At 71.2% G+C, this 113,879-nt stretch carries 100 protein-coding genes and 5 tRNA genes (1 of these 105 only partly in view); 35 read left to right on the forward strand and 70 right to left on the reverse strand.

Annotated features, from left to right (window positions below; translation table 11 throughout):
- Positions 1–37: 37 nt before the first annotated feature.
- Positions 38–1,447 carry an amidase gene (locus OG379_RS12715; protein WP_405662197.1) on the reverse strand — a complete coding sequence of 470 codons (1,410 nt, stop codon included), beginning with the start codon at positions 1,445–1,447 and terminating at the stop codon, positions 38–40.
- Positions 1,434–1,667, reverse strand: a complete 234-nt coding sequence (locus tag OG379_RS12720) for a hypothetical protein (protein ID WP_405662200.1) — start codon at positions 1,665–1,667, stop codon at positions 1,434–1,436. The genes OG379_RS12715 and OG379_RS12720 overlap by 14 nt, the downstream gene beginning before the upstream one ends.
- 156 nt (positions 1,668–1,823) lie before the next feature.
- Between OG379_RS12720 and OG379_RS12725 the strand changes: the two genes are divergently transcribed.
- Positions 1,824–2,747: an MBL fold metallo-hydrolase gene (locus OG379_RS12725; RefSeq protein ID WP_405662202.1), complete on the forward strand. Its 924-nt coding sequence runs from the start codon at positions 1,824–1,826 to the stop codon at positions 2,745–2,747.
- 176 nt (positions 2,748–2,923) lie between these two features.
- Here OG379_RS12725 and OG379_RS12730 read toward each other — a convergent pair.
- The 3 genes from OG379_RS12730 to OG379_RS12740 all read right to left on the reverse strand — a co-directional run bounded on the left by OG379_RS12730 (position 2,924) and on the right by OG379_RS12740 (position 3,359).
- Positions 2,924–2,997, reverse strand: a tRNA-Ile gene (locus OG379_RS12730).
- A gap of 211 nt (positions 2,998–3,208) precedes the next feature.
- Positions 3,209–3,281, reverse strand: a tRNA-Asn gene (locus OG379_RS12735).
- A gap of 5 nt (positions 3,282–3,286) precedes the next feature.
- Positions 3,287–3,359 (reverse strand) — tRNA-Asn (locus OG379_RS12740).
- Positions 3,360–3,530: 171 nt separating this feature from the next.
- On the opposite strand from OG379_RS12740, the gene OG379_RS12745 reads away from it, so the two are divergent.
- The 4 genes from OG379_RS12745 (at position 3,531) to OG379_RS12760 (ending at position 9,136) form a co-directional block, all read left to right on the forward strand.
- Entirely contained in the window at positions 3,531–3,842 is a 312-nt protein-coding gene (locus tag OG379_RS12745) for a YtxH domain-containing protein (protein WP_405662204.1), read from the forward strand.
- Positions 3,843–3,923: 81 nt separating this feature from the next.
- The gene (locus OG379_RS12750; RefSeq protein WP_393761792.1) at positions 3,924–5,369 is read left to right on the forward strand and encodes an FGGY family carbohydrate kinase; all 1,446 of its coding nucleotides are present in this window, start codon (positions 3,924–3,926) and stop codon (positions 5,367–5,369) included.
- Between the two features lie 111 nt (positions 5,370–5,480).
- Positions 5,481–7,214, forward strand: a complete 1,734-nt coding sequence (locus OG379_RS12755; protein WP_405662206.1) for an ABC transporter ATP-binding protein — start codon at positions 5,481–5,483, stop codon at positions 7,212–7,214.
- Positions 7,214–9,136: an ABC transporter ATP-binding protein gene (locus tag OG379_RS12760; protein ID WP_405662208.1), complete on the forward strand. Its 1,923-nt coding sequence runs from the start codon at positions 7,214–7,216 to the stop codon at positions 9,134–9,136. Before OG379_RS12755 ends, OG379_RS12760 begins: the two co-directional genes overlap by 1 nt.
- A gap of 46 nt (positions 9,137–9,182) precedes the next feature.
- On the opposite strand, the gene OG379_RS12765 is transcribed toward OG379_RS12760, so the two are convergent.
- The 5 genes from OG379_RS12765 to OG379_RS12785 form a co-directional block, all read right to left on the reverse strand.
- Entirely contained in the window at positions 9,183–10,265 is a 1,083-nt protein-coding gene (locus OG379_RS12765; protein ID WP_405668490.1) for an RNA polymerase sigma factor, read from the reverse strand.
- A gap of 161 nt (positions 10,266–10,426) precedes the next feature.
- Positions 10,427–12,334 carry a DNA primase gene (gene dnaG / locus OG379_RS12770; RefSeq protein ID WP_405662211.1) on the reverse strand — a complete coding sequence of 636 codons (1,908 nt, stop codon included), beginning with the start codon at positions 12,332–12,334 and terminating at the stop codon, positions 10,427–10,429.
- A gap of 95 nt (positions 12,335–12,429) precedes the next feature.
- Positions 12,430–13,689, reverse strand: coding sequence for an NAD(P)/FAD-dependent oxidoreductase (locus tag OG379_RS12775; protein ID WP_405662212.1), 1,260 nt, complete (start codon positions 13,687–13,689; stop codon positions 12,430–12,432).
- 118 nt (positions 13,690–13,807) lie between these two features.
- Positions 13,808–15,118, reverse strand: a complete 1,311-nt coding sequence (locus OG379_RS12780; protein WP_405662215.1) for a deoxyguanosinetriphosphate triphosphohydrolase — start codon at positions 15,116–15,118, stop codon at positions 13,808–13,810.
- A 36-nt stretch (positions 15,119–15,154) separates the two neighbouring features.
- A complete protein-coding gene (locus OG379_RS12785; RefSeq protein ID WP_405662217.1) occupies positions 15,155–16,060 on the reverse strand; it encodes a sirohydrochlorin chelatase in 906 nt (301 codons plus the stop codon).
- 197 nt (positions 16,061–16,257) lie between these two features.
- Here OG379_RS12785 and OG379_RS12790 point away from each other — a divergent pair, with 197 nt between their 5' ends.
- Positions 16,258–17,013 (forward strand): vancomycin high temperature exclusion protein, encoded by a 756-nt coding sequence (locus OG379_RS12790; protein WP_405662219.1) that lies wholly within the window; start codon positions 16,258–16,260, stop codon positions 17,011–17,013.
- 67 nt (positions 17,014–17,080) lie between these two features.
- A complete protein-coding gene (locus OG379_RS12795) occupies positions 17,081–19,156 on the forward strand; it encodes a molybdopterin oxidoreductase family protein (protein ID WP_405662221.1) in 2,076 nt (691 codons plus the stop codon).
- On the opposite strand, the gene OG379_RS12800 is transcribed toward OG379_RS12795, so the two are convergent.
- The 3 genes from OG379_RS12800 to OG379_RS12810 are packed head-to-tail and all read right to left on the reverse strand — an operon-like array spanning position 19,119 to position 20,566.
- Positions 19,119–19,598 (reverse strand): gamma-glutamylcyclotransferase family protein, encoded by a 480-nt coding sequence (locus OG379_RS12800; protein WP_405662223.1) that lies wholly within the window; start codon positions 19,596–19,598, stop codon positions 19,119–19,121. The two genes, OG379_RS12795 and OG379_RS12800, sit on opposite strands and share 38 nt — an antisense overlap.
- A complete protein-coding gene (gene cutA, locus OG379_RS12805; protein WP_405662225.1) occupies positions 19,595–19,933 on the reverse strand; it encodes a divalent-cation tolerance protein CutA in 339 nt (112 codons plus the stop codon). The genes OG379_RS12800 and cutA overlap by 4 nt, the downstream gene beginning before the upstream one ends.
- 54 nt (positions 19,934–19,987) lie before the next feature.
- Positions 19,988–20,566 (reverse strand): NADPH-dependent FMN reductase, encoded by a 579-nt coding sequence (locus OG379_RS12810; protein WP_393761815.1) that lies wholly within the window; start codon positions 20,564–20,566, stop codon positions 19,988–19,990.
- A gap of 69 nt (positions 20,567–20,635) precedes the next feature.
- Between OG379_RS12810 and OG379_RS12815 the strand changes: the two genes are divergently transcribed.
- The 4 genes from OG379_RS12815 (at position 20,636) to OG379_RS12830 (ending at position 23,644) form a co-directional block, all read left to right on the forward strand.
- Complete coding sequence (locus tag OG379_RS12815) at positions 20,636–21,430, forward strand: aminotransferase class IV (protein WP_405662228.1); 795 nt, start codon at positions 20,636–20,638, stop codon at positions 21,428–21,430.
- Positions 21,431–21,458: 28 nt separating this feature from the next.
- Complete coding sequence (locus OG379_RS12820) at positions 21,459–21,935, forward strand: DUF5990 family protein (RefSeq protein WP_405662230.1); 477 nt, start codon at positions 21,459–21,461, stop codon at positions 21,933–21,935.
- Positions 21,936–22,291: 356 nt separating this feature from the next.
- Positions 22,292–22,969, forward strand: coding sequence for a hypothetical protein (locus tag OG379_RS12825; RefSeq protein ID WP_405662232.1), 678 nt, complete (start codon positions 22,292–22,294; stop codon positions 22,967–22,969).
- Between the two features lie 42 nt (positions 22,970–23,011).
- The gene (locus OG379_RS12830) at positions 23,012–23,644 is read left to right on the forward strand and encodes a class F sortase (protein ID WP_405662235.1); all 633 of its coding nucleotides are present in this window, start codon (positions 23,012–23,014) and stop codon (positions 23,642–23,644) included.
- A gap of 105 nt (positions 23,645–23,749) precedes the next feature.
- Here OG379_RS12830 and OG379_RS12835 read toward each other — a convergent pair whose 3' ends face one another.
- On the reverse strand, positions 23,750–24,538 hold the full coding sequence (locus OG379_RS12835) for a sulfite exporter TauE/SafE family protein (protein ID WP_405662237.1): 789 nt from the start codon (positions 24,536–24,538) through the stop codon (positions 23,750–23,752).
- 147 nt (positions 24,539–24,685) lie between these two features.
- On the opposite strand from OG379_RS12835, the gene OG379_RS12840 reads away from it, so the two are divergent.
- From OG379_RS12840 to OG379_RS12855, 4 genes are all read left to right on the forward strand, one after another.
- Complete coding sequence (locus tag OG379_RS12840; RefSeq protein WP_405662240.1) at positions 24,686–25,942, forward strand: NAD(P)/FAD-dependent oxidoreductase; 1,257 nt, start codon at positions 24,686–24,688, stop codon at positions 25,940–25,942.
- Positions 25,942–28,527, forward strand: a complete 2,586-nt coding sequence (gene nirB, locus OG379_RS12845; protein ID WP_405662242.1) for a nitrite reductase large subunit NirB — start codon at positions 25,942–25,944, stop codon at positions 28,525–28,527. The genes OG379_RS12840 and nirB overlap by 1 nt, the downstream gene beginning before the upstream one ends.
- Complete coding sequence (gene nirD, locus OG379_RS12850) at positions 28,527–28,886, forward strand: nitrite reductase small subunit NirD (protein WP_393761831.1); 360 nt, start codon at positions 28,527–28,529, stop codon at positions 28,884–28,886. Before nirB ends, nirD begins: the two co-directional genes overlap by 1 nt.
- Before the next feature lie 116 nt (positions 28,887–29,002).
- On the forward strand, positions 29,003–30,169 hold the full coding sequence (locus OG379_RS12855) for an alkaline phosphatase PhoX (protein ID WP_405662244.1): 1,167 nt from the start codon (positions 29,003–29,005) through the stop codon (positions 30,167–30,169).
- Between the two features lie 58 nt (positions 30,170–30,227).
- Here the strand turns inward: OG379_RS12855 and OG379_RS12860 are convergent, their stop codons facing one another.
- Positions 30,228–30,638, reverse strand: coding sequence for a VOC family protein (locus tag OG379_RS12860; protein WP_393761835.1), 411 nt, complete (start codon positions 30,636–30,638; stop codon positions 30,228–30,230).
- Between the two features lie 165 nt (positions 30,639–30,803).
- On the opposite strand from OG379_RS12860, the gene OG379_RS12865 reads away from it, so the two are divergent.
- Positions 30,804–31,388 (forward strand): hypothetical protein, encoded by a 585-nt coding sequence (locus OG379_RS12865; RefSeq protein ID WP_405662246.1) that lies wholly within the window; start codon positions 30,804–30,806, stop codon positions 31,386–31,388.
- A 3-nt stretch (positions 31,389–31,391) separates the two neighbouring features.
- Here OG379_RS12865 and OG379_RS12870 read toward each other — a convergent pair whose 3' ends face one another.
- The 4 genes from OG379_RS12870 to OG379_RS12885 all read right to left on the reverse strand — a co-directional run bounded on the left by OG379_RS12870 (position 31,392) and on the right by OG379_RS12885 (position 38,329).
- Positions 31,392–32,393, reverse strand: a complete 1,002-nt coding sequence (locus OG379_RS12870; RefSeq protein ID WP_393761839.1) for an ArsR/SmtB family transcription factor — start codon at positions 32,391–32,393, stop codon at positions 31,392–31,394.
- A 521-nt stretch (positions 32,394–32,914) separates the two neighbouring features.
- A complete protein-coding gene (ppdK, locus tag OG379_RS12875) occupies positions 32,915–35,626 on the reverse strand; it encodes a pyruvate, phosphate dikinase (protein WP_405662248.1) in 2,712 nt (903 codons plus the stop codon).
- Positions 35,627–36,199: 573 nt separating this feature from the next.
- The gene (gene dusB / locus OG379_RS12880; protein ID WP_393761843.1) at positions 36,200–37,348 is read right to left on the reverse strand and encodes a tRNA dihydrouridine synthase DusB; all 1,149 of its coding nucleotides are present in this window, start codon (positions 37,346–37,348) and stop codon (positions 36,200–36,202) included.
- 45 nt (positions 37,349–37,393) lie between these two features.
- On the reverse strand, positions 37,394–38,329 hold the full coding sequence (locus OG379_RS12885; RefSeq protein WP_405662250.1) for a helix-turn-helix transcriptional regulator: 936 nt from the start codon (positions 38,327–38,329) through the stop codon (positions 37,394–37,396).
- Between the two features lie 101 nt (positions 38,330–38,430).
- On the opposite strand from OG379_RS12885, the gene OG379_RS12890 reads away from it, so the two are divergent.
- Complete coding sequence (locus OG379_RS12890; RefSeq protein ID WP_405662252.1) at positions 38,431–39,900, forward strand: MFS transporter; 1,470 nt, start codon at positions 38,431–38,433, stop codon at positions 39,898–39,900.
- A 70-nt stretch (positions 39,901–39,970) separates the two neighbouring features.
- On the opposite strand, the gene OG379_RS12895 is transcribed toward OG379_RS12890, so the two are convergent.
- The 3 genes from OG379_RS12895 to OG379_RS12905 all read right to left on the reverse strand — a co-directional run bounded on the left by OG379_RS12895 (position 39,971) and on the right by OG379_RS12905 (position 42,037).
- Positions 39,971–40,171: a DUF6243 family protein gene (locus OG379_RS12895; protein ID WP_393761849.1), complete on the reverse strand. Its 201-nt coding sequence runs from the start codon at positions 40,169–40,171 to the stop codon at positions 39,971–39,973.
- 185 nt (positions 40,172–40,356) lie between these two features.
- Entirely contained in the window at positions 40,357–40,560 is a 204-nt protein-coding gene (locus OG379_RS12900; protein WP_405662255.1) for a hypothetical protein, read from the reverse strand.
- 94 nt (positions 40,561–40,654) lie between these two features.
- Positions 40,655–42,037 (reverse strand): glycine--tRNA ligase, encoded by a 1,383-nt coding sequence (locus tag OG379_RS12905; protein WP_356707657.1) that lies wholly within the window; start codon positions 42,035–42,037, stop codon positions 40,655–40,657.
- A gap of 259 nt (positions 42,038–42,296) precedes the next feature.
- Between OG379_RS12905 and OG379_RS12910 the strand changes: the two genes are divergently transcribed.
- From OG379_RS12910 to OG379_RS12925, 4 genes are all read left to right on the forward strand, one after another.
- On the forward strand, positions 42,297–43,274 hold the full coding sequence (locus OG379_RS12910) for a metal ABC transporter substrate-binding protein (RefSeq protein ID WP_405662257.1): 978 nt from the start codon (positions 42,297–42,299) through the stop codon (positions 43,272–43,274).
- A 42-nt stretch (positions 43,275–43,316) separates the two neighbouring features.
- Positions 43,317–44,093 (forward strand): metal ABC transporter ATP-binding protein, encoded by a 777-nt coding sequence (locus OG379_RS12915; protein WP_393761854.1) that lies wholly within the window; start codon positions 43,317–43,319, stop codon positions 44,091–44,093.
- Positions 44,093–44,992 (forward strand): metal ABC transporter permease, encoded by a 900-nt coding sequence (locus tag OG379_RS12920; protein WP_405668492.1) that lies wholly within the window; start codon positions 44,093–44,095, stop codon positions 44,990–44,992. The genes OG379_RS12915 and OG379_RS12920 overlap by 1 nt, the downstream gene beginning before the upstream one ends.
- Before the next feature lie 65 nt (positions 44,993–45,057).
- Positions 45,058–45,492, forward strand: a complete 435-nt coding sequence (locus OG379_RS12925; RefSeq protein WP_104785532.1) for a Fur family transcriptional regulator — start codon at positions 45,058–45,060, stop codon at positions 45,490–45,492.
- Between the two features lie 64 nt (positions 45,493–45,556).
- On the opposite strand, the gene OG379_RS12930 is transcribed toward OG379_RS12925, so the two are convergent.
- The 4 genes from OG379_RS12930 to leuA form a co-directional block, all read right to left on the reverse strand.
- Positions 45,557–46,369, reverse strand: coding sequence for an isoprenyl transferase (locus OG379_RS12930; RefSeq protein WP_393761857.1), 813 nt, complete (start codon positions 46,367–46,369; stop codon positions 45,557–45,559).
- A 22-nt stretch (positions 46,370–46,391) separates the two neighbouring features.
- Positions 46,392–47,138: a DNA repair protein RecO gene (recO, locus tag OG379_RS12935; protein ID WP_104785535.1), complete on the reverse strand. Its 747-nt coding sequence runs from the start codon at positions 47,136–47,138 to the stop codon at positions 46,392–46,394.
- Positions 47,139–47,273: 135 nt separating this feature from the next.
- Complete coding sequence (locus OG379_RS12940; RefSeq protein ID WP_393761859.1) at positions 47,274–47,975, reverse strand: TerB family tellurite resistance protein; 702 nt, start codon at positions 47,973–47,975, stop codon at positions 47,274–47,276.
- A 202-nt stretch (positions 47,976–48,177) separates the two neighbouring features.
- Positions 48,178–49,971, reverse strand: coding sequence for a 2-isopropylmalate synthase (leuA, locus tag OG379_RS12945; protein WP_104785538.1), 1,794 nt, complete (start codon positions 49,969–49,971; stop codon positions 48,178–48,180).
- A 292-nt stretch (positions 49,972–50,263) separates the two neighbouring features.
- On the opposite strand from leuA, the gene OG379_RS12950 reads away from it, so the two are divergent.
- Positions 50,264–51,340 carry a M4 family metallopeptidase gene (locus tag OG379_RS12950; protein WP_393761863.1) on the forward strand — a complete coding sequence of 359 codons (1,077 nt, stop codon included), beginning with the start codon at positions 50,264–50,266 and terminating at the stop codon, positions 51,338–51,340.
- Between the two features lie 62 nt (positions 51,341–51,402).
- The gene (locus OG379_RS12955) at positions 51,403–51,669 is read left to right on the forward strand and encodes a protealysin inhibitor emfourin (protein ID WP_393761865.1); all 267 of its coding nucleotides are present in this window, start codon (positions 51,403–51,405) and stop codon (positions 51,667–51,669) included.
- 44 nt (positions 51,670–51,713) lie between these two features.
- On the opposite strand, the gene era is transcribed toward OG379_RS12955, so the two are convergent.
- From era to OG379_RS12970, 3 genes are read right to left on the reverse strand one after another with little or no spacing between them, the layout of a single operon-like run.
- The gene (era, locus tag OG379_RS12960) at positions 51,714–52,688 is read right to left on the reverse strand and encodes a GTPase Era (RefSeq protein WP_187281951.1); all 975 of its coding nucleotides are present in this window, start codon (positions 52,686–52,688) and stop codon (positions 51,714–51,716) included.
- 51 nt (positions 52,689–52,739) lie between these two features.
- A complete protein-coding gene (locus OG379_RS12965) occupies positions 52,740–53,093 on the reverse strand; it encodes a cytidine deaminase (protein WP_104785542.1) in 354 nt (117 codons plus the stop codon).
- Between the two features lie 49 nt (positions 53,094–53,142).
- Entirely contained in the window at positions 53,143–54,063 is a 921-nt protein-coding gene (locus tag OG379_RS12970) for a helix-turn-helix transcriptional regulator (protein ID WP_393761868.1), read from the reverse strand.
- Between the two features lie 101 nt (positions 54,064–54,164).
- Here OG379_RS12970 and OG379_RS12975 point away from each other — a divergent pair, with 101 nt between their 5' ends.
- A complete protein-coding gene (locus OG379_RS12975; RefSeq protein ID WP_405662262.1) occupies positions 54,165–55,580 on the forward strand; it encodes an MFS transporter in 1,416 nt (471 codons plus the stop codon).
- A 20-nt stretch (positions 55,581–55,600) separates the two neighbouring features.
- Here the strand turns inward: OG379_RS12975 and OG379_RS12980 are convergent, their stop codons facing one another.
- From OG379_RS12980 to OG379_RS13000, 5 genes are all read right to left on the reverse strand, one after another.
- Entirely contained in the window at positions 55,601–55,954 is a 354-nt protein-coding gene (locus OG379_RS12980) for an MmcQ/YjbR family DNA-binding protein (protein WP_405662264.1), read from the reverse strand.
- On the reverse strand, positions 55,951–57,234 hold the full coding sequence (locus OG379_RS12985; protein ID WP_393761874.1) for a hemolysin family protein: 1,284 nt from the start codon (positions 57,232–57,234) through the stop codon (positions 55,951–55,953). Before OG379_RS12985 ends, OG379_RS12980 begins: the two co-directional genes overlap by 4 nt.
- Entirely contained in the window at positions 57,231–57,728 is a 498-nt protein-coding gene (ybeY, locus tag OG379_RS12990; protein WP_277334053.1) for an rRNA maturation RNase YbeY, read from the reverse strand. The genes OG379_RS12985 and ybeY overlap by 4 nt, the downstream gene beginning before the upstream one ends.
- Before the next feature lie 12 nt (positions 57,729–57,740).
- Positions 57,741–58,763: a PhoH family protein gene (locus OG379_RS12995; RefSeq protein ID WP_104785551.1), complete on the reverse strand. Its 1,023-nt coding sequence runs from the start codon at positions 58,761–58,763 to the stop codon at positions 57,741–57,743.
- A 126-nt stretch (positions 58,764–58,889) separates the two neighbouring features.
- Complete coding sequence (locus OG379_RS13000; protein ID WP_393761877.1) at positions 58,890–59,993, reverse strand: carbohydrate kinase family protein; 1,104 nt, start codon at positions 59,991–59,993, stop codon at positions 58,890–58,892.
- A 404-nt stretch (positions 59,994–60,397) separates the two neighbouring features.
- On the opposite strand from OG379_RS13000, the gene OG379_RS13005 reads away from it, so the two are divergent.
- Positions 60,398–61,735, forward strand: coding sequence for an MFS transporter (locus OG379_RS13005; RefSeq protein WP_405662265.1), 1,338 nt, complete (start codon positions 60,398–60,400; stop codon positions 61,733–61,735).
- Here the strand turns inward: OG379_RS13005 and OG379_RS13010 are convergent.
- The 7 genes from OG379_RS13010 to hrcA all read right to left on the reverse strand — a co-directional run bounded on the left by OG379_RS13010 (position 61,720) and on the right by hrcA (position 68,178).
- Complete coding sequence (locus tag OG379_RS13010) at positions 61,720–62,712, reverse strand: adenosine deaminase (RefSeq protein WP_405662267.1); 993 nt, start codon at positions 62,710–62,712, stop codon at positions 61,720–61,722. The two genes, OG379_RS13005 and OG379_RS13010, sit on opposite strands and share 16 nt — an antisense overlap.
- Before the next feature lie 10 nt (positions 62,713–62,722).
- Positions 62,723–63,631 carry a ribonuclease Z gene (locus OG379_RS13015; RefSeq protein ID WP_405662269.1) on the reverse strand — a complete coding sequence of 303 codons (909 nt, stop codon included), beginning with the start codon at positions 63,629–63,631 and terminating at the stop codon, positions 62,723–62,725.
- 15 nt (positions 63,632–63,646) lie between these two features.
- Positions 63,647–64,006, reverse strand: coding sequence for a histidine triad nucleotide-binding protein (locus OG379_RS13020; protein ID WP_393761886.1), 360 nt, complete (start codon positions 64,004–64,006; stop codon positions 63,647–63,649).
- A 77-nt stretch (positions 64,007–64,083) separates the two neighbouring features.
- Positions 64,084–64,830 (reverse strand): 16S rRNA (uracil(1498)-N(3))-methyltransferase, encoded by a 747-nt coding sequence (locus OG379_RS13025; RefSeq protein ID WP_405662271.1) that lies wholly within the window; start codon positions 64,828–64,830, stop codon positions 64,084–64,086.
- Positions 64,827–65,900, reverse strand: coding sequence for a nitronate monooxygenase (locus tag OG379_RS13030; RefSeq protein ID WP_405662273.1), 1,074 nt, complete (start codon positions 65,898–65,900; stop codon positions 64,827–64,829). Before OG379_RS13030 ends, OG379_RS13025 begins: the two co-directional genes overlap by 4 nt.
- A gap of 121 nt (positions 65,901–66,021) precedes the next feature.
- Entirely contained in the window at positions 66,022–67,161 is a 1,140-nt protein-coding gene (dnaJ, locus tag OG379_RS13035) for a molecular chaperone DnaJ (protein ID WP_393767095.1), read from the reverse strand.
- Positions 67,162–68,178, reverse strand: coding sequence for a heat-inducible transcriptional repressor HrcA (gene hrcA, locus OG379_RS13040; RefSeq protein WP_104785565.1), 1,017 nt, complete (start codon positions 68,176–68,178; stop codon positions 67,162–67,164).
- Positions 68,179–68,343: 165 nt separating this feature from the next.
- On the opposite strand from hrcA, the gene OG379_RS13045 reads away from it, so the two are divergent.
- From OG379_RS13045 to OG379_RS13055, 3 genes are all read left to right on the forward strand, one after another.
- A complete protein-coding gene (locus OG379_RS13045) occupies positions 68,344–69,066 on the forward strand; it encodes an MBL fold metallo-hydrolase (RefSeq protein ID WP_393767093.1) in 723 nt (240 codons plus the stop codon).
- Positions 69,067–69,091: 25 nt separating this feature from the next.
- Complete coding sequence (locus tag OG379_RS13050; protein ID WP_405662277.1) at positions 69,092–69,910, forward strand: DUF3097 domain-containing protein; 819 nt, start codon at positions 69,092–69,094, stop codon at positions 69,908–69,910.
- Positions 69,911–70,030: 120 nt separating this feature from the next.
- Positions 70,031–72,916 carry a hypothetical protein gene (locus OG379_RS13055; protein WP_405662279.1) on the forward strand — a complete coding sequence of 962 codons (2,886 nt, stop codon included), beginning with the start codon at positions 70,031–70,033 and terminating at the stop codon, positions 72,914–72,916.
- A gap of 37 nt (positions 72,917–72,953) precedes the next feature.
- Here OG379_RS13055 and hemW read toward each other — a convergent pair whose 3' ends face one another.
- The 4 genes from hemW to lepA all read right to left on the reverse strand — a co-directional run bounded on the left by hemW (position 72,954) and on the right by lepA (position 80,395).
- On the reverse strand, positions 72,954–74,186 hold the full coding sequence (gene hemW, locus OG379_RS13060; RefSeq protein ID WP_104791661.1) for a radical SAM family heme chaperone HemW: 1,233 nt from the start codon (positions 74,184–74,186) through the stop codon (positions 72,954–72,956).
- Positions 74,187–74,197: 11 nt separating this feature from the next.
- Entirely contained in the window at positions 74,198–76,156 is a 1,959-nt protein-coding gene (locus OG379_RS13065) for a SpoIIE family protein phosphatase (RefSeq protein WP_405662281.1), read from the reverse strand.
- Between the two features lie 174 nt (positions 76,157–76,330).
- On the reverse strand, positions 76,331–78,220 hold the full coding sequence (locus OG379_RS13070; RefSeq protein ID WP_393767085.1) for an AMP-dependent synthetase/ligase: 1,890 nt from the start codon (positions 78,218–78,220) through the stop codon (positions 76,331–76,333).
- A 300-nt stretch (positions 78,221–78,520) separates the two neighbouring features.
- Positions 78,521–80,395 carry a translation elongation factor 4 gene (lepA, locus tag OG379_RS13075; protein ID WP_393767083.1) on the reverse strand — a complete coding sequence of 625 codons (1,875 nt, stop codon included), beginning with the start codon at positions 80,393–80,395 and terminating at the stop codon, positions 78,521–78,523.
- 215 nt (positions 80,396–80,610) lie between these two features.
- On the opposite strand from lepA, the gene rpsT reads away from it, so the two are divergent.
- Positions 80,611–80,877: a 30S ribosomal protein S20 gene (gene rpsT, locus OG379_RS13080; protein ID WP_014156344.1), complete on the forward strand. Its 267-nt coding sequence runs from the start codon at positions 80,611–80,613 to the stop codon at positions 80,875–80,877.
- 427 nt (positions 80,878–81,304) lie between these two features.
- Here rpsT and holA read toward each other — a convergent pair whose 3' ends face one another.
- The gene (holA, locus tag OG379_RS13085; RefSeq protein WP_405662284.1) at positions 81,305–82,294 is read right to left on the reverse strand and encodes a DNA polymerase III subunit delta; all 990 of its coding nucleotides are present in this window, start codon (positions 82,292–82,294) and stop codon (positions 81,305–81,307) included.
- 89 nt (positions 82,295–82,383) lie between these two features.
- Here holA and OG379_RS13090 point away from each other — a divergent pair, with 89 nt between their 5' ends.
- Positions 82,384–82,629 (forward strand): hypothetical protein, encoded by a 246-nt coding sequence (locus OG379_RS13090; RefSeq protein ID WP_393767079.1) that lies wholly within the window; start codon positions 82,384–82,386, stop codon positions 82,627–82,629.
- A 33-nt stretch (positions 82,630–82,662) separates the two neighbouring features.
- Here OG379_RS13090 and OG379_RS13095 read toward each other — a convergent pair whose 3' ends face one another.
- Both OG379_RS13095 and OG379_RS13100 read right to left on the reverse strand, forming a co-directional pair.
- Positions 82,663–83,547 carry a YceI family protein gene (locus OG379_RS13095; protein WP_405668494.1) on the reverse strand — a complete coding sequence of 295 codons (885 nt, stop codon included), beginning with the start codon at positions 83,545–83,547 and terminating at the stop codon, positions 82,663–82,665.
- A 226-nt stretch (positions 83,548–83,773) separates the two neighbouring features.
- The gene (locus tag OG379_RS13100) at positions 83,774–84,592 is read right to left on the reverse strand and encodes an arylamine N-acetyltransferase (protein WP_405662287.1); all 819 of its coding nucleotides are present in this window, start codon (positions 84,590–84,592) and stop codon (positions 83,774–83,776) included.
- 100 nt (positions 84,593–84,692) lie between these two features.
- On the opposite strand from OG379_RS13100, the gene OG379_RS13105 reads away from it, so the two are divergent.
- On the forward strand, positions 84,693–85,148 hold the full coding sequence (locus OG379_RS13105; RefSeq protein WP_405662289.1) for a pyridoxamine 5'-phosphate oxidase family protein: 456 nt from the start codon (positions 84,693–84,695) through the stop codon (positions 85,146–85,148).
- Between the two features lie 26 nt (positions 85,149–85,174).
- Here the strand turns inward: OG379_RS13105 and OG379_RS13110 are convergent, their stop codons facing one another.
- From OG379_RS13110 to leuS, 5 genes are all read right to left on the reverse strand, one after another.
- Positions 85,175–87,739 (reverse strand): ComEC/Rec2 family competence protein, encoded by a 2,565-nt coding sequence (locus tag OG379_RS13110; protein WP_405662291.1) that lies wholly within the window; start codon positions 87,737–87,739, stop codon positions 85,175–85,177.
- The gene (locus tag OG379_RS13115) at positions 87,736–88,413 is read right to left on the reverse strand and encodes a ComEA family DNA-binding protein (protein ID WP_405662293.1); all 678 of its coding nucleotides are present in this window, start codon (positions 88,411–88,413) and stop codon (positions 87,736–87,738) included. The genes OG379_RS13110 and OG379_RS13115 overlap by 4 nt, the downstream gene beginning before the upstream one ends.
- 742 nt (positions 88,414–89,155) lie before the next feature.
- Positions 89,156–90,001 (reverse strand): DegV family protein, encoded by an 846-nt coding sequence (locus OG379_RS13120; RefSeq protein ID WP_405662295.1) that lies wholly within the window; start codon positions 89,999–90,001, stop codon positions 89,156–89,158.
- A gap of 188 nt (positions 90,002–90,189) precedes the next feature.
- Positions 90,190–90,882 (reverse strand): hypothetical protein, encoded by a 693-nt coding sequence (locus OG379_RS13125; RefSeq protein WP_405662297.1) that lies wholly within the window; start codon positions 90,880–90,882, stop codon positions 90,190–90,192.
- 153 nt (positions 90,883–91,035) lie between these two features.
- A complete protein-coding gene (gene leuS / locus OG379_RS13130; protein WP_405662298.1) occupies positions 91,036–93,909 on the reverse strand; it encodes a leucine--tRNA ligase in 2,874 nt (957 codons plus the stop codon).
- A gap of 466 nt (positions 93,910–94,375) precedes the next feature.
- Here leuS and OG379_RS13135 point away from each other — a divergent pair, with 466 nt between their 5' ends.
- Together OG379_RS13135 and OG379_RS13140 are read left to right on the forward strand one after the other, a co-directional pair.
- Positions 94,376–95,605 carry a hypothetical protein gene (locus tag OG379_RS13135; protein ID WP_405662301.1) on the forward strand — a complete coding sequence of 410 codons (1,230 nt, stop codon included), beginning with the start codon at positions 94,376–94,378 and terminating at the stop codon, positions 95,603–95,605.
- Complete coding sequence (locus OG379_RS13140) at positions 95,602–97,176, forward strand: ferredoxin (protein ID WP_405662303.1); 1,575 nt, start codon at positions 95,602–95,604, stop codon at positions 97,174–97,176. Before OG379_RS13135 ends, OG379_RS13140 begins: the two co-directional genes overlap by 4 nt.
- Positions 97,177–97,257: 81 nt before the next feature.
- Here OG379_RS13140 and OG379_RS13145 read toward each other — a convergent pair.
- The 9 genes from OG379_RS13145 to OG379_RS13185 form a co-directional block, all read right to left on the reverse strand.
- Positions 97,258–97,330, reverse strand: a tRNA-Ala gene (locus OG379_RS13145).
- A gap of 163 nt (positions 97,331–97,493) precedes the next feature.
- Positions 97,494–97,727 carry a hypothetical protein gene (locus OG379_RS13150; RefSeq protein ID WP_033305681.1) on the reverse strand — a complete coding sequence of 78 codons (234 nt, stop codon included), beginning with the start codon at positions 97,725–97,727 and terminating at the stop codon, positions 97,494–97,496.
- A 453-nt stretch (positions 97,728–98,180) separates the two neighbouring features.
- A tRNA-Ala gene (locus OG379_RS13155) sits at positions 98,181–98,253 on the reverse strand.
- Between the two features lie 116 nt (positions 98,254–98,369).
- Positions 98,370–99,023, reverse strand: coding sequence for a histidine phosphatase family protein (locus OG379_RS13160; protein ID WP_393759485.1), 654 nt, complete (start codon positions 99,021–99,023; stop codon positions 98,370–98,372).
- Positions 99,020–99,451, reverse strand: coding sequence for a ribosome silencing factor (gene rsfS, locus OG379_RS13165; protein ID WP_099172529.1), 432 nt, complete (start codon positions 99,449–99,451; stop codon positions 99,020–99,022). Before rsfS ends, OG379_RS13160 begins: the two co-directional genes overlap by 4 nt.
- 60 nt (positions 99,452–99,511) lie before the next feature.
- Entirely contained in the window at positions 99,512–101,230 is a 1,719-nt protein-coding gene (locus OG379_RS13170; protein ID WP_405662305.1) for an LCP family protein, read from the reverse strand.
- Between the two features lie 19 nt (positions 101,231–101,249).
- Positions 101,250–101,867 carry a nicotinate-nucleotide adenylyltransferase gene (gene nadD, locus OG379_RS13175; protein WP_393759465.1) on the reverse strand — a complete coding sequence of 206 codons (618 nt, stop codon included), beginning with the start codon at positions 101,865–101,867 and terminating at the stop codon, positions 101,250–101,252.
- A gap of 38 nt (positions 101,868–101,905) precedes the next feature.
- Complete coding sequence (locus tag OG379_RS13180) at positions 101,906–102,067, reverse strand: hypothetical protein (protein ID WP_164493695.1); 162 nt, start codon at positions 102,065–102,067, stop codon at positions 101,906–101,908.
- An 84-nt stretch (positions 102,068–102,151) separates the two neighbouring features.
- Complete coding sequence (locus OG379_RS13185) at positions 102,152–102,304, reverse strand: hypothetical protein (RefSeq protein ID WP_187355734.1); 153 nt, start codon at positions 102,302–102,304, stop codon at positions 102,152–102,154.
- Positions 102,305–102,415: 111 nt separating this feature from the next.
- Between OG379_RS13185 and OG379_RS13190 the strand changes: the two genes are divergently transcribed.
- On the forward strand, positions 102,416–103,561 hold the full coding sequence (locus OG379_RS13190; RefSeq protein ID WP_405662308.1) for a M48 family metallopeptidase: 1,146 nt from the start codon (positions 102,416–102,418) through the stop codon (positions 103,559–103,561).
- On the opposite strand, the gene OG379_RS13195 is transcribed toward OG379_RS13190, so the two are convergent.
- The 5 genes from OG379_RS13195 to proB all read right to left on the reverse strand — a co-directional run bounded on the left by OG379_RS13195 (position 103,494) and on the right by proB (position 108,748).
- Entirely contained in the window at positions 103,494–104,615 is a 1,122-nt protein-coding gene (locus OG379_RS13195; protein WP_405662310.1) for a hypothetical protein, read from the reverse strand. The genes OG379_RS13190 and OG379_RS13195 overlap by 68 nt on opposite strands.
- Positions 104,616–104,955: 340 nt before the next feature.
- Complete coding sequence (locus tag OG379_RS13200; protein ID WP_405662313.1) at positions 104,956–105,555, reverse strand: hypothetical protein; 600 nt, start codon at positions 105,553–105,555, stop codon at positions 104,956–104,958.
- A gap of 76 nt (positions 105,556–105,631) precedes the next feature.
- On the reverse strand, positions 105,632–106,915 hold the full coding sequence (locus tag OG379_RS13205) for a glutamate-5-semialdehyde dehydrogenase (RefSeq protein WP_405662315.1): 1,284 nt from the start codon (positions 106,913–106,915) through the stop codon (positions 105,632–105,634).
- Positions 106,916–107,013: 98 nt separating this feature from the next.
- Positions 107,014–107,499: a hypothetical protein gene (locus OG379_RS13210; protein WP_405662317.1), complete on the reverse strand. Its 486-nt coding sequence runs from the start codon at positions 107,497–107,499 to the stop codon at positions 107,014–107,016.
- 130 nt (positions 107,500–107,629) lie between these two features.
- A complete protein-coding gene (gene proB / locus OG379_RS13215) occupies positions 107,630–108,748 on the reverse strand; it encodes a glutamate 5-kinase (RefSeq protein ID WP_405662319.1) in 1,119 nt (372 codons plus the stop codon).
- 297 nt (positions 108,749–109,045) lie between these two features.
- Between proB and OG379_RS13220 the strand changes: the two genes are divergently transcribed.
- Positions 109,046–110,458, forward strand: coding sequence for a polysaccharide pyruvyl transferase family protein (locus OG379_RS13220; RefSeq protein ID WP_405662321.1), 1,413 nt, complete (start codon positions 109,046–109,048; stop codon positions 110,456–110,458).
- A gap of 60 nt (positions 110,459–110,518) precedes the next feature.
- On the opposite strand, the gene OG379_RS13225 is transcribed toward OG379_RS13220, so the two are convergent.
- From OG379_RS13225 to OG379_RS13235, 3 genes are all read right to left on the reverse strand, one after another.
- Positions 110,519–111,739 carry a glycosyltransferase family 2 protein gene (locus OG379_RS13225; protein ID WP_405662323.1) on the reverse strand — a complete coding sequence of 407 codons (1,221 nt, stop codon included), beginning with the start codon at positions 111,737–111,739 and terminating at the stop codon, positions 110,519–110,521.
- 210 nt (positions 111,740–111,949) lie between these two features.
- Entirely contained in the window at positions 111,950–112,546 is a 597-nt protein-coding gene (rfbC, locus tag OG379_RS13230; protein WP_405662325.1) for a dTDP-4-dehydrorhamnose 3,5-epimerase, read from the reverse strand.
- Positions 112,547–112,640: 94 nt separating this feature from the next.
- Positions 112,641–113,879: the 3' portion of a glycosyltransferase family 2 protein gene (locus tag OG379_RS13235; RefSeq protein ID WP_405662328.1), read on the reverse strand. 756 nt of this gene lie beyond the right edge of the window; only the last 1,239 of its 1,995 coding nucleotides appear in the window; the start codon falls outside the window, past its right edge; its stop codon occupies positions 112,641–112,643.

A 113,879-nucleotide genomic window follows, 5' to 3' on the forward strand; every position in this document is an offset into this window, starting at 1 on the left:
CCGAAGGGTGAAGCCCCGGACCCGGGCGACCGTGAGGTCACGGTACGGCCGGGCCTCGGACTGCGACCGGGGCGAGCCGCCCCCGGTCGGCCGCGGCCTCCTCGTAGGCCCGTCCGACCCGCAGGACCGTCGCGTCCCGGAAGGGCCTCGCCATCAGCTGCATACCGATCGGCAGGCCGGCGCGGTCGTGGCCGACCGGAAGGGAGAGGGCCGGTACGCCGGTGATGTCGGCCGGGGCGGAGAGCCGTACGTAGCTGTCGGACACCGCTTCGACGGTGCCGTCGGCCCACTCGACGGTGTCCTGGCCGGCCTCGGCGGCCGTCATCGGCACGGTCGGGGCGGCCAGCACGTCGATCCCGTCGAACATCCGGGCCCAGGCGTCGCGCATCATCGTCCGGGCCCGCTGGGCGCGCAGGTAGTCGCCCGCCGAGGTCAGCTCACCGGCCTCCAGCAGGATGCGGACGTCCGGCGCGTACAGACCGGGGGCGGCCCGCAGCGAACGCTCGTGGTAGGCGGAGGCCTCGGGAACCATCAGCCCCCATTGAACGGCCTGGATGTAGCGCGCCATCGGGATCTCGACCTCGACGAGCTCCGCCCCGAGCTCCGACAGCCGCCCGATCGCCTGGCGTACCGCCTCCTCGACCTCGGGCGACACCCGGTCGAAGTAGTAATTGCCGGGCACGCCGACCTTGAGCCCCCTCAGGTCACCTCCTCCGGAGTGGTCAGCCGGCGGTCCGGACACACTCGCGGGGTCGCGCGGGTCGTGACCGGCTGTCGCGGCCAGCACCAGAGCCGCGTCCTGGACGGTGCGGGTGAGGGGGCCGACGTGGTCCAGGGACCAGGAGAGCGAGGTGACGCCGGAGCGGGAGACGAGGCCGTAGGTCGGCTTGAGGCCCACCACCCCGTTCAGCGCCGCGGGAACCCGGATGGAGCCGCCCGTGTCCGTGCCCAGGGCGAACGTCGCCGCACCCGCGGCGACGGCCACCGCCGATCCGCCGCTGGACCCTCCGGCCACACGGCTGTGGTCCCAGGCGTTGCTGGTCTGCGGCGTGGTCAGGCCGTACGCGAACTCATGCGTGTGCGTCTTGCCCAGGAGGACCGCCCCGGCGGCGCCGAGCCGTTCCGCCACATGGCTGTCGCGCTCCGCGACATGCCCGGCCCGGACGTCCGAACTCGCAGTGGTGGGCATCCCCTTGACGTCGATCAGGTCCTTGAGACCCATGGGGATCCCGTGCAGCGGCCCACGCGGTCCGCCAGTCGAGATCTCCCGCTCGGCACGGGCGGACGCGGCCCGGGCCGCGTCCGCGGTGACGGTGACATAGGCGCCGAGCCGTCCGTCGACCGCGCCGATGCGAGCGAGTACGGATTCGGTGAGTTCGACCGGGGACAACTCCCGTGCGCGCACCGCCCGGGAGGCCTCGGTGAGCGACAGCTCAAACGGCTGCATCGGTGCCCTCCTCTCCGGCCCGGAAGGAGGCCGCGGGCTCTCCGGCCCGGAAGGAGGCCGCGGGCGGAGTGTCGCCGAAGTCGAGTTCCCGCAGCGTGGAGATGACGGAGTGGATGTGGTTGGCCGTCGCGGCCACCGCCTCATGGCGGTCACCGCCGAGAGGGAGCCCCGCCCGCAGCGCCCCTCGGGCTGCCTCCTGGGGAGTGAGTTCGCTGGTCATGCGCGTCCTTCCGGTTCTGCGCGATGCGGCGGGCCGGGGAGCACCCCCGACCTACGATCACGTAAATGCGAATCGTTTGCTTTAGGAGAACGTAGGCCCTACGGTCAGCTAAAGCAAACCAATCGCTTTTAGCCGCAACAGGTAAGGAAGACAGTCATGTCCGCGACCTCGCCGACCAGCACCACAGCCACCCCCAGGACGCCCGCGTGGACCGTGGGCGACCACACCGTGCGGCGCATCGACGAGAGCGCCCTCCCCTCCGGGACCGGCAAGTGGCTACTGCCCGGAGCGACCGCCGGCGTCGTCACCGGGACCCCCTGGCTTCACCCCGACTTCGCCGACGGACAGGGCTCGCTCCGCCTGGCGAGCCACAGCTTCGCCGTCGAGGTGGACGGCATGCGGGTCCTGGTCGACACCGGCATCGGGAACGGCAAGCGGCGCGCCAACCCCGCCTGGCACGACCTGAACAGCGACTACGAAGCTCGACTGCGGGCGGCGGGCTTCGCCCCGGAGACCGTGGACCTCGTCATCCTGACCCACCTCCACACCGATCATGTCGGCTGGAACACACGCGCCGAGGGCGACGACTGGGTCCCCACCTTCCCCAACGCGCGCTACCTCACCGCCCGCACCGAGTGGGACCACTGGGCCGGGACCGAGCTGGAGGAAGCCCGGCAGCAGATGTTCCGGGACTCGGTCCACCCCGTCCGGGACGCCGGCCTGCTCGACCTCGTCGACGTCGCGGACGAGGGAACGGACATCGCACCGGGCCTGCGCCTGCTGCCCACCCCCGGCCACACCCCCGGGCAGATGGCGGTGCGGCTGAGCAGCGGGGGCGAGGACGCCCTGGTCACCGGCGACAGCATCCACCACCCGGTCCAGCTGTCACACCCCGGCCTCTGCAGCTGCGTGGACATCGCACCCGAACTCGCCACCAGGACACGGCGCCAGATGCTCGACTCACTCGCGGGCACGCCCACGCTCCTGCTCGGCAGCCACTTCCCGCCGCCCACCGCCGGACACGTACGCCGCGAGGGCGACGCGTACCGACTGGCACCGGCGGCACCCGTCCACGGCTGAGCGGACGTCGAGCGCCTGTGCGAGGCGCGTCCCCCCGCCCACCCCGGGACTCCCTTCGGCACTTCGAGTGAGCACCGGGCGGGCAGACGATCCCGGAGCAACGAAAAAGGCCCCCGCCGATGCGGGGGCCTACCTGTTGTTCCTGGTCAAAAGGGTGAAACCTTTTGGCTCTACGGTGGGGCGGGTGGGACTCGAACCCACGGCCGACGGATTATGAGTCCGCTGCTCTAACCGGCTGAGCTACCGCCCCGTCACGGCGTGGCGCGTACAAGTGTGCGCGCCTTCTGCCGCAGCATAGCCGGTCATACGATCTCCTGCTGCGGATGGTCGGCTTCGCATGACCATGAAGACTGCGCTGCGTGCTGCCCGGTTCCGGGCGGTGCGGAATCGCCCCGAAAGAGTCACGAGCACCCTCGCGCGGGCACACGAAAAAGGGCCCCGAGGGGCCCTTCTCCGTATCGCTCCCCCGACTGGACTCGAACCAGTAACCCTCCGGTTAACAGCCGAATGCTCTGCCAATTGAGCTACAGGGGATCGCGCTCCCCCGACTGGACTCGAACCAGTAACCTGCCGGTTAACAGCCGGCTGCTCTGCCAATTGAGCTACAGGGGATTGCTGCGTTGCCTCGAATCGTACCTGCCTGGCGGCTGCCGAGCGGCGCGCGTTCGCTGCGACACATACATTAGCGCAACCAGGGGGGTGCTCCGCCAATCGGTATCTCCCGGGGTGATCTCGGTGTGTGCGGGTAGGCGGGCAGCACACGTCGCACGGAGCGAAGGAAGGGTGGCAGCCATGCGGTACCGGCTCACGTTCATCGCCGGAGTGGCCCTCGGTTACGTGCTCGGCACGCGAGCCGGGCGCGAGCGTTACGAGCAGCTGAAGAAGGCCGCGCAGACACTGGCCGAGAACCCCGCTGTGCGGAACGCGGCGGAGTCCGCCGCGCACGGCGGCAGGGACTTCGCCGGCAAGGCGTACCACTCGGTGAGCGAGAAGGTCGGGGAGAAGGTCCCCGTGTCCGTCTCCGAACGGGTGCGCTCGCTGCGGGAGCGCAACGGCCACGGCGCCAGCGACGACTGGGGTACGACGAACACCTGAGGCCCGTTCCGTACCGGGCACACGCCCGGTACGGAACGGTCCGCGTACGGAACGGTCTCCGGGTGCGGCAGAATCGTGTCCATGGGCATAGTGGCCGGCTTGGACAGTTCATCCGCCTTCACGCACATCGTCGTCTGCGACACGGACACCGGTGCGGTGCTGCGGCAGGGGTACGCCGCGCATCCCATCGAGGCCAAGGCCTCGGAGGTGGATCCGCAGGCGTGGCTGCTCTCACTCGGTGAGGCGGCCTCAGGAGGGCTGCTCGAAGGCGTGCAGGCCATCGGTGTGTCCGCGCAGCAGCACGGGCTGGTGCCGCTGGACCACCAGGGCAATCTCGTACGGCCGGCGCTGCTCGGCAACGACCGACGGGCGCAGGCCGCCGCGGCGGATCTGATCGACGGGCTCGGCGGGCGGCAGCCCTGGGCCGAGGCCGTGGGGGCCGTCCCGCAGGCCGCGCAGCCCGTGGCGAAGCTCCGCTGGCTGGTGCGGTCGGAGCCGGAGAACGCGCAGCGCGTCGCCGCCGTCCTGCAGCCGCACGACTGGCTGGTGTGGCAGCTCCTCGGCCGGCCCGCCCGGCGTACGACCGACCGCGGTGCCGCGTCCGGCACCGGTTACTGGTCGGCGGGGACCGGGTCCTACCGGCCCGATCTCGTGGAACTCGCGCTCGGCCATCAGGCCGCGCTGCCCGAGGTCCTCGGCCCGGCCGACGCCGCGGGGACGACCCCGGAAGGGCTGCTGATCTCGGCGGGTACCGGCGAGACGATGGCGGCGGCCTTCGGGCTGGGCGTCGCGGTCGGGGACGCCGTGGTGTCGCTGGGCGCCTCGGGTTCGGTGATGGCCGTGCACCATGAGGCGCTGGCCGACCCCACAGGGATGATCACCTCCTTCGCCGACGCGACCGGGATGCATCTGCCGGTGGTCCACACGTCGAACGCGGTACGCGCACTGCGCGGCACGGCCGAGATGCTGGGCCTGGAGGGCCTCGACGAACTGTCCGCGCTGGCGCTGAAGTCGACCCCGGGTTCCTCGGGGCTCGTCCTGCTCCCCTATCTGGAGGGCGAGCGCACCCCGCACCTGCCGCACACCGCGGGAACGCTGAGCGGGCTGCGGCGCGAGTCGATGAAGCCCGAGCACCTGGCGCGGGCCTCCTTCGAGGGGATGCTGTGCTCACTGGCCGACGCCCTGGACGTGCTGCGGGACCGGGGTGTGGAGGTGCGGCGGGTGTTCCTGCTGGGCGCCGCCGCCGAACTGCCCGCCGTGCAGGCGCTGGCGCCCGCGTTGTTCGGGACCCAGGTCGTGGTGCCGCAGCCCGCCGAGTACGCGGCACTGGGCGCGGCCAGGCAGGCGGCGTGGGCCCTCGGGGTCTCGGAGGGGAAGCTCGACCCGCGTACTCCCCCGGCCTGGCAGGGCGCGGCGGCGCAGGTGCTGGAGCCGGGTGAGGAGCTCGCCGTGGGCCGCGCGGTACGCCAGCAGTACGGGGCGACAAGGGACCAGATCCACCCCGGGGCGTTCGGCGGAACCGCCTGAGCGACGCGGTCCCGGAATTTGACCGGGACTTGGACAAAAGCGTTGGCAGTCGGGGTGGGGGGTGCCGGAGTATGGACCGGCCTCTGCCCTCGCCGACTCCGAGAGACTCGCGTGCTCATAAAACTCCTGCGGACCTATCTGGGTCCGTACAGACGTCCCATCGTGCTGCTGGTGCTCCTCCAGCTGCTGCAGACCTGCGCAAGCCTCTATCTGCCCAGCCTCAACGCGGACATCATCGACAACGGTGTCGTGCAGGGCGACACGGGTTACATCCTGGAATTCGGCGGCGTGATGATCGCCGTCAGCGTCGTCCAGATCGTCTGCAACATCGGGGCGGTCTACTACGGGGCCCGGACGGCTTCCGCCCTGGGACGCGATGTGCGGGCGTCGATCTTCGGCCGGGTGCAGTCGTTCTCCGCACGCGAGGTGGGACGGTTCGGGGCTCCCTCGCTGATCACCCGTACGACCAATGACGTGCAGCAGGTCCAGATGCTCGTCCTGATGGCGTTCACCCTGATGGTGTCGGCGCCCATCATGTGTGTCGGCGGCGTCATCATGGCGCTCGGCCAGGACGTCCCGCTGTCGGCGGTGCTGCTGGCCGTGCTGCCCGTGCTCGGCATCTCGGTGAGCCTCATCGTGCGGAGGATGCGGCCGCTGTTCCGCACGATGCAGGTGCGGCTGGACACGGTGAACCGTGTGCTGCGCGAGCAGATCACCGGCAACCGCGTCATCCGCGCCTTCATCCGTGACGGCTACGAGGAGGAACGCTTCCGCCGCGCCAACACGGAGCTCACGGACGTCGCGGTGTCGACGGGGCGGCTGATGGCCCTGATGTTCCCGACGGTGATGACGGTCGTGAACCTGTCGTCCATCGCCGTGGTCTGGTTCGGGGCGCACCGCATCGACAGCGGCGGGATGCAGATCGGGGCGCTGACCGCGTTCCTCGCGTATCTGATGCAGATCGTCATGTCGGTGATGATGGCCACCTTCATGTTCATCATGGTGCCGCGTGCCGAGGTCTGCGCCGAGCGCATCCAGGAGGTCCTGGAGACCGAGTCGAGCGTGGTTCCGCCCACCGCTCCGGTCACGAAGCTGCTCAAACACGGCCATCTGGAGATACGGGGCGCGGAGTTCCGCTTCCCGGGTGCCGAGGAGCCGGTGCTGCGCTCGGTCGATCTCGTGGCGCGGCCCGGGGAGACGACCGCGATCATCGGGTCGACGGGCAGCGGGAAGTCGACGCTGCTCGGGCTCGTACCGCGGCTGTTCGACGCGACGGACGGCGATGTGCTCGTCGACGGTACGGACGTGCGGACGCTGGATCCGGTCCTGCTGGCGAAGACCGTGAGCCTGGTCCCGCAGAAGCCGTATCTGTTCTCGGGGACGGTCGCGACGAATCTCCGCTACGGCAATCCGGACGCGACCGACGAGGAGCTGTGGCACGCCCTGGAGGTGGCGCAGGCGAAGGACTTCGTGGAGCGGCTGGAACACGGGCTCGACGCACCGATCGCCCAGGGCGGCACCAATGTCTCCGGTGGCCAGCGGCAGCGGCTCGCGATCGCGCGGACGCTGGTGCAGCAGCCGGAGATCTACCTCTTCGACGACTCCTTCTCGGCCCTGGACTACGCGACGGACGCCGCGCTGCGCGCTGCGCTGTCCCGCGAGACGGCGGGGGCGACCGTCGTGACCGTGGCGCAGCGGGTCTCCACGATCCGTGACGCCGACCGGATCCTGGTGCTGGACGAGGGCCGGGTCGTCGGGACGGGCAGCCATCACGAGCTGATGGACGGCAATGAAACCTACCGGGAGATCGTGCTCTCCCAGCTGACGGAAGCGGAGGCCGCCTGATGGCCGGGCCGGGCGGACGGATGATGGCAGGGCCCGCCGAGCGGTCCATGGACTTCAAGGGGTCCGGGAAGCGGCTCCTGAGACGGTTCAGCAAGGAGAAGTCCTCGCTGTATCTGATGCTGGGCGCGGGAACGCTGAGCGTGGCGCTCTCCGTGCTGGGGCCCAAGATCCTCGGCGGGGCCACCGACCTGATCTTCGCGGGTGTCGTCGGACGGCAGATGCCGGACGGCACGACCAAGGAGCAGGCCATCGCCGGCCTGCGCGAGCGGGGCGACGGCGGGCTCGCCGACATGCTGACCGGGGTGGACTTCACCCCCGGCGACGGCATCGACTTCGGTGCGGTGGGCCAGGTCCTGCTGGCGGCGCTGGTGGTGTACGTCGGCGCGGGGCTGCTGATGCTGGTGTCGACCCGGCTGTCGATCCGGGTGATCAACCGGGTCGTCTTCCAGCTGCGCGAGGACCTGCAGACCAAGCTGGCGCGGCTCCCGCTCTCCTATTTCGACCGGCAGCAGCGCGGTGAGGTGCTGAGCCGGGCGACGAACGACATCGACAACATCTCGCAGACGATGCAGCAGACGATGGGCCAGCTCATCAACTCCCTGCTGACCATCGTCGGCGTCCTGATCATGATGTTCTGGATCTCGCCGCTGCTCGCCCTGGTCGCGCTGGTCACGATCCCGCTGTCCGTCTTCGTCGCGGCGCGGGTCGGCAAGCGGTCGCAGCCGCACTTCGTGGCGCAGTGGAAGGTGACGGGCAGGCTCAACGCCCACATCGAGGAGATGTACACCGGCCACGCCCTGGTGAAGGTCTTCGGGCGGCAGGAGGAGTCCGCGAGGGACTTCGCCGAGCAGAACGACGCGCTGTACGAGGCCGGCTTCAAGGCCCAGTTCAACAGCGGGATCATGCAGCCGCTGATGATGTTCGTGTCGAATCTGAACTACGTGCTGGTCGCGGTCGTCGGCGGTCTGCGGGTGGCGTCGGGTGCGCTGTCGATCGGTGACGTGCAGGCCTTCATCCAGTACTCGCGGCAGTTCTCGATGCCGCTGACGCAGGTCGCCTCGATGGCGAACCTGGTGCAGTCGGGCATCGCGTCCGCGGAGCGGGTCTTCGGCCTGCTGGACGCCGAGGAGCAGGAGCCCGACCCGGAGCCGACGGAGCGGCCGGAGGAGCGGCGCGGCAGCGTCTCCCTGGAGAACGTGTCCTTCCGTTACGACCCGGAGAAGCCCCTCATCGAGGACCTCTCGCTGAGCGTGGAGCCCGGCCACACGGTCGCCGTCGTCGGCCCGACCGGGGCCGGCAAGACGACGCTGGTCAACCTGCTGATGCGGTTCTACGAGGTGACGGGCGGGCGGATCGTCCTGGACGGGGTCGACGCGGCGAGGATGTCGCGTGACGAACTCCGCTCGGGCATAGGCATGGTGCTCCAGGACACCTGGCTGTTCGGCGGCACGATCGCGGAGAACATCGCCTACGGCGCGTCGCGCGAGGTCACCCGTGAGGAGATCGAGGAGGCCGCGCGGGCGGCCCACGCCGACCGCTTCGTCCGTACGCTGCCCGACGGTTACGACACGGTGCTCGACGACGAGGGCAGCGGGGTCAGCGCAGGCGAGAAGCAGCTGATCACCATCGCGCGGGCGTTCCTGTCCGACCCGGTGATCCTGGTGCTCGACGAGGCCACCAGCTCGGTGGACACCCGGACCGAGGTGCTGATCCAGAAGGCGATGGCGCGGCTGGCCCACGGCCGTACGAGCTTCGTGATCGCGCACCGGCTCTCCACCATCCGGGACGCGGACGTGATCCTGGTGATGGAGAACGGCTCGATCGTCGAACAGGGCACGCACGAGGGGCTGCTGGCGGCCGAGGGGGCCTACGCCCGCCTGTACGCCGCGCAGTTCGCGGAGGCACTGGCCGAGGTCGACTGACCGGGGCGGGCCGGGCTCGGCCCTGGTGGGCGGAGCCCGGCCCCTCTCAGTCGAGGTAGCCGCGCAGTTGGTCCGCGAAGGCGTGGTCCCGCAGCTTGCCGAGCGTCTTGGACTCGATCTGGCGGATGCGTTCGCGTGTCACGCCGAAGATCCGTCCGATCTCCTCGAGCGTGCGGGGCCGCCCGTCGTCGAGCCCGTAGCGGAGCTGGACGACCTTCCTCTCCCGCTCCCCGAGGGTGGAGAGCACCGTCTCCAGGTGTTCGCGCAGCAGGAGGAAGGCCGCGGACTCCACGGGTGAGGCGGCGTCTCCGTCCTCGATGAGGTCGCCGAAGGCGACGTCGTCCTCCTCGCCGACTGGGGCGTGCAGGGACACGGGTTCCTGGGCGAGGCGCCGGACCTCGACGACACGTTCCGGGGTCAGGTCGAGCTGGGCCGCGACCTCTTCGGCGGTGGGCTCGTAGCCGCGCTCCTGGAGCAGACGGCGCTGGACGCGCACGACCCGGTTGATCAGCTCGACGACATGCACCGGGACCCTTATGGTCCTGGCCTGGTCGGCCAGCGCGCGGGACATCGCCTGGCGGATCCACCACGTCGCGTACGTGGAGAACTTGTAGCCCCGGGCGTAGTCGAACTTCTCGACCGCCCTGATCAGTCCGAGGTTCCCCTCCTGGACCAGGTCGAGCATGGTCAGACCCCGGCCCACGTAGCGTTTGGCCACGGAGACCACGAGGCGGAGGTTGGCCTCGATGAGCCGGCGCTTCGCCATACGTCCCATGACGACGAGCCGGTCCAGGTCGAAGGCGAGCCGGGAGTCGGGGTCGGGGGTGGAGGCGAGCCGTTCCTCGGCGAAGAGTCCCGCCTCGACACGGCGGGCGAGGTCGACCTCCTCGGCTGCGCTGAGCAGTGGTATCCGCCCGATCTCCCGTAAGTACTGGCGGAAGAGGTCGGAGGTCGGTCCGCCCGCTTCCGAGCGGCTCCGCGGTTCGGAGGGCTCCACCGGTTCCTCCAGCACCGTCTGGGGCGTGCCCGCCGTCTCCGGGTGACGTGTGACCCGGTTCTGCGCGGGGATCGCCGGGACATGCTCGGTCGTGGTCGGCACGGTCCGGGTCTGCACGGGGGCGACCTCCAGGTGATCGCTGGCGGACCGCGGGGATGGAGTCCGCCCCGGGCGGACCGGCCGCGCTCCGACGACTCAGGAACCGTCACCCAGTGTGGGGTACGACACATCGCCGCCACGAGGGGCGTGCGGTGACTTTTTGCGTCCGGAGCGTAACGGGTCGCTGATCCGGCTCAGAGGGCGTCGGCGCCGTGGCTCCGCAGCGACTGTGCGTACTGCTGGAGGACCCAGACCTCGTTCTGCGCGGCGGCCAGATGGTCCGGGGCGACATTGCTGCCGAGGCGGGCGAGGCTGCTCTGTACGTCCTCGATCCTGCGGTCGACGGCGCGGAGGCGGACCTTGACGAGGTGCTGGCCCGCGTACGACTCGTCGATGGTCTTGCCGTGGAAGACCTCGACCGCGAGCTCGGTGACGAGCTTGCGCACCGTGTCGTCGGGGGTCGCGTCGAGCACCTGGACCAGATACTCGCGGGTCTCGGCGACGCCCAGCTCCGCGCCGCCCGCCTCCGCGATGCACTGGCGCACGGCGGCGTAGGGCGGGGCGGTGAACTCGTCGACTCCGTAGGCGTCGAACGCCGGGGAGACCAGGGCGGGCTTCTGCAGAGCAAGCTTGAGCAGCTCGCGCTCGGTGCGGTGCGCGGGGCTGCGGAGGTTGAGCGCGGGGCCGGACGGTACGGCGGGGGCCTGGACCTGCTGGTGCTGCGCGCTGCCGCCGCGCGAGGCCGACGCGGGTCCTCGCTGGTCTCCCCGCCCGCGGGCCCACTGGGCGAGCTGGTTGACCCGGTGGACGACGAATTCCTGGTCGAGGATGCCGACGAAACCGGCGAGCTGGACGGCCACCTCTCGCTGCACGCTGCTCGTCTTGATCTTGGCGACGACGGGGGCGGCCTCGTCGAGCGCGGCGGCCCGGCCGGCCGGGGTCTCCAGGTCGTACCGGCCGACGATCTGGCGGAGCGCGAATTCGAAGAGCGGGGTGCGGGGCTCCACCAGGTCCCGGACGGCGTCGTCGCCCTTGGCGAGCCGCAGGTCGCACGGGTCCATGTTGTCCGGGGCGATCGCGATGTACGTCTCGGCGGCGAACTTCTGGTCGTCCTCGAAGGCGCGCAGGGCCGCCTTCTGGCCCGCGGCGTCACCGTCGAAGGTGAAGATGACCCGGGCGCTGCCGTTGTCCATCAGGAGCCGTCGGAGGATCTTGATGTGGTCGTTGCCGAACGAGGTGCCGCAGGTGGCGATGGCGGTGGTGACCCCGGCGAGGTGGCAGGCCATGACATCGGTGTAGCCCTCGACGACGACGGCGCGGCTCGCCTTGGCGATGTCCTTCTTGGCCAGGTCGATGCCGTACAGCACCTGGGACTTCTTGTAGATCGAGGTCTCGGGGGTGTTGAGGTACTTCGGGCCGTTGTCGTCGTCGCGGAGCTTGCGGGCGCCGAAGCCGACGATGTCACCCGAGGTGTCGCTGATCGGCCACATCAGCCGGCCGCGGAAGCGGTCGATGGGGCCGCGGCGGCCGTCCTGGGAGAGACCGGAACTGATGAGCTCCTTGTCGCTGAAGCCCTTGCCGCGCAGATAGCGGGTGAGGTGGTCCCAGCCCGCGGGGCTGTAGCCGACACCGAAGTGGGCCGCCGCGTCCTGGTCGAAGCCGCGCGCGGCGAGGAACGCCCGGCCGATCTCCGCCTCCGGGCCGTTCAGCTGCTCGCGGTAGAAGTCCGCGGCGATCTTGTGGGCCTCGACCAGGCGGATGCGCTCGCCGCGCTGGTGGGAGGGGTTGTAGCCGCCCTCCTCGTACCGCAGGGTGATGCCCGCCTGCCCGGCGAGGCGTTCGACCGTCTCGGAGAAGGTGAGGTGATCGATCTTCATCACGAAGGCGATCGTGTCGCCGCCCTCCTGGCAGCCGAAGCAGTGGAACAGGCCCTTGGCCGGACTCACCTGGAAGGAGGGGGACTTCTCGTCGTGGAAGGGGCAGAGGCCCTTGAGGTTACCGCCGCCCGCGTTGCGCAGCTGAAGGTACTCGGACACGACGGCGTCGATCGGGACCGCGTCCCGGACCGCCTTCACGTCGTCGTCATTGATCCTGCCTGCCACGCGTGAAGTCTACGGGTGGGGCCGGGCATCCGGGACCGGCGGCAGCGGGGGCACGCCCCCGGGCGCCGGCCCGTCCCGGATGTCCGGGCCACCGGTCAGAGCAGGGATTCCAGGGGCACCGAGGGGTCGCCCAGGGTGTCCGGGTCGACCGGCCGGGCGGCCTTGATCAGCTTCTGGATGCCTTCGGTGACGTCCCACACATTGACGTTCATCCCGGCGAGAACCCTGCGGTCCTTCAGCCAGAAGGCGATGAACTCGCGCTTGCCGGCGTCGCCCCGGATGACGACCTGGTCGTACGAACCGGGCGGGGCCCAGCCGGAGTACTCCAGGCCGAGGTCGTACTGGTCGGAGAAGAAGTACGGCACCCGGTCGTACGACACGTCCTGGCCGAGCATGGCCTTCGCGGCGGCCGGTCCGCTGTTCAGGGCGTTCGCCCAGTGCTCCACGCGGAGCCGGCGGCCGAAGAGCGGATGGTCCACGGAGGCGATGTCCCCGGCGGCGTGGATGTGCGGGTCGGAGGTGCGCAGGGAGGCGTCGACGACGACACCACCGCCCTCGGCCCGGCCCGCCATGTCGAGCCCTGCGGCCTCGGCGAGCGAGGTCCGCGGCGCCGCGCCGATGGCGGCGAGCACGTCGTGGGCGGGGTGCTCCTCGCCGTCGTCGGTACGGGCCGCGAGGACCAGGCCGTCCTGTCCGGTGATCTCGGTGAGGCGGGCGCCGAAGTGGAAACGGACGCCGTGCTCCGCGTGCAGCTCGGTGAAGATCTGGCCGACCTCCGGGCCGACGACGTGGTGCAGCGGGGTCGGCGAGGGGGCGACGACGGTGACCTCCGCGCCGTAGCCGCGGGCCGCCGCGGCGACCTCCAGGCCGATCCAGCCGGCTCCGGCGATCACCAGGTGGCCGTTGTCGCGGCCGAGGGCGGCGAGGACGTTGCGCAGCCGGTCGGAGTGGGCGAGACGCCGCAGGTGGTGGACGCCGACGAGGTCGGTGCCCGGGATGTCGAGACGGCGGGGCTCCGCGCCCGTGGCGAGCAGCAGCTTGTCGTAGTGGACGACCGTGTTGTCGCCGAGCTGCACGGAGCGGCCGGCCCGGTCGATCGAGGTGACCACCTGGCCGAGGTGGAGCTCGATGTCGGCGCCCGCGTACCAGGCGGTCTTGTGGACGAACACCGAGTCCCGCTCGTCCTTGCCCAGCAGGTACCCCTTGGACAGGGGCGGCCGCTCGTACGGGTGGTCGCGCTCGTCGCCGATGAGGATCACCCGGCCGCTGAAGCCCTCCGCCCGGAGTGTCTCGGCCGCCTTCGCTCCGGCGAGCCCTCCGCCGATGATGACGAACGTCCGATGTGCGTCGACCACTTGATGCCTCCTCGGTACTGTGCTGCGCGGCGCCGCCACCTGCGAGCGTCCCGCACGCAGCGTGATGGCGAAAGAGGGTGTGCCCCGATCAGGTCACCGCCGCTGGCATGTGGCCCGGTCATGGTCCAGTCTGCCCAACACCCGTGAGACTCCCGTGGAGGGTTCGTGCGGAGGCGTCCGTCAGCGCGGCGATCTGGTCGACGAGGACCCTCTTGCGGGCCCGGTCGTCGGCGGCCGCCGCGTACAGCGCACGGAACTGCGGTTCGAGTCCTTCGGGCGCGCGGGCGGTGAGCGCGGCCGCGAGCTCGGCGATGACGATCCGCTGATCGGCGCGGATGACCTCCTGCTCGGCGCGCTGCATGACGTAACGGTCCGCGACGGCCTTGAGCACGGCGCACTCGTTGCGCACCTCGCGCGGGACGATCAGCTCGGCGCCGTACCTGCCGAGCCGGCCGGGTCCGTACGCGGAACGGGTCGCGGCCTCGGCGGCGAGGCAGAACCTGCCGATGAGCTGGCTCGTCGCGTCCTTCAGCCGGGCCTGGGCTACCGCCGTGCCGTCGTAGCCGTGCGGCCACCACTCCTGGGCGGTGAGGCGGTCGAGGGCGTCGGTGAGCTCCTGGGGGTCGGTGCCCGCCGGGACGTACCGTCCGATGGCGACGCCCCAGATCTCCGCGCGCTCCGGCTCGGAGAAGAGGCAGCCGGGGTCGATGTGCCCGGCGTGCAGCCCGTCCTCGAAGTCGTGCACCGAGTAGGCGACGTCGTCGGACCAGTCCATGACCTGGGCCTCGAAGCATCTGCCGTCCTGGGGCGCGCCCTCGCGGACCCAGGCGAAGACCGGCAGGTCGTCCTCGTACACCCCGAATTTCGGTGAGTCCGGGTCGGTGGGGTGCGCGCCCCGGGGCCACGGGTACTTCGTGGCGGCGTCCAGGGCGGCACGGGTCAGATTGAGCCCGACGCTGACGAGCTCCCCGCTGCGGGGATCGCGGACGAAACGCTTCGGTTCCAGGCGGGTCAGCAGGCGCAGCGACTGCGCGTTGCCCTCGAAGCCTCCGCAGTCCGACGCGAAGTCGTTGAGGGCCTGTTCGCCGTTGTGCCCGAAGGGCGGGTGGCCCATGTCGTGGGAGAGGCAGGCCGCCTCCACGAGGTCGGGGTCGCAGCCGAGCGCGGCGCCGAGCTCCCGGCCGACCTGGGCGCACTCCAGGGAGTGGGTGAGCCGGGTGCGGGGGCTGGCGTCCCAGGACAGGCCGCGGGTGCCCGGCGTGACGACCTGGGTCTTGCCGGCGAGCCTGCGCAGGGCGGCGGAGTGGAGCACCCGGGCGCGGTCGCGCTGGAAGGCCGTACGTCCGGGCCGTTTGTCGGGCTCGGTGTCCCAGCGCTCGGTGTCAGCGGTGCCGTAGGGCGTGTCCCTGGGGTCGTGCGTACCGTCCATGCTCCCGAGATTAGACCGGGGGGCTGACAGGAACGGTCAGGCGGTGGCGAGCAGGGGCGGGTGTGCCAGGGGTGCGTGGGCGGACGCGGTCCCGGTGAGGGCCTGGTCGTAGCGGTGCAGCAGGAGGCGCGCCATGGCGGGGTGCGCGCCCAGCGGGGCGGCGGCGACGCCCGGGGCGGCGGCGGCCGAGACGGTCGCGAAGCGGCCGGGGGCCGTGAAGTAGGAGGCGAGGGCCACCCGGTGGCGGCCGCGGGCGGCGAGTGCGCGCAGGGCGGTGGGCACGTCGGGGGTGGCCGCCGAGGCGTAGGCGGGCACGACGGGCACCCCGCCGAGGCGGTCGCTGAGCATGGCGGCGGTGCGGCGCGCGTCGACGTCCGAGTCGGGGTCGCGCGATCCGGCGGCGGCGAGCACGACGGCGGCGTCGCGGCTCGTGCCGTCCTCGTCCCGCCAGCCGGCCTCGGCCAGGCGCTCGTACAGGGCCTCGACGAGCAGCGGGTGCGGTCCGAGCGGGGCTGCCACCCGGGTCCGGAGGTGGCCCGCGGCCGCCGCGGCGAGAGGCAGGTCGTGCCGGACGTGGTGGCCGCGGCCGAGCAGCAGGGGCACGAGCACGGCGTCACCCCGCCCGATGCCGTCCAGTGTGTCCGGCAGCAGGGGCTCGTTCAGCTCGATGTGGCCGAGCCGGACGTCGAGGGCGGGCCGCAACTCCCGTACCCGGTCCAGGAGTTCCAGGACGGTCTGCAGGGCCTGCGGGTCCCGGCTGCCGTGCGCGACGGCGACCAGGGTCGGGGCGGATCTCCGGATGCGGTGCATAGGCCTGCGGGTTCCGTTCGGGGAGACGAGGCTGAGCTGGGTTCCGAGCTGGGCGGTGATACGGGTCAGGAGTTGCGCCGTGCTGTCGAGGGGCAGGGGCTCACGAGGGTGTTCCGGTGCCGTCTCCGTCATGGACCGATGGTGCCGGGCGGACGTTGCCGGGCCGTTTCGCACCGGTGACGGGTGTTTGCCTCTGCCTCACAGGGTGGGGGCCCTGGGTGTCAGTGCGTGTTCACACCGGAGCGTGAATTCGCATCGGCCGCGAACCTTTCGTCCTTGTCGTTCGTCCCTTTCCTGAGGGATCAGGTACGAGCGCGGGGGGCGCGGGCATGCGGCTGAGGACACCGGGAGGGCTCCGCCATGTGGGGCGCGTGGCGCTGGGAGGGCTCGCCGCCGCGCGGCCGCGGCTGGTGCGGACCCGGCGGGGGCAGCGGCGGCTCGTGCAGGTGCTGATGGTCGTCTGCGCGGTGGCGCTGGCGCCCGCGGCCTGGCTGCACACCACGGCCGACTCCCGGGTGCGGACGACGGCCGACGCCCCGGCGCGGGAGGTCGCCGTGGTGTTCGGGGCGGGGCTGTGGGAGGGCCGGCCGTCGCCGTATCTCGCGCACCGGCTGGACACAGCCGCCGAGCTGTACAGGGCGGGCAAGGTCCGGGCCCTGCTGGTCACCGGGGACAACAGCCGCGTGGAGTACGACGAACCGGACGCCATGCGCACGTACCTCAGGGCGCGCGGGGTGCCGGACGGCCGGATCGTCAGCGACTACGCGGGCTTCGACACATGGGACTCCTGCGTCCGGGCCAAGAGGATATTCGGGGTCGACCGGGCCGTCCTGGTGAGCCAGGGCTTCCACATACGGCGGGCGATCGCCCTGTGCCGCTCGGCCGGGATCGACGCGTACGGGGTGGGGGCCGACGACGTACACGATGCCACCTGGTACTACGGCGGGACGCGGGAGGTGTTCGCGGCGGGCAAGGCGCTCCTGGACGTGGTGTTCGAGCCGGACCCGCACTTCCTGGGGCCGCGGGAGCCGGGGGTGGAGGAGGCGCTCGCGGGTGACCTCACGGCGGCGGGCGGGGCGGGCTGAGGTGTGCGTACCGGGGGCGTAACCGGACGCACCGGCACTCGTAATACCCGCCTCGCACGCTGGGTGTATGGCCCGCACCGAGACGTCCACCCACTGCCCGTACTGCGCGCTCCAGTGCGGGATGAAGCTGCGACCGGTCACCGACGGCGGGGTGGTCGAGGTCGTGGAGCGTACGGAATTCCCCGTCAACCGGGGAGCCCTGTGCGGCAAGGGGCGCACGGCTCCCGCCGTGCTCGCCGCGGGGGTGCGGCTGACGGGGCCCCTCGTGCGCGGCGAGGGCGGTGAGCTGGCGCCGGCGAGCTGGGACGAGGCGCTGGGGAGGATCGCGGACGGCCTGCGCGGGACGCGCGCGGAGCACGGCGCGGACGCCGTCGGCGTATTCGGCGGGGGCGGTCTCACCAACGAGAAGGCGTACGCCCTCGGGAAGTTCGCCCGGGTGGTGCTCGGCACCTCGCAGATCGACTACAACGGCCGCTTCTGCATGTCCTCGGCGGCCGCCGCGCACCAGCGGGCCTTCGGTCTCGACCGCGGGCTGCCGTTTCCTCTGGAGGACATCCCCCGGACCGGGTGCGTGATCCTGGTCGGCTCGAATCTCGCGGAGACGATGCCGCCCGCGCTGCGCTATCTGACCGAGCTGCGGGAGAACGGCGGCCGGCTGATCGTCATCGATCCGCGCCGGACCAGGACGGCCGAACAGGCGGATCTCCACCTGGCGCCCCGGCCGGGCACCGACCTCGCCCTCGCGCTGGGCATGCTGCATCTGGTCGTGGCGGACGGCCGGGTGGACGAGGAGTTCGTCCGCGCCCGGACGAGCGGCTGGGACGAGGCCAGGGCGGGCGCCATGGCGCACTGGCCGGAGCTGGTGGAGCGCCTCACCGGGGTGCCGGTGCCGCAGCTGCGCGAGGCCGTGGAGATGTTCTGCGGGGCGGAGAGCGGGATGGTGCTCACCGCGCGGGGTCCCGAGCAGCAGTCGAAGGGGACGGACACGGTCGGCGCGTGGATCAACTTCTGCCTGGCCACCGGCCGGGCGGGCCGTCCGCTCTCCGGGTACGGCTGTCTGACCGGGCAGGGCAACGGGCAGGGCGGCCGGGAGCACGGCCAGAAGGCCGACCAGCTGCCCGGCTACCGCAAGCTCACCGATCCGGCGGCGCGGCGCCATGTGGCCGGGGTCTGGGGCATCGACCCCGATTCACTGCCGGGGCCGGGGCGCAGTGCGTACGAGTTGCTGGACGCCCTGGGGCGGGATGTGCGGTCCCTGCTGGTCATGGGGTCCAACCCGGTCGTGTCGGCGCCGCACGCGGGGCACATCGAGGAGCGGCTGAAGTCGCTGGACTTCCTGGCGGTCGCGGACGTGGTGCTGTCGGAGACGGCGGCGCTGGCCGATGTGGTGCTGCCGGTGACGCAGTGGGCGGAGGAGAGCGGGACGACGACCAGCCTGGAGGGCCGGGTGCTGCTGCGGCAGCGCGCGGTCACCCCGCCGGAAGGGGTGCGCAGCGACCTGGAGGTGCTGAACGCGCTGGCCGGGCTCCTGGGGCACGGGAAAGGCTTCCCGGCCGATCCGGAGGAGGTCTTCGACGAGCTGCGGAGGGCCTCGGCGGGCGGTCCCGCCGACTACGCGGGCATCACCTACGCCCGGATCGCGGCGGAGGACGGAGTGTTCTGGCCGTGCCCGGACGAGGAGCACGCCGGGACGCCGAGGCTGTTCCTGGAGCGGTTCGCCACGGACGACGGCCGGGCCCGGTTCGTCCCCGTCACGCACCGGGCCGCCGCGGAGGAGACGGACGCGGAGTACCCGGTGGTGCTGACCACCGGGCGGGTCGTGTCCCAGTACCAGTCGGGGGCGCAGACCCGCCGGGTGGCCGAGCTGAACGCAGCCGCCCCCGGGCCTTTCGTGGAGCTGCATCCCCGGCTCGCCGAGCGGATCGGGGTGGCCGAGGGCGAGGACGTCGCGGTCACCTCGCGGCGGGGGCGGGCGGTGGCACCGGCGCGGATCACCGTGGCGATCCGGCAGGACACCGTGTTCATGCCGTTCCACTGGCCGGGCGCGGGCCGGGCCAACTCCTTGACGAACCCGGCGCTGGACCCGGTGTCACGCATGCCGGAGTTCAAGGTGTGCGCCGTGCGGGTGGAAGCGGCCGGCTGAGCCAGTCGCCGCCCGGTACGGGTGTGCCACCGGTGCGCAGGGAGCGGGCGACGGCCGTGGCGGCGAGGTACACCCAGGCGCGCACTGGCTCGGCGGAACCAAGCGCGGCGGAGCCGGGCGCGTCCGGCAGCTCCGCGGGGACGGCCCGGCGGACCACCCGCTCGTACAGATTGCGCCGGTGGTCCGGTCCCAGGTACTGCTCCAGGTCGTCCAGGAGCCCGAGCAGTTCCGGGTACGCCCCGGGCGCGGCGGTGACCAGTGCGCCGTGGACGGTGCCGTGGCCCTCGATCGCGTACGGATAGCCCGGGCCCTCGTAGAGGAGGGCGCCCGGCAGCACGGCCGGCCGTTCCCCACGGGTACGGCCCCGGAGGAACCGGTCGTGGTTGGGCTCCCCCGGGAGCAGGGTGCCGTATACGAAGAAGGGCAGCCGGGCGCCGGTCACAGCTTCGCGTCGGGAGCCGTCTCCGCGGACACCCAGGCGAGGTAGCGGTCGCTGCCGCGCACGACGGGCGTCGCGATGATCTCGGGCGTCCCGTAGCCGTGGGCCGCGACGAGGTGGGCCTCCAGCTCGTCGTAACGCGCGGCCGCCGTCTTGAACAGCACCTGCCATTCCTGAGCGGTCTCGACGGCGTCCTGCCACCGGTAGACGGAGGTGACGGGCGCCGAGATCTGGGCGCAGGCGGCGAGCCGCGCGTCCACCGCGCCCCGGGCCAGGGCGTGGGCCTTCTCCTCGCTGTCCGTCGTGGTCAGTACGGTCAGCCATGCGGGCTCGGTCATCCCGGGTCTCCTCGTTCTCGGCGTCCGTGCCCTTCGATTGTCGGCGCTCGCGGGTCAGCCGGCGTACGGGTGCCGGGTCCTGGCCTCGCGCAGGGCGCGGCCCCACCAGACCAGCTGGTCGAGCATCCTCTTGGCCGCCCCGTCGACCTGGCCCGGGTCCTTGTGCACGCCCCGGTCGTCGAAGAGCGCGCCAGCGTTGTGGAAGGAGACGGTGTCGCGGATGGAGACGGCGTGCAGTTCGGCGAAGACCTGGCGGAGGTGTTCGACGGCCCGCAGGCCGCCGGAGATTCCGCCGTACGACACGAACGCGACGGGTTTGGCCTGCCATTCGGCGAAGTGCCGGTCGATGAGGTTCTTCAGCGGGGCCGGGTAGGAGTGGTTGTACTCGGGGGTCAGTACGACGAAGGCGTCGGCTTGTGCCAGCCGGGGAGCCACCTCGGCGGCCCCGGTGGCAGGCGGTTCGGTCTCGGCGACATCGATGAGCTCGGTCTCGATGTCCGGGTGGCCGGCCGCCCGCCCGAGGAACCATTCGGCGACGACGGGCCCGAAGCGCCCCTCACGGTTGCTGCCGAGGATGACGGCGACCTTCAGCGGGGCGTCGGACGGAGTGGGAACAGCTGTGGTGAGGTCCATGCATCGCAGACTCACACCTCAACCATGATTGAGGTCAAGCGCCGTGGCGCGACACCTACGCTGGAGGTCATGACGATCTTCGCACCGGACCTCTACGTCGAGTTCGACGGCCGCCCCGCCACCGGGGACGATCTGCGGATCCCGGCCTTCGCGAGCTACGGCCACTTCACCGCGATGCAGGTCAGAAACCGCACCGTACGAGGCCTCGCGCTGCACCTGGACCGGCTGGACTCCGCGAACCGGGAGCTCTTCGGCCTGCCCCTGGACGGGGAGCGCGTGCGTGAACTGATCGGGCACGCGCTCGACGGCGCCGGGGCCCGGGACGCGTCGGTCCGGGTCCACGCCTTCATGCCACCGGGCAGCGCGGCGACGGTGCCGATGGTGACTGTGCGGGAGCCCGCCCGCGCGGACGGCGCACCGCAGAGCCTGATGTCGGTCCCGTTCGCGCGCTCCCTGCCGCACATCAAGCGCCCCGGCGAGTTCTGCCAGATCTATTACGGGCAGCAGGCCTGCCGGGCGGGGTTCGACGAGGCGCTGCTGACCTCGCCGGGCGGCATGGTGACCGAGGGGTCGATCACCAACATCGGCTTCTGGGACGGCACTTCGGTCGTCTGGCCGGACGCCCCGGCGCTGACCGGCATCACCATGGCACTGCTGGAGAGCGGACTCGAACGGACGGACCGGCCCTCGCTACGGCACGGAGTGACGCTGGACGGGCTGGACGCGTACCGGGCGGCGTTCGTCACCAACTCGCAGGGCATCGCGCCGGTCCACCGGATCGACGACACGCCCTTCACCGTCGACGAGGACCTGATGACACTGCTCGGCCAGGTGTACGAGGCCACTCCTCGCGACGCCGTCTGACCACCCCGGCATGCGGGAGCATGGGGCCATGCAGATCCATATCGAAGCATCGGAACTCCCGGGCCGCACCTGCGGCCCCGACACCGACTTCGCCGGTTTCGACAACATTCACGTCGGCGTGCAGCGCAAGGACCGGCCTGGCGAACTGCTCGGCCTGCACCCGGGCGACGCGGCTCGCGCCTCCTGGACCCTGGACTGCACCGCCGTACCCACCGCGGAGGGCATCGAGGTGTCGGGACCGTACGTCCAGAACCGGCTCGGAGGGCGCTTCGTCTATCTGTCCTGGGGCACCGTGGACGACTCCGGTCTCTTCACGATGTTCCGCCGCGCCAAGCTGATGATGAGCGACATCGGCCCGGAGGTCCTGGAGGCCGCCTCGCGGTCGGGGCATCTCACCGCGCGGCTGCGCCTGACCGACGGCAGGGGTCAGCCCCGGTGCGCCCGTGTACGGCCGCCGGACATCGAGTGGTCCGCGACGGACGGGAACAGCCCTCGGGGGAGCTGAACCGGAGGGGGAACGACACCGCCCTCACCGGTCCCAGGGGGGGTGGGCCGGTGAGGGCGGTTGCCGTGGGGCCGGCGGGGGGGCTGCCGTCCCGTGGGGGGGTAGAGACCGTTTGCCCGGCCGACAGAGGTCCATTCGTGTGATCTGCGTCACACTCGCTGGGGGGGTGGGCTCACCCGATCGGCACCGGGCGGGGTGATCGGCCTGCGTCACCGCCGCGACCTGCGCGGGACCGGTCGGCCGGACGCGTTCCCCGGGTCCGTACGGGTGAAAGCTGACCATGCGTCAGCATGCGGCCGGGGGGCGGGGCCACTTACCTCGGAGACAGGACACATCCGTCTGCCCGGAGGATTCCCATGCGCAGCCCTGCCCGCCTCGTGACCGGTACCGCCGCCGCGGCCCTCACCGCCGCCGCGCTCGGACTCGCCATCCCGTCCGCGCACGCGGACAGCCTCGGCAGACCGGAGCTCGCCGCGGCGACGGCCGCGCCCGGCGCGGCGGACTGCGCCGCCGAGGAGGGCCTGGCCGACCTGGACACGGCCGCCTTCTGCGAGAACGGCGGGGCATCCGATGAGCTGGGGGCGCCGCTCGAAGACCTGGAGGCCGGGGATCCCGGACCGGCCGACGGTCCGGATCCGCTCGCGGGCCTGGAGACGGCCGAGGATCCGGCAGCGGTTCCGGGGTCCTCCTGGCCGGAGACGGAGACCGGGGACGAGGGCGGCACCGGGACCGGGGACGAGGCCGGAACGCTCCAGCGGCCCGGGACGGGCGCGGGGACAGCACCCGGAACGGGCAACCGCCCCGAACCCGTGCCCCCGCACGCGACCGACCCGGGATCCGCCGAACCGCCGGGGCACAGGCCCACGACCGCGCCCAGCCCCAGCCGGCCTTCCGGCCATGTCGGGACGGGTGTCGGCGGCAGCGCCGCCCCCGACACCGCCCAGCTCGCCGCGGGCGCCGGCCTCGTCGGAGCCGCGGCCATCAGCGGTCTCCTGCTCGTGCGCCGCCGCCGCGCCGACGGCCCGCGTCACTGAGGACGGCGCGCGTCACCGAGGACGACCGGCGAAGGACGAGACGTGGACAGGACGGCACTGAGAGCGAGGGCCTGGCTGGCGGGCGTCGCCGCACTGTGCGGCATCTGGCTGGTCCACAACGGCGCGGTCATCCGGACCGTCGCCCCCCAGCCCTCCACCGCCGAGGCCTTCGCGGCCGGCCCCGAGGTACGCCCGCGCACCCGGGTCGCCGACCCGCTGCGCCCCTCCGAACCGGTCAGGATCCGTATCCCCGGCATCGGTGTGGACGCGCCCATGACGGGTCTCGGGCTGACCGCGGACGGCAGCCTCGACGCACCGCCCGCCGGGAACCGCAACCTCGCTGGCTGGTTCGAGGGCGGCACGCCGCCCGGCGCCAAGGGCACCGCGATAGTGGCCGGTCATGTCGACAACGCCGAGGGACCGTCCGTGTTCTACGGCCTGGGATCCCTGAAGAAGGGGGCCGGGGTCGAGATCGACCGGCGGGACGGCAGCACCGCCGTCTTCTCGGTCGACGCGGTCGAGGTGTACGAGAAGGACGAGTTCCCCGACAAGCGCGTCTACGGCGCCACTCCGCACGCCTCGCTGCGGCTGATCACCTGCGGCGGCGGCTTCAGCCGCGAGACGGGCTACCAGGGCAACGTGGTGGCGTACGCCCACCTCGCCGAGGTGCGCTGACGGCTCGCACCGGCCGAGGCCGAGGCACGCTGCTCCGACGGCTCACCGGACGAGGCGGAGGCGCGTCGGCCCGACCGCTCCCCGGCCACGGCCCGACCGCTCCGGTCAGGCCGTCCACTGGTCGAAGCCGAGCTTGGCGACCAGCGAGAACACCACGACCAGCAGCACCCCGCGGACGAAGTCGCTGCCCTTCCTGAGCGCCATCCGCGCCCCGAGCATCCCGCCCGCCAGATTGAATACGGCCATCAGCGCGGCCAGCTGCCACAGGACGGTGCCCTGGTAGGCGAACATCGCCAGCGCCCCGCCGTTGGTGCAGACGTTCACGATCTTCGCGGTGGCGGAGGCGGTGACCAGGTCGAGGTGGAGCACCGCGGTCAGCGCCAGCACCAGGAAGGTGCCCGTGCCCGGCCCGAAGAGCCCGTCGTAGAAGCCGATTCCGCCGCCCACCAGCACGATCGCGGTGACCGTGCGGACCCGGGTGACCTTCTTGCCCGTGTCGCCGGCCGCCGCCGTGCCGAAGGACGGGCGCAGCATCACGAAGGCCGCGACGGCGAGCAGCACCACCATGATCACCGGACGCAGGACGTCGCTGCTGATGCCCGCGGCGAAGAAGGCACCCGTCATCGATCCCGCGAGCGCCATGAGCCCGATCCGCACGGCGGTGCCCACCCGCACCGGCGCCCTGCGTACGTAGGTCACGGCGGCGCCCGAGGTGCCGACGATGGCGACGGCCTTGTTGGTGCCGAGTACGTGTGCGGCGGGGACGTGCGGGAGGCCGAGCAGCAGTGCGGGCAGGAGGAGCAGCCCGCCGCCGCCCACCACCGCGTCGATCCATCCGGCCACCGCCGCGGCCAGGCAGAGCAGGACGAGGGTGGTCAGCGTTATCTCGGGCATGTCCGCGACCTTAGGCAAGCGATAGGTGCCTGGTCCAACCAGTTGCCCCGCCCTCACAGAGAGCCTCCCCGCGCGCTGAGCGCAAGGTTCCTCCCGGGAAACAGGAGGGATGCGGTCGGGTAACACCCGCCGCGCACTCTCATCGGTATGAGGACACAGACGGAGAACGCGGCGCGGGTGGTGGTGATCGGCGCCGGGATGGCGGGCGCGCGGCTCGCCGCCCGGGTCCCCGGTGTCACCGTCATCGGCGAGGAGGCCCACGCCCCGTACAACAGGGTGCTGCTGGCCGAGGTGCTCGCCGGCCGGTACGCGCCGGACGTCATCGCGCTGCCGCCCGCCGAGGTGCGGCGCGGGGTGCGGGTCGTGCGGATCGACCGGGCGGACCGGCTGGTGCACTGCGACGACGGCAGTGTCGTCGGGTACGAGCGCCTGGTGCTGGCCACCGGCTCCAACCCGGTGCTGCCGCCGCTGCGGGGCCTCGGCCACACGCTGCCGGACGGGGTGCACCCGTTCCGCACCCTCGACGACTGCCTGGCCCTGCGCGCCGCGGTACGCCCCGGCGTGCGCGCCGTCGTCATCGGCGGCGGGCTCCTCGGGGTGTCGGCCGCCCGTGCTCTCGCCGAGTGCGGCGCCCAGGTGGTGCTGGCCCAGCAGGGCGAGCACCTCATGGAGCGGCAGCTGGACGCCGAGGCGGCCGGGATGCTGCGCCGCCACCTGGAGGGCCTCGGCGTCGAGGTGCACACCGAGTGCCGGGTGCGCGGACTGCGCTGCACCGACGGGGACACCCCGGCGGTGCGGGCCGTGGAGATGGCCGACGGCTACGAGCTGGAGGCCGAGATCACGGTGCTGGCCTGCGGGGTCCGCCCCAGGACGGGTCTGGCGCAGGCGGCCGGGCTGGAGGTCCGCAAGGGCGTCGTCGTGGACGACGAGCTGCGCACCTCGGACCCGTACATCCACGCCGTGGGCGACTGCGCCGAACACGCCGGGACGGTCTACGGGCTGGCGGGCGCGGCGCTCGAACAGGCCGACGTCCTGGCCGAGGTGCTGGCGGGCCGCCCCGCCCGCTACGGGGGCACCAGGGCCCTGACCAGGCTCACCCTGCGCTCCCCCGCCGCGACCCCCGTCACCGCCGGAGCCGCCGTCGTCTCCGGGGCCGCCGGCGGGCTCGACCTGGCCGCCTTCGGCGACTCCCGCCCGATGCCCGGCGACGACGTGATCCGGCTGGCCGACGCCACCCGGGGCGCGTACCGCACGGTCGTCGTCCGGGGCGACCGGCTGGCGGGCGGGGTGCTGTTCGGCGATCTCGCCGCGGTCGGCACCCTCGCCCGGACCTGGCAGGACGACGACGCCCTCCCCGCCGACATGTCCCTGCTCCACCTGCTCACCAACGACGGAGGCTTCTGATGCCGGTGTCCACTCCCCCGACCGCCCCCACCGCAGGCGTGCCGACGATCGTGGTCGTCGGGCACGGCATGGTCGGGCAGCGGTTCCTGGAAGCGCTCGCCGACCGCGGCCTGACCGCCGCCGCGGGCACCGCCAGGGTCGTCGTGCTCTGCGAGGAGCCCCGCCCCGCGTACGACCGGGTGCAGCTGACCTCGTACTTCTCCGGGAAGACGCCGGAGGACCTCTCGCTCGTCGAGCCGGACTTCATGGCGCGCCACGGCATCGAGCTGCGCGTCGGCGACCCGGCGGAGAGCGTCGACCGTGAGGCGCGCACCGTCACCGCGCGCTCCGGGGAGACCTTCTCCTACGACACGCTGGTGCTGGCCACCGGCTCGTACCCCTTCGTGCCGCCCGTGCCCGGCAAGGACGCCGAGGGCTGTTTCGTCTACCGCACCATCGAGGACCTCCTCGCGATAGAGGAGTACGCGAAGTCCGCGAAGACCGGCGCGGTCGTCGGCGGCGGGCTCCTCGGCCTGGAGGCCGCGGGCGCGCTGAAGGGGCTCGGACTCGACACGCACGTCGTGGAGTTCGCCCCCCGGCTGATGCCGGTGCAGGTCGACGACGGCGGCGGCGCCGCTCTGCTGCGCACCATCGAGAACATGGGCCTCTCCGTCCACACGGGTGTCGGCACCCAGGAGGTCACCGCGGGCGAGGACGGCCGGGTCAACGGCATGTCCCTGTCGGACGGCTCCTCGCTGGAGACCGACCTCGTGGTGTTCTCCGCCGGTGTACGCCCCCGGGACCAGCTGGCCCGCGACTGCGGTCTGGCGGTCGGCCCGCGCGGCGGCATCGTCGTCGACGAGGAGTGCCGTACCTCGGACAGCGCCGTCTTCGCGATCGGCGAGTGCGCGCTGGCCTCGGACGGCCGGGTCTACGGGCTGGTGGCGCCGGGTTACGAGATGGCGCTGGCGGTCGCCGAGGTGATCGCGGGCAACGCGGCCTCCTTCACCGGCGCCGACCTCTCGACGAAGCTGAAGCTGCTCGGTGTGGACGTCGCCTCCTTCGGTGACGCGCACGGTGCGGCCGAGGGATGCCTCGACGTCGTGTACGCGGACTCCCGCTCGGGTGTCTACAAGAAGCTGGTGATCGGCCAGGACGGCACGCTGCTCGGCGGTGTCCTGGTGGGCGACGCCGACCAGTACGGCACGCTGCGGCCGATGACCGGCACGGTCCTGCCCGTCGCCCCGGAGCAGCTGGTGCTGCCGGCCGGCGCGGGCGGCCCTGTCACCCTCGGCCCGTCCTCGCTGCCCGACGAGGCCGTGATCTGCTCCTGCCACAACGTCACCAAGGGCGCGATCTGCGAACACACCACGCTGCCCGAGGTGAAGAAGTGCACCAAGGCCGGCACCGGCTGCGGGAGTTGCGTCAAGGTCATCGGTCAGCTGCTGCCTCAGCCCGAGGACCAGGGACTGTGCGGCTGCTTCGAGTACACCCGCAGCGAGCTGTACGAGATCGTCCGCACCCTCGGTGTCACGACGTACGCCGACCTCCTCGACTCGCACGGCCGTGAGGCGGCCCGCGGCGGGGACGGCTGCGAGGTCTGCAAGCCCACGGTCGGCTCGATCATCGCCTCCCTGGCCCCGACGGTCGGCGCGAGCGGCTACGTCCTGGACGGCGAGCAGGCGGCGCTGCAGGACACCAACGACCACTTCCTGGCCAACCTCCAGCGCAACGGCTCGTACTCCATCGTGCCGCGCATCCCCGGCGGTGAGATCACCCCGGAGAAGCTGATCGTGATCGGCGAGGTGGCCCGCGACTTCGGTCTCTACACGAAGATCACCGGCGGCCAGCGGATCGACCTGTTCGGCGCCCGCGTCGACCAGCTGCCGCTGATCTGGACGCGCCTGGTGGACGCGGGCTTCGAGTCCGGGCACGCGTACGGGAAGTCACTGCGCACGGTGAAGTCATGTGTGGGGCAGACCTGGTGCCGCTACGGCGTGCAGGACTCGGTCAAGATGGCCATCGACCTGGAGCTGCGCTACCGGGGCCTGCGCTCGCCGCACAAGCTGAAGTCGGCGGTCTCGGGCTGCGCCCGGGAGTGCGCGGAGGCCCGTGGCAAGGACTTCGGGATCATCGCCACGGCGCAGGGATGGAACCTCTACGTGGGCGGCAACGGAGGCGCGACCCCGCGCCACGCGGACCTGCTCGCCCAGGACCTCTCCGACGCCGAACTGGTCCGCCTCATCGACCGGTTCCTGATGTTCTACATCCGCACGGCGGACCGCCTGGAGCGCACCTCGACCTGGCTGGACCGCATCGAGGGCGGCCTGGACCACGTCCGTGACGTCGTCGTCCACGACTCGCTCGGCCTCTGCGACGAGCTGGAGCGGCTGATGGCCGACCACGTCCGCGGCTACCGCGACGAGTGGGCCGAGACCATCAACGATCCGGAGCGGCTGCGGCGCTTCGTCACCTTCGTCAACGCCCCCGACGCACCCGACCCCTCGGTCAAGTTCGTCCCGGAGCGCGACCAGGTCAAGCCGGACCTGGACATCCTCGCGGGCCCGGTGCTTGCCATCCGCACTCTTGAAGGGACCTCCTCCTGATGACGACCCAGACGATGGAAACGGCGCAGGACACCCGGACGATCCAGCTCGCTGACGGGGACGGCTGGCTGACGGTCTGCGACCGCGCGCTGCTGACCCCGGGGCGGGGCGTGGCGGCGCTCCTCCCGGACGGACGGCAGGTCGCGCTGTTCGTGGACCGGTCGGGGCGCGCGTACGCGATCGACAACCGGGACCCGTTCACCGGTGCGTACGTCCTCTCCCGCGGCCTGGTCGGCTCCGCAGGGGGGCGGCCGTTCGTCGCGTCGCCGCTGCTGAAGCAGCGCTTCGACCTCGAGACGGGCGCCTGCCTGGACGACGACGACGTCACCGTGCCGGTCTTCCCGGTCCGCGGGGACTGACTCCGCTCCGTTCACCTGATGTTGACGCTCCGTCAACTGTGCGCCTCTACTGTCCTGACGTTCGACCCGCCGGGCCGACCGGTCCGGCGGGCCCGCACGTCACCCGTGGAGTGATCGTGGAACGTCGGACCTTCTTGCGCACAGCGGTGATCGGCAGCTCGGCGGCGGCTTTCGGCGGCACCCTGTGGCGGGGTGCCGCCTTCGCGGATCCGGCCCAGCCGGCCGCGGGCCCCTACGGTGCGCTGCAGGCGGCGAACGGCAACGGCATCCTGCTGCCGAGCGGCTTCACCAGCAGGATCATCGCCCGCTCCGGGCAGACAGTCCCGGGCACCTCGTACACCTGGCACAGCGCACCTGACGGCGGTGCCACCTTCACCGACGGCAGCGGCTGGATCTACGTCTCCAACGCGGAGGTGTCCGCGAGCAGCGGCGGCGGAGCCAGCGCGGTGCGCTTCAACTCCTCGGGAACCGTCACCTCGGCGTACCGGATCCTCTCCGGCACGAACACCAACTGCGCGGGCGGCCGTACCCCGTGGAACACCTGGCTCTCCTGCGAGGAGGTCACCCGCGGCTTCGTGTACGAGACGGACCCGTGGGGGGTGAACGCCGCCGTGCAGCGCCCCGCGATGGGCAGGTTCAAGCACGAGGCCGCGGCCGCGGACCCCGACCACGGCTACGTCTACCTGACCGAGGACGAGACGGACGGCCGCTTCTACCGCTTCCGCCCCACCACCTGGGGCGATCTCTCGTCCGGCACGCTCCAGGTCCTGGTGGCGGGTACCGGCACCTCGGGCCCGGTGACCTGGACGACCGTCCCCGACCCGGACGGATCGCCCACCCAGACCCGCTACCAGGTCTCCGGCGCCAAGGTCTTCAACGGCGGCGAGGGCTGCTTCTACGCGGCGGGCACCTGCTGGTTCACCACCAAGGGCGACAACCGGGTGTGGGCGTACGACGCGAACGCCTCGTCCCTCTCGCTCGCCTACGACGACTCGCTCGTCACGGGCGGCGGCGCCCCGCTGACCGGCGTCGACAACGTCACCCGGGCCGCCTCCGGTGACCTGTACGTCGCGGAGGACGGCGGGAACATGGAGATCTGCCTGATCACCCCGGACGACACCGTCGCCCCGTTCCTGCGGATCAGCGGCCAGTCGGGGTCGGAGATCACCGGTCCGGCCTTCTCCCCGGACGGCCGGAGGCTCTACTTCTCCTCGCAGCGCGGCACCAGCGGGAGCTCGTCCGGCGGTATCACCTACGAGGTGACGGGGCCGTTCCGCTCCTGATCCGCCCCGGACGGCAGCGGTCGCGGCGCCGGCTCCGCGACCGCTGCCCGGCCAGGTGTCAGGCCTGTCCCTCGACCGCCGCCGGGTCCATCCAGACGACCTCCCAGATGTGGCCGTCCGGGTCCTGGAACGAGCGGCCGTACATGAAGCCCATGTCCTGGGTCTCGTTGGCGGGCGAGCCTCCCGCGGCGAGCGCGGCGTCGGCCAGCTCGTCGACCTTCTCGCGGCTCTCCGCGCTCAGGGCGAGGAGGACCTCGGTCGTTCTCGACGCGTCGGCGATCTCCTTCTTGGTGAAGTCCTTGAAGCGCGGCTCGCTGATCAGCATGGCGAAGATCGTGTCGCTGATGACCAGACAGGCCGTCGACTCGTCGCTGAACTGCGGGTTGAAGCCGAAGCCGAGCTTCGAGAAGAAGTTCCTGGTCGTCCCGAGGTCCTTGACCGGCAGGTTCACGAAGATCATCTGAGGCATGGTTCCCAACTCTTCCGTCCGGCACCCTGGGTGCTCCCGCGCGCTCCGTACGAGCGCTTACGAGAGGTAGACGACGGCGGCGCCGAGAACTCATCGCTCCGGACGCGGGCAGTTCTCCGCGCGCCGTGGGCCCGCGCCCCGTAGGCACATCTAGCGTCTCGGACCATGAGCGGATCGACGGGCAGAAGAATCACCGAGAAGCTGTCGGACGACGCCCTGCGCGGGGCCACCGGCCGGGACTGGGCGGGCTGGTTCGACGTACTCGACGCCTGGGACGCGACCCGGCGCAGTCACGCGGAGATCGCCGCGTTCCTCGGCACCGAACACAGGATGGGCGGCTGGTACGCCCAGTCGGTCGCGGTCGGGTACGAGCAGTCACGCGGTCTGCGCCAGGTCGGGCAGTCCTCCACCGGCGACTGGAACACCTCGGGCAGCCGGACGCTCGCGGCCGCTCCGGAGCGTGTCCTGGACGCCTTCACCGACGCGGAGCTGCGGGAGCGCTGGCTCCCCGGTGTGGAGCTGTCCGTGAGCAGCCTGCGCCCCGGGAAGTCGCTGAGCGCCGGCTTCCGCGACGCGTCCGGGGACGCCGGGCGGCTCACGCTGTGGCTCCAGGAGCTGCCGGACGGCCGTACGCGCCTCGGTGTGGGCCACGAGAAGCTGGCGGACGCGGAGGCCGTCGCCCGGTACAAGGCGTTCTGGAAGGAACGTCTGGCCGCGTTGAAGGCCCTCCTGGAGGGCGCGCCCCGCTGACGGTCAGGGCACGGCCAGCGGGGCTCCGCCCCTGAGCAGGGCGGAGCCCAGCGGGGTGAGGGTGTGCAGGACCGAGCTGCCGTGGCGCAGGGTGCGGACCAGGCCGGCCTCGCGCAGCACACAGGCGTGCTGGCTCGCCGAGGCCAGGGAGACCCCGGTCCTGCGGGCCAGTTCGCTCGTCGTGCAGCCGTTGCCTATGGACCGGAGGACCGCCGAGCGGGTGTGGCCCACGAGCCGGCCGAGCCAGGGGCCGGGTTCGGCGTAGGACGGGGCGCCGGGGTGGGTGACCGGGTAGACGAGGACCGGCGGGAGGCACGGGTCGCGGTAGACGACGGGGGTGCCCCGGCAGAAGTACGACGGCTGGAGGAGCAGGCCCCGCCCGTCGAGGCGCAGGTCCCGGTCGACCGGGTAGTCCGCCTCCAGCACGGGGGCCCGCCAGCGGATCATCGGCGGCAGGGTGGCCAGGAGCTCGTCCGCGCCGCCGTCCAGCAGGGCACGGCCCCGGACGGCGCGGTCGGCCTCGACGCTCGCCCGGATGTGCGGCCAGTACGGCTCGACCGCGGCGCGGTGGTAGGCGCGCAGGGTGGAGATGAGCCGCCCCAGCGGCTCCGTACGCCCTTCGGCCAGCGCCTCCGAGAGGGCGCCGCCGGACAGCCGTCGCGCGTGGGGGGCGTTCCCCGCCAGCAGCCCGAGTTCCTCCCGGATGCGGTCCGCGGGCGTGTCCCGCAGGGCCTCCATTCCGGCGTCGAGCCCGAACGGTTCGGCGCCCGGCCCGGAAGGCGTCAGGAAGTCGGGGAAATATCCCCGCGGCGGAACGACCGCGGACAGCAGACGTGCTTCACCATTCAACCGGGTGCGGGATTCCTTCCGCCATTTCCCGAACACCGTGGAACCCCGGCGGTCTCTCAGCCGGTGAAAACTGAGAATCGTCTCCCACATGGCGTCCGGCCTCGTGGCCATCCGCACACGCGAAAGGTCCACCCCGGACACATGGATACGCAGCACCGATCCCCCACCTGTTGCACCCGCAATTGCCCCCACCGAAGCGTATGCACAGCGTCACAGGAGGTCACCACGGGGTTTCGGCCACAGTTGAAACGCCTCGCCCATATCTCCGCCAGCCGAAAAGCTGTACGACGTCGGGTACGCATCCGGCGTCACCGAATGAGCGGGTGAGGGCCGTGGGGGGCCTTGCCTGTTCGGCGGCGGTGAGCGACGGTGCGGCTCCGTACCCGGCAGGGGTAAGCGGGTGCGGCCCGGGGGTGGGGATCCCCGGGCCGCATCCAGGCTGCGCGTCCCCGATTTGCGCACCGAATGGTGAAAAGCCAACCACTTTGAATGGTTCGCCGTTCAATTGATTTGTCGTTAATTGGTTCGGCGTTCATCGGTTCGCCGTTCAATTGACGAAGCGGCGGCACCCCCGCACAGGGTGCCGCCGCTTCCGGGAAATCCGGTTTCCGCCGTGGGGCCGGTGAGGGTCTCCGTGGCCCGCCGGCGGTATCCGGAGTCGTGGCGGTCGCCGGGCCTCAGCGGCTGTCGCTGCCCCGCGATTCGGCCGCGGCCCGGCCCGCTTCCAGCCGGGCGACCGGGATGCGGAAGGGCGAGCAGGAGACGTAGTCCAGGCCCACCTCGTGGAAGAAGTGAACCGACTCCGGGTCCCCGCCGTGCTCACCGCAGATGCCGAGCTTGAGATCCGGGCGGGTGGCCCGGCCCGCTTCCACGGCGCTGCGCACGAGGGCGCCGACGCCGTCCTTGTCGATCGTCTCGAACGGCGACACCCCGAAGATGCCCTTCTCCAGGTACGCGGTGAAGAACGAGGCCTCCACGTCGTCGCGGGAGAAGCCCCACACCGTCTGGGTGAGGTCGTTCGTGCCGAACGAGAAGAACTCGGCGGCCTCGGCGATCTGACCGGCGGTCAGCGCGGCGCGGGGCAGCTCGATCATCGTGCCGATGCTCAGCCGCAGCTGCGTGCCGGTGGCCGCCTCGACCTCGGCGATGACACCGTCGGCCTCCTCGCGGACGATCTCCAGCTCCTGGACCGTGCCGACGAGCGGGATCATGATCTCGGCGCGCGGGTCGCCCTTGGCGTTCTTGCGCTCCGCCGCCGCCTCCGCGATCGCACGGACCTGCATCGCGAACAGTCCCGGGATGACCAGGCCGAGACGGACACCGCGCAGACCCAGCATCGGGTTCTGCTCGTGCAGCTTGTGCACGGCCTGCAGGAGGCGCAGGTCGTTCTCGTTGGCGTCCTTGCGGGACTCGGCGAGCGCGACCCGCACGGAGAGCTCCGTGATGTCGGGCAGGAACTCGTGCAGCGGCGGGTCGAGCAGCCGTACGGTGACGGGCAGCCCGTCCATCGACTCGAACAGCTCGATGAAGTCGGCCTTCTGGAGCGGCAGCAGCGCGGCCAGCGCGGCCTCGCGCTCGTCGTCGGTGTCCGCGAGGATCAGCTTCTCGACCATCTCGCGGCGCTCACCGAGGAACATGTGCTCGGTGCGGCACAGGCCGATGCCCTGGGCGCCGAAGCGACGGGCCCGGGAGGCGTCCTCGGCGTTGTCCGCGTTCGCCCGTACACGCAGCCGGCGTACCCGGTCGGCGTACGCCATGATCCGGTGCACGGCGGCGACGAGCTCGTCGGCGTCGTCGGCGCCCGCGTGCATACGGCCCTCGAAGTACTCGACGACCGGGGAGGGCACGACCGGTACCTCGCCGAGGTACACCTTGCCGGTGGAACCGTCGACGGAGACGAGGTCGCCCTCCTCCACGACGGTGTCCCCGACCGTGAGCCGGCGGCGCTTGGTGTCGACCTCGATCTCCTCGGCACCGCAGACGCAGGTCTTGCCCATGCCGCGGGCGACGACGGCGGCGTGCGAGGTCTTGCCGCCGCGCGAGGTCAGGATGCCCTCGGCGGCGATCATGCCGTCGAGGTCGTCGGGGTTGGTCTCCCGGCGGATCAGGATGACCTTCTCGCCCGACCGCGACCACTTGACCGCGGTGTAGGAGTCGAAGACGGCCTTGCCTACGGCCGCGCCCGGCGACGCGGCGATCCCGCGTCCCAGCAGGACGGTGCTGGCCGCGTCGTCGAAGCGCGGGAACATCAGCTGCGCGAGCTGGGCGCCGTTGACCCGCTGGAGCGCCTCGGCCTCGTCGATGAGGCCCTGGTCGACGAGCTGGGTGGCGATGCGGAAGGCGGCACCGGCGGTGCGCTTGCCGACCCGCGTCTGGAGCATCCAGAGCTGACCGCGCTCGATGGTGAACTCGATGTCGCAGAGATCCTTGTAGTGGGTCTCCAGCGTCTCCATGATCTTCATCAGCTGGTCGTACGACGTCTTGTCGATGGACTCCAGCTCGGCGAGCGCCACCGTGTTGCGGATACCCGCGACGACGTCCTCGCCCTGCGCGTTCTGGAGGTAGTCGCCGTAGACGCCCTGGTGGCCGCTGGCCGGGTCACGGGTGAAGGCGACGCCCGTGCCGGAGTCGGGGCCGAGGTTGCCGAAGACCATCGAACAGATGTTGACGGCGGTGCCGAGGTCGCCGGGGATGCGCTCCTGGCGGCGGTAGAGCTTGGCCCGGTCGGTGTTCCACGAGTCGAAGACCGCCTTTATGGCCAGGTCCATCTGATCGCGCGGGTCCTGCGGGAAGTCGCGTCCCGCGTCCCGGGTGACGATCTTCTTGAACTCCTTGACCAGCTTCTTGAGGTCGGACGCGTCTAGGTCCACGTCGACGGTGACGCCCTTGGCCTCCTTGGCGGCCTCCAGCGCCTCCTCGAAGAGATCGCCGTCGACCCCGAGCACGGTCTTGCCGAACATCTGGATGAGGCGGCGGTACGAGTCCCAGGCGAAGCGCTCGTCGCCGGCCTGGGCGGCGAGACCCACGACCGAGGCGTCGGAGAGGCCGATGTTGAGGACCGTGTCCATCATGCCGGGCATCGAGAACTTCGCGCCGGACCGGACGGAGACCAGCAGCGGGTCGTCGGCCTGGCCGAGGTTCTTGCCCATCCGCTTCTCGAGCGCTTCGAGGTGCGCACTGACCTCGTCGCGCAGCTCGGCCGGCTCGTCACCGCTGTCGAGGTAGACCTTGCAGGCCTCGGTGGTGATGGTGAAGCCCGGAGGGACGGGCAGCCCGAGGTTGGTCATCTCGGCGAGGTTGGCACCCTTGCCGCCCAGCAGATCTTTCAGATCCTTGTTGCCCTCGGTGAAGTCGTAGACGAACTTCTGGGGATCTTTGTGTTCCGACACGGGTCTCGACTCCTCGAGGACGCGGTGGCTGCCCTGACGGCGAGGAACATACCCAGATCGAAGGTGTCTGGGTACGGCCACTTGCGCGTCATGAGGGCTCAACCACCCGTCCGCCAGCAGATCGAAAGTAATGCACCGGTACACGTCGAAGAGGGCATCTGTTCACCTCTTGAAGTCATCAATACGATGAGTGTGCGAATCGGTCCGATTCGATGACGCAGAGTAATGGATACTTTGATCGATCAAAGTAAACCCGCCTGGCACCCAGTGCCGCCATTTGAGAAGTACAGCAAGCGAACGAGCGCTCATCTGAGCCAAACGCCACTCAGGGGTGGCGAGAATCACGCCCTCTTCCGCGCTCAGATGTCATCATCCGGACGTCCGTGCGCCAACAGTTGGTCACTCTGGAGCGACAAACAACGCACAGGACGTGACCAGGCAGGCCTTCAAAGAGAGCGGATGCACACTCCTGCCGCGAAATCGCGAGGGAACGCACCGTATCCAAGCAGAAAAGCCCGCTCAGATGAGCGGGCTCCTCATGGGGCACTCGGTGCCCCGGCGCGGGGGTGGCGCTCAGCCGCCGGAGGTGTCCAGCTCCGCCTCGGCGCCCACGCCCGCGCAGTCGTACGGGTCCTTGAGCCAGCCGTCCGGCAGCGCCACCCGGTTGTTGCCGGACGTGCGCCCACGCGGGCCGTCCGCGCCGTCCGGCCAGGGCTGGTCCAGGTCGAGCTCCTGGAGCTGTCCGCCCAGCTCCTCCAGCGACGAGGTGACCGCGAGCCTCCTGCGCATGTCCGAGCCGACCGCGAAGCCCTTGAGGTACCAGGCCACGTGCTTGCGGAAGTCGATAACGCCACGGCTCTCGTCGCCGATCCACTCCCCCAGCAGCGTCGCGTGGCGCAGCATGACGTCCGCCACCTGGCGCAGGGCGGGCGCCTGCCTCGTCCCCGCCCCCTCGAAAGCGCTGACGAGGTCGCCGAAGAGCCAGGGGCGGCCCAGGCAGCCACGGCCGACGACGACGCCGTCGCAGCCCGTCTCACGCATCATCCGCAGGGCGTCGTCGGCGCTCCAGATGTCGCCGTTGCCGAGGACGGGGATCTCGGGGACGTGCTCCTTGAGGCGCGCGATGGCGTCCCAGTCGGCCGTGCCGCCGTAGTGCTGGGCGGTGGTCCTGCCGTGCAGGGCGACGGCCGTGATGCCCTCCTCGACCGCGATGCGGCCCGCGTCGAGATAAGTGGTGTGGTCGTCGTCGATGCCCTTGCGCATCTTGATGGTGACCGGGAGGTCGCCCGCCTGCGCCACGGCCTCGCGCAGGATCGCGCGCAGCAGGGGCCGCTTGTACGGGAGCGCGGAGCCGCCGCCCTTGCGGGTGACCTTGGGGACGGGGCAGCCGAAGTTCAGGTCGATGTGGTCGGCGAGGTCCTCGTCGACGATCATGCGGACCGCCTTGCCGACGGTGACCGGGTCCACCCCGTACAGCTGGATCGAGCGCGGGGTCTCGCTCGCGTCGAAGTGGATGAGCTGCATGGTCTTCTCGTTGCGCTCGACCAGCGCCCGCGTGGTGATCATCTCGCTGACGAACAGCCCCTTGCCGCCGGAGAACTCACGGCAGAGGGTGCGGAAGGGCGCGTTGGTGATGCCGGCCATGGGCGCGAGCACGACCGGCGGCTGCACGGTGTGCGGGCCGATCCGGAGCAGCGGGAGGGCGGGGGCGAGCGTGGTCATGGCCCCATTGTCCCGTACGCCGGCCGCGGCGCGGATGCCGCCCGCTCAGGCCTCGGCCACGGACCCGGTGAGGGCCGTCGTGCGCGACCCGGCGAGGGGCTCCGAGTGCGGCCCGGCCTGCGGTTCCGCGAGGACCGACGCCATCAGCCGCTCCAGCCCGAGCCGTGACTCCTCGTCCGAGGGGACGTACGTCACCATGCGCGGGCCCGCCGAGGGGCCGAGCCACAGGTCGGTGTGGTCGAGCCTGAGCAGTCCCACCCGGGCGTTCCGGAAGATCTTGGTGCGGTTCGAGGGTCCGACCACCTCGTGGCGGGCCCAGATCTCGCCGAACTCGGGCGAGGTGGCCTCCAGCCGCCGCAGCAGCGCCTTCCAGGCGGGCTCGGCCAGGTGCTCCGCCATCGAGGCTCGGAATTTGGCGGCCATCACCCGGTGCATGGCGGGCAGATCGACGACGGAGGCGCGCCAGTCCTCGTTGTTGTAGGCGAGGAGCAGACAGTTGCGGTCCTCGGGGGCGACGGCGTCCAGGTCGCACAGGAGCCTGCCGTAGGTGCGGTTGTACGCGAGGATGTCGTACCGGCTGTTCTGGATGCAGGCCGGGAAGGGCTCCAGGCGCCTGAGCATCTCGTGGAAGGCCGGGGTGACGCCCGTGCAGTCCGAGCCCGGCGCGGGGTCGACGGCCCCGGCGAGGGAGAAGAGGTGGGTGCGTTCGCTGCGGTCGAGCAGCAGGGCGCGGGCCAGGGAGTCGAGCACCTGCGGGGAGACCTGGATGTCGCGGGCCTGCTCCAGCCACGTGTACCAGGTGACGCCGACGGCCGAGAGCTGCGCTACCTCCTCGCGGCGCAGCCCGGGGGTCCGCCTGCGGCGGCCGCGGGGCAGACCCACCTGCTCGGGGGTGATCCGCTCGCGACGGCTGCGGAGGAATCCGGCCAGCTCGTGCCGCCGGATGTCTGTCTCGGGTACCTGGGCCGCCGCGGTCGTCATGCTCCCAGGGTGCCGAATGCCCGGACGTATTGCCAGGTGCTCCGTGTACCAGGATAAGAAGACTCTGGTACCAGGCTGAGTACGGGTCCAGAGTCGATGGCGTGAGTGAATCATCTGTACTGACCAACGCATCCGCCACCCGCGTCCCCGGGGCGCGGTACGACCACCCCGCACCGGTGCTCGGCGGGCTCGGGCTGTTCACCGTGCTGCTCGGCGCGGCGCTCCCGCTCATCGACTTCTTCATCGTCAACGTCGCCCTGCCCACCATCGACCACGACCTGGCCGCCGGCCCCGCTCTGCTGGAGCTGGTCGTCGCGGGCTACGGCCTCTCCTACGCCGTGCTGCTCGTCCTCGGCGGGCGGCTCGGCGACATGGCCGGACGGCGCAGGCTCTTCCTCGTCGGGATGGCCGCCTTCGGCCTCACCTCCCTCGCCTGCGGGCTGGCCCCGGACGCCTGGACCCTCGTGGGAGCACGGGTGGCCCAGGGCGCCGCCGCGGCCCTGATGCTGCCGCAGGTGCTCGCCACCATCCAGGCGGGCACGACCGGCCACCACAGGGCGCGGGCCATGAGCCTGTACGGGGCGACCGCCGGGCTCTCCATGGTCGCCGGCCAGATCCTCGGCGGTGTCCTGGTCTCCGCCGCCCCGCTGTCCTCCGTCTTCGGGGAGAGCGCGGGCTGGCGGTCGGTGTTCCTGGTGAACGTGCCCGTGGCGGTGGTGGGGCTGTTCCTGGCCGCCCGCTCGGTGCCGGAGAGCCGCTCGGACCGGCCGGCGCCCGTGGACGTCCCGGGCACGCTCCTGCTGGCCGTCTCCCTGGTGACGCTGCTGGCCCCGCTGACGGAGGGCCGGGCTGCGGGCTGGCCGCTCTGGACCTGGGTGTCCCTCGGCCTCTTCCCGTTCGCCGCGGTGGCCTTCTACCGGGTGGAGCGGCGGGCCGACGCGCAGGGCCGGACACCGCTCGTGCCGCCGAGCCTGCTCCGGCTGGAGTCGCTGCGCCGCGGCCTGATCCTGGTGGTGCCGTTCTCGATCGGCTTCGGCGGCTTCATGTTCGTGATCGCGGTCGCCCTCCAGCAGGGTCTGGAGATGGGCCCGGCCGCGGCCGGGCTGTCCCTCGCGCCGATGGCGGCCGCCTTCTTCGCGGCCTCGCTGGCCGGCCCCCGGCTCGTACGGCGCTTCGGCAGCCGGGTGGTGACGGCCGGCGGCCTGATCCAGGGGACGGGCGTCACGGTGCTGGCCCTGACCGTGTGGAGTTCCTGGCCCGGTCTCGGGCTGCTGGGCCTGCTGCCGGGCATGGCGATCTCGGGACTGGGGCAGGGGCTGCAGCTCCCCGTCCTGATCCGGATCGTGCTGTCCGACGTGCCGTCCGAGCGGGCGGGGGTGGGCGGCGGCGTGATGACCACCACCCAGCAGGCCGCCCTGGCACTCGGGGTCGCCACGCTCGGGACGCTGTTCCTCGCGCTGGCTCCCGGCTCGGGGATGCGGGACGCCCTGGTCGTGACGCTGCTGGTGCAGCTGGCGGCCGTCGTCCTGACGACCCTGCTGAGCCTGCGGCTGCCCCGCACGGTGAGGTGAGGGCGGACGGACACGGGCCCGGATCACCGAGGTGATCCGGGCCCGTGGTCGTACGGGTGGCGCGAGGAGGTCAGCTCTCGGCCGGTGCGTCCTGCGCCGGTGCGGCCTCCGCGGCGGCGCGCTCACGCATCTTGCGCACCAGCTCCTGCTTCTTGTCCTCGGCGGCCTTGCGGTCGTTGTTGCGCGCGGGGCCCGCGCCCTGCTGTTCGGCGCGGGACAGCTTCTTGCGCTGTCCGCCCACGCCGAGGAGGTTGTTGCGGCTCTTGGCCACGGCGTTCTCCCGTTCTTGAGTTGAGGAAGTGAGGATGACGTGTCGTGTATCGATCCGATGGGCGACGGGCGGTCGGCCCGTCGCGCGCTCACTCGTAGATCTGGAAGAACGAAGACATGCCGGAAAGGTACCCCGGCCGGAGGGGCGCCTCATCCGGTTTTTTTCGGCCAGGCCCCGCTGCCGGCTCAGGTGGTCGGGTCGACCGTGGCCTGATGGGCCTCGGTCAGGTGCTCCTCCGCCTTGAGCCAGGGCAGGAACTGCGCCCCCTTGCGCCACCCGCAGGTGTCGCAGGTCAGTTGCCGCTGCATCCCCGACTTCCTTACGTGGACGACGTGTTCACGGCCGTGCTGGTCCCATCTGGTGACCTTGCTCGTGGTCATGGACGGCATGTGGGGCCTCCCTGTGGACGAGTGCGCCCAGTGTGCACGAAGCCCCCGGTTCCGTACGCCGGAACCGGGGGCTTCGTTATGAGGCCGAGTGCGTTCAGCAGCCCAGGAGGCGGGAGCCGAGGTAGCTCTGGATCTGGTCCAGGGAGACGCGCTCCTGCTTCATCGTGTCGCGCTCGCGCACGGTCACCGCGTTGTCGTCCAGGGTGTCGAAGTCGACGGTGACGCAGAACGGCGTGCCGATCTCGTCCTGGCGGCGGTAGCGGCGGCCGATGGCGCCCGCGTCGTCGAACTCGATGTTCCAGTTCTGCCGCAGGTCGGCGGCGAGGCCCTTGGCCTTCGGCGACAGCTGCGGGTTGCGGGACAGCGGCAGGACGGCGACCTTGACCGGCGCGAGGCGCGGGTCGAGGCGCATCACGGCGCGCTTCTCCATGACGCCCTTGGCGTTGGGGGCCTCGTCCTCGTTGTAGGCGTCGAGGAGGAACGCCAGCAGCGAGCGGCCGACACCGGCCGCGGGCTCGATGACGTACGGCGTGTAGCGCTCGCCCTTCTCCTGGTCGAAGTAGGAGAGGTCCGTGCCGGACGCCTTGGAGTGCGCCGTGAGGTCGTAGTCGGTGCGGTTGGCGACGCCCTCGAGCTCGCCCCACTCGCTGCCGCCGAAGCGGAAGCGGTACTCGATGTCAGCGGTGCGCTTGGAGTAGTGGGAGAGCTTCTCCGCGGGGTGCTCGAACCACCGCATGTTCTCCTCGCGCAGGCCGAGACCGGTGTACCAGTTCCAGCGCTGCTCCATCCAGTACTCCTGCCACTGCTCGTCCTCGCCCGGCTTGACGAAGAACTCCATCTCCATCTGCTCGAACTCGCGCGTGCGGAAGATGAAGTTGCCCGGAGTGATCTCGTTCCGGAAGGACTTGCCCATCTGCGCGATGCCGAACGGCGGCTTCTTGCGCGAAGTCTGCTGCACCTGGCCGAAGTTGGTGAAGATGCCCTGGGCCGTCTCGGGGCGCAGGTAGGCGACCGAGCCGGAGTCCTGGGTCGGGCCGAGGTGCGTGGAGAGCAGGCCGGAGAACTGCTTGGGCTCGGTGAAGGTGCCCTTGTTACCGCAGTTGGGGCAGTTGAGGTCGGCCAGGCCGTTCACGGGGGGCTTGCCGTGCTTCTCCTCGTACGCCTCCTCCAGGTGGTCAGCGCGGTAGCGCTTGTGACAGGAGGTGCACTCGGTGAGCGGGTCGGAGAACGTGGCGACGTGACCGGACGCGACCCAGACCTCGGGGGCCAGGATGACCGACGAGTCGAGACCGACCACGTCCTCGCGCGAGGTGACCATGTAGCGCCACCACTGGCGCTTGAGGTTCTCCTTCAGCTCGACGCCCAGGGGCCCGTAGTCCCAGGCGGCCTTCTGGCCACCGTAGATCTCACTGCAGGGATAGACGAAGCCACGGCGCTTGCTCAGGCTGACGATGGTGTCGATCTTGTCGGCGGCCACGGTGCTCTCTTCATTACGACGGCGGAACTGGACAGGTGGGCGGCGCGAACGCCTCGGTGGGGAATGACGTACAGACAGGGGCGCGGAGCGCCTCGGTGGGGGGTGGTGGTCGGGTGACGGGCGGGCGAATACCCCAGATTACCGGCGGGCGCACCCCCCATATCAAATCGGTGGGGCGCATCGCGGTCACCGGGTCCGGATCCGGGCATCTCATCAGCCTTGTTGACAATCGTTTCCACTTTTGTTGAAAATGACTGTCATGAACGTACGCCGCCTCATACCCACAGCCGCCGTCGCCGGAGCAGTCGCCCTCGGCCTCACCGCGCTCTCCGCCTGCTCCTCCTCCGACGCGGCCGAGGGCGGGAGCGACGGCAAGCTGGACGTGGTGGCGTCCTTCTACCCGATGCAGTTCCTGACCGAGGAGATCGGCGGTTCGCACGTCTCCGTCACCTCACTGACGAAGCCGGGAGTGGAGCCGCACGACCTGGAGCTCTCCCCCCGGCAGATCGGCGGCCTGAGTGAGGCCGACTACATCCTGTACCTCAAGAACGTCCAGCCCGCGGTCGACGACGCCGTCGCACAGGCCGGTGTGAAGAACACCGTGGACGCGGCCGGACTCACCACGCTCGAGAGCCACGGCTCCGAGGTCGACGGACACGACCACGGCGCCGAGGAGGGCGGGGAGCACGAGGGCGAGGAGCACTCCGAGGAGGCGGGCCTCGACCCGCACATCTGGCTGGACCCGGTGAAGTACGCCGAGGTCGCCGAGGGCGTCGGGAAGTCCTTCGAGAAGGCCGACCCCGACAACGCCGCCGACTACCGCAAGAACACCGAGACCCTGGTCGCCGAGCTGAAGAAGCTGGACAAGGCCTACGAGACCGGGCTGAAGAACACCGCGACGAAGACGTTCATCACCACGCACTCCGCCTTCGGGTACCTCGCCGAGCGCTACGGCCTCACCCAGGAGGGCATCGCCGGCATCGACCCCGAGGCCGAGCCCAGCCCGGCCCGGATCAGCGAGATCCACTCCGTCGCCGAGAAGAACAAGGCCACCACCGTATTCTTCGAGACGCTCGCCAGCGACAAGACCGCCGGCACCCTGGCGAAGGACCTCGGCCTCAAGACCGACGTCCTGGACCCGCTCGAGGGAATTACCGACAAGTCCGCGGGTGCTGACTACATCGAGGTCATGGAGTCCAACCTGGCCGCGCTGCAGAAGGCCCTCGGCGCGAAGTGACCCGAGCAGCACCCCGAACCAGCCGCAGCACCGGAGGCGATCATGCCTGAGCCCAGTACGCCAGAACCCGTGATCAGCCTGCGCGGAGCCACGGCGACGCTCGGCGCCCGCCCGGTGCTGCGCGGTGTCGACCTCACCGTCCACCGCGGCGAGGTCGTCGCCCTGCTCGGGGCCAACGGCTCCGGCAAGTCCACGGCCGTGCGCTCCGTCATCGGCCAGGTGCCGCTCACCGGCGGGACCGTCGAGCTGTTCGGCACCCCGCTGCGCCGCTTCCGCCGGTGGGGCCGCGTCGGATACGTACCGCAGCGCACCACGGCGGCGGGCGGCGTCCCCGCCACGATCCGCGAGGTCGTCGCCTCCGGGCGGCTGTCGCGTACGAAGTTCGGACCGCTCGGCAAGGCCGACCGGGCGGCCGTCGACCGGGCGATCGAGCTCGTCGGCCTCACCGACCGCGCCAAGGACTCCGTGAACGCCCTCTCCGGCGGCCAGCACCAGCGGGTCCTGATCGCCCGCGCGCTCGCCGCCGAGCCCGAGGTGCTGATCATGGACGAGCCGATGGCCGGCGTCGACCTGGCCAGCCAGGAGATCCTCGCCACGACGCTGCGCGAGCAGGTCGCCGGCGGGGCGACCGTGCTGCTCGTCCTGCACGAGCTCGGCGCCCTGGAGCCGCTGATCGACCGGGCGATCGTCCTGCGCGACGGCTGTGTCACGCACGACGGCCCGCCCCCCGAGGCCGTGGGCCAGCACGCGCTGCCCGGCCACGACCACGTACACCCCCACGCGGCCTCCGAGCCCGTCCGGACGGGACTGCTGACCTGATCATGCTGGAATTCCTGAACCCTCCCTTCATGCAGCGGGCGCTGCTCGCGGCCGTCCTGGTCGGGATCACCGCCCCCGCCATCGGCATCTATCTGGTCCAGCGCCGCCAGGCCCTGATGGGCGACGGCATCGGGCACGTCGCGATGACCGGCGTCGGCCTCGGCTTCCTGCTCTCCACCAACCCCGTCTGGATGGCGACGCTCGTCGCCGTGGCGGGTTCGGTCGTGATGGAGCTGATCCGCTGGTACGGACGCACTCGCGGCGACATCGCCCTGGCCATGCTGTTCTACGGCGGGATGGCGGGCGGGGTGATGCTGATCAACCTCTCGGACACCGGCTCCAACGCCAACCTGACCTCGTTCCTCTTCGGCTCCCTGTCCACGGTCTCCGAGGAGGACATCACCGCGATCGTCGTGCTGGCCGCCTTCGTGGTGCTGGTCACCGTGGGGCTGCGGCGGCAGCTGTTCGCGGTCAGCCAGGACGAGGAGTTCGCCCGGGTCACCGGGCTGCCGGTGCGCGCGCTCAACCTGCTGGTCGCCGTGACGGCCGCCGTCACCGTCACCGTGGCGATGCGGGTCGTGGGCCTGCTGCTGGTCAGCGCGCTGATGGTGGTGCCGGTCGCCGCCGCCCAGCAGATCTCGAAGTCCTTCAAGGTGACGTTCGTCCTGGCCGTCGTCATCGGTACGGCCGTCACCCTGGCCGGCACCGTGACCTCGTACTACCAGGACGTGCCGCCCGGCGCGACGATCGTGCTGCTGGCCATCGCCGCGTTCGTCCTGCTGACGGCGCTCGCCACGCCGCTGGCCCGAAGGCGCGCCAAGGGACGCGTGAGCGAGGAGGACCGGTGCACCCTTGAGGTACCGGCGGCCCGCCCGGCCTCGGACGACGTTCGGGTGTGACCGTGCCGCCGGGGCGGGCTGGCACAATGGCCCGACATACGTACGGGCGACATGAGGAGGCAGCTGTGGCGACGGCGCCGATCAGTGGCACGAACGCGGCTCCTGTGCGCGGCCGGTCCACCCGGCAGCGGGCGGCGGTCGCGGCGGCGCTCGACGAGGTCGACGAGTTCCGCAGTGCCCAGGACCTGCACGATGTGCTCAAGCACCGGGGTGACTCGGTCGGGCTGACCACGGTCTACCGCACGCTCCAGTCCCTCGCCGACGCCGGCGAGGTCGACGTGCTGCGCACGACCGACGGTGAGGCGGTCTACCGGCGCTGCTCGACCGGTGACCATCATCACCATCTGGTCTGCCGCGTCTGCGGCAAGGCCGTCGAGGTGGAGGGTCCCGCCGTGGAGCAGTGGGCCGAGACCATCGCCTCGCAGCACGGCTATGTGAACGTGGCCCACACGGTGGAGATCTTCGGGACCTGCTCGGACTGCGCGGGCGCCAAGGGCTGAGCCCCGGGCACAGGACGACCGGCCCAGGAGGGGGCCCCGGCGACGGGGCCCCCTCCTCGCCGTCTCAGGACTTGGTGATCTCCTCGGCACCGCCGAAGCGCCGGTCGCGCCGGGCGAATTCCAGGCAGGCGTTCCACAGGTCGCGCCGGTCGAAGTCCGGCCACAGGACGTCCTGGAAGACCATCTCGGCGTACGCGCTCTGCCAGATCAGGTAGTTGGACGTGCGCTGCTCCCCGCTGGGGCGCACGAAGAGGTCCACGTCCGGCATGTCCGGGTAGTAGATGTACTTCGCGAAGGTCTTCTCGTTGACCTTCGAGGGGTCGAGCTTCCCCTCCGCGACGTCCTGCGCGATGCGCTGCGCCGCGTCGGCGATCTCGGCCCGGCCGCCGTAGTTGACGCAGAAGTACAGCGTCATCTTGTCGTTGTCCTTGGTCTGCTCCTGGGCGACCTGGAGCTCCTGGACGACGGACTTCCACAGCTTCGGCATGCGGCCGACCCAGCGGATGCGGATGCCGAGCTCGTCCATCTCGTCGCGGCGGCGGCGGATGACGTCCCGGTTGAAGTTCATGAGGAACTTCACCTCGTCCGGCGAGCGCTTCCAGTTCTCCGTGGAGAAGGCGTACAGCGAGAGGTTCTTGACGCCCATCTCGATGCAGCCCTTGAGGACGTCCATGACGACGCCCTCACCGACCTTGTGGCCCTCGGTGCGCGGAAGACCCCGCTCCTTGGCCCAGCGGCCGTTCCCGTCCATCACGACGGCGACGTGCTTGGGCACGAGCTCGCCGGGGATCTTCGGCGGGGTGGCGCCGGAGGGGTGCGGCTCGGGGGTCTTGTACTCACGCCGGTTACGGCCACCGAGCATCCCGCGTACTGCCATGGGCTTCTCTCGTCTCCCTGTGTCACTTCTCTACGTACCGCAGCGAGCGCAGGCCGCGCTCCAGATGCCAGTGCAGATAGGCGGACACGAGCCCGCTCCCCTCCCTGACATGACGCGCCTCGGACGCGTCCGCCGTCTCCCAGTCTCCGCTGAGCAACGCGCTCAGCAGTTCGACGGCCTCCGCCGAGGGTACGACGCTGCCGGGCACCCGGCAGTCGCCGCATATGACGCCACCCGCGGCGACGGAGAAGAACCGGTTCGGGCCGGGCATTCCGCACTTGGCGCAGTCGACGAAGCTGGGGGCGTAGCCGTTGACGGCCAGGGAGCGCAGCAGGAACGCGTCCAGGATGAGGTTCGGCGCGTGTTCGGCGCGCGCGAGGGTGCGCAGCCCGCCGACGAGCAGCAGATACTGCTGGACCGCGGGTTCGCCCTCGTGGTCGGTGAACCGCTCCGCGGTCTCCAGCATGGCGGTGCCGGCGGTGTAGCGGGCGTAGTCGGAGACGATCCCGCCACCGTACGGAGCGATCGTCTCGCTCTGGGTGCAGAGGGGGAGGCCCCGGCCGATCAGCTCGCTGCCGCGCGCGAAGAACTGCACGTCCACATGGGAGAAGGGTTCGAGCCGCGCCCCGAATTTGGACTTGGTGCGGCGCACCCCGCGTGCCACGGCGCGCACCCGCCCGTGGCCGCGGGTCAGGATCGTGATGATCCGGTCGGCCTCGCCCAGCTTCTGCGTACGCAGCACGACGCCGTCGTCCCGGAACAAGCTCATGCACCCATTGTCGCCCACCGGGACACCGGCAGGCCCTCTGAGGGTCTTCCGTCCGGATCAGGCTGGATCAGGGAGCGGTGCCAGGGCACGCGAGCCAGCATGCTCCGAACGAGAGGCCCTGGGACGTACCCGGGCCTACGAAGGCGTACGCGCCGCCTCCAGCAGCTTCGCCGTGTCCGCGGGGCAGAGCTGGAGCGCAGCGCCCACCGTGGTGAGCACCTCGCGCTCCGCCTGGCTGTACGGCCCGTCGGCGAGCGCGATCCTGGCGCCCCGCAGCAGGACCGCCTCGCGGCCGGGCACGGCCAGGTGCGGCGCGAGCGGCGTCAGGACCTCGTGGAGCTCTATGGCGAGGGCTGCGCCGCAGGCCTCGGCCGCGGGGTCGGTGCCGTCGCCGGGACCGGTGTCGGCGGCGAGGACCTCGACGATGGTGAAGAGCTGTTCCTGGGAGCAGTCGTCGAGTCCCGCGTCGCGGACGGTGGCCGCGGCGGTCTCCAGGACCGTACGGGAGGTGGTGCCGCCCGCGGCGAGCACGGCGAGCGTGACGGTGTGCACGGCCTCCCGCAGCATGGCCGAGAAGCGGGTGGTGGTGGGGTGGTCGAGGGCGTCGGGCGCGAAGTGCGTCCCGCAGGCGGCGCATTCGACGACGGGCCCGGCGCTTCCCCGGGCGAGCAGCGGCAGCCCGAGGACGGTGAGGCGGTGGCGTCCCGTGAGGCGCCGGTAGTTGCGGTCGCCCCCGCAGCACGGGCAGAAGAACTCTCCGTCGCCGACGGTGTCCCAGACGGTACGGATGCCGTAGATGCGCAGTCTTACGGCGCGTTGTCCTTTGGCTGTCCGCACGTCGCACACCTCCGTAACCCCACGGCAACATTGCCGCGCTGGACGTGATGTTAGCCACATGCGTGATGTGGCGTCAGTATCCCGGAGGTCAAAACCCCGGTATATGGCCGAACCCCGCCCACCCCTGGCGGGTGAACGGGGCTCTCGGGCCGGGCAGTTCAGCGGGGTATCGGACGTATGCCCGGAATACCGCGTGACGGGGTCAGCGGGTCGCGCGGTTGACCGCGGAGACGACCGCCTTGAGCGAGGCGCGCGTGGTGTTGGCGTCGATACCGATGCCCCACAGCACCTTGCCGTCGATCGCGCACTCGATGTAGGAGGCGGCCTGCGCGCTCGCGCCCTCGCTCATCGTGTGCTCGGTGTAGTCCAGCAGACGGGCGTCGATGCCGATGGCCTGCAGCGCTTCGAAGAACGCGGAGATCGGGCCGTTGCCCGTGCCGGTCAGCACCGTGTCCGAGCCGTCGACGGTGGCCTCGACGGTGATCGTGTCCTGGCCGTCGGAACCGGTCGTCGTCTGACCCGAGCGGATCTGCACGCGCCCCCAGGCGTTCTCGGGGCTCGGCAGGTACTCGTCCCGGAAGGTCGACCAGATCTGCGTCGGCGTGACCTCGCCGCCCTCGGCGTCGGTCTTGGCCTGAATGATCCGGGAGAACTCGATCTGCATCCGGCGCGGCAGGTCCAGCTTGTGGTCGTTCTTCAGGACGTAGGCGATTCCGCCCTTGCCGGACTGCGAGTTGACCCGGATGACCGCCTCGTAGGAGCGGCCGACGTCCTTCGGGTCGATCGGCAGGTAGGGCACCGCCCACTCGATGTCGTCGACGGTCTTCCCCTGGGAGGCCGCGTCGGCCTCCATGGCGTCGAAGCCCTTCTTGATGGCGTCCTGGTGGGAGCCGGAGAAGGCGGTGTAGACCAGGTCGCCCGCGTAGGGGTGGCGCGGGTGGACCTCCATCTGGTTGCAGTACTCGCTGGTGCGGCGGATCTCGTCGATCTGCGAGAAGTCGATCTGCGGGTCGACGCCCTGGGAGAAGAGGTTCATTCCCAGGGTGACCAGGTCGACGTTGCCGGTGCGCTCGCCCTGACCGAACAGGCAGCCCTCGATGCGGTCGGCACCCGCCATGATCGCCAGCTCGGCGGCGGCGACGGCGGTGCCCCGGTCGTTGTGCGGGTGCACGGACAGGCAGACGTGCTCGCGGCGGGACAGGTTGCGGGACATCCACTCGAAGCGGTCCGCGTGGGTGGAGGGCGTCGAACGCTCCACGGTGGCGGGCAGGTTGAGGATGATCTCGCGGCCCTCCTCCGGCTGCCAGACGTCACAGACGGCCTCGCAGACCTCCAGGGCGAAGTCCAGCTCGGTGTCGGTGAAGATCTCCGGGCTGTACTGGTAGCCGAAGATCGTCTCGTCGCCCAGGATCTTGTCCGCGTACTCCATGACCAGGCGGGTGCCGTCCACGGCGATCTGCTTGACCTCTTCCTTCGAGCCGCGGAAGACCACGCGGCGGAAGGTGGGCGCGGTGGCGTTGTACAGGTGGACGGTTGCGCGCCGCGCGCCGACCAGCGACTCGACGGTGCGCTCGATCAGTTCCTCGCGGGCCTGCGTCAGGACGGAGATCGTCACGTCCTCGGGGATCGCGCCCTCTTCGATGATGGAGCGTACGAACGCGAAGTCGGTCTCGCCGGAGGACGGGAAGCCGACCTCGATCTCCTTGTAGCCCATGCGTACGAGCAGGTCGAACATCTCGCGCTTGCGGGCCGGCGACATGGGGTCGATCAGGGCCTGGTTGCCGTCACGCAGGTCGGTGGACAGCCACCGGGGCGCCACGGTGATGCGGTTGTCCGGCCAGGTGCGGTCGGAGATGTCCACCGCCTCGTAGCCGCGGTACTTGTGGACCGGCATCCCGGAAGGCTTCTGCAGCTGCTTCGCGTTGGTCACCGGGGTGGGGCCACCGACGGGGGCGGGGACGGCATCGGTGTGCGCGGGGGAATTCACTGCGGTCATGGCGTACGGCTCCTCTGAGGTCCAGCAGGGGCGGCCGACTGTGTCGCTGCAACAGCGAACTCCGCGGGGAGGGAGCCGGCCTACGACTACAGGCCCTCGCCGCGGCAGCTAAGAAGGAGCAGCCCGAAACGCATGATGCGGCAACACTAACCGAGGGGCGCCTGGTGCGTCGGTCCGTATCAGTATGCGGGATCGCCTCTTCATGGAGGCGGAACAGTGATACATCACTCTATTTCGTCAATCACGATCGCAACCAGTGACAGCGCGGTGACTGAGTGCCACAGTCATTTGTATGCAGCCTCGACCGAACAACGGGTTCCAGCCCGTCTTCTGCACCATCGTGCCGCCCCACGTCCTCGACAAGCTGTCCCAGTCCGACGACCCACGCCTGGCCGATCCCGCACGGCGCACCCTGGACGCCGACGCGGCCCGGCGCCATCACCGGCGGGTGACCGCTCTGGCCTGGACCCCCCAGGCCGTCCTCACCTCCGACCCGGTCCCGTCCAAGCCCCACCGCACCCTTTACGACTGCAGGCACGGCACGGACCTGCCGGGCGTCAAGGTCCGTGACGAGGGCGAGGAAGCGACCCAGGACGCCAGCGTCAACCGTGCGTACGCGGGACTCGGCGCCACCTTCGATCTGCTGCTCACGGAGTACGGCCGCAGCTCGATCGACGGCAAGGGGCTGCCGCTCATCGGCTCCGTGCACTACGACGAGAAGTACAACAACGCGTTCTTCGACGGCGAGCAGATGGTCTTCGGGGACGGCGACGGCGAGATCTTCCTCGACTTCACCGTCGCGATCGACGTGATCGCCCACGAGTTGGCGCACGGCCTCACCCAGTACACGGCCAACCTCGCGTACCAGGGCCAGTCGGGCGCGCTCAACGAGTCCGTCTCGGACGTCTTCGGCTCCCTGGTCAAGCAGTACTCGCTGGGCCAGAGCGCGGACCAGGGCGACTGGCTGATCGGCGCGGGGCTGCTCGCCCCCCGGGTCAGCGGCGTCGCACTGCGCTCGATGAAGGCTCCGGGCACGGCGTACGACGACGATGTGCTCGGCAAGGACCCGCAGCCCGGGTCGATGGACGACTACGTCGACACGGACGAGGACAACGGCGGGGTCCACCTCAACTCCGGTATCCCCAACCGGGCGTTCTACCTGCTGGCCACGGCACTCGGCGGCAACGCCTGGGAGCGGGCGGGGCGGATCTGGTTCGACGTGCTGACCGGCGGTGAGCTGAGCCAGGACGCGTCCTTCAAGGACTTCGCCAAACTGACCGTCGCGGCGGCGCAGCACAGGTTCGGGGAGGGCGACGAGGCCGAGGCGGTGCTCAAGGCATGGTCGGAGGTGGGCGTGCCGACCCGCTGACCGGGTAGATACACGCAGGGCCGTCCGAGCGGGGTCAAGGTGTCAGGCAGGAGCCGGTACGCATGCGCATCCAGGTGAGCCGGACCGGCGGGTTCGCCGGCATCGCGCGCCACGGCGAGATCGAGACCTCGGGGCGGCCCGACGCCGGCGACTGGGAGGCTCTGGCCGAGTCGGCGCTCGCCGCCGGCCCGGGCGGCCCGCCCGCGGGTGTGCCGGACGGCTTCCGCTACCGGATCACGGTGGGCGACCGGACGGCCGACTGCGCGGACCCACGGCTGACCGAGGCGCAGCGGACGCTGATCTCCCGGGTCCTCAAGGAAGGCGCGTAGGCCCGTCCCACCGGGCCTGGGCGTCGGCGGGAGCGGGCCCGGCCTCAGAACCCCAGCTTCCGCAGCTGCTTGGGGTCGCGCTGCCAGTCCTTGGCGACCTTCACGTGCAGGTCGAGGAAGACCGGCGTGCCCAGCAGCGCCTCGATGTGCTTGCGTGACTTGGTGCCGACGTCCTTGAGCCGCTTCCCCTTCGGGCCGATGATGATGCCCTTCTGGCTGGGCCGCTCGATGTAGACGTTCGCGTGGATGTCCAGCAGCGGCTTGTCCGCCGGCCGGTCCTCACGCGGCAGCATCTCCTCGACGACGACGGCGATGGAGTGCGGGAGCTCGTCCCGTACGCCCTCCAGTGCGGCCTCGCGGATGAGTTCCGCGACCATGACCATCTCGGGCTCGTCGGTGAGGTCGCCCTCCGGGTAGAGCGGGGGGCTCTCCGGCAGCAGCGGGGCGATCAGGTCGGCCAGCAGGCTCACCTGCTGGTCCTTGACCGCCGAGACCGGAATGATCTCGGCCCACTCGAAGCCGAGCTCGTCGGCCAGCGCGGAGACGGCGAGGAGCTGCTCGGCGAGCGCCTTGGACTCCACCAGGTCGGTCTTGGTGATGATCGCGATCTTCGGGGTCTTCTTGATCCCGGCGAGCTCCTTGACGATGAACTTGTCGCCGGGGCCGAGCTTCTGGTCCGCGGGCAGGCAGAAGCCGATGACGTCGACCTCGGCCCAGGTGGTCCGCACGACGTCGTTCAGCCGCTCCCCGAGCAGGGTGCGCGGCTTGTGGAGGCCGGGCGTGTCGACCAGGATCAGCTGGGCGTCGTCACGGTGCACGATGCCGCGCACCGTGTGCCGGGTGGTCTGGGGGCGGTTGGAGGTGATCGCCACCTTCTGACCGACCAGAGCGTTCGTGAGGGTGGACTTGCCCGCGTTGGGGCGGCCCACGAAGCAGGCGAAGCCGGCCCGGTGGGGGGCGGTGTTCTCAGCCTGCTGCGCAGCAGCTTCTGTGTTCGGTCGAGCGCTCATGGCGCCCATTCTCCCCGATCCCGGCGGCGGCGTTGCACAGCAGGGCGCCGCCGGCCCGAATCAGCCCGCGGCCGTCGTGGACCGGAGCGTCCCGTCGGGCCCCGCGAGCAGCACGGGAGTGTCGGGCCCGCCCAGGTCACGGACGGCGGCCCGGTCGGCGTCCGAGGAGGTCGCGGCCTCGGAGACGACGGCAGCCGCCTCCAGGGACGTGGCACCGCTGGCCACCGCCATCGCGACGGCGGTCTGCAGTGCGCTGAGCTTCAGCGAGTCCAGAGTCACGGTGCCGGCGGCGTACGTACGCCCCGTCTCGTCCCGTACGGCGGCGCCCTCCGGGACCCCGTTGCGGGCGCGGACGCTGCGCGCCAGAGTGACGATCTTGCGGTCCTCGGCGCCGAGGTCGGTGCTATCGGTCATGTGCTGAGCATACGAAGGGGGCGTGCGCCCGGCTGTCGACGGGGTCCGTTCATCCCGGGACGGGGTACATCGAGCCGCGCCGGCCCTCGGGCGAGTCGAGCCACTGGAGCTTGGCCTCCGTGCCGGTGTCCGGGAGCGGCGTGTGGAGCACGATCACCAGGTCGGGGCGCGCGGGCACCCGCAGCTGGGTGGATTCCACGTGCAGCGTACCGACGAGCGGATGCTGGAGTTCCTTGCGGACCTGGCCGCCCGGGGCGACGTCGCGCCGGTCCCAGAGCGCCGCGAATTCGGGGCTGAGCTCCTTCACCTCGGCGACCACGGCCCGGAACCCCTCGTCCCCGGGGTGCTCGGAGCACGCGGCCCGGAACTGGGCGACGACCTGGTGGGCGATGGTCTCCCAGTGCTTCGATCTCGCCCGGTACACCGGGTCGGTGAAGAACGCGATCATGCAGTTCTGCACGATCCCGGGGCGCATGCCGAGCACCGCCGACGCCGCGTCGTTGTAGGCCACGGTGTTCCAGTAGCGGTCCATGATGTGGGCCGGGAAGGGCATCCAGGCGTCGATGAGCCTGTTCAGTCCCGCGCACATGTCCTGGTGGGCCGGGTCGACCTCCAGGGCCGGCGGATTGAGTCCGGCCAGGGCGTAGAGATGGCGGCGCTCCGCGCTGCTGAGGCGCAGGACCCGGGCCACGGCGTCCAGGACCTGCGGTGACACGGTGATGTCGCGGCCCTGCTCCAGCCACTGGTACCAGGAGACGCCCACGCCCGCGAGGACGGCGACCTCCTCGCGGCGCAGGCCCGGCGTGCGCCGGCGCGCCCCGCCGTCCGGCAGGCCGGCCTCGGCCGGGGTGACCCGGGCCCTGCGGCTCATCAGGAACTCGCGCAGCTCACCGAGCCGGTGGGACTTGCCGTCGGTGCCGGTCCGGACCGTGTTGGTCCGGACGTCGCTGTTCTGGGCCGGTGAAGCCACGTACTCCCCCTGGTGTCCGTGCGCGTGCCTGCCTGGTGGTGCGGCCAACAGGATAAGTGCCCGCTCCCCACGGTTATTCCGGTGGATCCAGGCTGTGGGACATGCCGATCGAAACCCCGACTCATGCTCCCGTGTCCGCCGCCACCGCTCCCGTCGCCGCCGCGCCGCCCGCGCTCTCCGGGCGGGACCGGCTGGTGCTCTTCGTGCTGTGCGCCGCCCAGTTCATGGTGGCGCTCGACTTCTCCGTACTGAATGTGGCTCTGCCCGTCCTCGGTGAGGACCTGGGGCTGAGCCGGTCCGGGCTCCAGTGGGCCGTCACAGCGTTCGCCCTGCCGTCCGGCGGCTTCCTGCTGCTCTTCGGCCGGATCGCCGATCTCTACGGCAGGCGCAGGCTGTTCCTCACCGGCCTCGCCGTCTTCGGGGCGTCCTCGCTGCTGGCGACGCTTGCCTGGGACCCGGCTTCCTTCCTGGCCGGGCGGGCGCTCCAGGGGCTCGGGGCCGCCGTGATCGTGCCGACCGGGATGTCCCTGCTGACCACGACGTTCCCCGAAGGCCCGCTGCGGGACCGGGCGCTGGGCATCAGCGGGACGCTGCTCTCGCTGGGCTTCACCGTCGGGATGGTGGCGGGCGGTGTGCTCACCGACACCCTGGGCTGGCGCTCCACGATGGGGCTGCTGACCGGCGCCGCGGTCATCGTGTTCGTCCTGGCTCCGAAGGTGCTGGCCGAGTCGCGTACGCCGGAGCGGCCGAAGCTCGACGTGCCGGGTGCCGTCACCGTGACCGGCGGTCTCCTCGCGCTGATCTACTCGCTGTCGACGGCCGCCGAGCGCGGCTTCGGTGGTGCGGACGTGCAGATCACCCTGGTGCTGGGAGTGGCCCTGCTGACCGCGTTCGTGATCGTCGAGTCCCGCTCGGCGGCCCCGCTGGTCTCTCTGCCGATGCTGCGGCGCCGTACGGTCGCGTTCGGCAACCTGGGCGGTCTGGCCACGTTCTCGATGATGAGCACCATCGTGTTCGTCCTGACCCTGTACCTCCAGGAGCTGCTGGAACTGTCGGCCCTCGGGACGGGGCTCGTCTTCGGGGTCCAGGGCCTGGCGTCGGTGGCCGCCGGGGTGTACGCCCCGAGGATCGTCGGCCGGATCGGCGCACGCCGGACACTGGTCCTGTCCCTGATCGGTCAGGGCGTGTTCATCGGGGCGCTGCTGGGCCTGGGCGAGGACTCCGGTGTCTGGCTGGCCACGGTGGCCGTGTCTCTGGCGAGCGCCTTCCACCTGGGCGCCATCATCGCCTACGGACTGACGGTGACCTCCGGCGTGCCGGACGAGGAGCAGGGCCTGGCGACCGGTCTGGTCACCACGACGCAGCAGGTGGGCATCACGATCGGCATTCCGCTGCTGGGGGTGCTGTCGACCACGCAGGGTTCGCTGTTCGAGGGCGTACGGCTGGTGGTGGCCATCGCGGCGGTCGTTCTGGTCGCGACGGGGCTGGCGGTCGGTGCCGGTCTGCGGCGGGCCTGACGGAGCAGCCCCGCGAGCCCCTACGGCCGGTCCAGGCGCAGCCGTTCCGCCTTGGGGAGCCCGACCACCACCAGGTCGTAACTGTCCTCCACGAGCTCCCGGACCATCCTGTCCGGGAGCTCGGAGACCGTCACGGTGTTCCAGTGCCGCTTGTTCAGGTGCCAGCCGGGGACGATCGCGGCGTGCTCCTTGCGGAGCCGCAGCGCCTCGTCCGGGTCGCACTTGAGACTGACCTGCAGAGGCCGCCCGTCGAGCGCGCTCAGGGCGAACATCTTTCCCAGGACCTTGAAGACCGAGGCCTCGGGCCCGAAGGGAAACTCCTCCGCGCTCGCGTTGAACTCCAGGCAGAACGTGCGCAGCTCCTGGGGAGTCATGGCGATTCCGTTCCCTCCGGTTCCACCAGCACCGTGACGATCTTGTTCCTGCGGCCCGCCGGGGACTCCGCGGTGAGGCGGAGTTTGCGCCCGTCGGGGAGGTCGACGATCGAGGAGGCTCCGGAGATCGGGACCCGCCCGAGCGCCTTGGCCAGCAGTCCGCCGACGGTCTCCACGTCCTCGTCGTCGTACGCGTCGAGGCCGAACAGCTCCCCGAGGTCGCCGATGTCGAGCCGGGCGGTCACCCGGAAGCAGCCGTTCTCCAGCTCCTGGACCGGCGGGAGTTCGCGGTCGTACTCGTCGGTGATCTCGCCGACGATCTCCTCGAGGATGTCCTCGATGGTGACGATGCCGGCCGTGCCGCCGTACTCGTCGATGACGACGGCGACGTGGCTGCGGTCCTGCTGCATCTCGCGCAGCAGGTCACCGGCGTTCTTCGTGTCGGGGACGAACGCGGCGGGGCGCATCGCCGTGGAGACCAGGTCCGCCTCCGCGTCCCGGTTGATGTGCGTCTTGCGGACCAGGTCCTTGAGGTACACGATCCCGACGATGTCGTCCTCGTTCTCCCCGGTGACCGGGATCCGCGAGAAACCGGAGCGCAGCGCGAGGGTGAGTGCCTGACGGACCGTCTTGTACCGCTCGATGCAGACCAGGTCCGTACGGGGCACCATGACCTCGCGCACGAGGGTGTCGCCGAGCTCGAAGACCGAGTGCACCATGCGGCGCTCGTCGTCCTCGATGAGCGACTCCTGCTCGGCGAGGTCGACCATGGCGCGCAGTTCGGCCTCACTGGCGAAGGGGCCCTTGCGGAATCCCTTGCCCGGGGTCAGCGCGTTGCCGAGGAGGATCAGCAGCTGCGGGATCGGGCCCATGATCCTGGCCAGCGGCAGCAGGGCGTACGCCGCGGCCGTGGCCGTGTTCAGCGGGTGCTGGCGGCCGATGGTGCGCGGCGAGACCCCGATGGCGACGTAGCTGACGAGGACCATGACGCCCATGGCGACGGCGAGCGCCTCCCAGGTCTCCGGGAACTCCTTGAGGCAGGCGTACGTGACGAGCACCCCCGCCGACATCTCGCAGGCGACCCGCACGAGCAGGGCCACGTTGAGATAGCGGGTGGGGTCGGCGGCGACCTGCTCCAGCTTGGCGCTGCCGCGTCGCCCGGCCCGGACGGCCTCCGCCGCACGGAAGCTGGACGTGCGCGCGATACCGGCCTCGGCGCAGGCCGCGAGCCAGCCGACGACGATCAGCAGGACCGCGCCGGAGATGAGGGGGACGCTCACGAGACGGTGGGGGCGGGGGACGGGCCGGTCAGGCCGCGCTCGCCGCGCCAGCCGTCGACGATCGCCGCCTGGAGGCCGAACATCTCGGCCTTCTCGTCCGGCTCCTCGTGGTCGTACCCGAGGAGGTGCAGCACCCCGTGGACGGTGAGGAGCTGGAGCTCCTCGTCCATCGAGTGCTGCGTCTCGGCGTCCTCGCCCTGCTTCTTCGCGACCTCCGGGCAGAGCACGATGTCACCGAGGAGCCCCTGCGGGGGCTCCTCGTCGTCCTTGGCCGGGGGACGGAGTTCGTCCATCGGGAAGGACATGACGTCCGTCGGGCCGGGGAGGTCCATCCACTGGATGTGGAGCTGCTCCATGGCGGCGGTGTCCACCACGATCACCGAGAGTTCGGACAGCGGGTGGATCCGCATCCGGGCGAGGGCGTAGCGGGCGATGTCGAGGATCGCCTGCTCGTCGACCTCGGTTCCGGACTCGTTGTTGACGTCGATCGACATGGTGCGCTGCGACTACTTCCCGTTGCGGCCGGTGCGGCCCTCTGCGTTGTCGTACTTCTCGTACGCGTCGACGATACGGCCGACGAGCTTGTGCCGGACGACATCCTGCGAGGTGAGCCGGGAGAAGTGCACGTCCTGGACGTCCTCGAGGATCTCCTGGACCTGACGCAGACCGCTCTTGGTGCCGGTCGGCAGGTCCACCTGGGTGACGTCACCGGTGACGACGATCTTCGAGTCGAAGCCGAGGCGGGTGAGGAACATCTTCATCTGCTCGGCGCTGGTGTTCTGCGCCTCGTCGAGGATGATGAACGCGTCGTTCAGGGTCCGGCCGCGCATGTAGGCGAGCGGCGCGACCTCGATCGTGCCGGCGGCCATGAGCCGGGGGATCGAGTCGGGGTCGAGCATGTCGTGCAGGGCGTCGTAGAGCGGGCGCAGATACGGGTCGATCTTGTCGAAGAGCGTGCCGGGCAGGAAGCCGAGCCGCTCCCCCGCCTCGACGGCCGGCCTGGTGAGGATGATCCGGCTGACCTGCTTGGACTGCAGCGCCTGGACCGCCTTGGCCATGGCGAGATAGGTCTTGCCGGTGCCCGCGGGGCCGATGCCGAAGACGATGGTGTGCTTGTCGATCGCGTCGACGTAACGCTTCTGGTTGAGCGTCTTGGGGCGGATCGTGCGGCCACGGCTGGAGAGGATGTTCTGGGTGAGCACCTCGGCGGGGGTCTCGGCCCCTTCCGCGTTGCCGTTCCCGCTCGCCCTGAGCATGGCGATCGAGCGTTCCACAGCGTCCTCCGTCATCGGCAGCCCGGTGCGGAGCACCAGCACCATCTCGTCGAACAGGCGCTGGATGAGGGCGACGTCCGCCGCGCTTCCAGTCGCGCTTATCTCATTGCCCCGGACATGGATGTCGACGGCCGGGAACGCCGTTTCGATGACGCGCAACAGCGAGTCGCCCGACCCCAGGAGCATCACCATGGGGTGTGCGGCCGGAATGCTGATCTGGGCGCGCGCCTGCGGCTGTGTCGGTGACTGAGTCATGGGCCGGCCCTCGGGCCTGCGCATACCTCCCGTTGCAGGGCAGTCGCTGCTCGACCGCCTCTGGAGTACCAGCGTACGACTCCCCGCCGACAACGCCGAGAGGTTTTACCCGTGATCATCGGCCCTTCACTGGCGGAAGCCGATGGTCGGGACCGCGCGGCGCAGGGGCCACGCCCTGCTGGAGGCGGGCAGCAGCTCGTCCAGGAAGGCGTAGCGCTCCAGGGCCGCCGGGTCCTGGTCGGCGCAGGTGCGTACCTGCTGCCACCAGCCGGCGATCTCCGCCCATCCGGGTGCGGACAGTGATCCACCGAACTCCTGTACGGACAGCGCGGCCGTCAGTCCCGCGAAGGCGAGGCGGTCGGCGAGCGGCCAGCCGGCCAGCGTCCCGGTGACGAATCCGGCCACGAAGACGTCGCCCGCCCCGGTGGGGTCCAGGGCCTCCACCGCGATGGCGGGCACCTCGGCGGCCGTACCGGCCTCCCGGTCCACCGCGTAGGCGCCTTCCGCGCCCAGGGTGACCACGGCCAGCGGGACCCGCTCGGCCAGGGCGTGGGCGGCGGCGCGCGGGCAGTCCGTACGGGTGTAGCGCATGGCCTCCTCGGCGTTCGGGAGGAAGGCCAGGCAGTGCCCGAGGTCGGGCAGGGCGTCCAGGTCCCAGCGTCCTGTCTCGTCCCAGCCGACGTCGGCGAAGACCATCGCGCCGTTACGGGCGGCCCCGGCCACCCAGGGCTCGCTGCGGCCGGGGGTCAGTGAGGCGACGGCGGCACGGGCGCGGGGCGGGCAGTGCGGGAACGTACTGCCGGGGGGCACGGCGGCGGCGGGGGCCGGCGCCTCGTGACCGTGCGAGACCATCGTGCGCTCGCCCTCGTACGCCATGGAGACGGTGACGGGCGAGTGCCAGCCGGGGACCGTGCGCGACATGGCCAGGTCGATGCCCTCGCCCTGTTCGAGGGCGTCCCAGCAGTACTCGCCGTAGTGGTCGTCGCCGAACGCGGCGGCCAGTGAGGTGTGGAGACCGAGCCGGGCGAGGGCGGTGGCCATGTTGGCGACGCCCCCGGGGCTGGAGCCCATCCCCCGGGCCCAGGACTCCGTCCCGCGTACCGGTGCGCTGTCCAGCCCGGTGAAGATGATGTCGAGGAAGACCGTGCCGGTCAGGAAGACGTCACAGGCCGGATCCTGCGGGGCGCGCAGCCCGAGCAGCGGGTCGATGCCTGGATCAGCTGTACTCACCGTGCGCTCCCCGGTCTCGGCAGATCTGAACAGTGCGGGATGCGGCCAGTGTGCCGGATCAGCCGCCGCATCCGGAGGGTCCGCGCCGTACCGCGCAAACTCACTCCCACCTGCATAAACATGCGCAGCTACCCGCCTCGTTCATGCATAAACCTAGATGTGACCCAGATCACATCGAGCCGACTTTCCGTCGCCAGGGCGCGCTTGATACAAATTGCCCCGCGAGCACCGTTCGGGACAGTTGACGAGAGTGCCGCTTCTCCCGCATTTCCTCGCTTCACCCTCCCCTGCCCTGCCTGGCTCCACCCTCCCCTGCTCCACCCTGCCTTGCCCTCCCCTGCGTTGCCCCGCTCCACCCTCCCCTGCCTTCTTCCGCCTCCTCTGGCATGTCTTCAGGAACGCCCATGTCCTCGCGCCCTCGCGCCGCGTGGCCCCTGGTCGCCGTGTTCACCGCCGGTTACCTCGCCGCCTATCTGCTCCCCACCATCGTCGGCCGTCTCAGCACCTATCTGGGCCTGAGCTCCGCCCAGGCCGGCCTCGTCGGCAGTGCCCTCCTGCTCAGCTCGGCGTCGGCCGGCTTCGCGCTGGCGGGACGCGTCGAGAGATTCGGGTCGTGCAGACCGGCGCGCGCGGGACTGCTGCTGGCGATGCTCGGCTACGGCTGCGCGGCGCTGACGACCTCGATGCCCCTGGTGATCGCGGGTGTCGTGATCGGCGGCTTCGGATCGGGTACGGCGACCGCGGTCGCGGCGTCCGGCATCGCGGCGCAGAGCGATCCGCACCGGACCTCGTCGCTCGGGCTGCTCAGCGTCTCGGCGACGGCGGGGGCCCTCTACCTGACGATCCCTCACCTGGGCGGCGGCCACAGGCTTCCGTTCGCCTCCATCGCGCTGGTCGCGCTGCTCGTCTGGCCCGCGACCTCCCGGCTGGGCGGCCCCACCCAGGCCGGCGGCGCGTCGCCGGTGCAGGGACGGCTGCCGCACCGGCGCTCGGGGCTGGTCCTGGCGGGCGGAATGCTCGTCTGGTCCATGGCGCAGAACGCCCTGTGGGGCGTGAGCAGCAGCATCGGCGCCGTCCAGGTCGGCCTCTCCGAGGTGACCATCGGCGCGGTGTTCGCCGCCGCGCTGGGAGCGGGACTGCTCGGCGTGATGGGCGCGGGCGTCCTGGGAGCCCGGCTCGGGCGGGCGGTGCCGATCGGCCTCGGGACGATGATCATCGCGGGGAGCATCGTACTCAGCTCCTCGGCCGAGGACCTGGGTTCGTTCGCGACCGGTGAGATCGCGTGGAACACCTTCTACCCGGTGGTCCTGTCGTATCTGATCGGGCTGGCCGCGTCGCTGGACGTGCGCGGCCGCTGGGCGGTCCTCGCGGGTTCGGCGGCGTCCGTCGGCACGGCCTGCGGCCCCCTGCTCGGCAGCGTGCTCTCCGAGCAGGCGGGCTACGCGGTGATGGGCCTGATCCTGGGGGCCGCCACGCTCCTGGTCGCGGCCCCCGTCACGGCGGTGGCGCTGCACACCGGCGGCCGGCCGCTGGTGCCCGGTTCCGTCCGGCGCAGGGGCGGTGCCCCGGCCGCGCTCCTCGCCGCCACGACCAACAGCCTCTCCGGCGCGGTGCCCAGGCTGGGCGCGCCGGAGCAGGAGGTCGCGGAGATCAGCGTGCCCGCGCTGCGGAGCGGGCGGCTGGTGCGGAGCGCGATCCGGGCGGCGGGACCGGACGGCGGTTCCGGTCAGTCGAACGTGTAGGCCTCGACCTCGGAGAGGTAGCGCGCCCTGCGCTCCTCGTCGTGGTCGAGGAAGGCCGCCTCGAAGGAGTTGCGGGCCAGGGTGCGCAGCTGTTCCCGGTCCAGGCCGAGCGCCTCGTGCACGGCGTGGAAGGTGTCTCCGACGTATCCGCCGAAGTAGGCGGGGTCGTCGGAGTTCACCGTGCAGAGCAGGCCCGCGGCCATCATGGACCGCAGCGGGTGCTCCTCCAGGACGTCGATGGCGCGCAGCCGTACGTTGGAGAGCGGGCAGAGGGTCAGCGGGATCCGCTCGGACACCAGCCGGTCCACCAGCTCCGGGTCCTCCATGCAGCGCAGGCCGTGGTCGATCCGTTCGACGCCGAGGACGTCGAGGGCCTCCCGGATGTACTCCGGCGGGCCCTCCTCGCCGGCGTGGGCGACCTTGCGCAGGCCGAGGGCCGTGGCCGCCGCGTACACCTCGCGGAACTTCGCGGGCGGGTGTCCGACCTCCGCCGAGTCCAGGCCCACGGCGCTGATCCGGTGCAGGTACGGCTTCGCGGCTTCCAGGGTCTCCAGCGCGGACTCGGCGGACTTGTCGCGCAGGAAGCACATGATCAGCTGGGTGGAGATGCCGTGAGTCTCCTCGCTGCGGTCCAGCGCCCTGCCGAGCCCCTCGATCACGGTGCCGATCGGGACGCCTCGGTCGGTGTGGGCCTGCGGGTCGAAGAAGATCTCCGCGTGGCGGACGCCCTGGGCGGCGGCGCGGGCGAGGTAGGCGTCGGCCAGTTCGGCGAAGTCGTCCTCGGTGCGCAGGACCGCCATGAGGGCGTAGTAGAGGTCGAGGAAGCTCTGCAGGTCGTCGAAGAGGTAGGCGGTGCGCAGCTCTTCGGTGTCCGCGTAGGGCAGGTCCACGCCGTTGCGTGCGGCGAGCGCGAAGGCCAGCTCGGGTTCGAGCGTACCTTCGATGTGGAGGTGGAGTTCGGCCTTGGGGAGGTGCACGGGGTTCTCGTTACGTGTGGCGGGTGGGTACCGGGACCCTGATCAGGTCCTGGGCGATGGTCAGTTCACCTTCGAAGCCGGCTGCCCTGGCCTGTCGCTCGAAGACGTCGGGGTCGGTGTAGCGCTGGGAGAAGTGCGTCAGCACGAGGTGCCGTACGTCCGACTCCTTCGCCACCCGGGCCGCCTGGCCGGCGGTGAGGTGACCGTGGTCGGCGGCGAGCCTGCTGTCCTCGTCGAGGAACGTCGACTCGATGACCAGCATGTCGCATCCCTCGGCGAGGGCGAACGCGCCGTCGCAGAGCCGGGTGTCCATGACGAACGCGAACCGCTGTCCGCGGCGGGGTTCGGAGACCTCCTCCAGCGGGATGCCGCGCAGCACCCCGTCCCGCTGGATCCGTCCGACGTCGGGCCCGCCGATGCCGTGCTCGGCCAGCTTCGCGGGCAGCATGCGCAGCCGGTCGGGCTCGGTGAGGCGGTAACCGTAGGACTCGACGGGGTGCGAGAGCCGGCGACTGTCGAGGGTGTACGCGTCGGTGGTGGCGAGGACGCCGTCGGCGGCGACCGGAACCTCGGTCAGCTCGACGGACTCGCGGTAGGCGGTCGCGTACCGCAGTCGGTCGAAGAAGCGCTGTCCGCTCGCCGGGAAGTGGGCGGTGACGGGGTGCGGCACCTGGTCGAGGTTGATCCGCTGGATCACGCCCGCCAGACCCAGCGAGTGGTCGCCGTGGAAGTGCGTGACACAGATCCGGTCGATGTCATGAGCGGCGACGCCCGCCCGCAGCATCTGGCGCTGGGTACCCTCGCCCGGGTCGAAGAGGACGCCCTCGCCGTCCCAGCGCAGCAGATAGCCGTTGTGGTTGCGGTGACGGGTCGGCACCTGGCTGGCGGTGCCGAGGATCACGAGCTCTCGTACGGACACGGGTGGTGGCGCTCCCTAACCGGGGGGCCACTGCATCCCGCGGCCGCCCAGGACGTGGGCGTGCGCGTGGAAGACGGTCTGACCGGCGCCCGCACCGGTGTTGAGCACGATGCGGTAGCCGGTGTCGGTGAGCTTCTCGTCGGCGGCGACCAGACCCGCCTCGCGCAGCACGTCGGCGGCGGCCTGCGGGTCGGCGGCGGCGAGTGCGGCGGCATCGGGGTAGTGCGCCTTGGGGATGACCAGGACGTGGGTCGGGGCCTGGGGGTTTATGTCGCGGAAGGCGACGGTCGTTGCGCTCTCGCGCACGATGGTCGCCGGGATGTCCCCTGTAACGATCTTGCAGAACAGGCAGTCGGTCTGCGGCTCTCCCGCCATGGCCCGGCCTCCTAGGTCGTTCGGTCCTCGTGATCAGTACACCGGCATGCTATCCGCCCGGGACGGGCGGGCGGCTCTCAGCTCCAGCGCCCGGTGCGTCCCATCAGGAGAGCCGCCGCGGCCGTCCCCGCGGTCGAGGTCCGCAGCACACTGGGGCCGAGCCGGTACGGGGGCGCTCCCGCCTCGGCGAAGGCGGCCAGCTCCTGGGGGGAGACCCCGCCCTCCGGGCCCACGACCAGCACGATGGTGCCGTCGGCGGGGAGTTCGGCGGTGGCGAGCGGCTCGCTGCCGCTGTCCCGGTCCTCGTGCAGGACGCCCGCGAAGTCCGCCCCGGCCAGCAGGGCGGCGACCTGCTTGGTGGTCATGGCCTCCGCCACCTCGGGGAAACGCACCCTGCGCGACTGCTTCCCCGCCTCGCGCGCGGTGCTGCGCCACTTGGCGAGGGACTTGAGGCCCCGGTCGCCCTTCCACTGTGTGATGCAGCGCGCGGCCTGCCAGGGCACGATCACGTCGACGCCGGTCTCGGTCATCGTCTCCACGGCCAGCTCACCGCGGTCGCCCTTGGGCAGCGCCTGGACGACGGTGATGCGGGGCGCGGGCGCGTCCTCCTCGTGGACGCTTCCGAGGCCGGTGACCACGAGCCGGTCCTTGCCCTCGGCCGACCGTACGACGCCTTCCGCCCAGCGGCCCCGCCCGTCGGTCAGGACGACGTCCTCCCCCGGGTTCAGCCGCTTCACGGACACGGCGTGCCGTCCCTCGGGGCCGTCCAGGACGAACTCCGGCCCGCCGGGCAACTGTTCGACGACGAAGACAGGTGCCGTCACCGGGCACTCCTCACACTCACTGCCGCACGCGCGGCTTCCGTTTCGGCGGCGAGCAGGCTCACGAGCTCCCCGGCGGGCAGCTCGCGTGCCATCCGGTGGCCCTGTCCCGCCCACAGGGCCATGCCCTGGGCGTCCCCGGTCTTCGCCGCGGCTTTGCGCAGCCCGCTGGTCAGCTGGTGCACCTGCGGGTAGGCGGAGGGCGCGTACGGGCCGTGTTCCCGCACGAACCGGTTGACCAGTCCACGCGCGGGGCGGCCGGAGAAGGCCCGGGTCAGGGCCGTCGTCACGAACAGCGGGTTGGTCAGGGCCTGCTTGTGCAGCGGGTGCGCTCCGGACTCCGGGCACGGCAGGAACGCCGTACCGAGCTGGGCGGCGTCGGCACCGGCCGCCAGGACGGCCATGATCTGGGAGCCGCGCATCAGTCCGCCGGTCGCGACGACCGGCAGCTGCACGGCCTCGCGGACCTCGGCGATCAGGGCGAGGAGCCCGGTGCCGGCCAGGCCGCCCTGCGGGTCGTCACGGTGCGTCGACTGGTGGCCGCCCGCCTCGGTGCCCTGCACGCAGACCGCGCCGGCGCCCGCCCACTTGGCGTTGCGCGCCTCTTGGGCCGAGGTGACCGTGACGACGGTGAACGTGCCGGCGGCGGCGAAGGCGTCGAGGACCTCGCGGGTGGGGCAGCCGAAGGTGAAGGAGACCACGGGGACCGGATCCTCCAGCAGGATCGCGACCTTGGCCTCGTAACCGTCGTCGCCGCTGGAGTCCGGGTCGCCGAGCGGGGTCTCGTACCAGGAGGCCTCACCGGCGAGCTGCTCGCGGTAGACCTCCACGGCGCTGGGGTCGGCGACCAGCGGCTGCGGCATGAAGAGGTTGACGCCGAAGACTCCGCCGGTCATCCGCCGGAGCTGCTTCACCTCGTTGTACATCCCGTCGGCCGTCTTGTAGCCGGCGGCGAGAAAACCGAGCCCTCCGGCCTCGGAGACGGCGGCGGCCAGCTCCGGGCGGGAGACGCCTCCCGCCATCGGGGCCTGCACGATCGGGTACCGGCAGAGATCGGTCAGCGCCAAGGACATGCCCGCATCGTGCCACGTCCCGCGGATCGTGCCGAATCAGCCCCTTTCACACGGCGGACGCGCGCCGCACGCACCGCACCGCCCGCCGGTACGGGACCGGCGGGCGGTGCGGTGACAGGGTTCAGCGGCCGTTGAAGGCGTCCTTCAGCCGGGAGAAGAGCCCCTGCTGGCCGGGCTGGAACTGACCGGTGGGCCGCTCCTCGCCGCGCAGCTTGGACAGCTCCCGCAGGAGGCGCTCCTGCTCGGGGTCCATCTTCGTCGGGGTCATGACCTCGACGTGCACGATCAGGTCGCCGCGCCCGCCGCCACGCAGGTGCGTGATGCCGCGCCCGTGCAGCGGGACCGACTGGCCGGACTGGGTGCCCGGCCTGATGTCGATCTCCTCCAGCCCGTCGAGCGTCTCCAGCGGCACCTGGGTACCGAGCGCCGCGGCCGTCATCGGGATGGTGACCGTGCAGTGCAGATCGTCGCCGCGCCGCTGGAACACGGCGTGCGAGACCTCGTGGATCTCGACGTAGAGGTCACCGGCGGGACCGCCGCCGGGGCCGACCTCGCCCTCGCCCGCGAGCTGGATCCGGGTGCCGTTGTCGACACCGGCGGGGATCTTCACGGTGAGGGTGCGCCGCGAGCGGATGCGGCCGTCACCGGCGCACTCGGGGCACGGGGTCGGCACGACCGTGCCGAAGCCCTGGCACTGCGGGCAGGGCCGCGAGGTCATGACCTGGCCGAGGAAGGACCTCGTGACCTGGGAAACCTCGCCGCGGCCGCGGCACATGTCACAGGTCTGCGCGGAGGTGCCGGGTGCGGCGCCCTCGCCACTGCAGGTCGTACAGACGACCGCCGTGTCGACCTGGATGTCCTTGGTCGTGCCGAAGGCCGCCTCGTTGAGGTCGATCTCCAGGCGGATCATGGCGTCCTGGCCGCGACGGGTCCGCGAACGGGGCCCGCGTTGCGCGGCATTGCCGAAGAACGCGTCCATGATGTCGCTGAAGTTGCCGAAGCCGCCGGCTCCGAACCCTCCCGCGCCACCGCCGCCGCCCGAGGAGGACAGCGGGTCGCCACCGAGGTCGTAGACCTGCTTCTTCTGCGGGTCCGACAGCACCTCGTAAGCGGCGTTGATCTCCTTGAACCGCTCCTGGGTCTTCGGATCCGGGTTGACATCCGGGTGCAGCTCGCGTGCGAGCCGACGGAATGCCTTCTTGATCTCGTCCTGAGATGCGTCGCGGCGCACGCCTAGTACGGCGTAGTAGTCCGTGGCCACTTACGAATCCGCCAGGATCTGTCCGACGTAACGTGCCACTGCGCGTACCGCTCCCATCGTTCCGGGGTAGTCCATGCGGGTCGGTCCGACCACGCCGAGTTTGGCGACTGCCTCGTCGCCCGAACCGTAGCCGACCGCGACGACGGACGTGGAGTTGAGGCCCTCGTGGGCGTTCTCGTGCCCGATCCGTACGGTCATGCCTGAGTCCGTTGCCTCACCGAGCAGCTTCAGCAGCACGACCTGCTCCTCCAATGCCTCCAGCACCGGCCGGATCATCACAGGGAAGTCGTGCCCGAAACGGGTGAGATTGGAGGTGCCGCCGATGATCAGCCGCTCCTCCGTTTCTTCGACCAGAGTCTCGAGGAGGACGGAGAGCACCGTCGATACGGTTCCCCGGTCCTCGGTCTCGAAGGACTCCGGCAGGTCCTGCACCAGTCGCGGGACGTCCGCGAAGCGTCGTCCGACGACCCGGCTGTTGAGCCGGGCCCGCAGATCCGCCAGTGATGTGTCACCGAACGGCGCAGGACAGTCGATCATACGCTGTTCGACCCGGCCCGTGTCCGTGATCAGGACGAGCATCAGCCGGGCCGGAGCCAGCGACAGCAGCTCCACGTGCCGGACCGTCGACCGGGTCAGCGAGGGGTACTGCACGACGGCGACCTGCCTGGTCAGCTGCGCGAGCAGCCGGACCGTGCGGCCCACGACGTCGTCGAGGTCGACCGCGCCGTCGAGGAAATTCTGAATGGCCCTGCGCTCCGGCGACGACAGGGGCTTGACGCCCGCGAGTTTGTCGACGAAGAGCCGGTAGCCCTTGTCCGTCGGAATGCGCCCCGCACTCGTGTGCGGCTGGGCGATGAAGCCCTCGTCCTCCAGCACCGCCATGTCGTTGCGGACAGTCGCCGGGGAGACCCCGAGGCTGTGCCGCTCCGTGAGCGCCTTGGAGCCGACGGGCTCCTCGGTGCCGACATAGTCCTGGACGATGGCGCGCAGCACTTCGAGTCTGCGTTCACTGAGCACCGCGCACACCTCCAGCTGTGGTTCTTCGGCGTCTGCCTGGCACTCTGTGCGTTCGAGTGCCAGCAATCCCCCCGGTCAGTGTACGGGGGCGGGGTGGGCCCGGGGCAAGGGCGACCGGCCATGCCGTCGCGGGACCGCGCAGGTCGTTGCCGATAGCGTCGTCGTATGGACGTCTCTTGGGAAGAGTTCGGCTGGGAGCGGTTGGGCAACGGTACGGGACGGCGGCGCCTCCCTGTCTGGGACGCGACCGCCGCGCTGGTGGCCGGGGCGGACGGTGTGCTGCTCTACGACACCGGTTCGACGCTCCGGGAGGGCGTCGAGCTCCGGACGCAGGCGGAGGCCCTGCTGGGCCGGAGGGTGACACATATCGCACTGAGCCATCCGCACTTCGACCACGTGCTGGGCACCGCCGCCTTCTCCGGGGCGGAGGTCTACGGGGCGGTCGGCACGGCGGAGCTGCTGGGGCGGGGCGCCGAGGAGCTGCGCGCCGACGCGCTGCGGCACGGGATGGGCGAGGCGGACGCCACGGCGGCCACGGACGCCCTGGTGGCCCCGCGGCACCAGGTGAGCGGCGAGTGGACGCTCGACCTCGGCGGCGGCTTCCAGGTGCTGCTGGCCAATGTGGGCCCCGGTCACAGCGGCCACGACCTCGTGGTGCTGGTGCCGGGCTCCCCCGTCGTGGTGCTCTGCGGGGATCTGGTCGAGGAGTCCGGCGAACCGCAGGCGGGCCGGGACGCGGTCCCCTCCCACTGGCCGGCCGCGCTGGACCGGCTGCTGGAGCTGGGCGGCGAGGACGCGCTGTACGTGCCGGGGCACGGGGCGGTGGTGGACGCGGCGTTCGTCCGGGCGCAGCGCGAGCAACTGGCGGTCCGGTTCGGCGTGTCGTGAACGCGGCCCCGATTATCGTGCTGCCATGCGCAGCTACCAGCCGGATCTGACTCCGCCGTGGAAGAAGTCCGCCCCCGCACCCGAGGTCCCCGCCGAGCCCGATCTGGTGGTCGAGGAGGTTGTCACCGGTTTCTGCGGGGCGGTGATCCGGTGCGAGAAGACGGCTCAGGGGCCGACGGTCACTCTGGAGGACCGCTTCGGCAAGCACCGGGTCTTCCCGATGGAACCGCGCGGTTTCCTGCTGGAGGGCAGGGTGATCACCCTGGTGCGCCCGTCGGCCGCCGGCCCTGCACGGCCCTCCCGTACGGCCTCCGGCTCGGTGGCGGTGCCCGGGGCACGGGCGCGGGTGGCCCGGGCGGGCCGGATCTATGTGGAGGGGCGGCACGACGCCGAGCTCGTCGAGCGGGTCTGGGGCGACGACCTGCGTATCGAGGGCGTGGTCGTGGAGTACCTGGAGGGCGTCGACGACCTCCCGGCGATCGTGCGGGAGTTCGCGCCCGGACCTGACGCCCGGCTCGGAGTCCTGGTCGACCATCTCGTGCCCGGTTCCAAGGAGTCCCGGATCGCCGCTCAGGTCACCGACGCGAACGTGCTGGTGGTGGGGCACCCGTACATCGACGTCTGGGAGGCGGTGAAGCCGTCGTCCGTGGGAATCCCCGGGTGGCCGGCCGTCCCGCGGGGCCAGGACTGGAAGACGGGCGTGTGCCGTGCGCTGGGCTGGCCGGAGAACACGGGCGCGGCCTGGCAGCACATTCTCTCCAAGGTCGGCTCGTACAAGGACCTGGAACCGCAACTACTCGGCCGCGTCGAGGAATTGATCGACTTCGTCACCCTTCCTTCCTGATGTCCCGGGACCTTTGAAGAGGATCCGGTACCGATCCCCGTGAACACCTGCGCCGCACACGCACCGTCCGTTATTGAGAGATGACGGCAGGGCCGGGCACAGGGGGAGGCACGGGGTCGGATGACGCGCGAAGTGTGGCGGGACAGTGCGGAGAACGAGGCGGCCTCCGCCGTCTTCCACCTCATGCAGCAGTTGATCGACCAGTACCGCGTCAACCGGCCGGTGATGCCTCTGGTGGTGGCGCAGGCCGAGGACGCCTCGGCCGGGCCGGAGATCGACAGCAGGGTCGAGCAGATCGTCCACCAGGTCCACCGGGCGAACCAGCTGCGGCGGGTCCCGGTGAGGCTGCTCGAAGGCGGCGGCGCCACGCCGTACGAGGCGGCGCTCTCCATGGTCCGCACCCTCACCGAGCGGCCCTGGGAGACCCGGGGCACCTCGCAGTACAAGCCCTTCGCCTTTCCCCGCTCCCGGCTGCTCGCCGCCATCGAGCAGGCCACCGCGACGGTCGTCGCCCAGCCGGACTGGCGCTCCGCCCGTGAGCGCGACGAGCGGATCCTGGAGCAGTTGGGCAGTCTGCGCTGGCGGGCGAGCCGCTCGGGGCGCAACACCTGGTGGGACTCGCTGCGGGCCTCCGTCCGTCCGGAGACCTTTCTGGGGGCCGTGTTCATCGCCGTACTCAGCGTGCTGCTGGGTGAGATCGGCTGGCTGCTGACCACGCTGGTCGCCGCCGCTGCCCTGCTCGGCCTGGCGGTCGTACGGCTGATGACGAGGGCGGCGCCGCCGCTGCTGTGGCTGCGACCGGCCAGCCGGTGGCTCGCGACCACGTCGTCCCTCGCCGCGTCGAGCACCGCGTATCCGTCGGACGGCTGGTCGCGCTTCTCCCCCAGCGGTTCGTGGCGGGTGATCCGGGCGCGGTCCGCCGCCGTCGCGGAGCGGGTGGCGGACGCGGGGGCGGGCGACGAGCACGCGCGCCAGTTCCACCTGGAGTTGCGGGTCCAGGCTCTGCTGGAGGACCTGCTGGACAGCTACCGGGCGCACGCCCTGGACTGGCGGCGCGGCAAGCGCACCGTCCCGCCGGTGGTGTTCCTGCCCACGGCCACCCAGGACAACGGCGGCATCCTGCTGATCAACGCCATCAACAACGTGCGATCGCGGCGCAGCGAGGTGGATCCGCTGCTGCTCCTGGCCTCCATGCCGGCCGACCGGATCATGCGGCACACCCCGCCGCTGCCGCCGGAGCCGCCGGCGAACGCCGGTGCCAGTACGGGGGCCCGCGCACGGTACGAGACCTGGGTCGAGGACCTGAGCATCGGCCAGGCCCCGGCGGCCGCCGTGACGCTGGCCTGGGTGCTGCGGCTGCCCCTGCCCATCGAGCAGCTGACCCACGAGCACGCCCATGTCCAGCTCGTCACCCACCGGGTCCGCCGGACCTGGGCCTGGTGGGTGATGTCGGGGAGGACCGTCACCCTCGTCCTGGTCTGCGCGCTGCTGGGGACCTTCCTGTGGAGCGAGCACTGGAAGGAGACGTACTGCTACGGGCCGCTCGTCGGCCGCAGCACGGACGCGGTCCGGCTGGAGGGCCCCGGAGGGGTCAAGGAGTGCGTCGGGGTGGCGACGGTCCCCGAGGTGCGCTTCGCCGGGGGCAACGGCCTCCAGCTGAACGGGGTGGGCAAGGGCGTCACCTTCGAACGGATCGAGCAGGCGATAGGGGAGCAGAACGCCTCCATCGGGCCGGGCGAACCGCGTGTCACCGTCGTCTACGCGGGCCCGCTCACGGGCACCGACAAGAACCGGGAGGACACCCGCAAGGGTCTGGAGGAGCTGACCGGGGTCTATCTCCACCAGCGGTTCGTCAACGACACGGCGAATCGTTCCGTCAAGCTACGGGTCCTGACGGCCAACGGCGGCCAGGACATGCTGCGGCAGACGACAGCGGTCAGGAAGATCATCGAGGTAGCCGAGCGGGACCCGTCCGTCGTCGGCGTGGTGGGCCTCGGCCGCAACACCACGGACAGCGCGGCGGCCACGGGGCTCCTCCAGCGGGCCGGGCTGCCCGTGGTGGACACCACGAACTCCGGCAGCGACCTGGCCCGCCTGTACCCGAACTACTTCGGCCTCGCCGCGACCGACGAGGAGCAGGCGGACGCCGTCGGGCTGATCGCCGGCCGGCTGGCGGCCGGCCTGGACGATCCGCAGGGCGTCGTCCTGTCCAGGAAGGTGGGCAACGAGGACAAGGACCGCTACACCACCGAGCAGCGCAGGGTCGGTGTGCAGATGCTGAAGGAATCGGGCTTCACCGTGGCCGCCGACACCCAGTACTCCCTGTCCAAGGACGGCGGCTCCGCCAAGCTCGACGCGCCCCTGCACGCGATCTGCGGGGCGGAACGCGTACCTGACGCCCTGTACTTCGCCGGCCGGGTCGAGGACGTCAACACGTTGATGTCCGGCCTCGGGCAGACGGCCGGCTGTTCGGACAAGGCCATCACGGTGTTCACCGGCGACGACCTGGCCAAAGCACGCTTCGACGACTCGACGAAGCTCGCGGACAAGGTCACGCTCTACTACGGCGCGCTCGCGCCCATGAGCCGGGGCGGCGGCCGGGCGTTCTACGAGGACTCCCGCAGGAGCCTGGAGGCGCTGCTCCCCGAAGGGCGGCAACTGCCCGCGCTGCCGAGGGTGCGCCCGTACGAGGACAAGCTGTTCACCAGCGGGCAGACCGTCATGTCCTACCAGGCGACGGCGGTCCTCTACTCCGCCGCCACCCGCAGCGACACCCCGCAGAGCGCGGCGGAGACCTGGGCGACGCTCTACTCGGTGGCCCTGCATGACATGCCGACCGGAACGATCACGTTCCGGGGGACGATTCCCTACGCCGACCAGAAGGTGCACGGCCTGAACGTCGTCGAGGTCACCCGTCTGGGGCCGGACGCCCGGAGCCGCGTCGTGTGCGGCCGGGCCGCGGGCGACCGGACGCCGCTCACCCGCGCCGACTGTCCGGTGGGGTAGGCCCGGCGCGTCAGGCGCCTCGTGCGGGCAGGGCGTGTCAGTCGACCAGGTCCCGCACCACGGCGTCGGCCAGCAGCCGCCCCCGCAGCGTGAGGACCGCGCGGCCCTCGCCGTACGGTCCGGGCTCCAGCAGGCCGTCCTTCACCGCGCGGCCCGCCGCGGCGAGGCCGGCGGGGGCGAGCAGCGACAGCGGGCAGCCCTCGACGAGCCGCAGCTCCAGCAGGATGCGCTCGACCCGGCGGTCCTCGTCGCCGAGCACCTCACGGCCGGCCCCGGGCGAGCGGCCTTCCGCCAGGGCCTGGGCGTAGGCCCCGGGGTGCTTGACGTTCCACCACCGCACCCCGCCGACGTGGCTGTGGGCTCCGGGTCCGGCGCCCCACCAGTCGGCCCCGCGCCAGTACAGCTCGTTGTGCAGGCAGCGGCCCTCGGGCGTACGGGACCAGTTCGATACCTCGTACCAGGAGAAACCCGCGGCCGCCATCGCCTCGTCGGCGATCAGATAGCGGTCGGCGTGGACGTCGTCGTCCGTCATCGGGACCTCGCCGCGGCGGATGCGCCGGGCGAGCTGGGTCCCCTCCTCGACGATCAGCGCGTACGCCGACACGTGGTCGGGTCCGGCGCCGATCGCCGCGTCGAGGGAGGCCCGCCAGTCGTCGTCGGACTCGCCGGGGGTCCCGTAGATCAGGTCGAGGTTGACGTGCTCGAAGCCGGCCTCACGGGCCTCGGCGACGCACGCCTCGGGACGGCCGGGCGTGTGGGTGCGGTCCAGGACCTTCAGGACGTGCTGCCGGGCGCTCTGCATCCCGAAGGAGACGCGGTTGAAGCCGCCCTCCCGCAGCGCCGCGAGGTACGCCGGGTCGACGGATTCCGGATTGGCCTCCGTGGTGATCTCGGCGTCCTCCGCCAGCCCGAACTCCTCACGGATCGCCGCGAGCATCCGGACGAGGTCGGCTGCGGGCAGCAGCGTCGGCGTACCGCCGCCGACGAAGACCGTGCGGACCGGACGGGGGTCGTCGCCGAGCACCTTGCGGGCCTGGCGGACCTCCTCGACGAGGTGGGCCGCGTAGTTGTCCCGGGAGGCCAGGGCGCCGCCGGAGCCGCGCAGCTCGGTCGCGGTGTACGTGTTGAAGTCGCAGTAGCCGCAGCGGGTGGCGCAGTAGGGCACGTGCAGGTAGAAGCCGAGCGGCCGGTCGGCGGCGCCTTCCAGGGCATGGCGGGGCAGCGCCCCGTCGTCGGGCACGGGCTCACCATCGGGCAGTACGGAAGGCATACCGTCCATTGTCACTCGCCGGCGGAGCTGCCCCGCACATCCGCGGATCCGTCGACCTGGAGCACGAGCAGGGCCAGGTCGTCGTCCGGCGGACGCTCGGCGAAGGTGTGGACGGCCCGCTTGATCCGGTCGGCTATCCCGGCGGCCGGAAGCCCCGCACAGCCGGCCAGGACCCGTGCGAGGCCGTCGCCGTCGTCGAACATCAGCCGCCCCGAGCGCCGCTCCGTGACCCCGTCGGTGACGCAGAGGAGGCTGTCGCCGGGCATCAGCACGAAGCTCTGGCTCTCGTACGCCACGTCGTCGACGACGCCGAGCAGCACCTGCGGCTCGGCGGCCGGGCGTACGGAGCCGTCGGGGCGCAGCAGCAGCGGGAGCGGGTGGCCGGCGCTCGCCACGGTGCAGCGCACACCGCCGTCCGGGAGCGGCACGAGATCGCCGTACAGCAGGGAGAGGAAGCGCGACTGGGAGCCGTCCTGGATCTGCCCGCCGTCCTGGATCTGCTGGCCGCCCGCCGCCGCGACCATGAGGGCGGCGGCCTCGGCCGCCTCCATGGCGTCGTCCAGGAGGAGCCGGTTGAGCCGGTCGAGGACCTCGCCGACGCGGAAGCCCTCCCGGGACAGGAGGCGCAGCCAGGGGCGGGCGAGACCGGTGACCACGGCGGCTTCGGGGCCGCTTCCCTGGACGTCTCCGAGCACGAAGCACCAGCGGCCGCCGGGGCACGGGAAGAGGTCGTAGAAGTCGCCGCCGACCACGCCGTCGTCCCCGGGCTCGTACACCAGCGCGCTGGTGACCCCGGGTATCTCGGCGACCTTGCTCGGCAGCAGGCCGCGCTGCAGGATGCGGCTGATGGTGGCCTGGCGTGTGTAGGCGCGGGCGGCTCCGACGGCGAGGCCGACGCGGCGCACGAAGTCCGCGAGGAGGGCGGCGGCTTCGTCGGGGATGTGGTCGGTGCCCTCGCGGCCCACCAGGACGGCGCCGAGCGTGCGCCCGCCCGAGATGATGCGGTGGGCGAGCGCGGCGCCCCCAGCGCCGTCCCCGCGCTCCGTCGTGGCGACTCCCGGCCACGGGATGGGCACGGGGCCCGTACCGACGCTGCCGGGCAGGCGCAGCGGCTCCTTCTCCAGCGCGGGGCGCAGCAGCGCGGTCCGCGCCTCGTCGCGGTGCCAGACCCCCGCGAGCCTGGGGGCGGCCGCCGGGCCTCCGCCCTCGCTCTCCAGCCATATGGCGCACCAGTCGGCGATCCGGGGCACCAGGAGCCGGCCCGCTGTCGACGCCACCAGGTCCTCGTCGAGCTGGCCCGCGAGGAGACCGGATGCCTCGGCGAGGAAGGAGAGCCCGCCGCCCCCGGCCCAGCCCTCGTCGTCGCGCGCCGCGCGCCCGGCGGCGGGGGCGAGGACCCGGCCGGTGCGGGGACCGCGTCCGCGGGTGGCGTCGTCGTCGGCCGGGGCGTCGGGCAGTCCGTAGCGGTCGTCGCCGGGGAGGCGGGCCCAGACGGTCTTGAGGCCGGTGCGGTAGGTGATGCCCCAGGACTCGGCGAGGGTGGCGACCAGCTGCAGCCCCCGGCCGTACTCGGCGGGGTCGGGCCGCTCGGCGCGGTCGTCCCGCACCGACCTGGCGGGATGGTGGTCGGTGACTTCGAGCACCAGCGCGGCCGGGTCGTGCCCGGCGGAGTCCTCCAGCCTGAGGAGCAGCTCGACCGTTGTGCCGGCGTGCACGACCGCGTTGGTGACCAGTTCGCTCGCCACGGTCAGCGCGTCGTCGGTGAGCCGCTCGCCGAACTCGGCGGCTGAGGGCAGGCCGAGCCCGGTCCACTCGGCGAGCGCCGCCCGGACGAATCTGCGGGCCGCGGCCGACGCCTGCGGGATTCCGGGCAGGCTCGTGCGCGCGACCGGACGGGGATCAGCGCCCTGACCGGCGATGACGGTGCCGGGACGCTGAACGATGTCCCGCTGCAAGGGAATGGGCCCCACGGTGCGGCTCCTGACAGTCTCGCGAAACGCCGCTGACGTATCCCGACAGGGTGACAGACCGGGCGTGCCCATAAGCGCCGAGTGACGGAAGTGGCCCGTGCCGAAAGAGAAGGAGCCGGGGCCGGTGGGTGCTCCCGCACCCACCGGCCCCGGCTCCGACCTGCTCCTCGGTTGTTACGCCTCGCGGGAGCCCGCGTACATGTCCTCGATGAGGTCCTTGTACTCGCGCTCGACGACCGGCCGCTTCAGCTTGAGGCTGGGGGTCAGCTCACCGTGCTCGATGTCGAGGTCCCGCGGCAGGAGCCGGAACTTCTTGATGGTCTGCCAGCGCTGCAGGCCCTCGTTGAGGCGCTGCACATAGCCCTCGATCAGCTCCACGGCCTGCGGCGACGCCACCACGTCGGCGTACGGCTTGCCGCCCAGCCCGTTCTCCTGCGCCCAGCCCAGGATGGTCGGCTCGTCCAGCGCGATGAGGGCGGTGCAGAAGTTTCGGTCCGCGCCGTGCACCAGGATGTTGGAGACGAACGGGCAGACCGCCTTGAACTGCCCCTCGACCTCGGCCGGGGCGATGTACTTGCCGCCGGACGTCTTGATCAGGTCCTTCTTACGGTCGGTGATCCGCAGGTAGCCGTCCTGGGAGAGCTCGCCGATGTCGCCGGTGTGGAACCAGCCGTCCGACTCCAGGACCTCGGCCGTCTTCTCGGGCAGCCGGTGGTAGCCCTCCATGAGGCCGGGGCCGCGCAGCAGGATCTCGCCGTCGTCCGCGATCCGGACCTCGGTGCCGGGGAGCGGCTTGCCGACGGTCCCGGTGCGGTAGGCCTCGCCGGGGTTGACGAAGGAGGCGGCGCTGGACTCGGTGAGCCCGTAGCCCTCCAGGATGTGGATGCCGGCGCCGGAGAAGAAGAGGCCGATGTCGGGGGCGAGCGCGGCCGAGCCGGAGACACAGGCCCGGAGCCGCCCGCCGAAGGCCTCGCGGATCTTCGCGAAGACGAGGGTGTCGGCGACCTTGTGCTTGGCGCCGAGCCCGAACGGCACGGAGGCCTTGCCGGTGCGCCGGAAGTTGTCCTGCGACACCGTGGCGTACTCCCGGGCCACCCCGGCCGCCCACTGGAAGATCTTGTACTTGGCACCGCCACCGGCCCGGGCCTTGGCCGCGACCCCGTTGTAGACCTTCTCGAAGATGCGCGGGACCGCCGCCATGTAGGTCGGCTGGACCACCGGGAGGTTCTCGATGATCTTGTCGACGCGCCCGTCGACGGCCGTGACGTGACCGACCTCGATCTGGCCGGAGGTGAGCACCTTGCCGAAGACGTGGGCGAGCGGCAGCCAGAGGTACTGGACGTCGTCCGCGGTGATCAGCCCGGTCGCCACGGTCGCCTTGGCCATGTACGACCAGTTGTCGTGCGGCAGCCGTACGCCCTTGGGGCGGCCGGTGGTGCCCGAGGTGTAGATCAGGGTCGCCAGCTGGTCGGGGGTGATCGCGGCGACCCGGTCGGTGATCGCGTCCGGGTTCTTCACCAGGTGCTCGGCGCCCCTGGCTTCGAGGTCGGCCAGGGTGAGCACCCAGCCCTCGGGGTCGCCCTCCACGGACTCCGCACCGGCGGGGTCGATGACGACGACATGCGCCAGCTCGGGCAGCCCGGCCCTGTTCTCCCGGGCCTTCGCCAACTGGGCCGCGTCCTCGGCGATCAGGACGCGGCTGTCGGAGTCGGCCAGGATGAAGGCGGACTCCTCGGTGTTCGTCGAGGGGTAGATCGTCGTGGTCGCGGCGCCCGCGCACATCACCCCGAGGTCGGCGAGGATCCATTCGACACGGGTGGAGGAGGCCAGCGCGACCCGCTCCTCCGGCCGGACACCGAGAGCGATCAGACCGGCCGCGATGGCGTGGACCCGCTCGGCGGCCTGCGCCCAGGTGAGCGACTTCCAGTCGTCCGGTCCCTGACCGGAGGCGGCGGGCACCGGATAGCGGTACGCCTCCCCGTCCGGGGTGGCCGCCACGCGGTCGATGAAGAGAGTCGCCACGGAGGGCGGTCGGCTATCGATCAAGGTCTGTGTGTCGCTCACGACGTCCTCCGGGCCTGCGGCATTGCTACGACCGGCTTATGGGTGCTGCTGCTTGTATGTCCTGCTTCTCGTTCCCGCTCGGCCTGCTTGTTTAACTGGCGAGTAACTAACGGGTGGTGATCAGAGTAGAGCGCGTCGGACCGTGGCGTAAGAGGCAACAGGCCGCCGCTTGATAACGAACCGGGCCCCTGTGCTGCGGACGTCCGCAGCACAGGGGCCCGTCGGGCTACTCCCGGGTACGCCCGCCTGCGTACTCCCGGGCGGGGCGGGCGGGGGAAGGGGTCGGGCGTCGGGCGGTCGCTACTTCTTGCCCTTGCTCTCGCCGGCCGACTCGTCGGTCGACAGGACGGAGATGAACGCGTCCTGCGGCACCTCCACGTTGCCGACCATCTTCATCCGCTTCTTGCCTTCCTTCTGCTTCTCCAGCAGCTTCCGCTTACGGGAGATGTCACCGCCGTAGCACTTGGCGAGGACGTCCTTGCGGATGGCGCGGACGGTCTCACGGGCGATGACCCGGGAGCCGATGGCCGCCTGGATCGGCACCTCGAAGTTCTGCCGGGGGATGAGCTTCTGCAGCTTGGCGACGAGCCGGACGCCGTACGCGTACGCCTTGTCCTTGTGCGTGACCGCCGAGAAGGCGTCGACCTTGTCGCCGTGGAGCAGGATGTCCACCTTGACGAGCTGGGCGGACTGCTCACCGGTGGGCTCGTAGTCGAGCGAGGCGTAACCACGGGTCTTGGACTTCAGCTGGTCGAAGAAGTCGAAGACGATCTCGGCGAGCGGCAGGGTGTAGCGGATCTCGACCCGGTCCTCGGAGAGGTAGTCCATGCCGAGCAGGGTGCCCCGACGGTTCTGGCAGAGCTCCATGATCGCGCCGATGAACTCGCTGGGCGCCAGGACGGTGGCCCTGACGACCGGCTCGTGCACCTTGTCGATCTTGCCCTCGGGGAACTCGCTCGGGTTGGTGACGGTGTGCTCCGAGCCGTCCTCCATCTCGACGCGGTAGACCACGTTGGGGGCCGTGGCGATGAGCTCGAGACCGAACTCGCGCTCGAGCCGCTCGCGGATCACGTCGAGGTGCAGCAGGCCGAGGAAGCCGACACGGAAGCCGAAGCCGAGCGCGGCCGAGGTCTCCGGCTCGTACACCAGGGCGGCGTCGTTGAGCTGGAGCTTGTCCAGGGCCTCGCGCAGGTCCGGGTAGTCGGACCCGTCCAGGGGGTAGAGCCCCGAGAACACCATCGGCTTGGGGTCCTTGTAGCCGCCCAGCGCCTCGGTCGCCCCCTTGTTCAGGGAGGTGATGGTGTCACCGACCTTGGACTGCCGGACGTCCTTCACACCGGTGATGATGTAGCCGACCTCGCCCACGCCGATGCCGTCGGCCGGGGTCATCTCCGGGGAGGAGACGCCGATCTCCAGCAGCTCGTGGGTGGCGCCCGTCGACATCATCCTGATGCGCTCGCGCTTGTTGAGCTGGCCGTCGACGACCCTGACGTAGGTGACGACACCGCGGTACGCGTCGTAGACCGAGTCGAAGATCATCGCCCGCGCGGGGGCGTCCGCCTGGCCGATCGGGGCCGGGACGTCCCTGACGACACGGTCGAGCAGCGCGTCCACGCCGATGCCGGTCTTCGCGGAGACCTTGAGCACGTCCTCGGGCTGGCAGCCGATGAGGTTGGCCAGCTCCTCGGAGAACTTCTCGGGCTGCGCGGCGGGCAGGTCGATCTTGTTGAGCACCGGGACGATGGTGAGGTCGTTCTCCATCGCCAGGTAGAGGTTGGCCAGCGTCTGCGCCTCGATGCCCTGCGCCGCGTCGACGAGGAGGACGGTGCCCTCGCACGCGGCGAGCGAGCGGGAGACCTCGTAGGTGAAGTCCACGTGGCCCGGGGTGTCGATCATGTTGAGGATGTGGGTCGTGCCCTTGTCCTCACCCTCGGTGGGCGCCCACGGCAGACGGACCGCCTGGGACTTGATGGTGATGCCGCGCTCGCGCTCGATATCCATCCGGTCGAGATACTGGGCGCGCATCTGCCGCTGGTCGACCACTCCCGTCAGCTGGAGCATCCGGTCGGCAAGGGTGGACTTGCCGTGGTCGATGTGCGCGATGATGCAGAAGTTGCGGATCAGCGCCGGGTCGGTACGGCTCGGCTCGGGCACGTTGGTAGGAGTCGCGGGCACGCAGGGTCCTGATTCTTGAGACGCCGGACGCCGTGTCTCGGGTCGAAGTCGGGTCGGACGGATCGATACGTAGCCTCCATGGTCCCACGCCTGCGGGGCCGGGACCGGTTTGGGCCGGTCCGAGGGTGACTGCTACCGTGGGCAGCTGTGCCTCGTGGCCCTCAGAAGCGGCGTGGCGCACATAGGAGATCCAACGAACCTGAAAAGGCTCTTTCGTGGCGAACATCAAGTCCCAGATCAAGCGGAACAAGACGAACGAGAAGGCGCGCCTGCGCAACAAGGCCGTCAAGTCCTCGCTCAAGACCTCGATCCGCAAGGCCCGTGAGGCTGCCGCTGCCGGTGACGTCGAGAAGGCCACTGTGGCCGTCCGTGACGCGTCGCGCCAGCTCGACAAGGCTGTCTCGAAGGGTGTCATCCACAAGAACGCCGCCGCCAACAAGAAGTCGGCGCTGGCGCTCAAGGTTGCCGCCCTCCAGGGCTGAGCTACTGATGTGATCGCCGGAACGGACTCCGCGGGCCCTCTCTCCCGCTCCTGACCGGCACCCGCGCCGCACACCGAACCTGCGTTCGCCACGCGGGTGCGGCGCACCAAGCGTGAACCGAAGGCCCCGGCCGCGTCCTCCCCAGGACGCCCGCCGGGGCCTTCGCGCGTGCCCGTCGCGGGGTGGAAGGCTCCGGGGCGGGGGCGGGGCGGGCTGTGCTGGGCCGGGCTCTCCCGGGCCGGGCTCTCCCGGGCCGGGCTCTCCCGGGCCGGGCTCTCCCGGGCCGGGCTCTCCCGGGCCGGGCTCTCCCGGGCCGGGCTGTCCCGGGCCGGGCTCTCCCGGGCCGGGCTCTCCCGGGCCGGGCTCTCCCGGGCCGGGCTCTCCCGGGCCGGGCTCTCCCGGGCCGGGCTGTCCCGACGGCGCGGGGTCAGCGGCCGCCGGAGCGTGCCGCGCGGGCTACCGCGACCACGGCCTTCTCCAGGGCGTACTCGGGATCGTCCCCGCCGCCCTTCACACCGGCGTCGGCCGCGGCGATCGCGATCAGCGCCGCCGCCACTCCGTCCGGGGTCCATCCGCGCATCTGCTGGCGGACCCGGTCGATCTTCCAGGGGGGCATGCCGAGCTCGCGGGCCAGGTCCGCGGGCCGGCCGCCCCGGGCGGAGGAGAGCTTGCCGATCGCCCGGACACCCTGCGCGAGGGCGCTGGTGATCAGGACGGGGGCGACGCCCGTGGACAGCGACCAGCGCAGCGCCTCCAGCGCCTCCGCGGCCCGGCCCTCGACCGCGCGGTCGGCGACGGTGAAGGAGGACGCCTCGGCGCGGCCCGTGTAGTAGCGGCCGACGACCGCTTCGTCGATGGTGCCCTCGACGTCCGCGACCAGCTGCGAAACGGCGCTCGCCAGCTCCCGCAGGTCACTGCCGATGGAGTCCACCAGCGCCTGGCAGGCCTCCGGGGTCGCGGAGCGCCCGAGCGCCCGGAACTCCGACCGCACGAAGGACAGCCGCTCGGCGGGCTTGGTGGTCTTGGGGCAGGCCACCTCACGCGCCCCCGCCTTCCGCACGGCGTCCAGCAGGCTCTTGCCCTTGGCCCCGCCCGCGTGCAGGAGGACGAGGGTGATCTCCTCGGCGGGGGCGCCCAGGTACGCCTTGACGTCCTTGACGGTGTCGGCGGAGAGGTCCTGCGCGTTGCGCACGACCACCACCTTGCGCTCGGCGAAGAGCGAGGGACTGGTGAGCTCGGCGAGCGTGCCGGGCTGCAACTGGTCCGGGGTGAGGTCGCGGACGTCCGTGTCGGCGTCGGACGCGCGGGCCGCGGCCACCACATGCTGCACGGCGCGGTCCAGGAGCAGGTCTTCCTGGCCCACGGCGAGCGTGACGGGGGCGAGCGGATCGTCGGTGGAACTACGTCTGGTGGCCATCGCGGTCCAGCATCCCACGCCCCTGTGACAAGGCCGCGGGGCAGCCGCCCCGGCGCATCGCTCACCCGGGCATACCGGAGAATGACCGGGTGAGCGATGTGAGACATGTACTGGTGCTGCCCGACCGCGACACGGCCGAGGAAGTCGCCGGGGAGCTGTCCGACCGGTTCGGCGTCACCGAGGAGCCGCAGCTCGTGCGGGACGCCCTGGCCGGCGAGGACGACGCCGAGGACGCCCAGTGGCTGGTGGTGGTGGAGGACCCGGCCGCACGGCTGGACCCGGCGGCGCTCGACGCGTTCGCCGCGGAGTACGAAGGATGGCTGGAGACACCGTAGGGGCCCGGCCGGGCCTCGATGAGCAGGGCGGGATCAGCCCTTGGGGACGATCTGGATGTCCATCTCGATCTTGATGCTCGGGCCGACCACGGCGATGCCGCGCGCCAGCATCGTCTGCCACGTCAGCGTGAAGTCCTCGCGGTGCAGCTCGGTGGTCGCCCGGCAGGCGGCCCGGGTCTCGCCCTCCAGGCCGTTGCCCAGACCGAGGTAGTGGGTGTCCAGCGTGACGGTACGGCTCACACCGTGCAGGGTGAGCGCGCCGGTGACGCCCCAGCGGGTGCCGCCGCGGTGGACGAAACGCTCGCTGTAGAACTCGAGGGTCGGGTAGCGCTCGACATCGAGGAAGTCGCCGGACCGCAGGTGATCGTCACGCATCTGGACGTTCGTGTCGATCGACGAGGCGTCGATGATGACGTGCATGGCGGAGTCCTCCATGCGGTCGGCGATCCGCACGGCGCCGGCGAAGGTGTTGAACCTGCCGTGGATGCGGGCCATGCCGATATGACGTGCCGTGAAGCCGATCTGGGTGTGCGACGGCTCGATCTCCCAGTCACCCGGGTCGGGGAGCTGCGGGGGCTGGGCCACCTGGAGGGAGACGTCGCCGAGGCTCGCGTGGCCGCCCTGGGCCACGGTGGCCGAACCGTGGAACGGAGTGAAGCCCTCAGCCGTGACACCGAGGCGGTAGTCACCGACCGGGACGGTGGCGACGACGTTCCCGAAAGGGTCCGTCTCTCCGCCGACGACCTTGCGGCCCGCGCTGTCGGTGACGACGAACTCGGCCTGCCGCACGGGCTCGGAAACGGGGTCCAGTACGCGGCAGCTCAGCATTCCGGCGTTCTGCGGCACCGGGAACCCGGCGAGGGCGTCGCTCTGCGGGGTGCGGGACTTCGCTCTGCTGCCTAGCCAACGGCCGAACATGTGCACGTACTCCCCAGGGGCGGTTCTCACCTCGGGCCCCTGACAGCCCAACGTCGTTGTCGGAGCAGCGGCCCGCCGACGAATACGTATTCGATCACCGTTGCGACGTTCGAGGCAAACGCCGCAGCTCAGAGAAGGTTGTGCCGAGCTGTACCCAGCTGTGCGCCGCTGTACGCAGGTACTCCCTATGGTCCGTATTGACCGGTGCGCCCCGGCGTGGGCACGGTCAGCCCCGGGGGCGCACCGTGGGCAGGCGGGTGAGCGCCAGACCGAAGTGGTCGCGGTAGGCGGCCAGCACCTCGGCGTCGTCGTTCAGCTCCGTCTCGTGCCGCTCGCCCCGCACGGTCGTGATCAGGGTGTGCCCGCGGAGCGTCACCCTGCCGTCCGCGGTGCGCCGGGAGCAGATGAGGGACCGTGCGAAGTGGGAGTCCGGCGAGGTGCGGTGGTACCAGGACCCGGCCCGGAAGTCCGACAGCACCCGCGGCCGCAGATCCAGGCGGAACTGGCGCGAACCGTCGCGCAGCAGATCGAGGTCTCCCTGCGGCGCCTCCCGGAGCCGGAACCTGCCGCAGGGATCGTCCTGCTCGGTGCGGGCCTCCAGTTCGAGCGGGTGCAGGGCGTGGTCGCCGAAACCGACATCGGCGAGCCACGGGCCCGTACCGTCGTCGGTCCCGACGCGCAGCGCGACGTGGTCGTACGGGATACCGAGGCGTCCTCCGTCGCCGAACACCCGTGCCTGGAGCGGGGTGACGCGGAAGCCCAGCTCTCGGAGCAGTACGGCGAAGGCGCCGTTGAGCTCGTAACAGAAACCACCCCGGCGGTCCGTGACGATCTTGTCGACGAGCTTCTCCTCCTCCAGCACGATGTCCTGGCCGAGATGGATCGAGAGGTTCTCGAAGGGCACGGTCATCAGGTGGCGGAGCTGCAGCTCGCGCAGTGCGGCGGCGTCGGCTCGCGCGGGGCGGGTCGCACCGATGCGTTCCAGGTAGGCGTCCACCCGGACGGGAGTGGGCGCGTGGGCCTGCCGCTGCGTTTCCTCGTTCATCCCCGAAGTCTGTCGCGGTGCGCCGGACGGCGCCATGAGCCCGTGGACCTAGGACCGTCGACGGATGCGGCGCCCGCTGCCGGTGGCTAGCGTGTCGGCCATGACGGAGCGAGAGCCGGCGCGCAGCCTGGAACAGCGCAAGCAGGACGCACTCGATCGCCTGGAGAAGGACGAGGACGTCTGGGTGGCGACGGCCTCCGCCGACGGTGTGCCGTGTCTGGTGCCGTTGTCGTTCGTCTGGGACCGGGGCACGCTGCTGCTGGCGACCCGGCGCACCAATCCGACAGCGGTCAACGTGACCCCGTCCGGGCAGGCCAGGCTCACTCTCGGACACACCCGTGATGTGGTGCTGATCGAGGGAACGGCCGAGATCGTGGAAGGGACGGACCTTCCCGCCGGGTCGGGGGACGCCTTCGCCGAGAAGCTCCACTGGGACCTGCGGGGACGCGACGCCTGGGTGTATCTGCGCGTCACTCCCTGCACCGTCAAGGCGTGGCGCGAGGAGAACGAGCTGGCCGGGCGCGATCTGATGCTCGACGGCACCTGGCTGGTCTGACAGTCGGCGCAGGGCGCGACTCGCCTTCATGACCGGCCTGCCGCACGCAGCCCCGTGCCGGAACCCGTCACCGCGATCGCACCGTGGACGTCGGTGCGCAGGACCTTCGCTCCCGCCGCCTCGAGCGCTTCGACCGTACGGGCCGCCGGGTGACCGTACGGGTTGTCCCGGCCGCAACTGATCAGCGCGAATCTCGGGCGCGCGCTGCGCAGGAGCGCGGCGTCCTGGTGGGCGGAGCCGTGGTGCGCGACCTTCAGCACATCCACCCGGGGCAGCACCGGATGGCTGCGCAACACCCCTTGCTGCGCCGGGGGTTCCAGGTCGCCGAGGAGCAACAGGGTCAGCCCGCCGGACCGGACGAGCAGCGTGACGCTGGAATCGTTCGGCTCCTCGGTCACGTAGGCCGCTGCCGCCCCCGGCGCGCCGGGCCAGAGGACCTGCCAGTCGAGGGGCCCCGCCCGGCGCCGCTCCCCCGCAACCGCCCGGACCATCGGAACACGCGCCGCCGCAGCCGTTCTCTCCACGAAGGCCGCCTGCTCCGGCGGTTCGTCGAGACTCGTGGTCTGGATCGCGCCGACCTCGCGGCCCCTCAGCACGCCGGGGAGGCCGCGCACATGGTCGGCGTGGAAGTGGGTCAGGAGCAGAAGCGGCACACGGGTGATGCCGAGGTCGCGTAGGCAGCGGTCCACGAGTCGGGGTTCAGGACCGGTGTCCACGACCACTCCCGTGCCGTCCCCGGCGGCGAGCACCATGGCGTCTCCCTGTCCCACGTCACAGAGCGCGAAGGCCCAGCCCGGCGGCGGCCAACCCGTCACGAGCCGGGTGAGCGGCACCGGCCTCAGCACCGCGAGCACCAGAAGGAGCGCGGCGGCGGAGCAGACCCAGGGGTGGCGGGCGAGGCGGCGGGCCAACAGCACCAGCAGGGCCGTGAGGACCGCCAGGAGGGCCGCGCCGCGCCAGCCGCCCGGCCAGTCCGCCTCCGCCCCGGGAAGTGCGGCCCCGGTGCGGGCCACGGAGGCAATCCACCCGACCGGCCAGCCGGCGATCCCGGCCAGCACCTCGGCGGCCGGCATGGACGCGGGGGCCACGGCGAGGGCGGCGAACCCCAGGACCGTCGCGGGCGCCACCGCGAATTCGGCCAGCAGATTGCAGGGAATCGCCACCAGGCTGACCCTGGACGCGAGGACCACGACCACGGGCGCGCAGACCGCCTGAGCGGCTCCCGCGGCGGCCAGCACCTCCGCGAGCCGTGCCGGGACCCCGTGCCGCTGAAGAGCGCCGCTCCACCTGGGCGCGAGGGTGAGAAGCGCCCCGGTGGCCAGCACGGACAGCAGGAACCCGTAACTACGGGCCAGCCACGGGTCGTACAGCACCAGCAGCAGAACGGCCGCGGCCAGTGCGGGAATCAGCGATCTGCGCCGGCCCGTCCCGATGGCGAGCAGCGTGATCAGGCCGCAGGCGGCCGCGCGCAGGACGCTCGGCTCGGGACGGCAGACGATCACGAAGGCCAGCGCGATGCCGCCACCCGTCAGGGCGGTCATGCGCAGGGAGATACCCAGTCGGGGTGCCAGCCCGCGGCGTTCGCTGCGCGACGCCGTCCCCGGCGGGCCGATGAGGAGGAAGAGCAGGATGGACAGGTTGGCGCCGGAGACGGCGAGCAGGTGCGTGAGGTCGGTGGCCTTGAAGGCGTCGTGCAGGTCGGGCGGAACCCGTGAGGTGTCGCCGACCACCAGCCCCGGCAGGAGGGCCCGCGCATCGGCGTCGAGCCCGTCGGTGGCTTCGCGCAGGCCGGACCGCAGCCGCCCTGCCGCGCGTTGGAGGAGGGTGGGCTCCGTGGTGACCTGCGGCGGGTCGTTCGCGTCGGTGCCCAGCACGGCCGCGATGCGCTCCCCCTCGTGACGCGGTGGTGCGAGCCGCCCGCTGATGCGGAGGCCTGTCGAGGGCAGCAGCCGCTGCCACCGCGCCGCCGCGTCACCAGGGGCGACCATGACGAGAACGGGAGTGCTGAGCCTGGTGACTGTGCCGTCGGAGGCGGTCAGCCGGTCGATCTCGGCGTCCAGAAGGAGGGAGACGGGCGTGCTGTGGTCCCCCTGCACACGCGGCCGGGTCCGGCGGGGGTCGGAGGTGACGGTCACCTCCGCCACGACGCGCGCGTACGACTCAGCCAGTCCGGGGACGGGGCCACTACGGGAATCCGCGCCGTGGAGTCCGGCCGCAGCCGCGCCGGCCGCGGCGCAGAGCAGCACCCCGGCGGCGGCCGTGGTTCGCGTCCCGGCACGCCGGGGCGCCCTCGCGGGCCCTGAGCCCGCAGCCGCCGTATCCGCCGGGCCCGTCGGATACGCCGCCCCGAGCGCACCGCGGGGCTCTGCTCGCGGCACGATCCGGGGTACGGCGATGAGGCCGAGCCCCGCGCATCCGCAGAGGACGGCCCCGACCGCAACCCACCGGCCCGGCGCCCCCAGTGCCAGGACTGAGGCCGCCCAGGCCGCCAGGGCCGGAGGGACCAGCCGCAGATCGGCCGGAGCCTCCTGGTGCGGGTCGGCGGCGCCCAGTCGGCCGCCCGAGTCCGCGTGGACGTCAGGACCGGTCATGGCCTGACCAGCGGCCGGATATCCGCGAACCGGCGGTCCCCGATGCCGTTGACCTCGCGGAGTTCGTCGACGGAGCGGTAACCCCCGTGCTCGGTGCGGTAGTCGACGATGTGCTGGGCGAGCACCGGCCCGACGCCCGGCAGGGTTTCGAGCTGCTCGACGGTGGCCGTGCCGAGGCTCACCGGCGCCGCCGGCCCGCCCTCTCCCGGCGCGCCGCCGCCCACCCCCGTGCCACCCGCCGGCGGCGGGGCGGCGGGCATGCCCACCGCTACCTGTTCACCGTCCGTCAGGACACGCGCCCGGTTGAGTGCGGAGAGGTCGGTACCCGCGCGGGCACCTCCTGCGGCGCGCAGGGCGTCCGCGACGCGGGAACCGGCCGGCAGATACTGGATCCCCGGCCGGCGCACCTTGCCGCTCACGTCGACGACGATCTGCCCGCCGGGCGCGGTGCCCGTCCGCGCTCCCGCGCCCGGACCGGGCGTGAGGCCCGGCAGAGCCTTCGGGGCCCCCGGCCCGCCGTCCTGGACCGCGGCGGCCTCCGCGACCCGGTCGGGCGCGCGTACTGGCTCGGGACGGGCCGACCAGAAGTGGGCCGCCGCGAACACCGCGGCCCCGACCAGGACGACGGCAAGGGCGGCGAGCGCCCGTGGCTCCAGGCCGCATCGCAGCTGCACCCACAGGGGTAAGCGATCCCGCAGAGCGGGCCCGGCTTCCCGCCACCACGGCCTCCGCACACCGGAGTCGTCGGGCACTGCGCGTCGCAGCGGACCCGGCGGGGCTGACGGGTCTGTCCCCGAACTCGCGTCGGATGCCGGGCGCGGTTGCGTGGCCACTGCCCAGGAAGGTGCGACGCGGGCTCGTCCGGGCCTGCCGGGCAGCGCGGTAGCCGTGGCCACTGCCGGTTCCGTGACAGAAGTAGCCGCAGGCCCGGCAGGCCCGGACGCCACCCCGGGCGCGGGCGCAGTCCGGTCGGCGGCCATGAGCGCGTCCGCGCGGAGCCGGGAAGCTGCCGCGATCTCGGCGTCCGACCCGCGCGGAGTGGGCCGTCGGCGCCCGTGCCGTCCGCCGGACGCGGCGCCGGGCGAACTGCCCGCCGCTCCGCCGGGGCGGACACCGGACCTGTGCCGGGCACGCCCCGCCGGGCCCGGCCCGTGGGACGCACGGCGGGCTGCGCGGTGCGTGGCACGGTGCGCGGGCGGGTCCATGGCCGCGTGTGCGGGCAGATCCGCGGGCCGGTGTGCGGGCGTAGCGGCGCCGGCCCGGCTCTGCCGGTCGGTAGCACGGTCAGATGCGAGAAGTGAACGGAGTGTCATGCCTCACGACGCTAGACACTTCCGGGAAAACCCGCCGAGCTGCCCCAATTACGGTGGATAACTCGCCAGTTGTGGATAACCGCATCACCCGCCGGAGTGACGTTCAGCGGGGTGCGACCACGGCGCCCAGCAGCCCCGGCCCGGTGTGCGCCCCGATCACCGCACCCACTTCGCTCACATGCAGGTCCACGAGTCCGGGCACCCTGCCCCGCAGCCGCTCCGCCAGCCGCTCGGCCCCGTCCGGAGCGGCCAGATGATGGACGGCGATGTCCACAGCCCCCGTTCCGGCCCGCGCGGCGACGATCTCCTCCAGCCGTGCGATCGCCTTGGACGCCGTCCGTACCTTCTCCAGCATCTCGATGCGCCCGCCGTCGAGTTGAAGGAGCGGCTTGACGGCCAGGGCCGATCCCAGCAGCGCCTGGGCCGCACCGATTCGCCCGCCCCTGCGCAGGTAGTCCAGCGTGTCCACGTAGAAGAACGCCGACGTGCCCGCCGCCCGCTTCTCTGCCGCGGCCACCGCCTCGTCCAGCCCGCCGCCCGACTCGGCGGTCTCGGCCGCGGTGAGCGCGCAGAATCCCAGGGCCATGGCGACCATGCCGGTGTCGACCACGCGCACCGGCACGGGCGCGTCCTTCGCGGCGACCACGGCGGCGTCGTACGTGCCGGAGAACTCGGCCGACAGATGGAGGGAGACGATGCCGGTGGCTCCCGCCTCGGCCGCGGCTCGGTACGCGGCCGAGAAGACCTCCGGACCGGGCCGTGAGGTGGTCACGGAGCTGCGCTTCTGCAGGGCCTGCGCCAGCGACCGGGCCGAGATCTCCGTGCCCTCCTCCAGGGCCTGATCACCCAGGACGACGGTCAGCGGCACCGCGGTGATGCCGTGCCGTTCCATCGTCTGGGGCGGCAGGTAGGCCGTTGAATCGGTGACGATCGCGACATGGCGGGACATGAGCCGGAGGTTACCTTCCGGGGCGGGGGCACGGCAGCCCGGGACCGGCCTGCTGATCATTTCAGGTCGGTCGCGGGGCCGTACTTGACGTACCCCGATCTTCTTCGGAGGCGTTCAGGACGCACCCGTGCGCGTCACCCGGACGCGCCGAAGGCAGCCCGAGTCACCGTTTCCGCCGCCGCTGCCCGTCAGTTCGTGGTCTCCGGCTTGGCCGACTTCTGCCACGGGTAGCCCGTGCGCAGCCGCGGGTCCGGAGGGGTGAGCGAGGGCGGCGTCTCCTCGTCGGCGGGCCCGCTCCAGCTGTGCCCGGCCGTATCGGCCTGTGCAGCCGGCTCCTCGGTCGTCCAGTGCCGCAGAGCCCCGGATTCCAGGTCGATCTGCGCGTTGAGTGCGGCCAGGTCGTCGTCGGCGAACTGCCGGGCCCGGTCACGCGCCGCCCAGCGCAGCGAGTCCGCCGAGTGTGTGATGCGCTCCGTGCGCTCCTTCAGGCCCGGCAGCAGTGTGGCCACGGTCGCCCGGTCAGGCTCGCGCTCCAGCCGCTTGAGCTCGTTGTCGAGCTCACGTCCGTGCGCGCTCAGACGCTGGAAGAGTCCCAGCGACTCCGACAGGGAGGCGTCCTCCGCCGCCCCGGCGTTCAGCGCCTCCTGGGTCGCCCGCATCGACGTGCGCAGCGTGAGCCTCAGCTGCGCGAGCTCCCCCGGCACGCCCGGCTGACCGTAGCTCTTGGCCCGCAGGGCGGTGTCCTCGACGGAGCGGCGCGCCTGCGTGATCGTCCGGTCCACACCACGCTTGGCGGCGCGCACCGTCTTCACACCGGCGTACACCCCGAGCGCCAAGAACGCCACGAACAGCAGCGTCAGGATCAGGATCACGGCTTCCATGAACGCCCCTCGGGTTGTCGGTCGGCAGCCGCGTGCGGTCGCCCCTTCTACCGTAAACGGAACGGGCAGGCCGAGGGTTCCACCGGAACCCCCAACCTGCCCGTAGGGGAGAGCCCTGGCACGCCCGTGAGGACCGCCGGGGCGCCCGCGCCGTTACGCGGGGACGATGTTGACCAGCTTCGGCGCCCGCACGATCACCTTGCGGATCCCGGCCCCGCCCAGTGCGGCGACGACGTTCTCGTCGGCCAGGGCCAGCGCTTCCAGTTCCTCGTCCGAGATCGACGGGGAGATCTCCAGGCGCGCCCTGACCTTGCCCTTGACCTGAACCACGCAGGTCACGGTCTCGTCCACGACGTAGGCCGGGTCCGCGACCGGGAAGTCCTGGTGCACGACGGACTCGGTGTGACCCAGCCGGCGCCACAGCTCCTCCGCCACGTGCGGCGCCAGCGGAGCGATCAGCAGCACCAGCCGCTCGGCGACCGACCGCGACAGCGGCCCGCCGGCCTTCGTCAGGTGGTTGTTCAGCTCGGTGACCTTGGCGATGGCGGTGTTGAACCGCATCCCCGCCATGTCCTGGCCGACACCGTCGATGGCCTTGTGCAGCGCCCTCAGCGTGTCCTCGCCGGGCTCCGTGTCCACGACGGTGACCTCACCGGTCTCCTCGTCGACGATGTTGCGCCACAGCCGCTGCAGCAGCCGGTACTGGCCGACGACGGCCCTGGTGTCCCACGGACGCGAGACGTCCAGCGGGCCCATCGCCATCTCGTACAGCCGCAGGGTGTCCGCCCCGTACTCGCCGCAGATCTCGTCGGGCGTCACGGCGTTCTTCAGGGACTTGCCCATCTTGCCCAGGACGCGGCTGACCTTCTCGCCGCCGTGGTAGAACGCCCCGTCGCGCTCCTCGACCTCGGCTGCCGGCACGGCGATACCGCGGCTGTCCCGGTAGACGAAGGCCTGGATCATGCCCTGGTTGTACAGCTTGTGGAACGGCTCGACGGACGAGATGTGCCCCAGGTCGTGCAGCACCTTCGACCAGAAGCGCGCGTACAGCAGGTGCAGCACGGCGTGCTCGGCACCACCGACGTACAGGTCGACGCCACCGGTCGGCTGGCCCTCGCGCGGACCCATCCAGTACTGCTCGATCGCCGGGTCGACCAGCCGCTGGTCGTTGTGCGGGTCCAGGTAGCGCAGCTCGTACCAGCAGGAACCCGCCCAGTTCGGCATGGTGTTGGTCTCACGGCGGTACTTTCGCGGGCCGGAGCCGTCGCCCAGGTCCAGGGTGACGTTGACCCAGTCGGCGTTCCGGGACAGCGGGGTCTCGGGCTGGGTGTCGGCGTCCTCCGGGTCGAAGGTGCGCGGCGAGTAGTCGTCGACCTCGGGCAGTTCCAGCGGCAGCATCGACTCGGGCAGCGGGTGGGCGATGCCCTCCTCGTCGTACACGATCGGGAAGGGCTCTCCCCAGTAGCGCTGGCGGCTGAACAGCCAGTCACGCAGCCGGAAGTTGACGGTGCCCTCGCCGACGCCGCGCGCCTGCAGCCACTCGGTGATCTTCGCCTTGGCGTCGACGACGCCCAGACCGTCCAGCGAGATCCCCTCGTTGGCGGAGTTGACCAGCTTCGCGTCGTACGAGCCGAAGGCGTCGTCCCAGGTCGAGGGGTCCAGGCCGCGGTCGTCAGCCGGCTCGACGACGCAGCGCATCGGCAGCTCGAAGGCGCGCGCGAAAGCGAAGTCGCGCGCGTCGTGCGCCGGTACGGCCATGATCGCGCCGGTGCCGTAACCCATCAGGACGTAGTCGGCGATGAAGACGGGGACCTTCTCACCGCTGACCGGGTTGGTCGCGTAGGCGCCGGTGAAGACACCGGTCTTGTCCTTGGCCTCCGCCTGCCGTTCCACGTCGGACTTGGCCGCGGCCTGCTTGCGGTACGCGGTGACGGCCTCGGCCGGGTTCGCGTGACCGCCGGTCCACACCGGGTGGGTGCCCTCCGGCCAGGCGGCGGGGATGATCCGCTCGACCAGCTCGTGCTCGGGCGCCAGCACCATGTAGGTCGCGCCGAACAGCGTGTCCTGGCGGGTGGTGAAGACGGTGATGTCTCCGGCCCCGTCGACGGGGAAGTCGACGCGCGCACCCTCGGAACGGCCGATCCAGTTGCGCTGCTGCAGCTTGATGGCCTCGGGCCAGTCCAGGCCGTCCAAGTCGTTCAGCAGACGGTCCGCGTACGCCGTGATGCGCATGTTCCACTGACGCAGCTTGGCCTTGAAGACCGGGAAGTTACCGCGCTCGGAGCGCCCGTCGGCCGTCACCTCCTCGTTGGCCAGCACGGTGCCCAGCCCGGGCGACCAGTTGACGGGGGCGTCCGAGGCGTACGCCAGGCGGTACTGCCCCAGGATGTCGGCGCGGTCGGCGGCGCTCAGCGCGTCCCACTGACCGCCGCCGGGGACGGGGCGCTCACCGCTCTCGAACTGCGCGACCAGTTCGGCGATCGGGCGGGCGCGGTCGGCGTCGGTGTCGTACCAGGAGTTGAAGATCTGCAGGAAGATCCACTGGGTCCACTTGTAGTAGTCCGCGTCGATCGTCGCGAAGGAGCGGCGCTTGTCGTGCCCCAGCCCCAGCCGGCGCAGCTGGACCTTCATGTTCTCCATGTTGGCCTCGGTGGAGGCCCGCGGGTGTGTGCCCGTCTGCACGGCGTACTGCTCGGCCGGCAGGCCGAAGGCGTCGAAGCCCAGGGTGTGCAGGACGTTGTGCCCCGTCATCCGCTGGTGGCGGGCGTAGACGTCGGTGGCGATGTAGCCCAGCGGGTGACCGACATGCAGGCCGGACCCCGAGGGGTACGGGAACATGTCCATGATGAACTTCTTCGGCTTGGCGGCCAGCTCCGGATCGTCCGCCAGGTCACCGGTCGGGTTGGGCGCCTCGTACGTCCCCTCGGCGTCCCAGAAGTCCTGCCAGCGTGCCTCGATGTCGGCGGCCATCGCTGCCGTGTAGCGGTGCGGCGCGGCCACCTCGGCCGCGGAATTCGTCTCGCTCATGATCCTCAAAGCTCCATCGATCGTCATCTGCCGGCGCCCACGTCTACGGACACACGTCTACGGAAACGAAAAATCCCCTCGCACAGGAGGGGACGCCGCGCCGAGTCCGACCAGGCATTCTCACCGGTCGGGAATGATCAGCGCGGCTCGCTAAGCAGAAGGCGTACGGCACGCATGGCGTCAGGGTACCGCACAGGCCCGGGGCCCGGCCCGGCACATATGCGGCAGAGGGGCCGCCCCGGGGCCCGGCGCCCCGCGTCCGGAAGGCACGCTACCCGCGCCAACCTTCCACACGACCCGCACACTCCGGAGGTTACTCCGCGTACTGCCTCCTATCGGGGCAACAGTTCAAACCTCGTACCGGCCGGTAGACGGCGACCTAGCATGCCGCAACGGGACCGCATTGCCGAGCCATTCGGAGTCGCCCCCCATGAAGCCTCATCGCAGGATCCGTACGTCCCCCTCCATGAGTCCCAGCCCAGGGATGAGCCGCCCGGTGCAGGGCGGGCTGACCGTCGCGGCGCTGGTTCTCATCCCTCTGCTCGCCGTCGCGGGGAGCGACGGCATGCGCGCCGCATTCGACTTCACCACCGGTGTCCTGACGCTGGTGTCCCTCACCGCCGCGGTCGCCTGGGGCCTGCTGGCCACCGACCGGGTGTTCCTCTCGACCCGCCAGCGGATCGTCTGCCAGGGCATCCACCGGGCCGCCGCCGTCGCCTCGCTCGGGTTCCTCCTGCTGCACGGCACGGTGAAGGTCGCCCTGGGGCACGTCGGTCTGCTCGGCGCCCTCATACCGTTCGGCACGGGCGTGGGCGGCACGGCCGGCCTCATCGGTTTCGGTTCGCTCGCCGGGCTGCTGATGATCACCACGGCGGCGACCGGCGCCATGCGCAGCGCCTTCGCCACTCCGGGCAGGGTCGCCGGCCGCTGGCGCGCGCTGCACGCACTGGCCTACCCGGCCTGGTGCTTCGCACTGGTGCACGGACTGTACGCCGGCAGGCAACCCGCGACCTGGGTCGTCGTGATGTACATGCTCTGCGTGACGGCGGTGGCCGCGGTGCTCGCCCTGCGGCTGCTTCCCGGCCCGACCAAGCGTCTGCTCACCGATCTGGTCACCGGCCTGATCCGTCCGGACGGCCCGCTGTCCGCGCCCGACCCGGTCATACGCCCTTCCCCGCTCCCCCGCCCTGAACACACGGCGCCACCGGCCGGCCGGGGCCTGCCCACCGACGCACCCGGCTGGGGCGACGACGACCGCGGCGCGCGCGGGACCCCGGTCCGCCCCAGGACGCTTTCGGCCCCGGCGCCAGGAGCCTTCGAACCACCGAGGTACGAGCCCCAGCCGTACGACCGGCCGCAGTACGGACACCAGCAGTACGGGGCACCTCCGTACGAACCCCCGCCGCGCAGCTCCGAGCGACTTTCCCCGGGCCCGGTTCCGGCACCGGCGACGGGGCCTCGGCCCGGCATCTCCGCGGCGTACCGGGCCGTCTCCCGGCCTTCCGGCCGCCCGCCGGAGCCGACGCACGACCGCTGGCCCGCTCCGGCCCCCGCGCCTCCCGCGCAGGCGCTCAGGCCCGCGTACGCCCCGCCCCCCGGCCCCGCCTCCACCCAGGAGACCGAGCAGCTGCCGGGCCCGCTCTACCCGCCTTCGGCAGGAGAGCCCTGGAACACACCGGCAGGAGACCGACCGTGAACGTCCCCCTCCCCGATGTGCCCGAGGTCCGCGTCGTCGGACTCCCCCAGCTGACCACCGGCTTCGACCTGGTGGAACGCCTCGACCTCGCCATGCATCTGAAGGTGCACGGCCCGCTCGAACCGATGACCGGCGAGCGGCTGGCCGAACTGGCCGAGTCCATCTCACTGCGCGGCCGCGGGGGCGCGGGCTTCCCCTTCGGGAAGAAGCTCCGCGCCGTGGCGAAGGCCTCCATACGGCGCGGCGTACGGCCGGTCGTCGTGATCAACGGCAGTGAGGGCGAACCCGCCTGTCGCAAGGACACCGTGCTGCTCAACCGCACCCCGCACCTCATCCTCGACGGCGCCCTGCTGGCCGCGGAGGCGCTCGGCGCACGCACGCTGGTCGTGGCCGTCACACGCAACTCGACGGAGATCTCCGTACGGACCGCCCTGGCCGAACGCGGTCTGTCCGACCGGCGTGGCCGGCACCTGCGCGCCCGGGTGGTGCGCACCCCGGAGCGCATGGTCTCCGGAGAGGCCTCGGCGGTCATCCGGGCGGTGAACGGCGGCCCCGCCCTGCCGCCGGGCCGCCGCGAGCGCGCCGCGGAGTCCGGCGTCGGCGGCGCCCCGACCCTCCTGTCCAACGCGGAGACCTACGCGCAGCTCGCCGTGGCCGCACGGCTCGGCTCCCGCCGCTACGGGCACACCGGCCTGTCCGACGAACCCGGCACGGTCCTGCTCACGGTCTCCGGGGCGGTGGCCCGCCCGATGGTGATCGAGGTACCCACCGGCGTGCCCCTGCGCTACGTCCTGCAGCTGGCCGGCGCCCCGCCGCTGCCCCAGGGCGTGCTCACCGGCGGCTACCACGGCAACTGGATCGACGCGCTCGCCACACACGACGCCATGGTCTCCAGAGCCTCCCTGGCCGCGGCGGGCGGCGCGCTCGGCGCCGGCGCCATCCTGCCGATCGGGCCGGAGACCTGCCCGCTCGGCGAGTCGCTGAGAATCGCGAACTGGCTGGCCGCCGAGACCGCGGGGCAGTGCGGCCCGTGCAAGCTCGGGCTGCCTGCCGCAGCGGGCGGCCTCTCGGACGTCCTGAACGGCGGCGGCCCCGCCGCCCTGGAGGCGCTCCGCGAGGTGACCCAGGCGGTGAAGGGCCGCGGGGCGTGCAAACACCCGGACGGATCCGCCCGGTTCCTGACCTCGACCCTCTCGGCGTTCACGGACGATCTCGCCGCGCACGTGCTGGACGGCGGCTGCGGACGGGAGACGCTCGGGGTGCTGCCGCTGCCTTCACCCGGCTACGAGGACCTGGAGGAGTCCATCCCGAGCGGCGAGAAGCTGGCGGTGGACTGGACGCTCTGCCAGGGCCACGGTCTCTGTGCGGACATCGTTCCCGAGCTGATCAGGCTGGGCCCGGACGGCTACCCGGCGCTCGCGGACGCCACTGTTCCGATGCACCTGCGGGGCCGCGCACAGCGAGCCGTACGGAGATGCCCCGCTCTGGCACTCCGTATCGAACAGGCACCGGCAGACCGCCCCTCGCTCCCGAGTGCACAGCGCAGGGCCCTGGGCAGCGGACACGGCTGACCCGCGCGTCCCGGCGGCGGCAGAGATGACGGACACAACAAGAAGCGGGTCATCCGATCCGGATGACCCGCTTCTTCACTGTGGAGCTAAGGAGAATTGAACTCCTGACCTCCTGCATGCCATGCAGGCGCTCTACCAACTGAGCTATAGCCCCGTGCTGTTTGCCGCCCGGTTCCCCTGGCGACATCGAGAACATTACACGGTCCCACCGGCCCATCAAAAATCGTTTCCACTCTGTCCGCATATGACCGGCGCGCACTGCCCTGACCAGCGGTTGCTCCGGACATGAGGAGCGTGCGCCGGAGGCACACAGCACGTCAGGCGGTGGCGAAGGAGTAGAACCTCTTCAGGGTGCAGTGCTCCTCGAGGAGTCGGCCGTAGATGGGCTCCCCTTCGAGCTCCCGGTACGTCTCGATGGGGTCGCCTTTTATGATCAGCGCCCGTGCGCACTCCTCGCACCAGTACTGGAACTCCGCGTTGACGGGGTCCATGTCCCGGACGATGGGCGTACCGCTGCCGCACCAGTCGCACTTCCTCCTGTGTGCACCCATCCGGTCAGCTCCGGGGGTGGCCGCAGGCCGTGCACGCGGAGGAACCCTCTTGCGAGGCGTCGGAAGAACGGGTCGCGGTGGGTCCATGAGCGGCGGTGCGGTGACCCGCGGAGCGATGGGTCGCGGTGGGGGTAAGGGGCGGGCCCGGGGCCCGTACGCGGCTCGCAGGCATCCGCGCTCCCTCCCGATCGGTCCGTCGCCCCCTCCGGCGCTCCGATTCTGCCATGACCCCGCAAGGAGGTCAGCCCGACGACCGCCCCGCTGGGCGGCTTTGCCCTCAAGGAAGAGGACCGGAGCGGCCGGCCGGCCTGCGAAGAAGGAGCCGGCGCGCCCTGTCGGCCCTTGTCCCAGGCGGGCCAGGGCAGTTGAGGCATGGCGGCGCGGACCACCGCACCGCATCCTCACGAACGGCAAAAAAGATCCCGCCCCCTGCTGGGGACGGGATCTTGACTGTGGAGCTAAGGAGAATTGAACTCCTGACCTCCTGCATGCCATGCAGGCGCTCTACCAACTGAGCTATAGCCCCGCTGTTCGCTGTGTTTCCCTGCGTTTCCGCGCTGCGAACAAGAAGAACTTTAGCCTGCGACGAGCCGGAAAGTGAAATCCGGCCCCCGGCGCCCCGAGGGGGCCTCCGGGCACCCGCTAGTCGTCGTCCCCGAGCACCGGTTCAGGAAGCGTCCCGGCGTTGTGTTCGAGGAGGCGCCAGCCACGCGCGCCCTCGCCCAGTACGGACCAGCAGCAGTTGGACAGCCCGCCGAGCCCTTCCCAGTGGTGGGCCTCGAGACCGAGCAGCCGGCCGATGGTCGTCCGGATGGTGCCGCCGTGGCTCACGACGACGAGCGTGCCCGCGTCGGGCAGCTTGCCGGCGTGCTCCAGGACCACCGGGGCGGCCCGGTCGGCGACCTCGGTCTCCAGCTCGCCACCGCCCCTGCGGACCGGCTCACCGCGCTTCCAAGCGGCGTACTGCTCGCCGTACTGCCCGACGATCTCCTCGTGCGTGAGGCCCTGCCAGGCGCCCGCGTACGTCTCACGCAGCGCTGAGTCGTGCGCGACGTCGAGACCGGTGACCGAGGCGAGCTCGGCAGCCGTGGCCGCCGCCCGCCGCAGGTCGGACGCCACGATCGCGTCCGGCTGCAGCGAGGCGAGCAGCCGGGCGGCGCGATGGGCCTGCCCGACACCGGTCTCGGTCAGTTCGATGTCCGTGGAGCCCTGGAAACGGCGCTCCAGATTCCACGCCGTCTGTCCGTGCCGCCAGAGGACGATCTTGCGGCCCCTGCCGCTGCTGCTGCCGTTCAGCTCTGGTCACCTTCCGTGCCGCCGTTGAGCTGGGCGTGCTCCTCGGCCTTGCCCCGGGTCTTGAGCGCGTCCTCCGGGAGGGCGATCTCGGGGCAGTCCTTCCACAGCCGCTCGAGCGCGTAGAACACGCGCTCCTCGCTGTGCTGGACGTGGATCACGATGTCGACGTAGTCGAGAAGGATCCAGCGGGCGTCGCGGTCGCCCTCGCGGCGCACCGGCTTGGCGCCGAGCTCCTTCTGCAGCCGCTCCTCGATCTCGTCGACGATCGACTTGACCTGGCGGTCGTTGGGAGCCGAGGCCAGCAGGAAGGCGTCGGTGATCGACAGCACGTCGCTGACGTCGTAGGCGATGATGTCGTGCGCGAGCCGGTCGGCCGCCGCCTGGGCGGCGGCGTTGATGAGCTCGATGGAGCGGTCCGTGGCGGTCACATGCAGGCTTTCGTCGGCGGTCAGATCGACCTCTAGGGTCTCACGGACCGCCGACAGCCCTTACGAGGTCGGCTCGGCGATCTTGTAGTCCTGTCCGAGGGCGACGGACACGTCGGCGTTCGCGGCCGGCTTGCCCTTCTTCACAGCGCTCTCCGGCAGGCCCAGGGTCTTGGCGACCTCGACCGCCTTCGCCTTGTCCTCGGCGGCCCCGTAGACCACCTCGGACGACGCGGCGGTGTCCGCCTTGCCGCTGTCGACGAAGGAGTAGCCCCCGTTGACGAGCTGCACCCTGGCGTTCTCCGTGCCCTTCGTGTTGCCCGTGGCGTTCTTGATGCCGACGCGTACCGCCGCGTCCTGGTCCGGGGCCTTCACCTTGCCGCCCAGGACGTCCTTGACGACGCTCTCGGTCGCCGCGTCGGTGAGGGTTCCGTCGCTCTGGACCGGGAGCAGCTCCGTCTCGTAGTCGCCCACCTTGGCGTGACCGGCCAGCTTCGCGAGCGAGGCGCCCAGGTCCTGCTCCGGCAGGGACGGGTCGAGGATCTGCGCGAGGGTCTCGATGGTGACGGTCGCGGCCTTGGGGTCCTCGGACAGCTTGCGCAGCACGCTGCGCATGACCTGCCCGAAGCGCATCAGCTGCTTGGCCTCCGGCTCGCCCGCACCCTGGTAGGTGGCGTACGCCACGGCCATCGGGCCGCTCAGCGTCTGCGCCTCCCCCTTGTTCACCAGGGGCGCCGCGCCCTTCTTGGAGTCGGGCACAGCGGTGTCGGTGTCGACCTCGATGTTGCCCACGAGCTCGACGAGGTTCTCGAGGTACGGGGTGTCGAGGCGCCAGGTTCCACTGATGCTGGTGCCGAGCAGGGTGTCGATCGCCTCGCGGGTGCCGGTCGACCCGTCGTCGTCGACGGACTTGCCGAGCGTGGTGGTGGACCCGTCGTCCGCGGCCACGGCCAGCGAGTTGGGGAGCAGGACGGTGGTGCCCTGCCCGGTGGTGACGTTGTCGACGAGCAGCGCCGTCGAGGTGCCGCCCTTCTTGGTGTTGTGCAGGTGGACGACGATGACGTCCCGCTTCTGCGGTCCCGTCGCCGTCGCGTTCTGCTCGTCCTTGCCCGAGACTCCCGGGATCTTTCCGGCGAACCAGAGGTAGCCCGCTCCGCCGACGACCACGAGAGCCACGACGACTATGAGCGCGACCATCCGGTTGTGCCCGCGCCGGCGTGCTTCCTCGCGCCGCTCGCTGCGGCTCTCGGTGAATTTGAGCCAGTCGATGACATCTTCGGAGTCCTCGTCGGGCTCCTCGATGAAGGAGAACTGCTCGGTGCGGTAGTCGCGGTCGGCGCGACGTTGCCCCGGGAGGGCTGCGTCCGCCGGCGGTTCCGGTTCACTCCGCTGTTCCGGGAACGGGGGCGGGGGCGCGGCCGCCTGCGCGGCGGGGGCCTGGGGCGCGTTCCACTGCTGGGTGGGGTCGTCCACGGCGGGCTGCCGGCCGGTGTCGTAGCCGTACGCGCCGTAGCCGCCGTCGTAGCCGTACCCCTGCTGCGTCGGCTGCGCCTGCTGGGCCTGCTGGGCCTGCTGGGCGGCGTACGGGTCGTACTGCTGCTGCGTACCGGCGTACGGGTCGTAGCCGTAGCCCTGCTGCGACTGCCCGTCGTGCTGGGGCTGCTGGGCGTACGGGTCGTACTGCTGCTGGCCCTGCTGCTGATAGACCGGCTGCCCGTACTCGTCGTAGCCGATGATCTGCGGCTGCTGGTACGGGTCGTACGGGTCGTGTCGGTCGGTCACAGGTGCCCCTTTCCGTGGCTCATTCGCCGCGGTACAGCTGGCGCTTGTCGATGTAGCGGACGACACCGTCCGGCACGAGATACCAGACCGGCTCCCCCTGCGCGACCCTGGCACGGCAGCCCGTGGACGAGATCGCCAGCGCGGGCACCTCCATCAGCGAGACACCGCCCTTGGGCAGCCCGTCGTCCGTCAGCAGATGCCCCGGCCGGGTCACGCCGATGAAGTGGGAGAGCGAGAAGAGCTCCTCGGCGTCCCGCCAGGTCAGGATCTGGGACAGGGCGTCGGCGCCGGTGATGAAGAAGAGGTCCGCGTCGCCGTGGACCGCGCGCAGGTCCCGCAGCGTATCGATCGTGTACGTCGGTCCGCCACGGTCGATGTCACTGCGGCTGACCGAGAACTGCGGGTTGGACGCCGTCGCGATGACCGTCATCAGATAGCGGTCCTCGGCCGGCGAGACCTGCTTGTGGCTCTTCTGCCAGGGCTGCCCGGTCGGGACGAAGACGACCTCGTCGAGGTGGAAGTGGGCCGCCACTTCGCTCGCCGCCACCAGGTGTCCGTGATGGATCGGGTCAAAGGTCCCGCCCATCACGCCGATTCGGCGCTTGCCGCGGCCGGTAGGCACTTCCTGCTCTCCCATGCGTGCAGACCCTACTGGCACAGCTGTTCGCCTCTGCCTCAGCGGTCTCGGTTGAAGCGGGTGGTGATCCACAGCAGGAGCAGCAGCACGAAGAGCGCGCCGCCACCGGTGAGGTACGGGCTGAGGCTTTCGTGGTTACCACCCTGCTCGCCTTCGGAGGCGAGGGTGACCAGCTGGTGCGCGGTGCTCGAGAGGCTCATCTTCTGCAGGACCTATCCATCGGGAATCAGGAGGGAGACGTCGCCCACATCGTATGCGGGCGCCACGGGCACGCTCACGCCGACTCAGTCGTTGTTGTCGTCGTTGCGGTATCCACGCAGGAGGAACCAGGCGAGCAGGGCGGCGCCGACGAGCGAGACGAGCAGCACGATCCGGAGCGTGTTGCCCGGTCCCTGGTCCTCGGACACGGCGGCGAGCATGACGGCGGTGTGCGGCATTCCGGGCGCTCCTCAAAGTTATCCACAGCCCCCCGCACACCGTAGCGCCAGCACATACGCTGGCTTTTGCCAGGGGGACGAGCAACGTCTCGTACGAACAGGGGGCCATCCATGACCGACGCCAGTCACGAGAGCGTGCCGAGCAGGCACCGCAAGCGATTCCCGGACATCTCCTCGCGGGCCTACGAGCATCCGGCGGACCGCTCGGCCCTGGTGGCCCTGCGCAAGCTGAGCGGTTTCGACACCGTGTTCAAGGCGCTGAGCGGCCTCCTGCCGGAGCGCAGCCTGCGGCTGCTCTTCCTCTCGGACTCCGTCCGGGTGAGCGACGCCCAGTTCGCACATCTCAACGACATGCTGCGGGACGCGTGTTACATCCTCGACCTCAAGAAGGTCCCGCCGATGTATGTGAATCAGGATCCGCAGCCCAACGCCATGTGCATCGGCCTCGACGAGCCGATCATCGTGGTGACGACCGGGCTGGTGGAGCTGCTCGACGAGGAGGAGATGCGGGCTGTCGTCGGCCACGAGGTGGGTCATGCCCTCTCCGGCCACGCGGTGTACCGCACGATATTGCTCTTCCTGACCAATCTGGCGCTCAAGGTGGCGTGGATCCCGCTCGGCAATGTCGCGATCATGGCGATCGTGACCGCGCTGCGCGAGTGGTTCCGCAAGTCGGAGCTCTCCGCCGACCGCGCCGGACTGCTGGTGGGGCAGGATCTGCGTGCCTCGATGCGAGGGCTGATGAAGATCGCCGGCGGCAATCATCTCCACGAGATGAATGTGGACGCCTTCCTGGCCCAGGCCGACGAGTACGAGAAGGGCGGCGACCTCCGCGACTCCGTGCTCAAGATCCTCAACGTGCTGCCCCGGACGCATCCGTTCACCACGGTCCGCGCGGCCGAGCTGAAGAAGTGGTCGGAGACCCGCGACTACCAGCGCATCATGGACGGCCATTACCCCAAGCGCGACGAGGACAAGGACACCTCGGTGACGGACTCCTTCCGTGAGTCCGCGTCGCACTACGCAGACACGGTGCGCACCAGCAAGGACCCGCTGATGAAGCTGGTCGGTGACATCGCGGGCGGTGCGGGCGACCTCGGTGGCAAGCTCCGCGACAAATTCACCGGAGCCGCCGGCGGGGGCGCCGCCGGTGGCGGCGCGGGCAAGGGGGGCGCTCCGGCCTCGGACGCTACGGACGGCTCCGAGGGGACCTGGCGACGCCCGGATCCCGAAGAGGGCTCCGGGTCGGGGAGCTGACGGTCAGCGTGCCGCAGAGCGCCGCCGCGGGCACACCCGTGGCATAGGGGTCGGTGCCTGCGGGCCCCCGGGCGTCCGCCCGCTCGCCTGCGAGCAGCGGACGCAGCGCTCCCGCCGTGTCGGCCGAGCACGACTGCGGGCCGGCCTGGACGTAGGCGCTGCGGACCTCCAGCCGGTGCAGCCGGATGTCCTCGCGGTCGAGCAGGAAGTGCAGGACGCGGCGCACGGTGAAGAGCGAGGCTCCGTCGGCCCGGTGGGCGCCCGACACGGCGGGCCGTAGCGCGTAGGTGAAGGTGTGGTCGGACACCACCTCCAGGGTGTCCGCCCCCGCTTCCGAGTAGGAGAGGGTGCCCTGGACCCTGATGTCGGAGTCGGCCAGTTCCACCTCGGCCGGATCGAAGCGCACCAGCCAGCCGGTCGCACTGTGCTCGCCGTCGTCAGCCGGTGAGTCCATGCTCCGGTCGAACTGCGCCGTCTGGTCCGGGTCGAGCAGCCGGCCGACCGGCCTCACGACCCCCGCGGTGAGTACGTCGGGGTCGAGGGAGGAGCCCACCAGGTAGTCCTTCACCGTGGTCAGGGCGAGGGTCACCTGGCTGTCCGAGAAGTTCTTCGTCCGCCGGACCGACGGGAAGTTGATGCCCGCGGCGCCCGTCCGGTGCCCGGCGGCCGGGCCGTCGGCGAGGAGCGACTCGGCGGCCCCTCCGGGTACGGGGCTTCGGGGGGCGAGCGGGATCACCGTGGTCTGGAGGGGTTCGGCGCGCCTGCCGACGGGTGTCGGGTAGGGGTTGCGGAAGCCGAAGTAGACGGCGGTGGCGAATGCCAGCGCGATCAGCACGACGAGAGCGATACCCGCCCTGGAGCGGTGCCGGCGGGTGGGGCGGCCGGGTAGGGAGCGCACGGCGCGCGCGTGGTCACCCATGCGCTCCTGGGCGGAGAACTCCTGCAGCCGGGCAGCACGGACGAACGATTCGTCGAAGACGAGTGAGCGGTACTCGTCCTCCCCGCCCGAGGGGTTCTCGGGCGGCCCTTCCGGCGGTTCTCCGCGGCCTTTCATGACTTCTCCCGATCTCCGCGCCACCGGCGGGGCTGGCGCTGGGATCCGCCTCAGCCGCTTGGCGTCGGGCGGACCTGTCCGTCACGGGTTCGACACATGGGCAGGTGACTTGCCCTCTTCCCGGGGACGGGGACGAGAGGAGGGATCACAAGGTCATACCTTCAGATTGGGTCGATCCTCATCAAGCTAAACGCCCCGCACGTGGGAGCGCAGGTGGAGCGCCGCCGGGAGGACGGCCCGGGAGGACGGTCGTGGCAGCGTCACCGGGCAGGCGTCACGGAGTCGGACAGCGGTCGCTGTCCGACGGGAGCGGCATCGGCATGCCCCGGGAGCCCGGCGCTCAGGGGGTGCGGGGAACGGCCGGGACAGCAGGGCGGGAGTAGACGGCCGAGGCGGAGGGAGCCACGCCCGGCTTGTCGACGCCGCTGGTCGCCGGGGGCGGCACCTGGTCCTGCCGACTGGCCGCGGCGCCCCGGTACACGGCGCTGAAGGCCAGCGCCACCATCCCGATCCCCATCATGAGGGCGAGCAGCCAGGCGACCGGCCGGTGCCAGCGCGACGTACCCCGATAAGGCCGCAGGGAGCCGCCGTGACGCCCGTAGGGGCCGTTGTCGTCCTCGTGGACGGCGTCGGGGTCATCGGGGTCGTAGAAGTCGCCGAAGGCCCTCTCGCGGCCGTACGCACCCTCGGGGCCGTAACCGTCGTCGTAGAGGTCGTCGTCCATGGCTCCGCCACCGGAGCGTGCCCTGCTCGCCTCGGCTTCGGCGCGGGCCTCCGCGGCGGCCAGCAGGCGCTCGACCGCGGTGGGTTCGTGGATCTCGGCGGACCGGACGAAGTCCTCGTCGAACACCACGGAGGCGAAGTCCTCGTCCGCGCCCCCGCGGTCGTCGTCGGGCTCCCAGCCGTCCGGGAACGGCCTGCCCCCCACGTCGTCCGGCACAGCTTCAGCGTAGCCCCGGCGGGGCGATTTGGGCAGGGAGCCCGAAAATCCGCCCGCCCCGCCCGAGGGCTCCGGGCTAACGGATGTGGCCGTCGCCGGTGACGATGTACTTCGTGGAAGTGAGCTCCGGCAGTCCCATCGGCCCCCGGGCGTGCAGCTTCTGCGTGGAGATGCCGATCTCGGCGCCGAATCCGAACTGGCCGCCGTCCGTGAAGCGCGTGGACGCGTTCACGGCGACTGTCGTGGAATCGACCAACTGGGTGAACCGTCGGGCCGCGGCCTGCGAGGTGGTGACGATCGCCTCGGTGTGGCCGGAGGACCAGAGCCGGATGTGCGCCACGGCGGACTCCAGAGACTCCACGACCGCGGCCGCGATGTCGTACGAGAGGTACTCGGTCTCCCAGTCCTCCGGGGTCGCCGGCACGACGGTGGCCTTGGACCCCTCGGCGTACGCGAGCACCCGCTCGTCCCCGTGCACCGTGACCCCGGCCTCGGCCAGCGCGTCCAGGGCGAGGGGCAGGAAGTCCGCGGCGACGTCCTTGTGGACCAGGAGGGTCTCGGCGGCGTTGCAGACGCTCGGCCGCTGCGCCTTGGAGTTGACCAGGATCTCTACGGCCATGGAGAGATCGGTCTGCGCGTCGACGTACACGTGGCAGTTGCCGGTGCCCGTCTCGATGACGGGCACCGTCGACTCCTCCACGACCGTGCGGATCAGGGAGGCGCCGCCGCGCGGGATCAGTACGTCCACGAGGCCGCGGGCCCGCATCAGCTCGCGGACCGAGTCGCGGTTCTCGCCCGGGACGAGCTGCACCGCGTCCGCCGGGAGGCCGGACCCGCCCACCGCGTCACGGAGCACCCGCACGAGAGCGGTGTTCGAGGCGTACGCCGACGAGGATCCACGCAGCAGTACCGCGTTCCCCGACTTCAGGCAGAGCGCGGCGGCGTCGACCGTCACATTGGGGCGGGCCTCGTAGATGATGCCGACCACTCCGAGCGGCACCCGCACCTGGCGCAGATCGATGCCGTTCGGAAGGGTGGAGCCCCGGACCACCTCGCCGACCGGGTCGGGCAGCGCCGCCACGTCACGTGCGTCGGCGGCGATCGCGCGGATGCGCTCCGGCGTGAGGGTGAGCCGGTCGACGATCGACTCGCTCGTCCCGGCCTCCCGGGCCTTCGCGACGTCCTCGGCGTTGGCCTCGACGATCTCGCTGGTGCGCACCTCGAGGGCGTCCGCGATCGCCAGCAGGGCGTCGTCCTTCGCCGCGCGCGGGAGTGGCGCGATGTCGTCGGCGGCTGCGCGTGCCCGGTAGGCGGCCTGGGCGACCGGGGACATGTTGTCGTACGGCGAAAGCGTGGTCATGCCCGCAGGGTAGTGCGCACACTGCGGGCATCTGTCACGTATCCCGTGATGCGAGACAGGCGTATCAGCACCCGCACACCCGGTCCTGTACGCCCCCGTCAGTACGGGTGCACCCCGACGGGGGCGGCCGGTGGCGGTCCGTAGCCCTCGGCGATGCGCAGGTGGTAGGTCTCCCGGTCGATGACCTCCAGGCCGACGATCTCCCAGGGCGGGAGCTTCGCACTGGACCGGTGCTCACCCCACAGCCGCAGCGCCACCGCCGCGGCGTCGTGGAGGTCACGGGCCTCTTCCCAGTAGCGGATCTCCGCGTGGTCGTTGGCATACCGGCTGGTCAGCAGGAACGGGTGATCGTGCGCCAGCTGTTCCAGCCCGCGCCTGACCTCCTTCAGCGGTGTCTCGCCGCCGGAGACGCTGAGGGTGATGTGCCACAGCTTGGAGCGGGACAGCTCCTCGTCCGTCACCACCGGTTCCTGCTCGATGGTCTGGTCGGTGGGCGTGCCGCCGTAGTCGGCCCCCGCCCCGACGCTGGTCAGGGCACGGCTGCCCGTTCCGCGGGGCAGCGCCCCCGGGCGCGCTCGTCTCACCGGCGGCCTCCTGTGAATGTGTAGCTGTGCCGACCCCTCTGTGTCCCCGTGACAAAGTTGACCAGCCCGGGGCGGGGCGTGGGGCGCTTTTCGTGAAGGTCTCCGCCCGAAGGCTGGACTTTCAGCCGTTTCAGGGGGCCGGGCGGGGCGTGAGGACGACGAGATCGTCCCTGTGTACGACTTCCCGCTCGTAGGCCGGACCCAGCTCGCGCGCGAGGTCGCGGGTGGACCGGCCGAGCAGCTGCGGGATCTCCTTGGCGTCGAAGTTGACCAGCCCGCGGGCGACGGCCCGGCCGGCCGGGTCCCGCAGCTCGACCGGGTCCCCCGCGGAGAACTCGCCCTCGACCGCGGAGATCCCGGCGGGAAGCAGGGACGTGCGGCGCTCGACGACGGCGCGCACGGCTCCGTCGTCGAGCACGAGGGCGCCCCGCGGTGTCGAGGCATGGGCCAGCCAGAGCAGCCGGTCGGCCGAGCGGCGCCCGGTGCGGTGGAAGTACGTGCCGGTGTCACGCCCGCCGAGGGCGTCGGCGACTTGGCTCGCCGAGGTGAGGACGACCGGGATCCCGGCGGCGGTGGCGATCCGGGCGGCCTCCACCTTGGTGACCATGCCTCCGGTGCCGACACCCGCCTTCCCCGCGCTGCCGATGGTGACGCCTTCCAGGTCGGCCGGCCCGCTCACCTCCGCGATGCGGGAGGTGCCCGGCCTGCTCGGGTCCCCGTCGTAGAGGCCGTCGACGTCGGACAGGAGGACGAGCAGATCCGCGTGGACCAGGTGGGCGACGAGCGCGGCGAGCCGGTCGTTGTCCCCGAACCGGATCTCGTCGGTGGCGACCGTGTCGTTCTCGTTGACGACGGGGAACGCGCCCATCTCCAGCAGCTGGTCGAGCGTGCTGTAGGCGTTGCGGTAGTGGGCGCGCCGGCTGGTGTCGTCCGAGGTCAGCAGCACCTGCCCGACCCGCACGCCGTAACGGGCGAAGGACGCGGTGTAGCGGGCGACGAGCAGCCCCTGGCCCACACTGGCCGCGGCCTGCTGGCGCGCCAGGTCCTTGGGCCTGCGGACGAGACCGAGGGGGGCGAGGCCGGCCGCGATGGCGCCGCTGGAGACGAGGACGATCTCGCGCTCCCCGCCGCTCCTCACCTTGGCGAGGACGTCGACGAGAGCGTCCACCCGATCGGCGTCAAGCCCTCCCGCCGCCGTGGTGAGCGAGGAGGAGCCGACCTTGACGACGATCCGGCGGGCGTCGGTCACACCGGGTCTGCGCCCCGCGCCGCCCCCGGAGGGTGTGCTGAGCGCGCCTTCGGGCTCCCTTGCCGCGCCTTCGGATTCCCTTGCCCCTGACACGTACGCCCGTCCCCATCACGTCGTCCTGCTCGGTTCCGCTCAATCTACGCGAGGGGGCGGGGCAGGGACCGAGCCGTCTCAGCTGCTGTCGCCGCGCGGACGTCATTACACAGACCTGCCGGTCCGGGTCACGTTTCGACATGCGCCCGAATGGGGCCATTTACGCAATCTCCACCCGCCATTCATAGAGCTACCCTCTATTGCGTGACAGATGAACTCTCCCGCCAGAAGCGCATTCTCCTCAGATCGGGCAAAAGCCCCTTCGATGTGGCTTCGCTCGAACAGTCCCTCGACAGAGATGTCTTCGCGACCAACGCGGGCAATCTGATCTTCAGCGACGCGGCGCACAAGCTTCTGACGACTCCGCGGGCAGAGGTCTTCTCCAACGGCATCCGCACGGATCCGGCGGCGGCCGACCGCATGAACGAGGAGTTCGACGTCTTCGTCGTCCCTCTGGCGAACGCCTTCCGCCCGACGTTCGAGCGGCCCCTGAAGCGGATGACGCAGCTGATCAAGAAGCTGCGCATCCCCGTCGTCGTCCTGGGTGTCGGTGCGCAGGCCGACCTCAAGTACGACGCTTCCCGGCTCAAGGCGATGGAGCCGACCGTCAGGGAGTTCGTCACGGAGGTGCTCAACCGCAGCGCCTCCATCGGCGTGCGGGGCGAGTTCACCGAGCAGTACCTCAAGGACATGGGATTCCGGGACGTCGAGGTCATCGGCTGCCCCTCCATGTTCATGAACGGCGAGGCGTTCACGCTCGAGAAGAACTCCGAGTCGCTCACGGCGGGATCCCGCATCTCGGTGAACGGATCGCACAGCGCCGTACGTTCGCACGGCCTCGACGCCATCATCCGTCAGGCCCACAAGCGCTATCCGAATCTGCGGTTCATCGGGCAGAACCTCCTCGAGGCCGAGCTGCTCCACTGGCGGGAGACGTCGAACCCGATCGGCGCCCAGACCTCGATGCCGACCCACCCGTCCCACCCGATGTACCGCGAGGGCAAGGTCCGCCTCTACGTCGACCCGGCCACCTGGATCGAGGAGCTGCGCGCCTTCGACTTCTCGTTCGGCTCGCGCATCCACGGGAACATCGCGGCGCTGCTGGCCGGTGTCCCGAGCACCGTGCTCTGCAGCGACTCGCGGACCCTGGAGCTCTGCCGCTACTTCGGCATTCCGCACCGCAAGATCTCCGAGACACCCAAGAACATCGACCCCGCCGAGCTCTACGAGGCGGCGGACTTCGGCGAGCTGGTGAACGGCCACAAGGAACGCTTCCTCCGCTTCACCGGCTTCATGGAGAAGAACGGCCTGGAGAACACCTTCCACCACGGCGACAGAGGGAAGGCGTTCGACGCGCAGATGTCCAAGCTCGCCCTGCCGCCCGCCGTTCGGCCGTGGACCGACACCGACCCCGAGACCCTGAGCAGCCGCTTCAGCTGGCTGCAGAGCCGGCTCGATGAGCTGACGGAGGAGAACAACGAGCTGCGGCGGGCCCAGCTCACCGGCAGGCCCGAGCGCTTCGGCACCAGGGCACGCGGCGGCGCGGGCGCCACGTACAGGCGTGCCCGGCGTGTGGTGGGCAGGCCCGTCAGGAAGTTCCTCCGCCCGGAGCAGTGAGGCGGGCCCGTTTCCGCGTCATGGTGCGCGGGCGGGCCTGTTTCCGCGTCCGCCCGGGCCCTAGTGCGCCCGGTGCGGGATGCGCCGGGCGGACCGGGCGGCCCTGCCCGCCTTGCGGACCAGGCGACGTGTGATCGAGGTGACGGTCTGCTTCTTCGGCACCTCGATCTTCTTGCCCCCGACCCACTCCCTCACCGTCAGTTCGTACGCGGAGTCCGGCAGCCCCGCGCCCTCGCCGAAATGCGGATAGGCGAGATACACCCTGCCCCGGAGCCCCTTGCGGACCACCTCGGGCTCGTGCTTGTCCGCCATGAACCGGAGGACGTCCAGGAGGAGATCCAGCCGGCCACGGGCCACGCAGGCCAGCCGCAGCCGCTCGTGGACCTTGAGGCGACGGCCCAGACCCGCCGACCAGTAGGCCTTGAGCAGCGGGGCGGCCAGCTCCATCTTCTCCTTCCGCACGGCCTCGGACTGCCGTAGCAGGGACGGGCCGAACTGCGGCAGCAGGGTGATGACGAAAGGCCGGACCATCAGGTCGTCCCGCTCGGGCCCCGGCGGAAGCTGTGCCGCGATGAGCTCCGCCAGTGCCCGGGCGGAGTCGAAGCGCAGCCGGTAGCTCCCGCTCTGGGTCACGTGCTTGCCGTCGTCCCGGCCCACCAGGTAGTAGCAGGTGTAGTCGGCGACGACGGACACCCCGTTGCCGCGCAGGTACGCCTCCATGGTGAAGAGCGCGTCCTCGCCGGTCTTCAGCCCTTCGTCGAAGGTCAGCCCGAGCCGCACGAGCATCTCCCGCCGGAAGAGCTTCTGGGCGCTCAGGGTGAACTTGATGCGGGAGGAGAAGAGGTCGGCACGTTCGACGGTCTCCTTCCACATCGACTTCGGCGCTCCGCGGTTGACGCCGACGACCTTGCCGAGCACCACGTCGGTCCCGGCCCGGTCGCCCATCGCGACCAGCCGTTCCAGGGCCTCCTCGCCGAAGTAGTCGTCCGCGTCGAGGAAGAAGACGTAGCGCCCGCGGGCCAGTCCGAGTCCGACGTTGCGCGGCCCGCTGGGCCCGCCGGAGTTCTCCTGGTGGACGACACGCGTCTCGATCGCGGTACGGGCGGCGAACTCGTCCAGGTACTCCCCCGTGCCGTCCGTGGACCCGTCGTCGACGGCGATGATCTCCATCCGTCCGGCCGGCAGGGTCTGCGACTCCACGGACTCCAGGCAGCGGATCAGGTACGGCATCGCCTCGTAAGCCCCGATGACGATGCTGACGTCTGGTGCGCTTGTACTCATCTCTCCCCGGTCCGCACACTTCGCTCTTCAGGAGAATACGGCGGAACGACGGCGCATGCCGCGTTCTCGTACAGGCACACGAAAGCGGCCTGCCCATTCCCCTTTTGACAAAGGAGACGGACAGGCCGTTCATAAGGTTGCCTCTGATACCGGACTACCTGTGGACACGCGAGAAACAACTCCGCGGGGGCCAGGAGCCCGCGGGCCGCATCAGCGTGCGCGCAGGTGCTCCCGGAAGGAGACACAGTCCTCGTAGCGGGGCAGCAGGCCACGCTCCTCCGCTTCGGCGAGCGTCGGCGCCTGCTCGTCCTTCGGGGAGAGCAGGGGCGCGATGCCCTCGGGCCAGGTGATGGCGAGACCGGGGTCCAGCGGGTTGATCCCGTGCTCACGCTCGGGGGCGTACCCCTCGGAGCAGAGGTACACCACGGTGGCGTCGTCGCTCAGGGCGAAGAAGGCGTGTCCCAGGCCTTCGGAGAGGTACACCGCGTGGTGGGTCTCGTCGTCGAGCCGGACGATCTCCCACTGCTTGTACGTCGGCGAGCCGACCCTGATGTCGACGATGACGTCGAGAACCGCGCCCCGCACACACTTGACGTACTTCGCCTGGCTCGGCGGCACGTCCGCGTAGTGGATGCCGCGCAGGGTGCCGCGCTTGGACACCGAGCAGTTCGCCTGGACGAGGCTGAGTTCCTGTCCGGTCGCGGTACGGAAGTCCGCGCCCCGGAACCACTCGTGGAAGCTGCCGCGGTCGTCCGGGAACACCTTCGGCTCGTGAACCCAGGCGCCTTCGATGGACAGAGGTCGCATACGTCTCTACTTCTTTCTCGACTGACTGTGCTGTGCGCTGCGGCGTACGCCGCCGGAGTGGGAGGCCGGCCCGCCGCCGTGGCGGGCCGGGCCCTCAGCCGAACAGGCCGCGCTTGATCCTTCCCGCCACGCGCCGGGGGAAGGATCGCTTCTTCGGGGCGGGGGCGGGCTTCTTCTTCGGGGCGGGCTTCTCGACGGGAGCGGGCTCCGCGGCCGCGACGGTGCCGTCGTCCGCGACCCGGAGCACTGCGGGGAGGGAGCTCCACCGCGGCTTGCCGCGCCTGGCCGACGGCATGCCCAGCCCCATGTCCCAGACCTGCCCCGGGAGCAGGCCGTCGGGCAGCTCGGCGGTCAGCACGGCTCCCTTGGGTGCCGCGGTGAGGGTGGCGTCCGCCTGGACCGTATCGGCGCCCGCGGACTTGAAGCGCAGGACCACGGGCTCGGTGCCGGCCGCGGGACCCACCGCGAGCGGCAGCGGCAGCTTCACGCGGCCGCTCTCGATCCGGACGTCCTCGGGCACGAGCCTTCGCACGTCGCGGTCGATACGGCCGGTGGCGAGGTCCACGTCGAGCGAGAGATTGCCGTGCGGCTCGGTCCAGTAGGGCAGGACCACCCTGCGCGGCGAGCCGGTCAGGCGGCCGAGGCGGCTCTCCTCGACCTGGTCGGCACGGACCGATCCCAGGCGGGTCTCCTTGGTCCAGCCGCAGGAGCTGATCCGGAAGAGGATGTCCCAGATGCCGTCCCCGAGCGGTGCCCCGTTGGCGGCGGTCTCCGGGTCGATCGTCGCGGCGGCCCGCAGTTCCTGCCGGAACGTGGAACCGCTGCCGACCGGGATCCGCTCCCTCGTGAACTCCACCGGCTGGAAGAACTCGGCAGCCGTGGAGCGCTCACGCACGACGAGGTCGACCTTGGACTTCTCGACCGGCGCCACGATGCTGACCCCGAGGCCGGCGATCCTGCTCCGGGTCTCCTCGGCGAGCTGCGGGGCGAGCAGGTCCTCGCCGTCCTCGGAACGGAAGGTCATCGGAGCGTCCGACACCTGGTACTCGGCGGTGAAGCCCACCTTCAGGGAACCGCCGTCCCAGGCGAGGCTCTCGAGACGGCCGACGGGCTTGATGCCGGACTCCCACCGCGCCAGCTCCTCGATGTCACCGAGGCGGTCGTCCACGATGAGGGCGGCGACTATCTGCTGGGTCGGCTGCATGCCCGCGGCGACGCCCGGGCCGAACCGCTCGGTGACCACACCGCGGATCTCGGTGAAGAGTTCCGCGCGGTAGTCCTCGGGGAGGCTCAGCAGCCGATTGCCGCGGAGCCGCTCCACCATCTCGTTGCG

The organism is Streptomyces sp. NBC_01166 (genome assembly GCF_045039765.1).
In the GTDB taxonomy this organism is placed as follows: Bacteria; Actinomycetota; Actinomycetes; order Streptomycetales; family Streptomycetaceae; genus Streptomyces.

Excerpts from the sequence above, each read along its gene's own strand:
- OG379_RS12715 (WP_405662197.1), bottom strand. The coding sequence starts at position 1,447 with ATGCAGCCGTTTGAGCTGTCGCTCACCGAGGCCTCCCGGGCGGTGCGC.
- OG379_RS12720 (WP_405662200.1), bottom strand. The coding sequence starts at position 1,667 with ATGACCAGCGAACTCACTCCCCAGGAGGCAGCCCGAGGGGCGCTGCGG.
- OG379_RS12725 (WP_405662202.1), top strand. The coding sequence starts at position 1,824 with ATGTCCGCGACCTCGCCGACCAGCACCACAGCCACCCCCAGGACGCCC.
- OG379_RS12750 (WP_393761792.1), top strand. The coding sequence starts at position 3,924 with ATGGGCATAGTGGCCGGCTTGGACAGTTCATCCGCCTTCACGCACATC.
- OG379_RS12760 (WP_405662208.1), top strand. The coding sequence starts at position 7,214 with ATGGCCGGGCCGGGCGGACGGATGATGGCAGGGCCCGCCGAGCGGTCC.
- OG379_RS12780 (WP_405662215.1), bottom strand. The coding sequence starts at position 15,118 with ATGGACGGTACGCACGACCCCAGGGACACGCCCTACGGCACCGCTGAC.
- OG379_RS12785 (WP_405662217.1), bottom strand. The coding sequence starts at position 16,060 with ATGACGGAGACGGCACCGGAACACCCTCGTGAGCCCCTGCCCCTCGAC.
- OG379_RS12790 (WP_405662219.1), top strand. The coding sequence starts at position 16,258 with ATGCGGCTGAGGACACCGGGAGGGCTCCGCCATGTGGGGCGCGTGGCG.
- OG379_RS12795 (WP_405662221.1), top strand. The coding sequence starts at position 17,081 with ATGGCCCGCACCGAGACGTCCACCCACTGCCCGTACTGCGCGCTCCAG.
- cutA (WP_405662225.1), bottom strand. The coding sequence starts at position 19,933 with ATGACCGAGCCCGCATGGCTGACCGTACTGACCACGACGGACAGCGAG.
- OG379_RS12810 (WP_393761815.1), bottom strand. The coding sequence starts at position 20,566 with ATGGACCTCACCACAGCTGTTCCCACTCCGTCCGACGCCCCGCTGAAG.
- OG379_RS12815 (WP_405662228.1), top strand. The coding sequence starts at position 20,636 with ATGACGATCTTCGCACCGGACCTCTACGTCGAGTTCGACGGCCGCCCC.
- OG379_RS12820 (WP_405662230.1), top strand. The coding sequence starts at position 21,459 with ATGCAGATCCATATCGAAGCATCGGAACTCCCGGGCCGCACCTGCGGC.
- OG379_RS12825 (WP_405662232.1), top strand. The coding sequence starts at position 22,292 with ATGCGCAGCCCTGCCCGCCTCGTGACCGGTACCGCCGCCGCGGCCCTC.
- OG379_RS12835 (WP_405662237.1), bottom strand. The coding sequence starts at position 24,538 with ATGCCCGAGATAACGCTGACCACCCTCGTCCTGCTCTGCCTGGCCGCG.
- OG379_RS12840 (WP_405662240.1), top strand. The coding sequence starts at position 24,686 with ATGAGGACACAGACGGAGAACGCGGCGCGGGTGGTGGTGATCGGCGCC.
- nirB (WP_405662242.1), top strand. The coding sequence starts at position 25,942 with ATGCCGGTGTCCACTCCCCCGACCGCCCCCACCGCAGGCGTGCCGACG.
- nirD (WP_393761831.1), top strand. The coding sequence starts at position 28,527 with ATGACGACCCAGACGATGGAAACGGCGCAGGACACCCGGACGATCCAG.
- OG379_RS12860 (WP_393761835.1), bottom strand. The coding sequence starts at position 30,638 with ATGCCTCAGATGATCTTCGTGAACCTGCCGGTCAAGGACCTCGGGACG.
- OG379_RS12865 (WP_405662246.1), top strand. The coding sequence starts at position 30,804 with ATGAGCGGATCGACGGGCAGAAGAATCACCGAGAAGCTGTCGGACGAC.
- dusB (WP_393761843.1), bottom strand. The coding sequence starts at position 37,348 with ATGACCACGCTCGCCCCCGCCCTCCCGCTGCTCCGGATCGGCCCGCAC.
- OG379_RS12885 (WP_405662250.1), bottom strand. The coding sequence starts at position 38,329 with ATGACGACCGCGGCGGCCCAGGTACCCGAGACAGACATCCGGCGGCAC.
- OG379_RS12900 (WP_405662255.1), bottom strand. The coding sequence starts at position 40,560 with ATGCCGTCCATGACCACGAGCAAGGTCACCAGATGGGACCAGCACGGC.
- OG379_RS12910 (WP_405662257.1), top strand. The coding sequence starts at position 42,297 with ATGAACGTACGCCGCCTCATACCCACAGCCGCCGTCGCCGGAGCAGTC.
- OG379_RS12915 (WP_393761854.1), top strand. The coding sequence starts at position 43,317 with ATGCCTGAGCCCAGTACGCCAGAACCCGTGATCAGCCTGCGCGGAGCC.
- OG379_RS12930 (WP_393761857.1), bottom strand. The coding sequence starts at position 46,369 with ATGGCAGTACGCGGGATGCTCGGTGGCCGTAACCGGCGTGAGTACAAG.
- recO (WP_104785535.1), bottom strand. The coding sequence starts at position 47,138 with ATGAGCTTGTTCCGGGACGACGGCGTCGTGCTGCGTACGCAGAAGCTG.
- leuA (WP_104785538.1), bottom strand. The coding sequence starts at position 49,971 with ATGACCGCAGTGAATTCCCCCGCGCACACCGATGCCGTCCCCGCCCCC.
- OG379_RS12950 (WP_393761863.1), top strand. The coding sequence starts at position 50,264 with ATGCAGCCTCGACCGAACAACGGGTTCCAGCCCGTCTTCTGCACCATC.
- OG379_RS12955 (WP_393761865.1), top strand. The coding sequence starts at position 51,403 with ATGCGCATCCAGGTGAGCCGGACCGGCGGGTTCGCCGGCATCGCGCGC.
- era (WP_187281951.1), bottom strand. The coding sequence starts at position 52,688 with ATGGGCGCCATGAGCGCTCGACCGAACACAGAAGCTGCTGCGCAGCAG.
- OG379_RS12965 (WP_104785542.1), bottom strand. The coding sequence starts at position 53,093 with ATGACCGATAGCACCGACCTCGGCGCCGAGGACCGCAAGATCGTCACT.
- OG379_RS12975 (WP_405662262.1), top strand. The coding sequence starts at position 54,165 with ATGCCGATCGAAACCCCGACTCATGCTCCCGTGTCCGCCGCCACCGCT.
- OG379_RS12980 (WP_405662264.1), bottom strand. The coding sequence starts at position 55,954 with ATGACTCCCCAGGAGCTGCGCACGTTCTGCCTGGAGTTCAACGCGAGC.
- ybeY (WP_277334053.1), bottom strand. The coding sequence starts at position 57,728 with ATGTCGATCGACGTCAACAACGAGTCCGGAACCGAGGTCGACGAGCAG.
- OG379_RS12995 (WP_104785551.1), bottom strand. The coding sequence starts at position 58,763 with ATGACTCAGTCACCGACACAGCCGCAGGCGCGCGCCCAGATCAGCATT.
- OG379_RS13005 (WP_405662265.1), top strand. The coding sequence starts at position 60,398 with ATGTCCTCGCGCCCTCGCGCCGCGTGGCCCCTGGTCGCCGTGTTCACC.
- OG379_RS13020 (WP_393761886.1), bottom strand. The coding sequence starts at position 64,006 with ATGGCGGGAGAGCCGCAGACCGACTGCCTGTTCTGCAAGATCGTTACA.
- OG379_RS13030 (WP_405662273.1), bottom strand. The coding sequence starts at position 65,900 with ATGTCCTTGGCGCTGACCGATCTCTGCCGGTACCCGATCGTGCAGGCC.
- OG379_RS13045 (WP_393767093.1), top strand. The coding sequence starts at position 68,344 with ATGGACGTCTCTTGGGAAGAGTTCGGCTGGGAGCGGTTGGGCAACGGT.
- OG379_RS13050 (WP_405662277.1), top strand. The coding sequence starts at position 69,092 with ATGCGCAGCTACCAGCCGGATCTGACTCCGCCGTGGAAGAAGTCCGCC.
- OG379_RS13055 (WP_405662279.1), top strand. The coding sequence starts at position 70,031 with ATGACGCGCGAAGTGTGGCGGGACAGTGCGGAGAACGAGGCGGCCTCC.
- hemW (WP_104791661.1), bottom strand. The coding sequence starts at position 74,186 with ATGCCTTCCGTACTGCCCGATGGTGAGCCCGTGCCCGACGACGGGGCG.
- holA (WP_405662284.1), bottom strand. The coding sequence starts at position 82,294 with ATGGCCACCAGACGTAGTTCCACCGACGATCCGCTCGCCCCCGTCACG.
- OG379_RS13095 (WP_405668494.1), bottom strand. The coding sequence starts at position 83,547 with ATGTTCGGCCGTTGGCTAGGCAGCAGAGCGAAGTCCCGCACCCCGCAG.
- OG379_RS13100 (WP_405662287.1), bottom strand. The coding sequence starts at position 84,592 with ATGAACGAGGAAACGCAGCGGCAGGCCCACGCGCCCACTCCCGTCCGG.
- OG379_RS13105 (WP_405662289.1), top strand. The coding sequence starts at position 84,693 with ATGACGGAGCGAGAGCCGGCGCGCAGCCTGGAACAGCGCAAGCAGGAC.
- OG379_RS13110 (WP_405662291.1), bottom strand. The coding sequence starts at position 87,739 with ATGACCGGTCCTGACGTCCACGCGGACTCGGGCGGCCGACTGGGCGCC.
- OG379_RS13120 (WP_405662295.1), bottom strand. The coding sequence starts at position 90,001 with ATGTCCCGCCATGTCGCGATCGTCACCGATTCAACGGCCTACCTGCCG.
- OG379_RS13125 (WP_405662297.1), bottom strand. The coding sequence starts at position 90,882 with ATGGAAGCCGTGATCCTGATCCTGACGCTGCTGTTCGTGGCGTTCTTG.
- leuS (WP_405662298.1), bottom strand. The coding sequence starts at position 93,909 with ATGAGCGAGACGAATTCCGCGGCCGAGGTGGCCGCGCCGCACCGCTAC.
- OG379_RS13135 (WP_405662301.1), top strand. The coding sequence starts at position 94,376 with ATGAGTCCCAGCCCAGGGATGAGCCGCCCGGTGCAGGGCGGGCTGACC.
- OG379_RS13150 (WP_033305681.1), bottom strand. The coding sequence starts at position 97,727 with ATGGGTGCACACAGGAGGAAGTGCGACTGGTGCGGCAGCGGTACGCCC.
- nadD (WP_393759465.1), bottom strand. The coding sequence starts at position 101,867 with ATGGGAGAGCAGGAAGTGCCTACCGGCCGCGGCAAGCGCCGAATCGGC.
- OG379_RS13180 (WP_164493695.1), bottom strand. The coding sequence starts at position 102,067 with ATGAGCCTCTCGAGCACCGCGCACCAGCTGGTCACCCTCGCCTCCGAA.
- OG379_RS13185 (WP_187355734.1), bottom strand. The coding sequence starts at position 102,304 with ATGCCGCACACCGCCGTCATGCTCGCCGCCGTGTCCGAGGACCAGGGA.
- OG379_RS13190 (WP_405662308.1), top strand. The coding sequence starts at position 102,416 with ATGACCGACGCCAGTCACGAGAGCGTGCCGAGCAGGCACCGCAAGCGA.
- OG379_RS13195 (WP_405662310.1), bottom strand. The coding sequence starts at position 104,615 with ATGAAAGGCCGCGGAGAACCGCCGGAAGGGCCGCCCGAGAACCCCTCG.
- OG379_RS13205 (WP_405662315.1), bottom strand. The coding sequence starts at position 106,915 with ATGACCACGCTTTCGCCGTACGACAACATGTCCCCGGTCGCCCAGGCC.
- OG379_RS13225 (WP_405662323.1), bottom strand. The coding sequence starts at position 111,739 with ATGAGTACAAGCGCACCAGACGTCAGCATCGTCATCGGGGCTTACGAG.
- rfbC (WP_405662325.1), bottom strand. The coding sequence starts at position 112,546 with ATGCGACCTCTGTCCATCGAAGGCGCCTGGGTTCACGAGCCGAAGGTG.